Annotated in this window: 104 protein-coding genes, 11 pseudogenes and 1 other annotated feature (2 of these 116 only partly in view); of the genes and pseudogenes, 88 read left to right on the top strand and 27 right to left on the bottom strand. The window is 32.3% G+C overall.

Going from position 1 to position 115343, the window contains the following annotated elements; all coding sequences use genetic code 11:
* Together FS802_RS01480 and FS802_RS01475 are read left to right on the top strand one after the other, a co-directional pair.
* On the top strand, window positions 1–316 hold the 3' end of the coding sequence (locus FS802_RS01480) for a response regulator transcription factor (protein ID WP_098655064.1). It extends 395 nt beyond the left edge of the window; 316 of the gene's 711 nt are visible here — the last part of the coding sequence; its start codon lies off the left edge, out of view; it ends in the stop codon at window positions 314–316.
* Entirely contained in the window at window positions 309–1331 is a 1023-nt protein-coding gene (locus tag FS802_RS01475) for a sensor histidine kinase (RefSeq protein ID WP_176545832.1), read from the top strand. Before FS802_RS01480 ends, FS802_RS01475 begins: the two co-directional genes overlap by 8 nt.
* Window positions 1332–2035: 704 nt before the next feature.
* Here FS802_RS01475 and FS802_RS31815 read toward each other — a convergent pair.
* Window positions 2036–2199: pseudogene (locus FS802_RS31815) on the bottom strand (DUF3006 domain-containing protein).
* A gap of 783 nt (window positions 2200–2982) precedes the next feature.
* Here FS802_RS31815 and FS802_RS01465 point away from each other — a divergent pair.
* Window positions 2983–3249, top strand: coding sequence for a hypothetical protein (locus FS802_RS01465; RefSeq protein WP_240519144.1), 267 nt, complete (start codon window positions 2983–2985; stop codon window positions 3247–3249).
* Between the two features lie 42 nt (window positions 3250–3291).
* On the opposite strand, the gene FS802_RS01460 is transcribed toward FS802_RS01465, so the two are convergent.
* From FS802_RS01460 to FS802_RS01445, 4 genes are all read right to left on the bottom strand, one after another.
* Window positions 3292–4419 carry a Ger(x)C family spore germination protein gene (locus FS802_RS01460; RefSeq protein ID WP_098200181.1) on the bottom strand — a complete coding sequence of 376 codons (1128 nt, stop codon included), beginning with the start codon at window positions 4417–4419 and terminating at the stop codon, window positions 3292–3294.
* Window positions 4416–5519 (bottom strand): GerAB/ArcD/ProY family transporter, encoded by a 1104-nt coding sequence (locus FS802_RS01455; RefSeq protein WP_000527380.1) that lies wholly within the window; start codon window positions 5517–5519, stop codon window positions 4416–4418. Before FS802_RS01455 ends, FS802_RS01460 begins: the two co-directional genes overlap by 4 nt.
* Window positions 5506–7014 (bottom strand): spore germination protein, encoded by a 1509-nt coding sequence (locus tag FS802_RS01450; protein WP_098077080.1) that lies wholly within the window; start codon window positions 7012–7014, stop codon window positions 5506–5508. Before FS802_RS01450 ends, FS802_RS01455 begins: the two co-directional genes overlap by 14 nt.
* 858 nt (window positions 7015–7872) lie before the next feature.
* The gene (locus tag FS802_RS01445; RefSeq protein ID WP_098655063.1) at window positions 7873–8916 is read right to left on the bottom strand and encodes a Fic family protein; all 1044 of its coding nucleotides are present in this window, start codon (window positions 8914–8916) and stop codon (window positions 7873–7875) included.
* Window positions 8917–10234: 1318 nt separating this feature from the next.
* Here FS802_RS01445 and FS802_RS01440 point away from each other — a divergent pair.
* Window positions 10235–11611, top strand: a complete 1377-nt coding sequence (locus tag FS802_RS01440) for a lytic polysaccharide monooxygenase (RefSeq protein WP_098655062.1) — start codon at window positions 10235–10237, stop codon at window positions 11609–11611.
* 175 nt (window positions 11612–11786) lie between these two features.
* Here the strand turns inward: FS802_RS01440 and FS802_RS01435 are convergent, their stop codons facing one another.
* From FS802_RS01435 to FS802_RS01425, 3 genes are all read right to left on the bottom strand, one after another.
* Window positions 11787–13202 (bottom strand): phosphatidylinositol-specific phospholipase C, encoded by a 1416-nt coding sequence (locus tag FS802_RS01435; RefSeq protein ID WP_098655061.1) that lies wholly within the window; start codon window positions 13200–13202, stop codon window positions 11787–11789.
* A 407-nt stretch (window positions 13203–13609) separates the two neighbouring features.
* Complete coding sequence (locus FS802_RS01430) at window positions 13610–14179, bottom strand: hypothetical protein (RefSeq protein ID WP_000782799.1); 570 nt, start codon at window positions 14177–14179, stop codon at window positions 13610–13612.
* 582 nt (window positions 14180–14761) lie between these two features.
* Complete coding sequence (locus FS802_RS01425; protein WP_000256376.1) at window positions 14762–15751, bottom strand: LacI family DNA-binding transcriptional regulator; 990 nt, start codon at window positions 15749–15751, stop codon at window positions 14762–14764.
* A gap of 98 nt (window positions 15752–15849) precedes the next feature.
* On the opposite strand from FS802_RS01425, the gene FS802_RS01420 reads away from it, so the two are divergent.
* The 21 genes and pseudogenes from FS802_RS01420 to FS802_RS01320 all read left to right on the top strand — a co-directional run bounded on the left by FS802_RS01420 (window position 15850) and on the right by FS802_RS01320 (window position 37522).
* Window positions 15850–17175 (top strand): DegT/DnrJ/EryC1/StrS aminotransferase family protein, encoded by a 1326-nt coding sequence (locus FS802_RS01420; protein ID WP_098655060.1) that lies wholly within the window; start codon window positions 15850–15852, stop codon window positions 17173–17175.
* The gene (locus tag FS802_RS01415) at window positions 17162–18022 is read left to right on the top strand and encodes an HAD-IIB family hydrolase (RefSeq protein WP_098655059.1); all 861 of its coding nucleotides are present in this window, start codon (window positions 17162–17164) and stop codon (window positions 18020–18022) included. Before FS802_RS01420 ends, FS802_RS01415 begins: the two co-directional genes overlap by 14 nt.
* Before the next feature lie 17 nt (window positions 18023–18039).
* The gene (locus FS802_RS01410; protein WP_001020533.1) at window positions 18040–19089 is read left to right on the top strand and encodes a Gfo/Idh/MocA family protein; all 1050 of its coding nucleotides are present in this window, start codon (window positions 18040–18042) and stop codon (window positions 19087–19089) included.
* Between the two features lie 74 nt (window positions 19090–19163).
* Window positions 19164–20366: an MFS transporter gene (locus FS802_RS01405; RefSeq protein ID WP_001236740.1), complete on the top strand. Its 1203-nt coding sequence runs from the start codon at window positions 19164–19166 to the stop codon at window positions 20364–20366.
* Window positions 20367–20450: 84 nt separating this feature from the next.
* Complete coding sequence (locus tag FS802_RS01400) at window positions 20451–20978, top strand: TetR/AcrR family transcriptional regulator (protein WP_078183643.1); 528 nt, start codon at window positions 20451–20453, stop codon at window positions 20976–20978.
* Between the two features lie 25 nt (window positions 20979–21003).
* Window positions 21004–21639, top strand: coding sequence for an HXXEE domain-containing protein (locus FS802_RS01395; protein WP_260989054.1), 636 nt, complete (start codon window positions 21004–21006; stop codon window positions 21637–21639).
* A gap of 554 nt (window positions 21640–22193) precedes the next feature.
* A complete protein-coding gene (locus FS802_RS01390) occupies window positions 22194–23393 on the top strand; it encodes an FAD/NAD(P)-binding oxidoreductase (RefSeq protein ID WP_000857203.1) in 1200 nt (399 codons plus the stop codon).
* A 66-nt stretch (window positions 23394–23459) separates the two neighbouring features.
* A complete protein-coding gene (locus tag FS802_RS01385) occupies window positions 23460–24896 on the top strand; it encodes an MBL fold metallo-hydrolase (RefSeq protein ID WP_098655057.1) in 1437 nt (478 codons plus the stop codon).
* A 115-nt stretch (window positions 24897–25011) separates the two neighbouring features.
* Window positions 25012–25275, top strand: a pseudogene (locus FS802_RS01380) (metallophosphoesterase); the annotation flags it as partial.
* A gap of 207 nt (window positions 25276–25482) precedes the next feature.
* The gene (locus FS802_RS01375) at window positions 25483–25734 is read left to right on the top strand and encodes a hypothetical protein (protein ID WP_000548621.1); all 252 of its coding nucleotides are present in this window, start codon (window positions 25483–25485) and stop codon (window positions 25732–25734) included.
* Window positions 25735–25912: 178 nt separating this feature from the next.
* On the top strand, window positions 25913–26638 hold the full coding sequence (locus tag FS802_RS01370; RefSeq protein ID WP_144524825.1) for an ABC transporter ATP-binding protein: 726 nt from the start codon (window positions 25913–25915) through the stop codon (window positions 26636–26638).
* On the top strand, window positions 26635–27654 hold the full coding sequence (locus FS802_RS01365; protein ID WP_098655056.1) for an ABC transporter permease: 1020 nt from the start codon (window positions 26635–26637) through the stop codon (window positions 27652–27654). The genes FS802_RS01370 and FS802_RS01365 overlap by 4 nt, the downstream gene beginning before the upstream one ends.
* 24 nt (window positions 27655–27678) lie before the next feature.
* Window positions 27679–28332, top strand: coding sequence for a TetR/AcrR family transcriptional regulator (locus FS802_RS01360; protein WP_000711164.1), 654 nt, complete (start codon window positions 27679–27681; stop codon window positions 28330–28332).
* A gap of 4 nt (window positions 28333–28336) precedes the next feature.
* On the top strand, window positions 28337–29305 hold the full coding sequence (locus FS802_RS01355; RefSeq protein ID WP_001248618.1) for a YbgA family protein: 969 nt from the start codon (window positions 28337–28339) through the stop codon (window positions 29303–29305).
* A gap of 216 nt (window positions 29306–29521) precedes the next feature.
* Window positions 29522–30667, top strand: coding sequence for an acyl-CoA dehydrogenase (locus tag FS802_RS01350; RefSeq protein ID WP_000397261.1), 1146 nt, complete (start codon window positions 29522–29524; stop codon window positions 30665–30667).
* Window positions 30668–30682: 15 nt separating this feature from the next.
* Complete coding sequence (locus FS802_RS01345) at window positions 30683–32020, top strand: acetyl-CoA carboxylase biotin carboxylase subunit (RefSeq protein ID WP_000486754.1); 1338 nt, start codon at window positions 30683–30685, stop codon at window positions 32018–32020.
* 26 nt (window positions 32021–32046) lie between these two features.
* A complete protein-coding gene (locus FS802_RS01340; protein ID WP_098655055.1) occupies window positions 32047–32262 on the top strand; it encodes an acetyl-CoA carboxylase biotin carboxyl carrier protein subunit in 216 nt (71 codons plus the stop codon).
* Between the two features lie 21 nt (window positions 32263–32283).
* Window positions 32284–33195 (top strand): hydroxymethylglutaryl-CoA lyase, encoded by a 912-nt coding sequence (gene mvaB, locus FS802_RS01335; protein ID WP_098655054.1) that lies wholly within the window; start codon window positions 32284–32286, stop codon window positions 33193–33195.
* 4 nt (window positions 33196–33199) lie between these two features.
* On the top strand, window positions 33200–33988 hold the full coding sequence (locus FS802_RS01330) for an enoyl-CoA hydratase (RefSeq protein WP_098655053.1): 789 nt from the start codon (window positions 33200–33202) through the stop codon (window positions 33986–33988).
* Between the two features lie 2 nt (window positions 33989–33990).
* Window positions 33991–35532, top strand: a complete 1542-nt coding sequence (locus FS802_RS01325) for an acyl-CoA carboxylase subunit beta (RefSeq protein WP_000886750.1) — start codon at window positions 33991–33993, stop codon at window positions 35530–35532.
* 49 nt (window positions 35533–35581) lie between these two features.
* Window positions 35582–37522 (top strand): AMP-binding protein, encoded by a 1941-nt coding sequence (locus FS802_RS01320; RefSeq protein WP_098116416.1) that lies wholly within the window; start codon window positions 35582–35584, stop codon window positions 37520–37522.
* Window positions 37523–37965: 443 nt separating this feature from the next.
* On the opposite strand, the gene FS802_RS01315 is transcribed toward FS802_RS01320, so the two are convergent.
* Window positions 37966–38163 (bottom strand): hypothetical protein, encoded by a 198-nt coding sequence (locus FS802_RS01315; protein WP_000358738.1) that lies wholly within the window; start codon window positions 38161–38163, stop codon window positions 37966–37968.
* A gap of 316 nt (window positions 38164–38479) precedes the next feature.
* On the opposite strand from FS802_RS01315, the gene FS802_RS31410 reads away from it, so the two are divergent.
* On the top strand, window positions 38480–38695 hold the full coding sequence (locus tag FS802_RS31410) for a hypothetical protein (RefSeq protein WP_000237380.1): 216 nt from the start codon (window positions 38480–38482) through the stop codon (window positions 38693–38695).
* A 45-nt stretch (window positions 38696–38740) separates the two neighbouring features.
* Window positions 38741–39007 carry a hypothetical protein gene (locus FS802_RS31405; protein WP_260989053.1) on the top strand — a complete coding sequence of 89 codons (267 nt, stop codon included), beginning with the start codon at window positions 38741–38743 and terminating at the stop codon, window positions 39005–39007.
* Window positions 39008–39024: 17 nt separating this feature from the next.
* On the opposite strand, the pseudogene FS802_RS31400 reads toward FS802_RS31405, so the two are convergent.
* Together FS802_RS31400 and FS802_RS01305 are read right to left on the bottom strand one after the other, a co-directional pair.
* Window positions 39025–39081 (bottom strand): annotated as a pseudogene (locus tag FS802_RS31400) (exosporium leader peptide-containing protein); the annotation flags it as partial.
* A 197-nt stretch (window positions 39082–39278) separates the two neighbouring features.
* Window positions 39279–39647, bottom strand: coding sequence for an FtsB family cell division protein (locus FS802_RS01305; protein WP_098655051.1), 369 nt, complete (start codon window positions 39645–39647; stop codon window positions 39279–39281).
* Window positions 39648–39975: 328 nt separating this feature from the next.
* Here FS802_RS01305 and FS802_RS30880 point away from each other — a divergent pair, with 328 nt between their 5' ends.
* The 4 genes and pseudogenes from FS802_RS30880 to FS802_RS31390 form a co-directional block, all read left to right on the top strand.
* A complete protein-coding gene (locus tag FS802_RS30880) occupies window positions 39976–40146 on the top strand; it encodes a hypothetical protein (protein ID WP_000284253.1) in 171 nt (56 codons plus the stop codon).
* A 166-nt stretch (window positions 40147–40312) separates the two neighbouring features.
* The gene (locus tag FS802_RS01300; RefSeq protein WP_000450250.1) at window positions 40313–40693 is read left to right on the top strand and encodes a hypothetical protein; all 381 of its coding nucleotides are present in this window, start codon (window positions 40313–40315) and stop codon (window positions 40691–40693) included.
* A 57-nt stretch (window positions 40694–40750) separates the two neighbouring features.
* Window positions 40751–40919 (top strand): annotated as a pseudogene (locus tag FS802_RS31395) (terminase large subunit); the annotation flags it as partial.
* Window position 40920: 1 nt separating this feature from the next.
* Window positions 40921–41200: pseudogene (locus tag FS802_RS31390) on the top strand (N-acetylmuramoyl-L-alanine amidase); the annotation flags it as partial.
* Window positions 41201–41292: 92 nt separating this feature from the next.
* Here the strand turns inward: FS802_RS31390 and FS802_RS01285 are convergent.
* Window positions 41293–41637, bottom strand: a complete 345-nt coding sequence (locus FS802_RS01285) for a hypothetical protein (RefSeq protein ID WP_186367207.1) — start codon at window positions 41635–41637, stop codon at window positions 41293–41295.
* A gap of 711 nt (window positions 41638–42348) precedes the next feature.
* Between FS802_RS01285 and FS802_RS01280 the strand changes: the two genes are divergently transcribed.
* From FS802_RS01280 to FS802_RS01260, 5 genes are all read left to right on the top strand, one after another.
* Window positions 42349–42705 (top strand): hypothetical protein, encoded by a 357-nt coding sequence (locus tag FS802_RS01280; protein ID WP_000535579.1) that lies wholly within the window; start codon window positions 42349–42351, stop codon window positions 42703–42705.
* 118 nt (window positions 42706–42823) lie between these two features.
* A complete protein-coding gene (locus FS802_RS01275) occupies window positions 42824–43345 on the top strand; it encodes a GNAT family N-acetyltransferase (protein WP_080014166.1) in 522 nt (173 codons plus the stop codon).
* 51 nt (window positions 43346–43396) lie between these two features.
* On the top strand, window positions 43397–43957 hold the full coding sequence (locus tag FS802_RS01270) for a nucleoside/nucleotide kinase family protein (protein WP_001039242.1): 561 nt from the start codon (window positions 43397–43399) through the stop codon (window positions 43955–43957).
* A complete protein-coding gene (locus tag FS802_RS01265) occupies window positions 43950–44690 on the top strand; it encodes an alpha/beta fold hydrolase (protein ID WP_000237655.1) in 741 nt (246 codons plus the stop codon). Before FS802_RS01270 ends, FS802_RS01265 begins: the two co-directional genes overlap by 8 nt.
* Window positions 44691–44692: 2 nt before the next feature.
* On the top strand, window positions 44693–45151 hold the full coding sequence (locus FS802_RS01260) for a DinB family protein (protein WP_098655049.1): 459 nt from the start codon (window positions 44693–44695) through the stop codon (window positions 45149–45151).
* 58 nt (window positions 45152–45209) lie between these two features.
* On the opposite strand, the gene FS802_RS01255 is transcribed toward FS802_RS01260, so the two are convergent.
* The 3 genes from FS802_RS01255 to FS802_RS01245 form a co-directional block, all read right to left on the bottom strand.
* Window positions 45210–46226 carry a D-alanyl-D-alanine carboxypeptidase family protein gene (locus FS802_RS01255; protein WP_098655048.1) on the bottom strand — a complete coding sequence of 339 codons (1017 nt, stop codon included), beginning with the start codon at window positions 46224–46226 and terminating at the stop codon, window positions 45210–45212.
* A gap of 181 nt (window positions 46227–46407) precedes the next feature.
* Window positions 46408–47565, bottom strand: a complete 1158-nt coding sequence (locus FS802_RS01250; RefSeq protein WP_001243287.1) for a sensor histidine kinase — start codon at window positions 47563–47565, stop codon at window positions 46408–46410.
* Complete coding sequence (locus FS802_RS01245; protein ID WP_001038819.1) at window positions 47555–48250, bottom strand: response regulator transcription factor; 696 nt, start codon at window positions 48248–48250, stop codon at window positions 47555–47557. Before FS802_RS01245 ends, FS802_RS01250 begins: the two co-directional genes overlap by 11 nt.
* 192 nt (window positions 48251–48442) lie before the next feature.
* Here FS802_RS01245 and yqeK point away from each other — a divergent pair, with 192 nt between their 5' ends.
* From yqeK to FS802_RS01210, 7 genes and pseudogenes are all read left to right on the top strand, one after another.
* Entirely contained in the window at window positions 48443–49051 is a 609-nt protein-coding gene (yqeK, locus tag FS802_RS01240) for a bis(5'-nucleosyl)-tetraphosphatase (symmetrical) YqeK (protein WP_000932409.1), read from the top strand.
* Between the two features lie 13 nt (window positions 49052–49064).
* Window positions 49065–49739: pseudogene (locus FS802_RS01235) on the top strand (DUF3885 domain-containing protein).
* On the top strand, window positions 49736–50476 hold the full coding sequence (mtnN, locus tag FS802_RS01230; protein ID WP_000210321.1) for a 5'-methylthioadenosine/S-adenosylhomocysteine nucleosidase: 741 nt from the start codon (window positions 49736–49738) through the stop codon (window positions 50474–50476). Before FS802_RS01235 ends, mtnN begins: the two are co-directional and overlap by 4 nt.
* Before the next feature lie 15 nt (window positions 50477–50491).
* Window positions 50492–51126 (top strand): annotated as a pseudogene (locus tag FS802_RS01225) (SDR family oxidoreductase).
* Between the two features lie 102 nt (window positions 51127–51228).
* Window positions 51229–52077, top strand: a complete 849-nt coding sequence (locus tag FS802_RS01220; RefSeq protein WP_000617082.1) for a GNAT family N-acetyltransferase — start codon at window positions 51229–51231, stop codon at window positions 52075–52077.
* Between the two features lie 108 nt (window positions 52078–52185).
* On the top strand, window positions 52186–52560 hold the full coding sequence (locus FS802_RS01215) for a hypothetical protein (RefSeq protein ID WP_001059012.1): 375 nt from the start codon (window positions 52186–52188) through the stop codon (window positions 52558–52560).
* Between the two features lie 208 nt (window positions 52561–52768).
* On the top strand, window positions 52769–55441 hold the full coding sequence (locus FS802_RS01210) for a M4 family metallopeptidase (RefSeq protein ID WP_098655046.1): 2673 nt from the start codon (window positions 52769–52771) through the stop codon (window positions 55439–55441).
* A gap of 298 nt (window positions 55442–55739) precedes the next feature.
* Here FS802_RS01210 and FS802_RS01205 read toward each other — a convergent pair whose 3' ends face one another.
* A complete protein-coding gene (locus FS802_RS01205) occupies window positions 55740–56966 on the bottom strand; it encodes an AraC family transcriptional regulator (RefSeq protein WP_098655045.1) in 1227 nt (408 codons plus the stop codon).
* A gap of 569 nt (window positions 56967–57535) precedes the next feature.
* On the opposite strand from FS802_RS01205, the gene FS802_RS01200 reads away from it, so the two are divergent.
* From FS802_RS01200 to FS802_RS01150, 11 genes are all read left to right on the top strand, one after another.
* Entirely contained in the window at window positions 57536–59197 is a 1662-nt protein-coding gene (locus tag FS802_RS01200) for a SpaA isopeptide-forming pilin-related protein (protein WP_000719291.1), read from the top strand.
* 92 nt (window positions 59198–59289) lie between these two features.
* Window positions 59290–60093, top strand: a complete 804-nt coding sequence (locus FS802_RS01195; RefSeq protein WP_176547021.1) for a class C sortase — start codon at window positions 59290–59292, stop codon at window positions 60091–60093.
* A 153-nt stretch (window positions 60094–60246) separates the two neighbouring features.
* Window positions 60247–62487, top strand: a complete 2241-nt coding sequence (locus FS802_RS01190; protein ID WP_144524821.1) for a SpaA isopeptide-forming pilin-related protein — start codon at window positions 60247–60249, stop codon at window positions 62485–62487.
* Between the two features lie 118 nt (window positions 62488–62605).
* On the top strand, window positions 62606–63163 hold the full coding sequence (locus FS802_RS01185; protein WP_098654056.1) for a class I SAM-dependent methyltransferase: 558 nt from the start codon (window positions 62606–62608) through the stop codon (window positions 63161–63163).
* A 79-nt stretch (window positions 63164–63242) separates the two neighbouring features.
* Window positions 63243–63980, top strand: a complete 738-nt coding sequence (locus FS802_RS01180) for a hypothetical protein (RefSeq protein WP_001182539.1) — start codon at window positions 63243–63245, stop codon at window positions 63978–63980.
* Window positions 63981–64082: 102 nt separating this feature from the next.
* Window positions 64083–64562, top strand: coding sequence for an SRPBCC family protein (locus FS802_RS01175; protein ID WP_000881622.1), 480 nt, complete (start codon window positions 64083–64085; stop codon window positions 64560–64562).
* Between the two features lie 79 nt (window positions 64563–64641).
* Complete coding sequence (locus FS802_RS01170) at window positions 64642–67812, top strand: ATP-binding cassette domain-containing protein (RefSeq protein ID WP_098654055.1); 3171 nt, start codon at window positions 64642–64644, stop codon at window positions 67810–67812.
* Window positions 67813–68241: 429 nt separating this feature from the next.
* Window positions 68242–68547, top strand: a complete 306-nt coding sequence (locus FS802_RS01165) for a PadR family transcriptional regulator (RefSeq protein WP_306473008.1) — start codon at window positions 68242–68244, stop codon at window positions 68545–68547.
* Window positions 68544–69056, top strand: coding sequence for a DUF1700 domain-containing protein (locus FS802_RS01160; protein WP_141545937.1), 513 nt, complete (start codon window positions 68544–68546; stop codon window positions 69054–69056). Before FS802_RS01165 ends, FS802_RS01160 begins: the two co-directional genes overlap by 4 nt.
* Entirely contained in the window at window positions 69056–70501 is a 1446-nt protein-coding gene (locus tag FS802_RS01155; RefSeq protein ID WP_098654053.1) for a serine hydrolase domain-containing protein, read from the top strand. The genes FS802_RS01160 and FS802_RS01155 overlap by 1 nt, the downstream gene beginning before the upstream one ends.
* A 105-nt stretch (window positions 70502–70606) precedes the next feature.
* Window positions 70607–71416, top strand: a complete 810-nt coding sequence (locus FS802_RS01150; protein WP_061672023.1) for a MerR family transcriptional regulator — start codon at window positions 70607–70609, stop codon at window positions 71414–71416.
* A gap of 45 nt (window positions 71417–71461) precedes the next feature.
* Here FS802_RS01150 and FS802_RS01145 read toward each other — a convergent pair whose 3' ends face one another.
* Window positions 71462–72118 (bottom strand): hypothetical protein, encoded by a 657-nt coding sequence (locus tag FS802_RS01145; protein ID WP_240515208.1) that lies wholly within the window; start codon window positions 72116–72118, stop codon window positions 71462–71464.
* Window positions 72119–72414: 296 nt separating this feature from the next.
* On the opposite strand from FS802_RS01145, the gene FS802_RS01140 reads away from it, so the two are divergent.
* Window positions 72415–72990, top strand: a complete 576-nt coding sequence (locus FS802_RS01140) for an NUDIX hydrolase (RefSeq protein ID WP_078183844.1) — start codon at window positions 72415–72417, stop codon at window positions 72988–72990.
* A gap of 43 nt (window positions 72991–73033) precedes the next feature.
* Here the strand turns inward: FS802_RS01140 and FS802_RS01135 are convergent, their stop codons facing one another.
* Window positions 73034–73750, bottom strand: coding sequence for an SDR family oxidoreductase (locus FS802_RS01135; RefSeq protein ID WP_098654052.1), 717 nt, complete (start codon window positions 73748–73750; stop codon window positions 73034–73036).
* 193 nt (window positions 73751–73943) lie between these two features.
* On the opposite strand from FS802_RS01135, the gene FS802_RS01130 reads away from it, so the two are divergent.
* The 3 genes from FS802_RS01130 to FS802_RS01120 all read left to right on the top strand — a co-directional run bounded on the left by FS802_RS01130 (window position 73944) and on the right by FS802_RS01120 (window position 75550).
* Window positions 73944–74276: a winged helix-turn-helix transcriptional regulator gene (locus FS802_RS01130; protein ID WP_000365527.1), complete on the top strand. Its 333-nt coding sequence runs from the start codon at window positions 73944–73946 to the stop codon at window positions 74274–74276.
* A gap of 272 nt (window positions 74277–74548) precedes the next feature.
* Window positions 74549–75301: a class I SAM-dependent methyltransferase gene (locus FS802_RS01125; protein ID WP_061672019.1), complete on the top strand. Its 753-nt coding sequence runs from the start codon at window positions 74549–74551 to the stop codon at window positions 75299–75301.
* Between the two features lie 45 nt (window positions 75302–75346).
* The gene (locus FS802_RS01120) at window positions 75347–75550 is read left to right on the top strand and encodes a hypothetical protein (RefSeq protein WP_061672018.1); all 204 of its coding nucleotides are present in this window, start codon (window positions 75347–75349) and stop codon (window positions 75548–75550) included.
* Between the two features lie 75 nt (window positions 75551–75625).
* On the opposite strand, the gene FS802_RS01115 is transcribed toward FS802_RS01120, so the two are convergent.
* Window positions 75626–76069 (bottom strand): carboxymuconolactone decarboxylase family protein, encoded by a 444-nt coding sequence (locus FS802_RS01115; protein ID WP_098654051.1) that lies wholly within the window; start codon window positions 76067–76069, stop codon window positions 75626–75628.
* A gap of 250 nt (window positions 76070–76319) precedes the next feature.
* On the opposite strand from FS802_RS01115, the gene FS802_RS01110 reads away from it, so the two are divergent.
* Window positions 76320–77114 carry a VOC family protein gene (locus tag FS802_RS01110; RefSeq protein ID WP_098654050.1) on the top strand — a complete coding sequence of 265 codons (795 nt, stop codon included), beginning with the start codon at window positions 76320–76322 and terminating at the stop codon, window positions 77112–77114.
* Window positions 77115–77230: 116 nt separating this feature from the next.
* A complete protein-coding gene (locus FS802_RS01105) occupies window positions 77231–77980 on the top strand; it encodes an aminoglycoside phosphotransferase family protein (RefSeq protein ID WP_098654049.1) in 750 nt (249 codons plus the stop codon).
* 84 nt (window positions 77981–78064) lie between these two features.
* Here FS802_RS01105 and FS802_RS01100 read toward each other — a convergent pair whose 3' ends face one another.
* Complete coding sequence (locus tag FS802_RS01100; RefSeq protein WP_098654048.1) at window positions 78065–79012, bottom strand: phosphotransferase enzyme family protein; 948 nt, start codon at window positions 79010–79012, stop codon at window positions 78065–78067.
* Between the two features lie 192 nt (window positions 79013–79204).
* Between FS802_RS01100 and FS802_RS01095 the strand changes: the two are divergent.
* Window positions 79205–80299: pseudogene (locus FS802_RS01095) on the top strand (helix-turn-helix domain-containing protein).
* Window positions 80300–80313: 14 nt separating this feature from the next.
* Here the strand turns inward: FS802_RS01095 and FS802_RS01090 are convergent.
* Window positions 80314–82005 carry a M3 family oligoendopeptidase gene (locus FS802_RS01090; RefSeq protein WP_098654047.1) on the bottom strand — a complete coding sequence of 564 codons (1692 nt, stop codon included), beginning with the start codon at window positions 82003–82005 and terminating at the stop codon, window positions 80314–80316.
* Between the two features lie 176 nt (window positions 82006–82181).
* Here FS802_RS01090 and FS802_RS01085 point away from each other — a divergent pair, with 176 nt between their 5' ends.
* The 9 genes and pseudogenes from FS802_RS01085 to FS802_RS01040 all read left to right on the top strand — a co-directional run bounded on the left by FS802_RS01085 (window position 82182) and on the right by FS802_RS01040 (window position 92859).
* Window positions 82182–83576: an aminotransferase-like domain-containing protein gene (locus FS802_RS01085; RefSeq protein WP_144524819.1), complete on the top strand. Its 1395-nt coding sequence runs from the start codon at window positions 82182–82184 to the stop codon at window positions 83574–83576.
* 91 nt (window positions 83577–83667) lie between these two features.
* Window positions 83668–83978 (top strand): annotated as a pseudogene (locus FS802_RS01080) (helix-turn-helix domain-containing protein); the annotation flags it as partial.
* Window positions 83979–84041: 63 nt separating this feature from the next.
* Window positions 84042–85004: a helix-turn-helix transcriptional regulator gene (locus FS802_RS01075; protein ID WP_098654045.1), complete on the top strand. Its 963-nt coding sequence runs from the start codon at window positions 84042–84044 to the stop codon at window positions 85002–85004.
* 74 nt (window positions 85005–85078) lie between these two features.
* Window positions 85079–85711, top strand: coding sequence for a type 1 glutamine amidotransferase family protein (locus FS802_RS01070; RefSeq protein WP_098654044.1), 633 nt, complete (start codon window positions 85079–85081; stop codon window positions 85709–85711).
* 805 nt (window positions 85712–86516) lie between these two features.
* A complete protein-coding gene (locus tag FS802_RS01065) occupies window positions 86517–87686 on the top strand; it encodes a serine hydrolase domain-containing protein (RefSeq protein WP_144524817.1) in 1170 nt (389 codons plus the stop codon).
* Window positions 87687–88594: 908 nt separating this feature from the next.
* Window positions 88595–89761 carry a serine hydrolase domain-containing protein gene (locus tag FS802_RS01055; protein ID WP_144524815.1) on the top strand — a complete coding sequence of 389 codons (1167 nt, stop codon included), beginning with the start codon at window positions 88595–88597 and terminating at the stop codon, window positions 89759–89761.
* A 93-nt stretch (window positions 89762–89854) separates the two neighbouring features.
* Window positions 89855–91939: a serine hydrolase domain-containing protein gene (locus tag FS802_RS01050; protein WP_000791786.1), complete on the top strand. Its 2085-nt coding sequence runs from the start codon at window positions 89855–89857 to the stop codon at window positions 91937–91939.
* Window positions 91940–92161: 222 nt separating this feature from the next.
* A pseudogene (locus tag FS802_RS31915) lies at window positions 92162–92371 on the top strand (S-layer homology domain-containing protein); the annotation flags it as partial.
* Window positions 92372–92655: 284 nt separating this feature from the next.
* Window positions 92656–92859 carry a hypothetical protein gene (locus tag FS802_RS01040; RefSeq protein ID WP_000538967.1) on the top strand — a complete coding sequence of 68 codons (204 nt, stop codon included), beginning with the start codon at window positions 92656–92658 and terminating at the stop codon, window positions 92857–92859.
* Window positions 92860–92886: 27 nt separating this feature from the next.
* Here the strand turns inward: FS802_RS01040 and FS802_RS01035 are convergent, their stop codons facing one another.
* A complete protein-coding gene (locus FS802_RS01035) occupies window positions 92887–93129 on the bottom strand; it encodes a hypothetical protein (protein WP_144524813.1) in 243 nt (80 codons plus the stop codon).
* 111 nt (window positions 93130–93240) lie between these two features.
* Between FS802_RS01035 and FS802_RS01030 the strand changes: the two genes are divergently transcribed.
* The 5 genes from FS802_RS01030 (at window position 93241) to FS802_RS01010 (ending at window position 97023) form a co-directional block, all read left to right on the top strand.
* Entirely contained in the window at window positions 93241–94167 is a 927-nt protein-coding gene (locus FS802_RS01030) for a zinc-dependent alcohol dehydrogenase (RefSeq protein WP_098654039.1), read from the top strand.
* Between the two features lie 81 nt (window positions 94168–94248).
* Window positions 94249–95106, top strand: coding sequence for an NAD-dependent epimerase/dehydratase family protein (locus FS802_RS01025; RefSeq protein ID WP_144524811.1), 858 nt, complete (start codon window positions 94249–94251; stop codon window positions 95104–95106).
* 55 nt (window positions 95107–95161) lie between these two features.
* Complete coding sequence (locus FS802_RS01020; RefSeq protein ID WP_001021693.1) at window positions 95162–95659, top strand: DUF421 domain-containing protein; 498 nt, start codon at window positions 95162–95164, stop codon at window positions 95657–95659.
* Window positions 95660–95893: 234 nt separating this feature from the next.
* The gene (locus tag FS802_RS01015; protein ID WP_000397613.1) at window positions 95894–96523 is read left to right on the top strand and encodes a class I SAM-dependent methyltransferase; all 630 of its coding nucleotides are present in this window, start codon (window positions 95894–95896) and stop codon (window positions 96521–96523) included.
* Between the two features lie 218 nt (window positions 96524–96741).
* Entirely contained in the window at window positions 96742–97023 is a 282-nt protein-coding gene (locus tag FS802_RS01010) for a hypothetical protein (RefSeq protein ID WP_000600376.1), read from the top strand.
* Window positions 97024–97144: 121 nt separating this feature from the next.
* On the opposite strand, the gene FS802_RS01005 is transcribed toward FS802_RS01010, so the two are convergent.
* Complete coding sequence (locus tag FS802_RS01005; protein WP_001013790.1) at window positions 97145–97555, bottom strand: hypothetical protein; 411 nt, start codon at window positions 97553–97555, stop codon at window positions 97145–97147.
* Window positions 97556–98061: 506 nt separating this feature from the next.
* On the opposite strand from FS802_RS01005, the gene FS802_RS01000 reads away from it, so the two are divergent.
* The 3 genes and pseudogenes from FS802_RS01000 (at window position 98062) to FS802_RS00990 (ending at window position 101182) form a co-directional block, all read left to right on the top strand.
* On the top strand, window positions 98062–98574 hold the full coding sequence (locus tag FS802_RS01000; protein ID WP_144524809.1) for a hypothetical protein: 513 nt from the start codon (window positions 98062–98064) through the stop codon (window positions 98572–98574).
* Window positions 98575–99014: 440 nt separating this feature from the next.
* Window positions 99015–100495 (top strand): annotated as a pseudogene (locus FS802_RS00995) (UDP-N-acetylmuramoyl-L-alanyl-D-glutamate--2,6-diaminopimelate ligase).
* A 54-nt stretch (window positions 100496–100549) separates the two neighbouring features.
* Window positions 100550–101182: a type 1 glutamine amidotransferase family protein gene (locus FS802_RS00990; protein ID WP_001194782.1), complete on the top strand. Its 633-nt coding sequence runs from the start codon at window positions 100550–100552 to the stop codon at window positions 101180–101182.
* Window positions 101183–101328: 146 nt separating this feature from the next.
* On the opposite strand, the gene FS802_RS00985 is transcribed toward FS802_RS00990, so the two are convergent.
* On the bottom strand, window positions 101329–102030 hold the full coding sequence (locus tag FS802_RS00985; protein ID WP_144524807.1) for a class I SAM-dependent methyltransferase: 702 nt from the start codon (window positions 102028–102030) through the stop codon (window positions 101329–101331).
* A gap of 231 nt (window positions 102031–102261) precedes the next feature.
* Between FS802_RS00985 and FS802_RS00980 the strand changes: the two genes are divergently transcribed.
* Both FS802_RS00980 and lysS read left to right on the top strand, forming a co-directional pair.
* Window positions 102262–102432 carry a DUF2197 domain-containing protein gene (locus FS802_RS00980; RefSeq protein ID WP_000551050.1) on the top strand — a complete coding sequence of 57 codons (171 nt, stop codon included), beginning with the start codon at window positions 102262–102264 and terminating at the stop codon, window positions 102430–102432.
* A 67-nt stretch (window positions 102433–102499) separates the two neighbouring features.
* Window positions 102500–102756: a binding site (T-box leader), on the top strand.
* Window positions 102757–102838: 82 nt separating this feature from the next.
* Complete coding sequence (gene lysS / locus FS802_RS00970) at window positions 102839–104392, top strand: lysine--tRNA ligase (RefSeq protein WP_144524804.1); 1554 nt, start codon at window positions 102839–102841, stop codon at window positions 104390–104392.
* Between the two features lie 60 nt (window positions 104393–104452).
* Here the strand turns inward: lysS and FS802_RS00965 are convergent, their stop codons facing one another.
* The gene (locus tag FS802_RS00965; RefSeq protein ID WP_144524802.1) at window positions 104453–104881 is read right to left on the bottom strand and encodes a cell wall hydrolase; all 429 of its coding nucleotides are present in this window, start codon (window positions 104879–104881) and stop codon (window positions 104453–104455) included.
* Window positions 104882–105037: 156 nt separating this feature from the next.
* Here FS802_RS00965 and FS802_RS00960 point away from each other — a divergent pair, with 156 nt between their 5' ends.
* From FS802_RS00960 to FS802_RS00950, 3 genes are all read left to right on the top strand, one after another.
* Window positions 105038–105952, top strand: coding sequence for an acetamidase/formamidase family protein (locus FS802_RS00960; RefSeq protein WP_078183863.1), 915 nt, complete (start codon window positions 105038–105040; stop codon window positions 105950–105952).
* A gap of 126 nt (window positions 105953–106078) precedes the next feature.
* Window positions 106079–106786, top strand: coding sequence for a response regulator transcription factor (locus FS802_RS00955; RefSeq protein WP_144524800.1), 708 nt, complete (start codon window positions 106079–106081; stop codon window positions 106784–106786).
* Window positions 106783–107766, top strand: a complete 984-nt coding sequence (locus tag FS802_RS00950; protein ID WP_000620165.1) for a sensor histidine kinase — start codon at window positions 106783–106785, stop codon at window positions 107764–107766. The genes FS802_RS00955 and FS802_RS00950 overlap by 4 nt, the downstream gene beginning before the upstream one ends.
* Window positions 107767–108084: 318 nt before the next feature.
* Here the strand turns inward: FS802_RS00950 and FS802_RS00945 are convergent, their stop codons facing one another.
* A complete protein-coding gene (locus FS802_RS00945) occupies window positions 108085–108711 on the bottom strand; it encodes a DUF6518 family protein (RefSeq protein WP_144524798.1) in 627 nt (208 codons plus the stop codon).
* Window positions 108712–109078: 367 nt separating this feature from the next.
* Between FS802_RS00945 and FS802_RS00940 the strand changes: the two genes are divergently transcribed.
* Window positions 109079–109978, top strand: coding sequence for a LysR family transcriptional regulator (locus FS802_RS00940; RefSeq protein WP_000354629.1), 900 nt, complete (start codon window positions 109079–109081; stop codon window positions 109976–109978).
* A gap of 72 nt (window positions 109979–110050) precedes the next feature.
* Here FS802_RS00940 and FS802_RS00935 read toward each other — a convergent pair whose 3' ends face one another.
* On the bottom strand, window positions 110051–111040 hold the full coding sequence (locus tag FS802_RS00935; protein ID WP_000395983.1) for an aldo/keto reductase family protein: 990 nt from the start codon (window positions 111038–111040) through the stop codon (window positions 110051–110053).
* Window positions 111041–111558: 518 nt separating this feature from the next.
* Here FS802_RS00935 and abc-f point away from each other — a divergent pair.
* The 4 genes from abc-f to FS802_RS00915 all read left to right on the top strand — a co-directional run.
* Entirely contained in the window at window positions 111559–113187 is a 1629-nt protein-coding gene (gene abc-f, locus FS802_RS00930) for a ribosomal protection-like ABC-F family protein (RefSeq protein WP_098707732.1), read from the top strand.
* A 20-nt stretch (window positions 113188–113207) separates the two neighbouring features.
* The gene (locus FS802_RS00925; protein ID WP_144524796.1) at window positions 113208–113801 is read left to right on the top strand and encodes a GNAT family N-acetyltransferase; all 594 of its coding nucleotides are present in this window, start codon (window positions 113208–113210) and stop codon (window positions 113799–113801) included.
* A 415-nt stretch (window positions 113802–114216) separates the two neighbouring features.
* Window positions 114217–114759: a DUF3267 domain-containing protein gene (locus tag FS802_RS00920; protein ID WP_098707702.1), complete on the top strand. Its 543-nt coding sequence runs from the start codon at window positions 114217–114219 to the stop codon at window positions 114757–114759.
* A gap of 268 nt (window positions 114760–115027) precedes the next feature.
* Window positions 115028–115343: the 5' end (the start) of an ABC transporter ATP-binding protein gene (locus FS802_RS00915; RefSeq protein ID WP_098707733.1), read on the top strand. 455 nt of this gene lie beyond the right edge of the window; the window shows 316 of its 771 coding nt (coding positions 1–316); its start codon is at window positions 115028–115030; its stop codon lies beyond the right edge, outside the window.

Genomic DNA, 115343 nt, shown 5'->3' with positions numbered 1-115343 from the left:
ACAAACACGTATAGAGTTTAAAGAAATCTCAATTGATATGAAAAAATATACTGTTTTCAAAGAGGGGGAAGAGATTCCTTTAACTGCAAAAGAGATGGAATTGCTAAGGTTTTTCGCTTCAAATCCGGAACAAGTGTTTACGAAATCTCAGTTGTTCCGTAATGTTTGGGGAGACCACTATTTAGAAGATGATAATACTGTCATGGTTCATATTCGAAAACTTAGAAAAAAAATAGAAGTGGATCCCTCTAATCCTCAATTAATACAAACAGTTTGGGGAATAGGATATAAGTTTGTAGGTGACCAAAATGTATAGCGACAAAATTATCTTGCTTAATATTCTTCAACTAATTTGTATTATAGGACTTTTTTTTACAGATTTAAATAACCAACTATTAGGAATAAATAAGCTTGCTTTGTACATAGTACTATTTTTCTTTACGACCTTTCTCTTACTTATAAGGTTTCACTTTGTTAATCGTTTGAAAATAATGATTGAGGAGTTAAAACGTGTAATTAAAGGAAATTTAACAACAAGGTTAATTGTGAATGAAGATAATGTATTTAATAAAATGATATTTTCTGTGAATGAATTAATTGAACAGTTAGAGAGAGTCCAAATCGAATCCATTAAATCTCAAAATGCGAGAAAAAGACTCTTATCAAGTATTTCTCATGATATCAGAACTCCTCTTACATCTATTATAGGATATATTGATGCTTTAAAAGATGATATAGCTGTTTCTCGAGAAGAAAAAAAAGAGTATCTTGAAATTATTTCAAGAAAATCCAGCAACTTAAAGCAATTAATCAATGAAATATTTAATATGGCAAAGCTAGATGCAGATGAAGTTTTAATAAATCCTGAATTTCTTGAGTTAACTGAGATTACGAGAGAAGTATTAATTGAATATTTGCCTGAAATCAAGAAGAATAATTTGGAGTTAAAGCTTAGTTTACCAAAAACAAAATGTTTTATCATGGCTGATTATCTAAGTATTATAAGAATTATAGATAACCTAATAAAAAATGCTATTATATATGGGAAAGAAGGAAAAGTACTTGGGATAGAACTCATTGAATCAAATCAAGAATTCCAATTGCTTATTTGGGATAAAGGACAGGGAATCACGGAACATGATTTGGATCATGTATTTGAACGAATGTATCGTAGTGACCAATCAAGAAATTCTATTAATGGAGGTAGCGGATTAGGGCTTGCTATTGCTAAATCATTAGTAGAAAAAAACCAGGGCAGGATTTGGGTTGAAAGTAGTCCATGGAATAAAACAGTCTTTGGCATCTCTTTTCCAAAAAAAGAAAAGGTTTAATAAAATAGATAATATATGGATTAAATTAAAATTTCTCCCCAACAATGTAATAAAACAGTTATACAATACAGCTTTACGTATTAGTGACATTTTAAGTTACAAAAATAGTATGAACAGGATTAAAAATGTTATTTAGAAATGAAAGAAACCAAAATAAAAAAGAGCAGTTAGTTGTAATAACTGCTCTTTTTTATACAACTTGGGTAACAAGCAGATTGTATTTTGATTATTATTAGTAGAATATTGGATTTTATTTAGTTCTTTAACAAAGTCCTAATCTAGTTAGAAATATAAAGCACCATAAAAGGGCCCAATGACTACTCTGAGTTGGTCATAATTATTCTACTGTAAAAATGGAAATCACAAAGGAGCGCTAGGAATTAATGATAAAGGCAATGAATAGTAAATAAGACAAAATACTTATTGTAAATGAATAATCCTTAGAGTTAGGGATTTAGGACTTCTAGTGTTGGTAAATCTCATACGGTTTTATAAAAAGAAAAAACGTATTAAAGATAACACATGAATATTTCATAAATGTATCAAAAAAGTGGACAATATAACTATTTTGTTCACTTTTTTGATCGTATATTTCACAACAGTAAAGGAAAAAAATACTATATTATTGCGAACAAAGCCTATGTGTATGTGAAATAAAGAAGAGCCATCCAATTGGATGGCTCTTCTTGTTTGATGAATTAATATTAATATTTTAATAGTTTATCCAATAAATTTTGAATTTCACGTCTGTTTTTTTCTATTTCCTTTTTATCAATTGTATACTTATTATCGTCAATAATAAGAACATCACCTTTTTTACAGTATAAGGGAGTGTGGATCTTGGTACTTCAATTGTTATGTTGTTAATTTAAATAATTGCTAATTCTCCTTCAAAACGGTCAAGATACAGCTCACATATTGCTGAATTAAATACGAAAGCATAGTTCGACTATGAAATAAACAACATAAGAAATTTTAACATAATCTGGACTGAACAGAATATGTAATAGTGCATTTTTAGTTTTATTGGATAGAGAACAGCAATATAAATAAAAAAGGGCATGCAGTCGTATCTGCCGCCCTTTTTTAGGAGGAATTTAAGACACCAATAGGACACGTATTGGTAAAAAGGCTCAAAAATAGTATATGTAAAAAGAAAATGTCCTATACCAAAAGTGGACTGAGCTTTATCTTTTTTACTTATTCAAAATCTAATTCCGTCCTTTTCAAAATCAGTAAAGCGAACGTATGGTTTGGAATGAAATTAGAAAAAGTATACATGAAACTGGCAGACAACAATTTTGTCGCCTGCCAGTGCCAATGGACTGAATGAGTTAGTCAATTACTATAAATTACTATCTCATTACCAGAAGAGTGAAGCCGCTAGTTCAAACGGCTTAAACCTAGTTTGCCTGATAAAGAAATAATTATGAGTAAAAATTTTGTTTGCTCTATATGAAAAGATAAATAGATATTCATCAGACAAGGATAATACAGCATACCTTGAATAGTGTGTAGGAACGAATTAAGGAAAAGAATGTTTATTAAGGAAGGGACTGAATCAGTAGTGGGAATTTCGGACAGGATTTGGGAAGCAGTGGCTGTCTTAGGCATTGCGACTAATATCATTGCTTGTATAATGGCAGTATAAATTCAAAAATATGAGCTAATGATAAACTGCCTTACAAATATTTTATTTTTAATTATTATAGCTATAACGTTTATCAAGATGAAAATTAACAAGTGGGTGGCATTAGGATTTACGTTGGTTGTAATAGAAAAAGGTATTAAGGCAGGTTATGACTTCTACACACATGATTACTATGGTGTCAGTTGGAGTTTAGCTATCATTGCCTATTGCATATATTGTATTTTCGTTAAAGCAAGGCATTATTCTCTCATAAAAAGGAATCACTAGAACAATATGTGATTCCTTTGAGAAATGCTATTAAATCTAAGACTAATTTCTAATGGTCCCAGTATCTTTTATTTTGACGTGTGTCTTTACATTTATTTTAGCCTCTGCTAACGCTTGCAACCAATCTCCTTTTACTTTTTTCCATTCTTTATATTGAAAAGCTCTAGCATATAGGGATAATCCGATTGGATCAATTTTATTCTGCTGTATTTCATTCAACATATTTTGTAAATTATTATTAATTTCTTTTTGAATAGCACTTTTTAAATTATTTATATTTGTTTTATTATCATAGTGCCCCTTAATTAAATTCGCATTGGTTTTTTCTATTAAAGCTACATTAGCATATATATTGAAATTAAATATAAACTTTCCGTTTTGAAAATCAACATCTACTTTCCTTGTCGCGTTCTGTACGAAGATAGAGGTGTTTGTTTTTTTGTTGGACTTTTTAGGAGGAAGCGCAAGGTGTAGTATCATTCGGCCGTTACTTTTTGGCTTATTAATAAGATTGAAAAATTTAACATCTTTTTTAGGGATATGAGTTAAATATTTCCCTTTTCGATTTAAAAATGCAATTCCTACTGTGTCGATTTCATTCTTTGTTTTTTTGATAATTGGAACAGCTTGCGTCATTCCTTCTTCATTTTGTTCTCTCATTAATTGTTGAATTGTAGAAGAGACGGATTGGTTATTTTGAATTGAGGATTCGATTACACCATTTATATAAGATGAAAGTGATGGTTTACTAGGCTTATGAATTTTAAAAATTTCTTCTGTAGGTCCATCTACAAGTACTACTTTAGTATTAATGGTAGCGTAAGGATCACGGTATGACGAATCAAGCTCCTGCAACCAATTTGCTTCTTGCGCTAATTTTTTCCCAATTAAAATGATTTCAGCTTTGGAAGCTGTCATATAGCCCGTTAATTTCGTATCTATCTTACTGAATCCAGTATATACAGTTGATGCATGTGTCCAATGTTCTATAGTACTTTTTTGCTGTTTATGATGAAAGAGTGGTATGCTTGTTCCAACTTTTATGTCTCCATTAGGGGTTTTATCCAAGCCAATTAACAGGATTAATGAAACCTTCTCAAGAGGAATTCTCTGACTACAACCAATTATATATACACAACAAATTACAATCCATATCCATTTTCGAATCAAAGTTGCTTCCTCCTAATAATCCAAGTAAAAAGAATACTGTAAGAGAAAAATAAGATTGGTAATAGAATAAAGAAAACGACATTTAAGATATCCATAAGAGAATATATAAACAAATATTGATCCACATCGGGATTTAGGAAAATAAATATGCCAACTATAAATAACATAAAAGCAAGCAGCGCCCAATTGCGGGTGTTTTTTTGAAGTGAAATGGTCACAGATTCAAAACTGAAAAATAAATACGGATATATCGTAGTGGAAAATACAATTAAATAGTAAGCGATATATATAATTTCTAATCGTTCCATGAATGAAAAACGAACCCCTTTTAACAGATGAAATACTGGCCAGATTACGTCTTTTATCCCCTCCGGACTAAAGTATATATAAGAAAGAATAGTCACATATAGATAGAAAAACATAGTTCCAGTATTCGCAATTAGTAGTCCTTTTATGGCTTTTTGTTTTCTTTGTAAGAACGGGTATATATAATATGCAATTTCTAAGCCAGCATAAGGAGTAATGGTTTCTTTTGTTGCCTTTACAATAGGGTATAATCCATCTTTAAAAATAGGTAGTAGGTGTAAAGGGTTGTAGTTAGTCTTTAGTGAAAAAAGAAGAAATAGTGGCATCCAAGTAGTGAAGAAGAAAACAAGCATAGAATAACTAGTAAGAGCCCTTAACCCACTCAGGGCTAAAATAATAAAAGGTAATAGTAATAATATGGTGATTTGATAAGCAGGAGTGGAAGGGAATATCCACACTTTTACAATATCAGTTGCCTTTAATAAAGTATTAAAGCCAGCAAAAAATAGATAAAAGGCATATAAAAGAAAAAGAATTGTCCCTATCCATTTACCAAAATATCTTTTTAAGATTTGTGAGAAATTTTTGTTAGGATTTTTTTGTAACATTAATATAATAAATACGCCGATTATAGAAGTAACTATCCATCCAAGAATGATGGAAATCCAGCCATCTGTGCCAGCTGTAGTAGCAAGTGGACTTGGCATAATTAACATACCTGATGCTAGTTGCAGTGAATGAATGAAAATAATAAATTCGAATAAAGTTAGGTTTTGAAATTTAAGATTCCCCATGCGAACCACCTTCTTTTTTCTTTTTTTGTTTCGGCTGTCCTGTACTCGAGCGGGTGGTAATCATAGAAATAGGAAATCTTACAAAAGAATCTTTTAATTCTTTGAGCCGAAATGGCGCGATTGGCAATCCGTATGGTGAACCATAGGAAGTTAGTGAAACAAAATGAGCGAATAAGAGCATTAATCCACTAACAATACCTACAATCCCATAAAAGTATGCCAATAACATCATTGGAAAACGAATAAGGCGTATAGAACTTGATAAATCATAATTAGAAACAATAAATGATGCAATGGCTGTAATAGATACGATAATAACCATAACGTTACTCACAAGACCAGCTTGAACAGCAGCCTGTCCAATTACAATCCCTCCAACAATTCCTATAGTTTGTCCAATGGGTTGTGGTAAGCGAATACCAGCTTCACGTAGCATTTCTAGTGTGATTTCCATTATAAAAGCTTCCAATAAGGGAGAGAAAGGGACTTTGACTCTTGACGTTGCAATAGAAGTGTATAAATCTATAGGAATGATTTCAAAGTGAAAAGAGACTATAGCAATATAAAATGCCGGTAAAAAAATAGCTATAATAAATCCTGCAAATCGTAATAGGCGAAAAAAAGATGCAATGAGCCAATGAATATTATAATCATCTGGAGTTTGAAAAAATCCAATTAAATTCATTGGAACAATCATTGCACCAGGGGATCTATCCATTAACACTGCTACTTTCCCATCAAGTAAATGATTTGAAATGGCATCTGGGCGTTCGCTTAAATAAGCCTGTGGAAAAGGAGTCCAATTTTGATCTTTTGTATAATTAGATAGTTCTCCAATGCTCAATACCGCATCCGTTTTAATTTTACAGATTCTAGTTTCTATTTCTTGGACAACATCTGCGTTTGCTACATCACCTAAGTAAATTAAATAGACTAATGAAGTTGCTCGTTCTCCAATCGTCAGCTTTTTGATTTTTAACTCTGTAGAAGGAAGATATCGACGAATTAAGCCTATATTTTTTGTGGCATTCTCAATAAATCCATCATGTGAGCCTTTAATAGTAACTTCTGAAATTGGTTCTTGAATTGCTCTTTCTGCCCAGCCTTTTGTATTTATTAGAAGTGACCGCTTTTCTCCTTCCATAAATAGAACACATTGACCTTCAAGTAATCCTTCTTTAATTTCATTCCATGTATAAACTATTTTGGTATGAGTAGCAATAATATTAGAATTAAATATTTGGCTGTCCTCATTTACTTTTTGTAATAATGGTGTAACAACATTGCCTTTTAAAGCGACACCATCTGTAAGGCCTTCAAAATAATATAGTAAAATATTCGTGTTTGTTTTTAATTGCAAAGGATGTTCGATTAAATCTGCACTAATATCAAAGATATTATCTAATGTATTTTTAAGCTCTTCTAAGTTACTTGTTTGGATCTTTTCAATGTTTTTATCTGTTTTAGTTTCTAAGGTCTCTTCATTTAAGGACAAAATTGACACCTCTTTAATATATAACGATTAGTTGTATTTATTATTTTTATATGATGGAATTTTATTCATAAATTTAAACAAATTTGGAATGGAAATTAATAATTGAGAGTAAAAAAGTAGAGGAAATTTGTGTGGAAATCTAAGTATCAAGATAGAATTGAAATTTGAATGATTATAACAAAAAAGAACCCTTGTAAGGCTCTTTTTCATAGTTGGTAAATATGTTGTCAACAATAGAGGGAAATTAAGATAGTAATTTAGATGTCTTTAAGTTAATCAGCTGAATTTTGTAGGAAGAATACTTTTTTCATATTTTAATGATCGATTAAAAAGACATTACATTTATTTGGGTGTTCTAGTGTATTTGAACTTTGCATGCTAACAATTTTTGTTTAGGGACAAAATGTTTTTTTCTAAATTGAAAGAAAAAATTAAAGTGCAAAATTCCTATTGTTTATTTTGGAAGGTATCAAATATTTCTTTGTCCTTATTTACTTGATGTTACCGTACGTTTATATGTTCCTAAGGGAAAGAAATACTTTCATTTTTATTAACCTCTATTATTTGATTAAGATGGTAACATGAAATTAAAACGTTTACAACCAGAAAATAAAGAAAAATATTAAAATACGACTTTTTTTGACAATTATTTTATGTTTATATCTAATTTTTTTATAGGAAAAGGCGGAGGAAAGCGGACCTTTTCCTATAAAATATCTTGTTGGAATTAGAAATAACTAAAAAAGTAATAATAGCTAAAAATTAAAGTGAAATTCAATGAATATGAGTTCAAAGTCATGAAATTCAATGATAAAGTTATAATTGAATTTTTGAACCTCAGGTATCTTGAAAGTATGGTCAAATTTTAATCCACGTTGCGTTTCGTCCTTTTGTAACTAGCTTAATATGGCCAAATAATTGCAAGGAATTTAATGCCTTACTAATTGTACTCTCTGCAATGTCTGGATAAGTGTTACGAATACTTTCCTTAGTAAAGGGTTGTTTTTGTTTAAGTATAAAATCCTGGATTCTCTCAACTTTAGTATGTTTACATATAGAATCTAGAACTGTGTTATGAAGATCTTTGTAAGCCTCTAATATAATTGTTAAAAACGTTTTTAACCAAAAGCTATTATTATGTTCCTCGCAGTACCAATTCACCGAAGATTTATAAATCGAATTGTAATAATCAGATTCATGTTTCTTAATATATTTATCCAAACATGCATATTTTACAAATGTATGTCCACTCTTAATTAACAGCAATTGCATTAACATAAATGCCAGCCTGTTATTACCTTGATTGAAAGGGACTATGCAATAAAAATTTAATATAAAACGAGCTATTAATAAAAGTGAATGTAGCCCCTTACTAGTATTTAATGAGTTGTATTGATCACATAATTGCTCCATAAACTGTGGAATAAGTTCATGCGGAAGAATGCGGTAACTATTCAAGTGCATTCCATGTTCTGGAATTCCTGGAATAATAAAAGGTTTTTCACGCCATTTGGCACTGTCCGAGGTAATGTAATGTATTAGTTGAAAATGCAATTCCTGTATAGTTGCTGGATTAATTAATAAAGTACAGGAGTTTTTATGTACAAAAGAAAGTGTTTGATAATAACAAAAAATAGCATCTTCTGAAATATTTTGAGGTACTATATCATCTAAAATAAGCTCTTTTAATCTTTTATTAGGAACTTTTACATCTTCATAAATAGTTGTGAAATTTTTTATGTAATGTAGTGGTATAGTTTTTTCTAAATTATTAAATATGTCAGGGTTTTGTTCCTGATAAGCAGCTAATTTTCCTTTGAACTCGCTAATGTCACTTATTAAATTTATTAACCTCCTTTTTAATTCAATATTTTTATACTTATCATCAAAAAAGTCTCTCATTTTTGTTCCCCCTGTAACCCCTTAACACGTTGTTGCATGTATCTTTCCATTCTAAAGGTATTCCACGACATCATTGTAAAATAACGACATTTTTGTTCTGATTTTGATCGTGTTTCAGAATCTATATTTTTATTTGGTATTTAAAATATAGAAATTATAAAGAAGAATCGTTAGGATTCAATTTTAATAGGCATAATCCTAACATCAAATGTACAAATGTACAATAAAAAAATAAAAAATATAAAACTATCGACTCTTTTGAAAGATAGTAAATTAATTGTAGGTATAAATGTGTTTTAGTTTAAGAGTAAATATTGAAGTGGTAATAAAATTTTCATAGTTGAAAAAATAGATAAGTAATTAATTTGTGACAGTTATGTGCCTAATCAATTCATTTGCAATGATGAGAATTCCACAATTAAATCCTAACGAGCCTAAATTTCTATATTTAGCCTAAAGATTAGGGGGCTATATTGATGAAATGTATCATTAAATATAGAAATATGTAACGTTTAACACTTGTATTGTAAAATATATTGACATAAGTTAATTTAAATACTAGGTACAGGAGCAGTTAATAACAATTCAGTAAAGTACCCTTTAAACGTTTCACCCTAAAAACGTTTATATTTATAATAATTGCAAGCACACTGAAGTTTTTTGTTTGTTCCTGTACCTTATTAGGTAAAAATAATATAATAAATTGATAGAATGTTATGGAGGAAATTGGATTTTCAATTCCTTTCTTTTACATTATCAATCTATAGATGATTTGTTTAAAATAAGGATTTACAGGGTAGAAGATGACTATTCACCAGTACTATAAAGTTAAGTTGGATATCTTATGGTATCTTATAGGAATAAATATAAGATTAAAAGGATTTGTGTACATTCACCATGTGAATATAAGTAAATTATTTATTGTGTTTTTTAAGGTTTAGAAAATATGTGTGAATTTAGCTTTGGAAATGACTTATTTGCAAGTTATATAATAGAAATGTGAAGTCTGGAAGAAACTGATATTATGAGTTCCTTCCAGACTTTTTTACTTTAAAAGTGTATTTTTTCTAAATAAGGTATAATTCCTTAAATTAATATTTGAATTTTTTGTGAAATTAAGTGAGGTTTTCATTCCTCTATTAATACATAATGTTACAAAATAGAGCTATTGTATTTATTTTATTTTTATATGAGATTAAAAATAATAATAAATGTAACAATGTATGAGTGATATTAGTATATTTACTAGTAATTTGTTCGTTTATCTTTATATTGCTATTATATTAGCGATAACAATAATATATTGGGGGGGACAAGAATGAATTTGAAATTTACATCTAAATTTGAAAGATTAAGAAAAAATAAAAAAGGAATTGGTGCTTGTGTTTTAGCTGCAGGGATGACGGCTATTACAATGATTCCTCAAAGTGCGTATGCACATGGATTTGTTGAAAAGCCAAGCAGTCGTGCTGCTTTATGTAGTCAGAATTATGGAGCATTGAATTTAAATTGTGGAAATATAATGTACGAGCCTCAAAGCCTAGAAGCACCTAAAGGATTCCCAGATGGTGGACCGATTGATGGGAAAATCGCTTCGGCAGGAGGACTATTTGGAGGAATTCTTGACCAACAAACATCAAATCGCTGGTTTAAAAATACGATTATGGGTGGAGCAAATACATTTACATGGAAATATACAGCTGCACATTCTACAAGTAAATGGCATTATTACATTACAAAAAAGGGATGGGATCCTAATAAGCCATTAACACGTGCTGACTTAGAACCAATTGGAACTGTGAAACATGACGGTTCGGCCGCATCAAATAATTTAACACATACAATTAATGTACCAACTGATCGCAATGGTTATCATGTTATTTTAGCTGTATGGGATGTAGCAGATACGTCAAATGCGTTTTATAATGTAATTGATGTAAATCTAGTAAATAATGAAACTCCCGATACAGTAGCTCCAAGTCAACCAACTGGATTAAATGCGTCTAAAGTTGTTGCCAATAGTGTTACACTAACATGGAAGGACTCTACGGATAATATAGGTGTAAAAGAGTATCAAGTGTTACGCAATGGAGAAGTAATTGATACGGTACCAGGTACAACATTTATTGATAAAAAGCTAAAAGCAAATACGGAATATACCTATACAATAAAGGCATTAGACTCTGCTGGAAACATATCAAAAGAAAGTGAAAAACTAAAAGTTAAGACAACAAATGAAACCCCAGATATAGAGGCTCCGACTCAACCGAAAGGATTACATAGTATGAGTACAACAGCGACAACTGTTGATTTGATGTGGAGTCCGTCTGAAGATAATGTAGGTGTAGACCATTATATTGTATATAGAGAAAGCGCTGGAGTTATGAATAAAATTGGGACAACGGCTAATACATCCTTTATGGATAAAGAATTGAAGGCTAATACATCGTATAAATATGTAGTAACGGCGGTTGATTTAGCTGGAAATGAATCTAGTAGAAGTGATGTTTTGAGTGTAACAACAAAGGCAGAGGATTCCACATATGAAAAATGGGATGCGAGAAAAGCATATACTAAAGGTGATAGAGTAGTACATGAGGGAAAAGTGTATGAAGCAGTTCAAGATTATCAAGGCAATGGTGACACAAATTGGATTTTTGCTCTATCGCTTTGGAAGGCAGTTTTGAATAAATGATAATCAGGAAAATGTAGTTAACATTTTTGGGTTTTTCTTTGAAAATAAAGGGTGTTCGAAAAATAAATTCTCTAATGGTTTAAATGATGTACTAATAAATTTAATCCCCATCTAATGTTTACGAAATGAAATTAATAAAAAATCCCAATGGTATTCCATTGGGATTTTTTATTTTCTAATTTGTAATAGCGTATATTTTCACAGTGAATTTGTTAGTGGCACCAATGGGACTTGCGATATAATATTTAGTATTTGTGTAAGCTTCAGTCCTAGATCCATGTGAAATATTTTTCCAACGAATAGAATCGGTACCTAGGGAAACATCAATCATTACATTGAAAGAGATAGTAGAAGGATGATCTTTTTCTGAGGGTTCAATAACCCATTTTAATTCTTTGGTACCTACAGGTAAACTATCAATTTTAAAGTTTTGACTGGATCGATTTTTTTGTCCGGATAAAGGGCTAGATTCGGATGGAATTTGCGAAATTAATATCTCTTTTTCATTTGAATGTACACCATTTAATTTAATGATACTATCAATTAAACCTGGTCCAGGAAAATCAGCTGCGATAATACCAGAATGTCTAATTCCACCTTGTTGTAAGAGTTCGGTCCCAAGTGTATTCATCCCACCATAATACACTTGCCCATTTCTATCGCGGGGAAAATCACCCCACGCATTAGTGGAATTCGTTTGAATTAACTTAGGGTTACTATCAGTATTTCTATTCTCTTTTCCGCTGGCAACAAACCAAGGATATACATTATTTAAAAATGCGGCTGCACCACCCGTACCACTAAAATGGTTAAGATATATTTTTCCATTATTAAAGTTAGTATTTGCACTTTGTAGATGAATTTTTATCGCATTCCATTTTTCATATATTTCGTTTGGTCCGCTTCCAATTTCAAATTTATCTTGTATATTCAAACTATCGTAATCAATACCGTACAATTGAGAGGATGTAAAGTTTTGTAAGACTACAATTTTACCTCGGATATCTCCTAAAGTAGGGTTGTTTTTGTCTATAGTTGGTACGGAATTAGGATCCCAAAAATATGAAGCATTAACGTTTTTATATTTTAAAAATATCTCCTCAAATGATGGAGATCCACTTTCAGGTGTAGTTTCTTCTTTTAAGCGCATTAAAATTGTTTCTGTCGGATAATCTTTTAAAAATTGAATTGCGTCTTTTAATACATCTTCAAAAACTGCTTTTTGATTTACAATGCCATGGTACATTGCAAAAGAATCCTTTACACGTTTAACGCGCATATCTACATATCGAATTCCAGAATTTAATTGTTGGGGTAGACTCATAGTTTGATTTCTTGTCAAATTTTCATCAAGAAAACTTGCTCCATGTAAAGCCATTGTACCATGAGTTCCTGGAATAGATATTTCACTTAATTTTGTTAAACCAGCTACTTCTGACATCCATGATGGATTCTGATATCCTATATTGGGTTCATAAGAATAACCTGGATGACTATCAGCTAAAATAGTAGATGGTGCACTTAAAATTGCTAGTGTAAAATAAGTGAGGATACTAATTTTAAAGAAATTTTTCATTTTTATTTTGTTCATTATATCTCTCCTGACTTTTAAACAATAGCTATAATAAGATGGTTTTTTACTATATTTATTGTTTTTTATTCCTAATGTAATGAATTTTTGTAATTAAAAAGAGGTAGTGAGCTAACTTAAGATATTATTAGTTTATTGTAATAATTTATATCTAATAGCCAAACGGATTTTTAAAAAATTGAAGCATAGATAGGTAAAAATAATCTTTTTGCTGTATTGTATACAAACAAAACAGAAGCCTTAAAAAGACTTCTATTTTGTGACATATTATGAATGATAAGGTGGTTAACAAATTAAGATAATGTGAGTGAGCGGTAAAAATCTATTTATAGCTGTTTCAGGAATTTCTTATAACAAGGCTATTTAGGAAAAGTGGTCCCTACAATGCTAATAAAAATTAAAACATTTTACTCATTAAAACTTAGACTAACTACAGTTGCGATAGATTGGGCTGCATGTTCCCAGCTTCCATCTATAACTTTACCAATCTGCTGACCAAGTGTATTTAAATCATTTGGATTAACTGGAATTCCATTATACGCAGCAAGAATTGATAAAAGTGGAGCAGCAAATGGTGTCCAACCACCTCTATCAATATTAAATACAGGCTTATCTACTACTTTTCCATCTTGCACAGTAAACTCATAATAAAATTGATCATCTGGACGGAAACTTAAATGATGAGAAATTTGTCCCTTAACATATTTTTTTCCTCCACCTAGATTTACTACTTCTATTTCTTTTACGTTAAATTCATGCTCAAATACTTTTATTTTTTTGATTTCTGGACCATTTAAGGCAGCATTAACAGCTGTTTCTAAATTATTTTGTGCTAATGGTTGAATACCCATTTGAGCCTCTTTTTGTTGGATAGGAGCCTCTTTTTCTGCAGCAAACACTGATGTAGTTGGTAGTGCACCTGTAGCTAATGTAGCTGCAAGTGCTGTTGTCATCATGATTTTTCTTTTCATCTTCATAGTTTTTCTTCCTCTCTTAAAGTTTTGATATATAATCTTTTAAAGACTGACATTGTGCAATATTTTATTTAATAATGTACAAAAAACTGGTTTAAGAATTATGTGGAATTATGTCAGAGAATTAAAATTAATTATATATGTATTTAAGATGATATCTATCTACACACGTTTTTTCAATTTTTAGATAAATGTAATAGTAATGACTTCTTAAGATTCAATTTAGTACCTTGTTTATCTATAGAAATCCTATAAACAAACTAATTTCATAGTGAATGTAATATATTTGATATTAAATGTCTTACATAATGCTATAAAATTTCACAATTTTTAATCATTATATATATCTAAAAAAGGTAACGGTATATGAGTGATATGTAATGCTTGTAATAGGTGTGAATTATGTGATCCACCTATTGTAACAGCTAATATGTAAGTTCTTAACTTTCTTAAAAACATTATCTATCTGACTTCGTGAAAAGCATTTTAATGGATTATTTTAATTTGATATAAAAAGAGGACGCATTATTATTTACGTCCTCTTTTTATATATTAGATAAATTTAAGCAGAAACTTTTATTTTAATTATGTAGATTCACGAATAATTAAGTTAGTAGGATATTCAATAATTTTACGTTTAATAGATTCATCTGTATTTATATATAGTAGTATCTCGTTAACGGTTCGTTTACTCAGTTTAACAATTGGAATATCAATAGTACTAATTGTTGGGGTTGTAACTGTACAAATTAATTGATTATCATAACCACAAACAGCTAAGTCAGTTGGAATAGAATACCCTTTAATAGTAGCTCCTTTAATGACTCCAGCAGCAACTTGATCATTTCCTGTAAATAATGCAGTAGGTTTATCTTTTAATTTATCTAGCTTCTCAAAAATTCTAAACCCATCATTAATAGTAATTGCATCTCCAAATAGCCATTTTTTATTGAATGGTAATTGTTTTTCTTTTAAGGCATGCAGATAACCTTGTTGGCGTTTTAATTGTGCTTGACTATTAAGAGAATCAAAACAAAAGCCAATTTTTTTATGACCTTTGCTTATTAAATGTTTAACAGCTTTGTATCCAGCTTCAAATTCATCGTAACAAATTATCGGAATAGGTGCATTTTCCTCATACTCATTACAAAGTATTATGGGCCCATATGCTAAATAATGCTCTATATTTTCCCAACTATTTTCTAGGGATGCGAGAATTACACCATCTACAGCTTTATTCTTTAGTAAGGAAAGTAATTCAAGTTCAATTTTTTTCTCATAAAAAGTCTGATAAATTAGCAATTTGTAATTATGCTTTAATAATTCTTTAGAAATTTCTCTAGCTAATTTTCCGAAAAAGGGATGATCTATATTGGGAATTGATAGTGCAATGGTTTGTGTCTTATTTATCCTAAGATTCCTTGCAATAGAACTAGGAGTATAGTTGAATTCTTGCATTACTTTTATTATTTTCTCACGTTTTTCTGAATTTACATAAGGATGATTATTTAGAACTCTTGAAACCGTAGCATTTGATACATTACATAATTTAGCTATTTCATTAATTGTTACCATAGAGAAACCCTCCGTAAAAAATATGTTGACATGTAATCGATAACATAAAATATAGTCTACTCATGATTTTCAAAATAATTTCTTAGAGGTGATTTAACGTGAAAACTCTTACTACAATTTCTGGACATAGTAAAGACAATTTAGCTTTATTAAAGTGCCTACAGGGGGAAACAAAAGAAAAAGAATTTGAAATTAGTAATATATTACCGAATCACAAGATGAAAGAGAAATTATTTAGGGAAAACAAATTGAAAATAGATATTGATATAGAAAAAGATATTTTCAATTATAGCAGAAAAAATATACAGAAAATAGAATTTATGCCAGTTAATCGGTTGATTTCTCAAGATGAGGTTGAAAAAATTATAGGGGTTTTAAAAGATGTTTTACTGACAGGTCAATTCACAAGTGGACCATTTTCAAAAAAACTAGAAGAAGTAATCGGAAGTTATTTGAATAAAAAGTTTGTAATTGCAACAAGTAGTGGTACAGATGCTCTTATGGTGTCATTGTTATCTATCGGTATCCAGCCGGGGGATGAAGTAATTATGCCAGCTAATAGTTTTGCTGCTACTGAAAATGCTGTGTTAGCAGTCGGAGCAAAACCTATATTTGTAGATATAGATCAGAAGAGTTATTGTATTGATCCGTCTAAAATCGAAGAAGCTATAACCCAAAAAACTAAATGCATTTTGCCAGTACATTTGTATGGTAAACAATGTGAAATGAAAAAAATTCGTGAAATTGCGGATGTATATCAATTAAGAGTTATTGAAGATGCATGTCAAGCTATTGGTTCTTCAAATCTTGGAGAATATGGAGATATTATTGTTCTTAGTTTTAACCCATATAAGAATTTTGGTGTATGTGGTAAGGCAGGTGCAATAGTTACCGATAATGAAACTCTTGCAATACGTTGCAATCAATATAGTTATCATGGATTTGAAATTGATAAAAAAAATAAAAAGGTATTAGACTTTGGATTCAATTCTAAAATTGATAATTTGCAAGCAGCTATTGGTTTGGAAAGAATTAAGTACTTATCATACAACAATTTAAAAAGAGCGTATTTAGCTCAACGATATATACGTGATTTAAAGGAATTGGAAGATAGAGAATTAATTAAGCTACCTAAGATGACAGAAGATAATGTCTGGCACCTTTTTCCGATTAGAGTTGAAAATGGAAGAAGAGACGAGTTGAAAAATAAATTGTACCAATTGTATAACATTGAAACAGATATTTATTATCCGGTATTATCTCATAAACAAAATACTAAGAGGGTAAAGGAAAATGATTTGCAAAAAAATATATTAAATACAGAGCAAGTTCATAAAGAAATATTACATTTACCTTTACACCCAAACATGATGTTAGAAGAGCAAAATTTCGTTTTGGAGGGATTATTCAATGTCAATAAATAATGAAGTTCTAAAATCTTTAAATTTTGAAAGACTACCACAGGTTAAAAAACCTAAATATGTAGTGTTCTGTGATTTTGATGAAACTTATTATCCTCATAACATGGATGATTCTAAAAGAAGTAATATGAAATTGTTAGAAAAGTATTTGTATGAACAAGGAAGTAAAGGAGATTTAGTAATTGGTTGGGTAACGGGAAGTAGTTTAGAATCAATTTTTGAAAAAATGAAAAATGGTGGTATACAATATTTTCCTCATTTTGTGGCGAGTGGATTAGGTACAGAAATAACGTACTTTGATAGTAATGGGACTACTATAGATGATCAAATTTGGGAAGAGAGAATTATAGAGGGTGGTTTTGATTCTTCGAAGATTGAAAGAATTATTAAATTGCTAGAAATAAAATATGAAATTTTTTTAAGACCTCAGACACAATTAGGAAGTTCTAAGTACAAATTTAATTTTTATTATGAAGAGCAAAATGAATTTATTGATGCAAAGAATTTAGAAAAGATAGAAGAAATCGGAGAAATATTCCAAGTGGGAGTTAATATTAACAAATGTAATCCATTAGCTGGTGATCCAGAAAATTGCTATGATGTAGATTTTATTCCACTTGGAACAGGTAAAGATGAGATAGTGAAGTTTATTTTAGACAAGTACGAACTAGATAAAACAAATGCCATTGCTTTTGGAGATAGTGGGAATGATTTAAGAATGCTACAAGCTGTAAGACATGGTTATTTAGTAGAAAATGCAACAGAAGAAGCCAAAAACACACACTCAATGTTAGCTCAAGGTGAATACTCGATTGGAATTTTAAATACTCTAAAGCACATTATTAATTAAAAGGGGATGTTCATATAATGAATATTGGGATTATAGGTGCAGGAAGTATTGCAAGAGCTCATTCTAGAGCATTATCAACTGTTGATAGTTGTAAATTAGTTGGAGTGTATGATGTTAATAATGAGAATGCCCAAAAGTTGGTAGGGAATTTTGGTGGGAAGGTTTTTAATAGCTATGTAGAGTTACTTGAAGTAGTTGATGGGGTAATAATATCTTCACCGAATTTTTGTCATAGATCTCAAGCTGTTCAAGCGTTATTAAAAAACAAACATGTGTTATGTGAAAAGCCAATGGCAATTTCTTGTGAAGAAGCAAAATACATGATGACAATAGCAAAAAATACTAATTTAGTCGCTTCAATGGGGTTTAACTATCGCCACCTATCTTATGTTAAGGCTTTAAAACAATTAATTCAAAATGAAGAATTAGGGGAAATAGTAGTGGTAAGATTGCATTTTAAAAAGAATAGCGCTTTTAGGAGAACTTCGTTTACTTGGCGAGATGATTTTCAAAGCAATAGAACTAGTGGGGCCTTGGGAGATTTAGGAATTCATCTAATAGATTTATTATGGTTTTTATTTGAGAGTGATTTTAGAGAGGATACTGTTCGAACTAAAATTAAAACAAATGTTAAGGAAAAAGAAAGTAAACCAGTTTTTGTTGATGACTATGCTGAGGTTTATGGCCAATTGAAAAATAAGGTTTTTGTTAATATTACAACATCTAAAAGTTCATTTCTTGACGATTGTGGTTTTAGTATAGAGGTAATAGGTACGAAGAAAGAATATAAGTATTCTTCTAAAGAGCCAAATAAATATATACTCTTTGATGGATTGGAAAAACATGAAATCCCGTTACCATTACCTTTACTAGTCGATCCAGAAAACGAGATTTTTGAATGGTCTGATTCTTTTAGAAGTGAAATTATAGAATGGGCTAAGGCTGCGGAAGGTGGGCCAAATAAGTCTGTAGCAACATTTGAAGATGGGTTTCGTTCACAAGTAATATTGGATATGTTTTTTGATAAAAGCAGTAGTAATAAAGAACGATCTGTAGCAACTATTTAGTTTTATGGTAAAAACAGGGGTTTAAAACTTTTACTTAAATCCCTGTTTTTATTTTGGATTGGAGTTGAGAAAAGATGCGGTTAATATTTTATTATGGTTGCTTGTTTTATTTTATTGTAGGAATAATACATGTTTGTATAGGTAGTTTAATTCCTTCATTAATACAATATTATGGAAGAACCCCTGATCAATTAGGTGTTTTAATATTTTTTCAATTTACAGGTTTTTTATTTGGTGTTCTAAGTTCACCCATACTAGTAAGAAAGTATCATTATTTTAAAACAATAACGTTAGGTGTTTTAGTAATGTCCATCGTCCTAGGAGGTTTTATGTATATTAAAGAATGGGCATATTTAGCCGTTATTTGCTTTGTATTAGGCTATGGAGCAGGTTTGTTAGAAACTACGGTGGGTTCCTTTATTATTTCAGCAGAAAGGAATAGTGCTGCTAAATTTAGTATTCTCGAAGTATGGTTTGGGGTTGGGGCGCTAGGGTTTCCGTTACTAGTTAATTATATTACAAAATTTTATGAATGGTATTTTATTCTTTATGGGATATTACTATTCTTTATTTTTACACTATTTGTTTGGTACATGCTTGGACGTACAAAATTTCTAAATTTTTCTCCTCAAAAAAATGAAAAGGGAGGAGCATCCCTTTCCTCATTCACTCTTAAATTTAAAAGTGAAAAGATTAAAGTTATAGTATTTATTTCACTTTTTGCATTCTTATATGCAGGCATAGAAACCAATCTTGCAAATTTTTTATCTACAATAATGATTCTTACCAATAATGAATTAATCAGTTCAGTAAGTATATCTTGTTTTTGGCTAGCCATAGTTATAGGAAGAATACTTGTAGGTAAGTTAGCTCATAAATTTAATTATTGGACATACATTACATCTAGTTGCTTTACATTAGTGATTCTATTATTTCTATTCCCCTTTGTTCAAGGTACAGGTATGTATTTGTTTATCATCTTCATTATTGGTTTAGTTATAGCGGGTGTTTTTCCAATAACATTAATCCTAGCCTCCCGTATTATGGAAAATAATATTGATGAAGTGACTAGTTTATTTATTGCATCGGCCAGTTTAGGGGGGGCACTAGTATCTTTTCTAATTAGCTGGAGTCTATCATTAAATACTATAAAGGTTACTTTTGGGATATTTTCACTTTTCGCATTTAGTTTAGGTTGTATTATTTTTAAAATGAGAAAAATTTCTACTTACAGTAATGAAAGTGCCAAAAAAGTAGAAAATATAAAAAATTTATAGAAAAATTTTTATAATGTGAAAAAGGTAATTATATTTGGAATCCCCAAAAAGATTGATAAGGTTTAAAATTCTGTAAATACAACATTGGAGTTCATTAAAGACGAAGGCTTCGAAAGTGTAACAATAAGAAAAATTGCGGCATTGTCGGATACAAATATTGCGCTTGTAAATTACCATTTTGGCTCAAAAGAAAAGTTGATTAGTGAGACGATTAAAGTCTTATTAATTAGCTTTCAAGGCGCTTTTTCTATTTTAGATGATATTAATGTGCCAGCAAAAGAAAGATTAAAAATATTTTTACTTGATTATGTACTAGTAATTCGGCAATACCCTGAGTTAGTTAGGAAAATTATTGCAAGGGGAACTACGGTATTTACATCTCAATACGAATATGGTGATTTTTTGAAGAGGCTCGTTTTTAGTAAAGTGAAGAATATTTTAAGTGAAATAACAAATGAAACGGATCAGGAAATTTTAATGATGATGATAGTGCAAATATTCGGATCCATTTTTCTCTCAGCATTAATGATGCCAATTCTTGAATCAGGGGCAGATATAAGAATACTGCCTGTAGAAAAACAAATTGATTTCCTATTTGAACGCTATTTTTAAAAATTTTAGATAGTGGGTGATAGAGATGATTAGTTTCTTTAGAAAGCGTTGGTGTGATGTAGGGTTAGCTATGGCAATTGTTGTCGTAGGTTGTTTAGTCGCGAATTTTGGAGAAATGAGTGAAATAAAAGTACTGTTAGCGTTAAGTTTTGTAGCCATTTTAGTGCATCAATTTGAAGAGTATCGTTGGCCAGGTTATTTCGCTGGTCTGTTTAATTTAGTTATATTTAAAAGTGATATACCAGATCGCTATCCATTAAATACGCAATCTGCTATGGTAATAAATGTTTTGATTGCGTATGTTTTTTATTTACTTCCCGTTTTCTTTCCAGATATTATATGGCTTGGGTTGGGACCTATTTTAATGGGATTTTTTCAATTCATATGGCATGGTATTTTTGCGAATATAAAAGCTAAAACAATATACAACCCAGGATTAGGTGCGGTTGTATTACTACATGTACCAATTGGTTATGCATATATGAGATATGTTCTTTTACACAATTTAGCTACAAATTTGAATTGGATATTAGGGATAATCTATTTTCTAGTAGCTACCTATTTTTTAATTATAAAAGGAAATATGTTACTGAAAAGTAAGGAGACAATTCATTACTTTTCTAAAAAGCAATTAGGTCCGTATAATGATGCATTAAAGTGATTCAGAAGGAATTTTGGATGCTTAAGAGAATACAAGTGAGTTACAAAAGAAAGGTGCGTAGGCGCCTTTCTTTTGTTTGAAGGCGATTTTTGTATTTTGGGGTAGCGTCTCATGCCCATCAACCTAAGAAATTCATTGTTCCTCAAAACGAAAAAAATGACCTGAATTCTCATAAATAATGGTTGTAGTTATATAAAATTTTTGTTTTAGGGATACCTCAAAGTGTTAGCTTAATAAGAATAATCCTTAGCCTCCTTTAGATGAAAAAGGGGCTTTTTTACATATGAAATCACATGGGTCTTTAAAGATAGCTTTGAGCGTAGAGAGAAACTGAAATAAAAGTAAGATCGGGTAAAGACTAGTATTGAAAAATATAAAAGATGGAAGTAGCATAGGGGATTTACGCATAAAGTAATATCGATGGTAAAATTAACAAAATTTTCATTTGATTCAGATAAATATGTGGTACTTTTAACTTATAATAATGTTACTACAATGAAAATACGGCTACGAATTAGTTATTTTAAAAATCAATTTTAGATAGGAAGAGGATAATGAAGACCAGAGATAGATATAAAATCATTGTGATTGGTGCAGGGACTGCAGGAATATCTTCTACTGCACATTTGTTACGAAATGTACCCCTATTGAAAGAAAGTATAGCAATTATTGATCCATCAAAAAAACATTATTTCCAACCATTATGGAGTTTAGTGGGGGGAGGGATTGTTTTAAAGGAAAGTACGATGCGTAATCAAGAATTGCTTATTCCAAAAGGGGCAACGTGGATCCCTAAAAGTGTTGTTAAGTTGTTTCCGGAAGAAAATAAGCTACTTTTAGATGATGGACTGCTGCTTGAGTATGAAATTCTTATTGTAGCAGCCGGTATACAAATAAATTGGGACGGCATTAAAGGCTTAAAGGAGTCTATTGGGACTAATGGGGTTTGTAGCAATTACTCTTATAAATATGTTGATTCTACTTGGAGAGAAATTGAAAAATTTAAAGGAGGAAATGCTGTTTTTACCCACCCCAATACGCCTATAAAATGCGGTGGTGCTCCACAAAAAATAATGTATTTAGCAGAAGAATATTTTTGTAATAGCGGTGTAAGAAACAAAAGTGAAGTAATGTTTTATACTGCGAACGCTAACATATTTCAGGTTCCACTTTATGCAAATACATTAGAACAAGTAATTGAAAGAAAGCAAATTATAACAAATTATTATAAAAACTTAGTAGAAATTATCGCTGAGAAGAAAGAAGCAATTTTTGAAGATACGCAAACACTGAAAAGAGAAACAGTACCATATAGTATGATCCATGTTGTTCCACCAATGGGGCCACCTAGTTTTATTAAAGAGAGTGAGATAAGTGATTCTCAGGGGTGGGTAGATATAAGCCCTTATACTTTGCAGCATGTACAGTATAAGAATATTTTCGGACTTGGAGATTGTACCAATTTACCCACCTCTAAAACTGGAGCGGCAATTCGAAAACAAATACCTATCTTAAAACAAAATATTATGGACGTACTTAACGGAAGAGACTTACAGGCTAAATATGATGGATATACATCCTGTCCGATTGTTACAGGATATAAAAGTCTAATACTAGCTGAATTTAACTATGAACATGAACCTCAAGAAACGTTTCCGTTTAATCAAGCGAAAGAACGGTATAGTATGTTTTTACTTAAAAGATATATGTTGCCCTATATGTATTGGAACTTTATGTTGAAAGGGATTCTATAAGAGGAGAGAGAAAGTGGTAATAAAAATTGAAAAGCAAGTTGAAATAACTATTTGGAGGGAATAGCTATGCTTTTAAAATATTTTTATGATGAAAAATTAGCACATGCTTCCTATTTAGTCGGTTGTCAGAAGGAAGGTGTAGCAATTGTAATTGATCCAGGTCGCTATATAGAACAATATATCGAATTTGCTAAGAAGGAGGGGATGGAAGTAATTGCTGCGGCTGAAACTCACATTCATGCAGATTTTCTTTCTGGGTCTAGGGAACTTTCTAATCTTTATGATGCAAATTTATATGTATCTGACGAAGGAGATTGTGATTGGAAATATCAATATCTTAACGAAGGTCGATATAATTTGGTTAGAGAGGGCACAGAGTTTAAAGTAGGTCATATAAAATTTAATGTAATTGGCACACCAGGGCATACGCCTGAAAGTATATCTTTTTTAGTAACTGATACAAGTCAAAATAACCATACGAATGATAAGCCGATAGGAATATTCACAGGTGATTTTATATTTGTAGGAGATATAGGAAGACCGGATTTATTAGAAACCGCTGTAGGTATGAAAGATACTGCAAAAATAGGAGCGAAACAATTATTTGATTCTATACAAAAAATAAAAATACTCCCTGATTATTTGCAAATATGGCCATCACATGGAGCAGGAAGCGCATGTGGAAAAGCATTAGGAGCAATTCCAACTTCTACATTAGGTTATGAAAAGATGTTTAATTGGGCATTTCAGTGTAATAAAGAAAGTGATTTTGTATCGACTTTATTGACGGGACAGCCAGAGCCTCCAAAGTATTTTTCATTAATGAAGAATTTAAATAAGTACGGTCCACCAATTCGTAATAAGAGAGAAGTTACTGCTATTAATACAGTAGAAGAACTTCAAGAAATTATGAGGAGCGTTCAGCAAATAGTTGATATAAGGGATGTAGCAAGTTTTGCTTCTGGTCACATTGAGAAATCAATTAACATACCGTATAACAATTCCTTCACAACTTGGTGTGGCTGGTTACTAGATTATAAAACAGAAACTTTAATCATTCTAGATGAGGAAAAGGTTAGATTGGAGGAGGTTATTAGAGACTTTGAATCTATTGGGCTAGATAATATTATTGCTTTTGCACCCTTACAAGTTATACAAAGACTTGATAGATTTGAAAGTTACAAAGAAAAAACATCGATTGAATTAAATCCGCATATAAAGGATGGTAGCGTTAAGGTTATCGATGTACGTAGTAAAACAGAGTGGGAGGAAGGACATCTTCATGATGCAATACATATCCCTTTAGGAAATCTATTTAAGCAGCTAGATTGCATACCAAAAGATTGCCCATTAGTTTTACAATGTCGAACCGGATTGCGTTCCGCTATAGCAGCTAGTATTTTACAAAGAGCTGGTATAAAGGAAGTAGTGAATTTAAAGGGAGGATTTCTTGCATGGAAAAAAGAGGAGCTTCCTTATATAACATGTAATCGCAATGTGTAGGGAAATAATTTTTATTAATTTATCCGATAAGGAAAATTGCGGATTACATAGGAATATATCTATATATAGGAGCAATACATTTAGATAGTGTATTAAAATAGGAGAAATAGATGATTTATTCTATAGACCTGAATTTATTCAGAATTATGCTGATGAGAAAATTGATTTAGTGTTATCGGGGCATGCTCATGGAGGGCAAGTTAGATTGCCATTTATCGGAGGGTTAGTTGCCCCGAATCAAGGTATATTCCCTACATATACAGCTGGTTTATATGAAAAACAAAATACGTCTATGGTAGTGAGTAGAGGATTAGGCAATAGTATCATTCCGCAAAGAATTTTTAATAGGCCAGAACTTGTAGTCGTACAGTTAAATTGAACTGTACGATTTTTTGTATAGAAAAATAAGCCATATGTAATTTATACAAGTTAACATTACAATTTTGTTAAAAATTTTCTACGTTACATAAAGTAACAAAATTTGACCCGTAGAGTTTGTTATAGTGTAAATAATCAAAAAACTTAAAAATTAGTCGAGTGAAAAGTGTGATAAGGAATCTGTATAAAAACATAAAGGGGTGTACACATGCATAAAGAATATGAAATTGAAGAGTATACGGCGATTGAGGAACAAATACATTATTATTGTAAATGTTTATTAGTAAGTCATCCTGATCAAATTATAAAGTATTTAGAAAAAAGGTTAGAAAAATATGCAGAAACATTACAATATGCCCATTTATATCCCGACACAGTTATATTACCGTTACAGCAATTAGTTATCGAATATTCTTTAGATGTTGCTAGAATTAGGAAATATATGAATTTGAAAACGTAAAATAAAATATATAATTTAAATGAAACAGAGTCGACTTTAAGAAATGATATTCTAATGTCGACTCTGTTTCATTGTTTAAGATTGAAAATACATACTAATCAATGAAGTTTGACATATAATTACGCAAGAGTAAAATAAAAGTGAGTACTCACTCATTTTAGAAAAGGGGGAAGAATACGTGCAGCAACCTGCCATTATTTTACGGACTGTATCAAAAAGTTTTGGGAAAAAAGAAGTGTTACACAATCTTTCATTGCAAGTTGAAAAAGCAGAGATATTTGGTTTAGTTGGGCCTTCAGGTTCAGGGAAAACGACTCTTATTAAATTGATTGCAGGTATTCATGAGGCAACGAAAGGTGAAGTGCTTGTATACAACACGAACATGCCTAATTTAAATGAAATGAAAAGAATTGGTTATATGGCTCAGGCTGATGCATTATATGAAGAACTATCAGCATATGAAAATGCAGATTTTATTGCAACGATGTATGGATTAAAGGGAAAACATAAAAAAGAAAGAATCGAAGAGGTTTTTGACCTTGTACAATTATCACAACATATAAGACAGCAAGTGCAGCATTTTTCAGGTGGGATGAAGAAGCGTTTATCATTAGCGATAGCACTCCTTCATGAACCTGAAATATTAATTTTAGATGAGCCAACAGTGGGGATAGATCCACTTCTTAGAAAAACAATCTGGGAAAAATTTTATGATTTGAAAAAGAAAGACACAACTATTATTGTAACGACGCACATTATGGATGAAGCTGAGTTTTGTGAGCGTCTAGGGTTGATTAGAGAAGGAAAACTAGTTGCGACTGGAACACCTGAAGAATTGAAAAAACGGGTATCATCAGGACGGATTGAAGATGTCTTTTTGTTGGAAGAGGTGGCCCTATCATGAGAGTTACTGGTGTAATCATTCGTATTATTCGCCAATTTTTTCGAGATAAACGTTCGTTAGCGATGATGTTTGGGGCACCTATGTTATTACTTTGGTTATTGTCTCTAGTGTTTACACAAAAAGACTATGTACCGCATATTGCTGTAGTTGATGTGCCTGCTCCTATTGTAAAAACAATGAAAACTCAAGAAGCCTCAATTTATGAATACGGCAAAGAGAAAGCAATTTCAGAGTTAGAACTGCAAAAGGTAGATGCAGTAATTTATTTAGAGAATGGGAAAATGAATCTTTTATTAGAAGGAAGTGATTCATCAAAAAATCGTGCTGTACTTCAAGTTTTACAAAAGAGTACAGAAAAGAATGAAGTATCAGTTATGAAGCCTGAAGTAAATTACTTACATGGCTCTAAAGACTTTACAATGTTTGATGGGCTTGGTCCCGTATTGATTGGTTTCTTTACATTTTTCTTTGTATTTATATTGTCTGGAGTTTCTTTTGTTAGAGAACGTTTAAGTGGTACATTAGAGAGGTTATTGTCCACTCCAGTGAGAAGATGGGAAATAGTTGTAGGATATATTATTGGTTTCGGAATCTTTGCATTTATACAATCAATTATAATCGTGAATTTTTCAGTTTATATTTTAGATTTGTATGCAGCTGGTTCCATATGGTTAACGCTACTTATTACATGCATGCTTTCTTTAACAGCATTAACTTTAGGGACGTTTGTATCAGCATACGCAAATAATGAATTTCAAATGATCCAGTTCATACCGCTTGTCATTGTGCCACAAATTTTCTTTTCTGGTTTGTTTCCAATTGAATCTATGAATAAATGGCTCCAAATGTTAGGGAAATTATTTCCGCTCACATATGGAGCGGACGCAATGAGACAAGTGATGATTCGAAATCAAGGATTTACAGAGATTGCATTAAATCTTACTGTATTACTACTTTTTTCTCTATTATTTGCAATAGGAAATGTATATGCATTAAAGAAACATCGAAAAATATAATGACGGTACAAAGGGGCATTATAGATGAAGAAGGATTGGCTGGATGAATTAATTGCCGCAACTAATACGGATAAACGAAATGAACGTCAAATGCGTATTTTAGAGGCAGCTGTTGATATGTTTGGAGAAAAAGGATATGCATCAACTTCTACAAGTGAAATTGCAAAGCGTGCTGGTGTAGCGGAAGGAACAATCTTCCGCTACTATAAAACAAAAAAAGATTTATTGTTAGCAGTCGTCATGCCGACATTAACAAAGTTTGCTGCACCATTTTTTGTACAAGCCTTTGCAAAGGAAATTTTCAAATCGCAGTATGAATCGTATGAAGGGCTGCTAAGAGTTGTTATTCATAATAGATTTGAATTTGCAAAAAAGCATTTTCCAATGATAAAAATATTAATTCAAGAAGTGCCATTTCAGCCAGAATTGAAAAACGAAATACAACATTTAGTAGAAACAGAGTTACTTTCACATTTTAAAAAGTTGATTGTAAAGTTTCAAGAAGAAGGGGAAATTATTGAGATGCCTCCATCTTCTGTATTACGTCTTACTTTATCAGCTGTATTAGGTTTACTATTAACACGATTTTTATTATTGCCTGAAGAAAAATGGGATGATGAAGTGGAAATTGAAAATACGATTCAATTTATATTGTATGGATTAACACCACGGAGGTAATGTGATGCGCCAATTTGCAAAACCAACAATTGTTGTAAGTAAATGTTTAGAATTTGATGCCTGTCGTTATAATGCAGAGATGATACCAGATGTAACAATACGAAATTTGCAGCCATTTGTTACATTTATACCTGTTTGTCCAGAAGTCGAGATCGGATTGGGGACTCCTCGTGAAACGATACGAATCGTAGAAGAAAATGGTGCGAATAGGCTTGTACAGCCGTCGACACGAGAAGATGTAACTGAAAAAATGGAGCAATTTTCAAATGACTTTTTACAAACGATATCCGATGTGGATGGTTTTATTTTAAAGAATCGTTCGCCAAGTTGTGGTACGCGCGATGTGAAAATTTATTCTGGTTTTGAAAAAGCGCCAGTAAAAGGAAAGGGATCTGGCTTATTTGGCGGAGCAGTAATAAAAAAATTTTCACATCTTCCAATTGAAGAAGAGGGTAGATTGTCGAATTTTATTATTAGAGAACATTTCTTTACAAGACTGTTTACAATCGCGCATTACAAAATGATTAAACATACTAAAAACATAAAAGAACTCGTATCATTTCAATCAGACTATAAGTATTTATTTATGGCATATAATCAAGTGAAACAAAAAGAATTAGGGCGTATTATTGCAAATCAAAAAAATGAAACGATTGAAGTTGTATTTGATAAGTATGAGAAGACTTTATATGAATTATTTATGCGCACCTCCCGCTATACATCGAATGTAAATGTATGTGAGCATATTTTTGGATATTTTAAAACAAAGTTGAAAAAACAAGAAAAAGATCATTTTTTAGATTTGATACAAAAGTATATAGAAAAGAAAGTCCCGCTTAGTAGCTTACTTACAATTTTAAAATCATGGGCCATTCGATTTGACGAAAAGTATTTATTAAGACAAACATATTTTGAACCTTACCCTGAAGCTTTAGTAGAAATTTCTGATTCGGGAAAAGGTAGAGATTATTAAACAAAAAATTACATAATTCGACAAGAAAACTCCTATGTTGTTGTAGAACAATGTAGGAATTTTTTTGTGCATTAGTACAGAATCTGTTTTAAAATTAAGTTATGACAGAATTATAGCAATTGTCTAACTAATATTCGTGTCTTTTAATTCGTAATGTTTGTAGTAGAAACTCGCACGCTGTCGAAACTCAATATTCGATAAGGGGTGTGTAGCGGAATGGAATTTACTCTAACTCGCGAAAAACAAATGATTAAAGAAATGGTACGTGACTTTGCTGAAAAGGAAATCGCACCGAAAGCTGTGTATTATGACAAAACTGCGGAATTTCCATATGAAACATTTCAAAAAATGGGCGAACTAGGATTATTAGGTATCCCATTCCCTGAAGAGTATGGAGGTTCAGGTGGCGATACTGTATCGTACGCGTTAGCAGTTGAAGAAATTGGTCGTGCTTGTGGTGGGACAGGATTAAGTTACGCTGCAACAATTTCATTAGGTGCTTCTCCAATTTATTATTTCGGTACAGAAGAACAAAAACAGAAATATTTAGTTCCAATGGCGTCAGGTAAAACATTAGGTGCTTTCGGATTAACGGAGCCGAACGCTGGATCAGATGCAGGCGGTACAAAAACGAAAGCAGTATTAGATGGAGATGAGTATGTTATTAGTGGTGAAAAGTGTTGGATTACAAATGCAGAGTATGCAAATACAATTATTGTAACCGCTATCAACGGTGTTGAAGATAATGGTAGAAAACGTATTTCGGCATTTATCGTACCGACTACAAGTGAAGGATTAACGATCTCAAGTCCTTACGATAAGATGGGTGTTCGTGCTTCTAATACATGTGAAATCGTACTTGATGGTGTACGTGTACCGAAAGAAAATATTCTTGGTGATGTAAATAAAGGATTTAAACAATTCTTATATACACTTGATGGAGGACGTATTTCAATCGCAGCATTAGCAGTAGGTATTGCACAATCTGCATTTGAACGTGCGCTGCAATATGCGAAAGAACGTCAACAATTTGGAAAGTCAATCTCTAATTTCCAAGCGATTCAATTTAAATTAGCTGATATGGCGACTGAAGTAGAACTTGCACGTAATTTAGTACATAAAGCGGCTTGGTTAAAAGATAATGATAAACCTTTCGGTAAAGAAGCGGCTATGGCAAAGTTATTTGCATCTGAGGCTGCTAGTCGTATTGCAAATCAATCGGTACAAATTCACGGTGGATACGGCTATATGCGTGAATATGAAGTGGAACGACATATTCGTGATGCAAAACTATTAGAAATTGGTGAAGGAACTTCTGAAATTCAACGTCTCGTAATTGCAAGACATTTAGGATGTAGATAAAAAGGAGGAATCACTATGTTTCAAAAAATATTAATTGCTAATCGCGGGGAAATCGCAGTTCGTATTATGAAAACTTGTCAAAAACTTGGCATTCGCACTGTTGCTATTTATTCTGAGGCTGATGAAAATGCCCTACATGTAAAAATGGCAAATGAAGCTTACTTAGTAGGTGGACCGCGTGTCCAAGAAAGCTATTTAAACCTTGAAAAAATTATTGAAATAGCTAAGAAGACAAATGCTGAAGCAATCCATCCGGGATATGGATTATTATCAGAGAATCCGTCTTTTCCGGTTCGCTGTAGAGAAGAAGGAATTGTATTTATCGGTCCATCAGAAGAAATTATTACGAAGATGGGAAGTAAAATCGAATCTCGTATTGCAATGCAAGCTGCAGATGTCCCAGTAGTTCCAGGTATTACTACAAATATTGAAACTGCTGAAGAAGCAATTGAAATTGCAAAACAAATTGGTTATCCATTAATGCTGAAGGCATCCGCAGGCGGCGGAGGCATTGGAATGCAGTTGATGGAAACTGAGCAAACGCTCACCAAAGCATTTGAAAGTAACAAAACAAGAGCACAAAACTTCTTCGGTAACGGAGAAATGTATTTAGAGCGCTATATTGCAGATGCACACCATATTGAAATTCAGCTTTTAGCAGATACACATGGTAACACAGTGTATTTATGGGAGCGTGAATGTTCAGTGCAGCGCCGAAATCAAAAAGTAATTGAAGAAGCACCTTCACCATTTTTAGATGAAGGTACGCGAAAAGCGATGGGGGAAGTTGCTGTACAAGCTGCCAAAGCTCTAGGCTATACAAATGCAGGTACAGTTGAGTTTCTTGTAGATGATCAGAAGAACTTTTATTTCTTAGAGATGAATACGAGATTACAAGTAGAGCATCCAGTTACAGAAGAAATTACAGGTTTAGATCTTGTAGAACAACAACTTCTAATTGCATACGGTGAGAAACTATCATTTACACAAGATGATGTAAAACGTAGTGGTCATGCCATTGAGGCACGTATTTATGCAGAGGATCCGAAAACTTTCTTCCCATCACCTGGAAAGATTACAGATTTAACGCTGCCATCAAATGTACGTATTGATCACTTTTTGGAGAATCAAGTCACGATTACACCTTTCTACGATCCAATGATTGCGAAAGTCATTGCTCATGGTGAAACTCGTGAAGAAGCAATTTCAAAATTACATGATGCTTTAGAAGAATTAAAAGTAGAAGGTATTAAAACGAACACGCCAATGTTACTTCAAGTATTGGAAGACGATGTGTTCAAAAGTGGTATTTATACAACAGGTTTTGTAACGAAACAACTTGTTAAAAAATAAGATTTAACAATATTAAGGGGGAAAAAATGGTGACGAAAGTATATGCATCGATGGCAGGAAATGTATGGAAGATTGTTGTAGGAGTAGGAGATACAGTAGAGGAAGAGCAAGATGTCGTCATTTTGGAATCTATGAAAATGGAAATTCCAATCATTTCAGAAGAAGCTGGCACAGTTATGAAAATTAATGTGCAAGAAGGCGATTTTGTAAATGAAGGAGATGTATTACTAGAAATTGAATAGGGAGATATAGGGGGAAGTGAATTGAAACTACCTAATTTTGCTGTCATTAAAGAAGTCGGGCCACGTGATGGCTTACAAAATGAAAAAAAGATTGTTGGCACAAAAGATAAAGTAAAATGGATTCAACTACTTACAGAGGCGGGATTATCGTACGTTGAAGTTTCCTCATTCGTTCACCCTAAATGGGTCCCTGCATTAGCAGATGCAAATGATGTGTTTTCTGAGCTAAAAAGGGAACCAAATGTTACATATGCAGCGCTTGTTCCAAATCAAAATGGTTTGGAACGAGCTTTTTTGCAAAATGTAGATGAGGTGAATGTTTTTTTATCAGCAAGTGAATCTCATAATAAAAGTAATATTAATAAATCAATTAAAGAAGCATTAGTTGTAATTGAAGATATAACAAAACAGTCATTATTCGAAGGGAAAAAGGTAAGAGGCTATGTTTCTACTGTATTTGGATGTCCTTATGAAGGGGATATAAGTACCGCAGCAGTTGACGAATTATGTAATCAACTATTTTCATACGGCATTTATGAAGTCTCGCTTGGTGACACGATCGGTGTAGCGAATCCACTACAAGTAGAGCGAGTATTAGAACATTTATTAAAGAAATACGATGCTTCGCAGTTTGCAATGCATTTCCATAATACGTACGGTATGGCTCTGGCGAATGTAGTTAAGTCTTTAGAATACGGTATTACAACATTTGATAGTTCTTGTGGTGGCCTTGGGGGTTGTCCATATGCACCTGGAGCATCAGGTAATGTTGCAACTGATGACTTAGTTTATATGCTCCATAAGTTAGGGGTCCAAACGAATATTGATGAAGAGAAGTTATTGAGAGCGAGTCAATTTATTCAAAGTAAATTAAATATCCAATTACCAAGTCATGTGTATAGAGCGCTTCAACATAAAACGATAAGTAGGTGAGAAGATGCTACAATTACAAAACATTTCAGTTGATTATGTAACACCTCACGTTGTAAAGATTTCATTAAATCGTGAAAGACAAGCAAACTCATTATCTTTAGTGTTATTAGAAGAGTTACAAAACATATTAACTCAAATAAGTGAAGAGTCAAATACTAGAGTAGTTATTCTAACAGGTGCTGGTGAAAAAGCATTTTGTGCTGGTGCTGATTTAAAAGAACGCGCTGGTATGAATGAAGAACAAGTTCGTCATGCTGTTAGTATGATTCGCACTACTATGGAAATGGTTGAACAATTACCACAGCCAGTTATCGCTGCTATAAATGGAATCGCACTTGGTGGTGGTACGGAATTAAGTTTAGCTTGTGATTTTAGAATTGCGGCTGAATCTGCAAGTCTTGGTCTTACTGAAACTACACTTGCAATTATACCAGGAGCAGGTGGTACGCAGCGTTTGCCAAGATTAATTGGTGTTGGTAGAGCGAAGGAATTAATTTATACAGGAAGACGTATTTCGGCGCAAGAAGCAAAAGAATATGGTTTAGTAGAATTTGTTGTACCAGCTCATTTACTTGAAGAGAAAGCAATTGAAATAGCAGAGAAAATTGCTAGTAATGGTCCTATTGCTGTTCGATTAGCAAAAGAAGCAATTTCAAACGGTATTCAAGTTGATTTACATACCGGATTACAAATGGAAAAACAAGCGTATGAAGGTGTAATCCATACGAAAGATAGATTAGAAGGATTACAAGCATTCAAGGAAAAACGCACACCAATGTATAAGGGGGAGTAAATATGTTAGACCAAAAACAACAATCGAATACATTTGAAGAACGAGTTGAAACGATTAAACAAGGCGGCGCACCCAAATATCATGAACAAAACAAAGCAAAGGGAAAACTATTCGTTCGAGATCGTTTAGCGCTTCTATTTGATAATGGTGAATATGTAGAAGATGCATTATTTGCAAACTGTGAACAAACTGGATTACCTGCTGATGGTGTTATAACGGCAACGGGTAAAATACATGGTCGTACTGCATGCGTAATGGCAAATGATTCAACGGTAAAGGCTGGATCATGGGGCGCACGTACAGTTGAAAAGATTTTACGTATTCAAGAAACGGCAGAAAAATTACGTGTTCCGTTATTTTATTTAGTTGACTCTGCTGGAGCGCGTATTACAGATCAAGTAGAAATGTTCCCAGGGCGCCGCGGTGCAGGAAGAATCTTCTACAATCAAGTGAAATTATCAGGTAAAGTTCCTCAAGTATGCTTATTATTTGGACCTTCGGCAGCTGGTGGCGCATATATTCCAGCCTTTTGTGACATTGTTATGATGGTAGAAGGAAATGCATCTATGTACTTAGGTTCTCCTCGTATGGCGGAGATGGTTATCGGCGAGAAGGTAACTTTAGAGGAGATGGGCGGAGCTCGTATGCATTGCTCTGTATCAGGATGCGGAGATGTTTTATGTAAAACAGAAGAAGATGCGATTACACAAGCAAGACAATACATTTCATATTTTCCAAACAACTACTTAGAGAAGACTCCATTGGTTACACCTCAAGAACCGAAACAATTCGAAAAAACATTAGAACAAATCATTCCAGAAAATCAAAATGCTCCTTTCAATATGAAAGATCTCATTAATAGAGTTATTGATGAAGGTTCTTTCTATGAAGTGAAAAAATTATTTGCTCAAGAACTAATTACAGGCTTAGCACGTATTGATGGTAAGCCAGTTGGTATTATTGCAAATCAACCGCGTATGAAAGGCGGCGTATTATTCCACGATTCAGCTGATAAAGCAGCGAAGTTTATTAATTTATGTGATGCATATCATATTCCATTGTTATTCCTTGCAGATGTACCTGGATTTATGATTGGTACTAAAGTAGAGCGTGCTGGTATTATTCGTCATGGTGCAAAGATGATTTCTGCAATGAGTGAAGCAACTGTACCGAAAATTTCTATTGTTGTTCGTAAAGCATACGGTGCTGGTTTATATGCAATGGCAGGTCCAGCCTTTGAACCAGATTGCTGCCTAGCATTACCGACAGCTTCTATTGCAGTAATGGGTCCAGAAGCGGCAGTCAATGCTGTATATGCAAATAAGATTGCAGCTTTACCAGAAGAAGAGCGTGATAGCTTCATTGCTGAAAAACGCGAAGAGTATAAGAAAGATATTGATATTTACCATTTGGCATCAGAGATGGTCATTGATGGTATTGTTCATCCAAACAATTTAAGAGAAGAGTTAAAAGGACGATTCGAAATGTATATGAGTAAATATCAAGTATTTACAGATCGTAAACATCCTGTTTATCCAGTTTAAAAGCCCTATTTAGGGCTTTCTTGCTCAAAAAGTCAAGGAGGGGAAAACATTGAAACAAGCAGTTTGGTTTCCAACAGAAGAATATAAAGAAAAAACGCGTTTATATGGTTGGATGAAATCATTGGGCTATGAAGATTATGAAACGTTTTATAATAAATCTATTGAAGAAACAGATTGGTTTTGGGGAGAAGCTGAGAAAGCGGTTGGCTATCAATGGATGAAGCCTTATACAGAAGTGCTAGATTTAGAAAATGGTACGCCGTTTGCACAGTGGTATAATGGCGGAACATGTAACGTTGTAGAATCAGTTTTATCACGCTGGCTTGCAGATGATGAAACAAGAACGCAACCAGCACTGCAGTATGAAGGGGAAAATGGAACTTCAAAATCATTTACATATGAAGAGCTTGACAACTGGGTAAGTCGCGTTGCAAACGGTTTGAGACATGCGGGTATTGAAAAAGGTGACCGTGTAACAATTTATATGCCGATGATTCCAGAAACAGTTGTTGCGATGCTAGCTGTAATGAAGATTGGGGCAATTATTTCACCAATTTTCTCAGGATTTGCGTCTGATGCAGTCATGACACGCGTGCAAGCGGCAGGGGCAAAAATGATAATTACTGCAGATGGTTTTTCACGCCGTGGTAAAATTGTTTCATTAAAAGATGAAGTAGATAAAGCTTGTGAACATTGTCCAACTGTTGAAAAAGTTGTTATCGTTCGTCATGCAGGAAATGATTTTACACCGCATCATTACGATTTCTCATGGAGTGCGCTAGAAAAAGAAAAACCATTTACACATGCTGAAGAAATGAATAGTGATGATCCGTTAATGCTCATTTATACATCAGGTACAACTGGGAAACCGAAAGGAACAGTACATACACATGCTGGTTTCCCTTTGAAATCTGCATTTGATGCAGGATTTGGAATGAACATCAAACAAGGTGACCGCGTATTATGGGTAACTGATATGGGCTGGATGATGGGACCGTTTTTACTATTCGGCTCTCTCATTAATGGAGCAACGATGGTTATGTACGAAGGTGTTCCAGATTTCCCAGAAGCAGATCGTTTATGGGAGACCGTTGATAAATATGAAATTACACATCTCGGTATATCACCAACATTAATTCGTGCGTTAATGGCAAAGGGTGATGAGTATGTAAATAAACATTCGCTCAAGAGTTTAGAAGTATTCGCATCAACAGGTGAACCTTGGAATCCAGATCCTTGGATGTGGCTATTTGAAACAGTTGGAAAAAATAATGTACCAATTTGTAACTATTCAGGCGGAACTGAAATTTCTGGTGGGATTTTCGGAAACGTCCTTATTAAACCGATTGCACCGATTAGTTTTAACGCATCTTTACCAGGAATGGCAGCGGTTGTGCTCAATGATCAAGGCAATCCAATTCGTGATGAAGTTGGAGAATTATGTTTAGAGAAACCTTGGGTTGGTATGACGAAAAGTTTCTGGGAAGACGATGAGCGTTATGTGAACACGTATTGGTCACGTTTTGAAAATAAATGGGTTCATGGTGACTGGGTGATTTATGATGGTGAGCAATATATTATTACAGGACGCTCAGATGATACGTTAAACATTGCTGGAAAACGTATTGGACCTGCAGAATATGAATCTATTCTTGTTAAGCATAATGATGTCATAGAAGCTGCCGCGATTGGTGTACCTGATGATGTAAAAGGTGAAGTTTGTCATTGTTTTGTAGTATTAAGGGACAATGTAACATTCACAGGAGAGTTAAAGAAAGAATTAATGAGTTTAGTAAACTCTCATATCGGAAAAGCATTGTGTCCAAAAGATATTCACGTTGTAGAAGATTTACCAAAAACACGTAATTCTAAAGTAATGCGACGCGTCATTAAAGCTGCTTACTTAGGAAAAGAATTAGGGGATTTATCATCACTTGTAAATCCTGAAGTAGTTCCGTTTATTCAGGGGTTACAGTCTAGTAAACTATAAAATTACGAATGAGCTCTATGTAAATAGAGCTCATTTTTAATGTTTACAAAAAGATAAGAGAGAAAAAGTAAATTTGAAGTTAAAAAATCTACTATTAGTGTTAAGTATGTCTGTTTGTTTTTAGTTTTTATCAAAATAGGATACTGTTGCATATCTATCCAATGGAGTAATTGAATTTTGTTAAGAATGAACATTTAGTGAAGAAAAAAGTAATGAATAAAAGGAGAAATCCCTGGGGGACAGGGATTCAATAAAGGAGATATCATTGTCGTTCAATGTCGAAATTTGGCGTATTCGACAAATTAATATTATCACGAATTTTCAGGAGATTGTGATAGTAGATGTGTCAAAAATGTGTACGGGTTTCATATAAAAGTGTTAATTAAATAGGAAATGGGAAAAGAATTAAGTTCACTCGTTCTTAAGATTTTTCCCTTTTAAATTTACTGCTTGTTCGTTGTTCTATATACATCTGAAATTGGTAAATCGTCGCCATGTAAAGCTTGAGTACTGTCCTTTTTGTTTGAATCATGTGCCTCCTGAGATGTTTCTTGCATTTGCTCTTGGGCTTTACTAGGGGTATTCAGCGCATCCGATGACACATAATCAAGTTGTTGACTTAATAGATTTTTTTTATCCATGTTATGTAGCTCCTTTTTGAATTTAGATATAAAAACGAAGTGTTTTTAAATAGTTACGTGGGTATTATGTATCTTTGAATGGAATTATATACATAAACTATATTGAGAATTTAACTAATTATAAAAATCACTTGTGATGACAAGTTTAAGAAATATAAAGATCATTAGTTCTTAATAAAAGCTTTATTTTAGTAGGGTGTTTCGAAATTTCATTTGAAAGGAACATCCCAATGATAAGATGAGCACTGTAAATCAGTGCTCATCTTATCAGAAATTGCTTAGTACTTAAAGATAAAACCATTACGGACAATTCACAATGGTAATAGTGACGCTAGCCATTGTTCCAGGAGAATCAAGAAGTGAAGCAGTAACGGTTACTGTTCCAGGCCCATTAGCGGCTAGAAATACAGCGGTAAAGTTACCTGAAGCATTTGTAATGACAGCAAGAGGAACCATGAAAGCAAGAGAAGGATTACTAAATGAAAAACTGACCACTACTCCTGGAGTAGGACTACCGTTTACTAATACTTGACCCGAAAAAAATAAAGTATTATTTCCTTGAGTGGATACACATGTCGTGGTTTCGTTAGAAGTCAAAGTAATAGATGCAGGCCCAGCAGGAAGATTAAATCCAGTTGGTCCAGTTGGTCCAGTTGGTCCAGTTGATCCAGTTGGTCCAGTTGATCCAGTTGGTCCAGTTGGTCCAGTTGATCCAGTTGGTCCAGTTGATCCAGTTGATCCAGTTGGTCCAGTTGGTCCAGTTGATCCAGTTGGTCCAGTTGATCCAGTTGGTCCGGTTGAACCCGTAGCTCCTGTAGAACCGGTGGGACCAGTAGGGAATTGAAAGGGTTGAACAGGTGGAAGTGTAGGTCCAATAGAACCCGGATTAAGTGCAGCAAAAGATAAAAACTCGTCCATTATTTATCACCTCTAAAAATCGTATTACTAATAGTAAATGTAATGATAGAGCAAAGTGAAATGGACAAGCGGTTGTATTTTAATAAATTAAACAAAATTTTTATTTGATAGAAAGAGAGATTAGTACGATTCCTTTAGAAATTAAATATAAAAAGGCGAGTATTTTCAAATTGCCTTTTGGGTAATGCAGTGTAATTTTATTCAGTTATTTGAAAAATAGTTTCATTCGGTTTGGAAAATCCATACAGTTTCCTTGCGGATTTTAAAATTTCTTCTTCACTATCTGTTAAAGTTTTAACATCATTCTTAAGGGAATGACCATCCTTCTTTAAAGAAGATAATTTTTGTTGCTCCGTATTAAGCGTGATTTGTTTTTCTTTAATCATTTCTTGTTGGTTATTAAGAGAATATTGAAGGACAAAAATTATAGGTAATATTAAAACCAAAATAGTTACAATACGGCGTCTTGTTTTTTTATTACTACCTTGTTGGGTGTTAGGGTTCACTTGCTGTGAGGGTATATTAGGATTTGATTGTTGGGATGATACTTTTGGGATGTTTCCCATTAAAAGGCCTCCATTACTGATTGTAGAATTTAAACTATTTAAAAGTATTATAAATGTTCAATAAGGATTTTAGAAGATATTTTAATATAGGTGAGTTTTGTAAAGTTTAAACAAAATTTTTATTTAAATAAAAGAAACCCCGATTGTCTGCGGGCTCCTAAGGGAAATCGTCAAATAATGAAGTACTCGACTAATTAACGATATCATGAATTTTTTGGTAAAAACACTGGTAAATTCATCCGAATTAATGAGAGCATCATTTGAAACAAAAACGCTATTTTAATAGGGAGGGGAATAATGATGATTCCATGGGACAAGCGAGTATACATTGTATCAAGGTGATCATTTTATTACAGAGGGGACAATTTTTGAGGTTAGTGAAAAGGCGAATAAATCATTATATTGGCTTCGGTGCATGTTAGTTCCAAGCTATGAAAAAGTGTGCGGTAATAGTACAAAGCGACTTTGGTTAATTCGGATAGATGATGACGAAGAATGATGTGAAAATTTCATTTCGTAGAGAAATAAGCTGATTAAGGATGGGCATAGAATATGCCATATTTGTATTAAAAAAGAGCAGAATTTAGCCTATATATAAAGATGTTGGAATTGTTCTAAAGGGGGGAATATCTGAAATATAAATAATTGAGGGGAGTGAACTAATAATGGAAACTAGTACTTTTTTAGGATTGTTTTGGGGTTGGGTAACGGTTATTGTATCGGGAATACTTTTCGTACGTCCATCGGTACTACGTGAATTGAAAAAATTAGTGGTTGAAGACAGAGGATTTGGTATTATGTATGGTTTTCTATCGATTTTCCTAGGGTTAGGTAGTGTAATCCTACATAATGTATGGGTATTCAACTGGCAGGGGTTCCTAACGTTTATTGCATGGCTTGCATTATTAAAGGGAATCTACATAATTGTATATCCTGAACCTTCCAAGAAAACAGACTTTGAAGTAAGGGTACTATCTACACGTATAGCGCTCGCTATCATTGGCGCCTTGGCTTTATGGATGCTTATAGTAATCTATATAAAATAATCTTTTTCTAATAAGGAAGTTAATAAAATATGAGAAAATTCCATTATAATACTAATTTTAGAATGTTGCATTGCGAAATGGTCAGAAATTCTTGCTTGCAAATCGTCCATTCCCTAATTTATATGCTCAAAAATTTATAGGAGCATTAGAATTTGCGAGTATTCGGGATTTTGGTGTATGTGGTCTTTTAGTTAGACAAAATGGTGCGTACATTTTTAAAACTCATAGACGGCTGGTTGAATCTTGGCGAAGAGCAATAGATTAAATACGATTCTTTTATGTGAAGTTCGATAAAAAAGTACAGTAGATTCATCTATTGGAGGAAAACGTGGTGTTTCTAAAAGAAATAATTTATGTTTCTATGATTCATCAACTTGGCAGGATAAAGACGTTGCTGGTTCTGTTAATGTATGATTAGAGTTTGTTATTGATGCAAAAGTAAGTGTTAAAGGAACACTACAATACAAGGTGCACAATAGCAAAGGAAAAACATACTGCTGTAAATAAGCTTATTTGTATGTGAAGTAATTAAAGAGTCGATTTATAAGAGTCAGCTTATTTTTCAATACTCCACTCAACTAGTAATTATAGATGCCAGTTTAAATCTCTGTGTGTGAATATATGAAAAGCTGACTATATTTAGTCAGCTTTTTATATATTCTAGTATTTATCGGTCCCAAAAGACATATTCTTTCCTTTAAGTTGACATTTAATATATTACCAATGTTTTCTTTTACAATGACAACAAATAAAGAAACATTTACAGCGACACTTATTTCGTTTAGAACGCCAATCATCATCACAATGGTGTTGTTCTTTAGATTTCCACCAATCATCATTGCAATGCTTTTCTTTAGAACGCCAATCATCATCACAATGGTGCTGTTCTTTAGATTTCCACCAGTCATCACAACAATGCTTTTTCTTAGAACTCCAGCAATCATTTTTCCAGGACATTTTTTATACCTCCCTTCAATTAGGGTTCATATTATTCTATGTTTTAGTAAAAAAATGGCTTGTTTATTAACCTATTATTTTACCTTTATATGATAGAGTGCTTTCTACTAAATATAGAATTCATACAAACTATGCTTAATTTTCAAAAGGTAGTGGAGAGAACTGCTGGTTATGATATTAATCAACAAACACTTGTTGAAGAAAACGTTCTGATTTTAAATAATATCTTATTTTGGAGTACGCTTTTTTTTATGTATATTTCACAACAGCAAAGGAAAAACATACTATATTACTGCAAACAAAGCCTATGTATATGTGAAGTAATAGGAAAAGCTGGTCCCTCTTAAAGGAGCCGGCTTATAAAAAAAAACAGGTTCGTTTGAGAAAGAGGTTGTCTAAATTTTAAATTCAGCAGAATTAAATCCAAGTCCAATCATTAAACAGGCCTTTAATTGTTAGAGGTCCGTTTTGTTATTAATAAAGAAAAGAATGTTATTGTCGTTGAAAGCACGTTTATACTAATAATGCTACATATTTGGAGTATTTGAATTGAGTATTCATACAGTAGTATATTCGTTTTTAATATATATAAAAAGGTTTAGTACAAGTGTTTGTTTTTTTGTTTCTATGCTTTTGTCTCGTACACTTTTAAGCTATTGGACATACTTTACTAATAGAAAGGGTTAGGGGGTGAGGATTTGGGTTCTCGATTTAATAATTGTAGAAAAAAATGTACGTGTAAACATGATGATTGTTGGGATGTTTTTGAAGAGTGTAAAAAAGAACAGCATGAGAAATGTGACAGCTCTTGTGTACAAGGAATTAGAGACGAACTTAAAAAATTAATTAATAAAACAGTGCGAATTAACACTGAAGGACGTACTTATATAGGTACTGTTTCTTCTGTAACTTGCGATGTTGTTAAGCTGGCTGCTATTCCTGGTTCAGTTGCAGCAATTATATCTCTTTGTAAAATTGAAGCGATTTTACCACCTGCTACAACTGTTGCTGATGAGTTTGATTTTAACGGTGTTGACGTAGCAAATAAAGAGTAATTATGCTTTATTGATGCTAAGCCATTCTTATGAATGGCTTTTTATTTTGTATAAAAGGGAATATATTTTTCATATAGAAATAAATTTGAAGGTGTATAAAAGGTTGTGTGAAAGGAGAATGAGAGTGATCAAGCTGAAACAATTTACAAGAACTGATTTCAAACAATTAATAAATTGGATTGATTGCGAAGAATTTTTAATACAGTGGTCAGGAAATTTATTTACATACCCTTTACATGAACAACAATTAGAAAAATATATTGAAAGCAAAAATACGCTTGCATTTAAAGTAATAGATGAAGAGACTAGAAAAGTAATTGGTCATATTTCACTTGGGCAAATTGACAATATAAATAAATCTGCAAGAATTGGAAAAGTGTTAGTTGGTGATACGAAAATGCGAGGGCGTTCTATAGGGAAACATATGATGAGAGCAGTATTACAAATTGCATTTAAAGAATTAAAACTACATAGAGTAACTCTTGGTGTTTATGATTTTAATACGTCGGCCATCTCATGTTATGAAAAAATAGGATTTGTAAAAGAAGGTTTATTAAGAGAATCCAAAAAAGTAGGAGAAACATATTGGAATTTATGGGAAATGAGTATGTTAGAATATGAATGGAGTGATAAAAAATAATAGTTTTTTATAATTATGTTATGTCAATTAAAAGGGGTATGGTGGGAAGTTATGAATAAAAATACTAAAGTAATTTCAGTTGCAGCTGTTTCAGGAGGAGGTAAAACTACTGTTACAGAAAGTTTAACTCACAAGTTAATGAATTCAAAAGCACTATATTTTGATAGCTATGACTTTGATAATTGTCCTGCTGATATTTGTAAATGGATTGATGATGGAGCAAATTATGATGAATGGGTACTTACACCATTAATTAAGGATATTCAGCATCTGTTACAAAATAGTTATCTAGATTATATTATTGTAGATTATCCTTTTGCATACCTAAATAGTGAAATGCGACAATTCATTGATGTAACCATATTTATCGACACACCTTTAGATATTGCGATGGCTAGAAGAATTTTGCGAGATTTTAAGGAAGATACAATGAGTGAAATACAAAATGATTTAAAACACTATATAACATATGCTAGAAAAGCTTATTTAGAGGCACTTCATACCGTAAAGCCAAATTCAGATATTGTTTTGGATGGATCTTTATCTGTCGATGAAATAATTAATCAAATTTTAGAGTCACTTAATCGGAGAGAAGTAATCGTCAATGGTTAAATGTATAGAGGAATATGTACAAGTTGCTGATTTTAAAATGTATTCAAAAGTATTCCAAGGAAAGCAGTTGCAACCTGTTATTATAATGGAAGCAGGTTATGGAGAATATTCCAAGGCATGGGAGCATATTGCTGAAGGGCTGACTGAATTTGGGACGGTAATTACATATGATCGAGCTGGATTAGGAAAAAGTGGGAAGAGTTCCAAGCGACGTATTAGTTCTGAAATGGTAAAAGATTTAAGAAGTTGCTTAGAGCAATTACAATTGAAACCACCTTATATTTTTGTAGGACATTCTTTTGGTGGTATAAATGCACGTTTATTTACGGCTTTTTATCCCGAAGATATGCTGGGAATCGTCTTGTTGGATTCGACACCAGAAAATTATAAAGAAGATTTTTTACCAATCATGTCCCCAGAATTTCAAGAAGCTTACTATAAACAATTTGTATATGAAAGTTCTTATGAAGAGTTTATGTTTAGTCTAGGCGAAGCAGATAAACATTGTCAGTCAACTAGAAATATTCCACTTGTCGTGTTAGCTGCTGGTAAAAAAACTTTTTATTCGCAAGCTGCACAACTGAAGTGGTTACAGTTGCAAGAAGAATTATTACGATTATCAAGCAATAATAAATTTGTAATTGCAGAACAAAGCGGTCACTATATTCAAAAAGATGAGCCACATTATGTAATAGATGCTGTTAGGTGGATAATTGGAGTAGGGGAGAGATAAATATGTACACGTTATTTCAATACAATTGGCAAGTAAGAGATGATTGGTTTAAGTGGTGTGAACAACTTTCAGAGGAAGAATTACTCCGCAAGCGTGTAGGTGGTGTTGGTAGTGTTTTAGAAACATTATTCCATATTGTCGATGTTGAGTACAGCTGGATTAGTGCGCTTCAAGGAAAAGAAGATAATGAACCGCAGTTTAAAGATTATCAATCCATCCAAAAAGTGAAAGCGCTATCTGATTTATATATACGAGAATTAGAAGATTTTTTACAGTTGTGGTCATCTAGCCTAGAATGTAAGATATTAAAAGCTTCGTGGACAGATAAAACATATACATACGGTGAAGTTTTAAGACATGTAATTGTGCATGAAATTCACCATATCGGTCAGCTATCTATATGGGCGAGAGAATTAAATCTTCAGCCTGTTTCAGCGAATTTAATTGGAAGAGGATTATAAATTTAGAAACCGGCTTGCACTGTAAAGGCAAGCCGGTTTTTATATATAAGAAGATTTCCTAGTTGAAATCCTCGGATTTTTTCTGACGTATATGTAAAAACATTAAAATTGTAATGATGAAGAAAATCAACAATGTTTGTATGATCAAATTTTTAAATTGAAGCAAAACTGTCCAAGATGTAACAGCATCTTTAAAAGCTTGGAGTGCAGAGTACGAGGAAGGATCAAAACCGTACTGTAGTAACTTTTTTGTTTCAATAAAAGTACTGTTTTCTTCATTGGAGTCTAATATTACGGAAATAAGTCTAGTATCTCCTCGTTTTGCTGTACTGACAAAACTATAATTACCATTAGTTGAAAAACTAGTTTGTAAGCCGTCAACACCTTGGAGTTTAATGTTTTTATTAAGGGAATAAATCATTTTATTTGTGTTGAAAACTTTTGAGTCTTTGAAGGTAAATTGGTAAGAGGTTAGTTTCGTAATATTCAATACATCTGGAAAGTCTTTTACTAATTGTGTCGCTAGTTTAGCTACGTCTATAGTTGATGTAGTTGATTGTTTATTTGTATCGTTATTCATTCCAGTAGCATTTAGAAACGGGGATGGTTGTGATAACTTTAGTTGTTTTGCTTTCTCATTCATTAAAAGTGTAAAGTTATCTTCGTTTCCAGCAATGTGTTCTGCAAGGGCAAGTGCGGAACGATTATTCCCTGTCAAAAACAATGCATGAAGTAAATCACGAACTGTCGTTTTATCTTTCGAAGTTACTTGTATAGGACTCGTTTCTGCTCGGAAAACTTCGTTACTTATTTTTACTAATTCATCTAACTGTATTTTTCCTTCATTCAGTTGTTCCATTGCGATATACTCTGTCATTAATTTAGATAAAGTAGCTGATTGTATAGGAATTTCTTCATTTTTTTTATAAATAACTTCACCTGAATTAGAATCTATTAAAATAGCTGATTTAGCTTGAATAATTGGACCATTTACATAAAGGTAAAAATATAAAACGATAAGTGCTGTAATAACAAAAGATAAGAATAAAATTGTGAACTTTTTCAAGAATTGCATAAGCGATCCTCCTACTATGACATCAATAATACTATTGTAAAAAGTAATGCTTAATTAGGAAGAAAGAAAAGGTAAAGAATTTCTAAAGAATTATAAAATATTATTAAATTTTGGATTTTAATGGAAAATGAAAGGTCCAATTTCTTATATGGTAAGAAATTGGACCTGAAATTAAGTTGTATTAACATTTATATGGTTGTAGTTTTACAGTGAAAGTTGTTTTTTTATCATCACTATATACTTCAATTGTTCCTTTATGCAATTCGACAATACTTTTTGCAATTGCCAATCCGAGTCCAGATCCACCAGTGTTCGTAGAGCGAGATTTTTCAACACGATAAAAACGTTCAAAAATATGAGGTAAATCCGTACTAGGAATAGGTTGTCCGTAATTTGTTATATCTATATTAATCATATTATTGCTTTCATAGGCAGCAAGGTCGATATATCCACCGTCGTTTCCATAAGCGATAGCATTTATAATAAGATTTTCAAACACACGCACTAATTTGTCTCCATCAGCTAATACCATGAGTTTTTGAGATGGGAAAGAAGGTCGACATTCTATATTAGCTTCTTGAACCTGTATGCGGAATTGAACAGTTAATTGTCCAAGTAGCTCTACAATATCAATAGGAGCAGAAAATAAACTTAACTCTTTATTTTGAACACGTGTATATTCAAACAAATCATTCATTAATGCATTAAGACGGGTTACTTTATCGTAAATGACTTGTATATAATAGCGTAATTCCACTTCATCTCTATAATTATCATGGTGGATTAAATTTACGTATCCAACTATAGAGGTAAGAGGAGTACGTAAATCATGCGATACATTTGTAATAAGTTCACTTTTAGCTTGTTCCGCCTGTCTCTCTTCATCAATTGAGACTTTCAATTGTTCAACAATTTGATTAACACCGGTCGCTAACTCTTCCAGATAATTATGATGTACGATAGAAATTTTATGATTGAAGTTTCCATCTGCAATATAACGAATCTCTTCTATCATTTTTTTAATACAAGTTTCATAGTAAAGCTTTCTTTCATGACGATAAAAAATGTATAGGTAGGATGAAAAAATAGAAAATAAAAACAAATAAGATACAATCATCATCCAGAGAGATTCCTTTATTCCTTTATATTTTTCATATCCAAAAATTCTAATGAATTCTTTGCCGAGTTCGCTTAATGTAAGTGAACTTTCAATTACACTTGTAACAAGACGATATATTATTAATTCAGTAATAGGGGTAAGGGTGATAGCTAACATGAACCAAAAAATCAATTTCCATTTTGGGATATCTTTTAATATATCAAATGCTTCATTTCTCAATTTTATAGCCTACTCCCCAAACAGTATGAATAAATTTCTCTCCATTCATTCCTGTTTCAAGTTTATCCCGTAAATTACTAATGTGAACCATTACAGTTTTATTTGAGCCATAACCATCTTCGTGCCATACGCGTTCAAAAATTTCTTCGGAACTAAATACTCTTCCGGTATTACTCGCAAGTAAATATAAAATATCAAATTCAATAGATGTAAGTTTAATATATTCTCCATTTACTTTAACAGTATGATTATGTTTGTGTATTTCAGCAGAACGAATACGAATAATACCTTCTTCATTTTTGGAGGAAGTGGCATTTTGGAAAGATGATCTTCGTAACAAAGCTTTCACTCTAGCTACTAATTCTAATGGATTGAATGGCTTAATCATATAATCATCTGCACCTGTCATAAGACCTAATATTTTATCCATATCCTCGGCTTTTGCACTCAGCATAAGAATAGGTACAGTATTATTCTCACGAACTTCCTGGCAAACTTCTAATCCATTGCGTTTTGGCATCATAATATCCAAAACCATAAGGTCAACTTCATATGTAGAAATCATTTGCAATGCCTCATCGCCATCGTATGCTTTATAAATGTTATAGCCTTCATTTCGCAAATAAACAGCAAGTAACTCAACAATTTCTTTATCATCATCAATAATTAATATGTTTTTATTCATTATGTAGTTCCTTTCCTAACAAATCATTAACATTACTATAATATCAAACATTTATGTATTTTGTAGCAATGAATCGCCATAAAATTTCATGTAACGTATAAAAAGGGGATTAAAACATTCATAACGAATACAAAGAAGAAGGATATTTAAATAATGCATTATACTGAAAGTGAGGAATAAGGGGGATTTGCAATGTTAAATAAAGATATCTATTCATTTACTCCAACTGGAAAATTTGAAAATGATATAAAAGCTTTTCTATTAAAATACAGCAAAGAAGTTACATATAAACATTCAATCCGGGTGGCAAATGAGTCTCGTAAAATTGCGGTTACTTATAATGTAAATGAAGAAAAGGCAGCAATTGCAGGATATTTACATGATATTAGTGCAATCTTTCCGAATGAAGATCGGATTGTAGTTGCTGAGCAATTTGGAATAGAGATATTACAAGAAGAACGAGAATTTCCAATGATTATTCATCAAAAGTTATCGAAAGTAATTGCAAAAGAGATATTTAAAGTGGAAGATGAAGAGATTTTAAATGCAATTTGTTGTCATACTACACTACGTAAACATGCAACGAAAATGGATTTAGTGTTATTTGTTGCTGATAAAATAGAATGGGATCAAAATGGTACACCGCAATATTTAATAGAAGTAAAAAAAGGATTAGAAAAATCTTTAGAACATGCTGCTTTTGCATATATTTCATATTTGTGGGATAGAAAAGACACTTTGAAAGTTATACATCCGTGGCTAGAAGAAGCATATTGGCAGTTAAAAGAAATTGTAGAGTAGAAAGGGTATAAGAATGCAATTAAAAGAATATATGAATCAAACATTTCCTGGGGTTACATTAGTACCACATATATCCTTTCAGGGGGAAAATTATTTGTATTTTGATTTTGGGAAAGGTAAACATCAAAATGTAGAAGGCACCGACGATATAAATATGGAATACTTCTCTCAACTATATACATATAATAAATACTTATTTGAAGATATATTTTCAAAAGAAGATTAAGTATTTTTAGTTACAAATGTTTATCGATTTAAAAAGGAAAACGTGAAAAATTCGCAGAAAATAAATGTATATAATCGATTTATTAAAAAGAGGGATTTAAAGTTCCAAATAAGACAAGAAACATTACCTTTTCTATTTGAAGATGAAGAAGCTAATTTATATTGTACATATCAATTTTCATTAAAATGTTTTGCTAGCGATATAAAGTATAAACCACTTATTCAAGCTGCGAATCATGAAGATTTTCCAGGTCTTAATCCTCGTTTTGGACGTAAGGAAGAGATTTCTTATCCAGATGTATTTCTCATAAATGCATCGAAAGATATTATCATGTTTATTTACGATGATAGAGGATGTGAAGTAATTGCGAAGAATAAAGAAACAATACGAAATTTATATGAGAAATATAAAGAGTGGATTCCAGATTATGAACGAGAAAGTATAGATAACTTATTTACATGACAACAATGGGGGAAGTGAAGCGTGTAATGAAACGTATTGCAATCGTATCCGCATGGGAACCAGAACTTACGTATTTGCATCAATATTATCCAAGTGAACGTATTGAAAAACGAGCTGCTTGGGAATTTCATTTTCATTATATTAATAATATGGAAGTTATCTCCGTAATAACTGGAGTTGGGAAAGTAAGTTGTGCAAGTTGTGTACAATTATTAATTAGTGAGTTTCAGCCAGATGAGTTGTTTATGACAGGGATATGCGGAAGTTTATCAAATAAGGTGAAAAATGGTCATATTGTAGTAGCGCTTAATGCAATACAACATGACGTTACTGCTGCTGGTTCGGGAGAAGATGTTTTTAATTTATATAATGGTAGAACAGCACCTATTGAAACAACAAAGTCAATTGTAAGAAGAATAAAAAAGATACAATCTTATGATCCGATTCATTTCGGTACATTTTTATCTGGAGATCAACGTATCCGTAGTTCAGAAATGAGATATTTACTCCATACTGTATATGGAGCTTTAGCGGTTGATCAAGAGGTGGCAGCTTTCGCTTATGTATGCCAAATCAATAAAAAGCCTTTTCTATGTTTAAAAGCTGCTTCAGATCAAGCGAATGATAAAACGAAAGAGGAACAAAAAATCTTTAAAATGTTGGCATGTGAACGAGCGTGCGAGCATTTAATTGCTTTTTTACGTGTGTACGAGATTAATGTAGTAAATAATAGATAGTAAGAGGGGTTAATATTGGAAAGTACAAATAAAATAGCTATTCTGGGTGCAAACGGAAAAGCCGGGAAATTCCTTGTAAACGAAACATTAAAAAAGGGATATCAAGTAAAAATATTAACGAGAAATTCTAATAATATGACGATAACTAATGAAAATTTAGAGACTATTATTGGGGATGCACGTGATTTTTCTTCAATACGTGAATTACTTAAGGTTGTCGAGCTGTAATTAATGCGGTAGGTCAACCGAAAAATGAATCTTATATTTTTAGCACAGTAACGAAGCATATTTTAGAAGCAATGAAGGAGTTTGAAATAAAACGATATATTCTGATTTCTGGAGGTTCTTTAGATGTTACAGGAGATCAGAAGGGAATTGTAAATAAAATAGGAGCTACCTTGTTTAAAGCATTTTTATCAAAGATGATGCAAGATAAATATAAAGAATTGCAAACTATTCAAGGTAGTGATGTAGATTGGACAATTGTTAGATTACCATTTGTTATGGAAGGGAAGAGCATTGGAAATATAAAAGAGAGTTTAGTAGATATGCCCGGAATCAAAATTCAAAATAGTGATATTGCACCATTTGTGATAAAACAAATTAACAGTGAGAGATATGTAGGGAAGTGCCCGTTTATTTCAAATTAAATGGTTTAATTAAAAGTTAAAGAATGATGGGTAGATTGGCACTAGTACATTTTACGTATTTGAATGCTAAGTTTAACACGAGTAAGTGGGGGAGAATTTTATATGATTCAATACAAAAGATGCAGTGAAGTAAGTATAGATTTAGTGTATGAAGCTTTTAAAGATGGATTTTCAGATTACATTATTAAAATGGAAGTTTCAAAAGAAGATTTTATAAAAAGGTTTTTGGGACCAGAAGGGAATTCACTAAAACATTCCTTTCTTGCTTTAGACGGTAACAAATCTGTTGGTGTAATACTTGGCGGGATAAAGGATTATGAAAACATAAAAACAATGCGTTGTGGAACATTAGCGGTTCATCCTAATTACCGCGGTATTGGTGTGAGTCAAAAATTATTTGAACTGCATAAGGAAGAGGCGCTTCAAAATGAGTGTAAGCAACTTTTTCTTGAAGTCATTGTAGGCAATGACCGAGCGATTCATTTTTATACGAAATTAGGCTATGAAAAAGTGTACGATCTATCTTATTATAATTTAAAAGATATGACTAAAATAATAAATAAAGATTGTAAGGAAATTGAAGTAAAACAATTAGAATTTCCAGCTTTTAAAGTTGAAATTCAGAAATGGTTACACTTCCATATAAATTGGCAAAATGATATGGATTATATCGAAAAAACAAATAATACATTTTACGGTGCATATGTCGATAATGATTTAAAGGGTTCAATATGTATGAATGAACAAGGTAAAATTAGTTTTATTTTCGTAGACAAAGACTATAGAAATCGTAGTATTGGATCAAAATTATTACAAGTAGCAAGAGAAAACTTACATGTATCAAGTTTATCAATTGGGTTTCCAAACAACAATTTACTGGAAGGGTTTTTAAAGAAAACTGGATTTGAAAAGAATTCATTAGCACAATATGAAATGTATGTATTGTTATAAAAAGCGAAAGGAGTCATTATTTCGCTTTTTATTTTTGTGCTATATTGATATTTTACTTTGTATAATATTCTTTTTTTATGTAAAATAGATAGGATGGGAGGGGATGAAATGAATAATGGATTAAAGTTTAAGATTTTTGAATTGCATTGTTTCGTTCAAAAGACTTATTCTGATATTAAAATAGCATGTGATATTGCTATTTATCAAGAAAATACTTCTAAATATTTAATTTCATTAGGGTTTTTAAATAAATCATATATGACTTATATAGAAGCAAAAAGATTTTATCGTGAAAATGAAGAACTTATAAGTGTAGAATTTGATAATTTCTTTGATACATATGATAAATTAGAACAAGAATTAAAAAAAGTTATTTCAACTGAAGATAAGAATCCTTCATTGCTACATAACAGGCTTGATCAGTTTCAGCAAAAAGTTGAAAATATAAATGACCTAATAAAAGTATTGCAAAATGCTCGTTAAAGAATACTTTTTCTTTTTCATATAGAAAGTATGTATTAAAAACATATTAGGGATATGACATATTGAAGAGGTGACTTTTGTTGATTACAGAAGTCATCTTTTTATAATACAGTTTTGCGTAATGTGATGTACTTTTTATTTTTTCTATTTTTGATAGGAATACATTGAAGCAGTTTCATATTTTAGGAAATTATACGAGGAAAATAAAATGAAGAATAAAAAAGAAATAGCTATAGTTGCATTAACAACAGGGTTAGTTTTAACAAGTGTAACACCATATGGAATAGCTTATGCAGAAGAAACGGGTCAAATGCAAGTTGATATTCAAGAGGGTTCGTTCCGTACAGGTGAACTTACACAACCATCACAAAAGACGCCAGAGAATATAGTGAAAGATGCACTTAAGGAAAAGACCGAGCATGCTTTGTCTCCAAAACAAGTTAGTGGAGACAAAGGGGTAGATTACAACGTTGTTCAAAAACGTAGTTCTTATGATGGGACTACACTTGTGCGTATGCAACAAATATATGAAGGTAAAGAAGTATATGGACACCAATTGACTGCTCATGTAGATAAAAAGGGTATTATTAAAAGTATTTCAGGAGAAAGTGCACAAAATTTAACACAAGAAGATTTAAAGAATGCTAGTAATTTATCAAAAGAAGAAGCAAAACAACATATTTATACGAAGTACGGGAACGATATTAAATTTATTTCTGAGCCAGAAGTTAAGGAAGTTATTTTTGTAAATGAAAATAATGGACAGGCTAGCAATGCATATCAAGTTACATTTACTGCTGCAACACCAAACTATGTATCTGGAACTTATTTAGTGAATGCTCATAATGGTGATATGTTGAAAAATATGGTGCAAGAGTCAAGCTTAAAAGTAAGTGAAGAGCAAGTGGAATCTTTAAAGGAAACTAAAAAAAGCAATTCCATATCATTAACTGGAACTGGTAAAGATGATTTAGGGATAACTCGCACATTTGGTATTTCTGAACAAAGTAATGGGAAATATGCGCTTGCAGATTACACAAGAGGGCAAGGAATTGAGACATATGATGTGAATTATAGAGATATTAGTTTTGAAGAAAAATATTATCCTGGTATATTAGCAACTAGCACTTCAACAACATTTAATGATCCAAAGGCGGTAAGTGCTCATTTCTTAGCAACAAAGGTATATGATTTTTATAAAGATAAATATAAGCGTAATAGTTTTGATAATAAGGGGAACAAAGTAGTATCAGTTGTACATGCATGGGATTCTGGAGAAACAGATGATCCTAAAAATTGGAGTAATGCATTTAGTGCTAATGTTAACAATGTTAGTATGCTTATATATGGTGATTTAATGGTTAGAGCGTTTGACATAGCGGGCCATGAATTTACGCATGCGGTTACATCTAGCGAATCTAATCTTGAATTTTTCGGAGAATCTGGAGCAATTAACGAGGCGTTATCTGATATTATGGGAACGGCTATTGAGAAATATATAAATAATGGAGAATTTAATTGGACAATAGGAGAACAAAGCGGCTCAGTTCTACGTAATATGAAAAATCCATCTTCAATCAATTTTTTTGATGGAGTACCGTATCCAGATGATTATAGCAAATACAGTGATTTAAACGGAGAAGATAATGAGGGCGTTCATTTCAACTCAAGTATTATTAATAAAGTCGCGTATTTAATTGCACAAGGTGGCACTCATAACGGTGTAACTGTAAATAGTATTGGTGAAGATAAAATGTTTGATATTTTCTATTATGCAAATACTGATGAATTGAACATGACTTCTAATTTCTCTGAATTAAGATTAGCGTGTCTTAAAGTTGCAACAAATAAATATGGAGCGAACTCAATTGAGGTTGAAGCGGTCCAAAACGCTTTTGATGCAGCAAAAATTAAAGGGACAGTGAAAGAAAACGAAAAAACTGCAGAAAACCAAGTCCCTGAATTAACTGTACCGCTTACAATTACACTGCGTGTTGGTGATACGTTTGACCCGATGAGTAATGTAAAAGCTGTTGATAAAGAAGATGGTGATTTAACAAATACAGTAAAACATAAAGGCGATGTAGATACTTCTAAACCAGGTACATACATTGTGGACTACTCGGTCGTTGACTCTCAAGGGGGGAATGCAACGGCTACACAGACTGTAATTGTAGAGGGAAATGGAGAAACATTAGATTTAAAACCTACATTAACAGCGCCTGTTGGAGCGACAATTCATGTAGGAGATTCATTTGATCCAATGGAAAAAGTATTAGCTGTTGATAAAGAAGATGGTGATCTTACTTCTAAAGTAAAACTTAATGGTGAAGTAGATACCTCTAAAGCCGGTACTTACGTATTAAAGTACACAGTTACTGATTCTAAAGGTCATAAAGTAACTGAGGAACAAACTGTAACGGTCAAAGTTAGAGATGAAGTTAAAAATGAAATACCAATACTAAAAGTACCTGCTACAACTACAATTACTGAGGGGGATCAATTCGATCCAATGGTAGGAGTATCAGCTACTCATAAGGAAAGCGGTGACCTTACTTCTAAAGTAGTTTATGAAGGAGATATAGATCCCTCTAAAGCTGGTACTTTTGAAATAATATATAGTGTCACAGATTCTGTAGGTAATGAGGTACATGCAATACAAAAAGTATTAGTGAAGGATAAAGATACTAGCAAAGCTAAAGGTATTACTAATAATAGTAATAACGGTAATATCACGAACATTAATTCTGATAAAAAAGAATCTACATATAAAGAGCTTCCCAACACGGGTGCAAGTACAACTAACAGTGCAACAATGGGCATATGGATGATTATTGTCGGTACAGTACTCACTTTGGTTCGCAAATTTAGAAAGATATAAAAATAATAGTAGGGATTATTTCTCACACAATAATTATTAGATGAATTTTTTACTTAATAAGATTTTAGTATTTAAGTAGTGTATTTTGCTTCTATAAAAATTTGTGCTTGGACGCTATTTTTCCTACAGACCTACATTACATATAAAGCACGTTACTATTCTCATTCAAATAAAAGAATAGTAACGTGTTTTTTTGATTTAAAAATAGCCTGAATTTAAAAGGTCATGGATGTGGAAGTAATTCTAATCTGCCATTGATAAGTTATTAAAAACACTTTGTTTTAATGAAAGTTTAACTCTATATGACAATATGAGATTTTCGATATTTACCAGGTGTTTCGTTAGTGAATTTTTTAAAAATTTTAGTAAAATAGCTTTGATCACTAAAGTTGAGCGAAGCACATATGTCTGATAAGGGATAGGTTGTGAAAGTTAATAATTTTTTTGCTTCTTCAATTCGTTCACGTTGAATGTACTCAATTAATGAAATACCGACCTCTTTTTTGAATAATATAGATAAATAATCTGAATTTACGTTTGCAAATTTAGCAAGTTGTTTAACAGATATTTGGTTGTAAATATTTTCAAAAATATAGTTTTTGCAAATAGCGATAGTCTTTGAGTATTTCTGTACTTTTTGTGCTTTTACACGGTCTGCAAAAGTACAGAAGACATTTCTTAATAAATCCCATACAGATTCTGTGTCTTTTAAATCCTCTGTCTTTTGAATGTGTAGATCGTAAATCTTGTAAGCAAGCCCGGAAGGAAGTCCTCCTTTTATAGCATATCTAGTAGCAAGTGTGATGGATGAAATACAAATGTTTTTATGACGTCTTAATTGATGGAATGAAGATAAGGATGAAAGAGTCTCTTGTTGGAATTCGTAATAATATTTGAGTACGCTTTCTTTATCCCCGTTTTCTATAGCTCCAAGTAGTTGCTGCTCTATATACAAATTATGACAGATAGATTCGTTTTTTTGCATTGAAATATATACATCCTCGTTTAAGATATTGCTATGACTTACATGAAATGAGTCACTGTTATTTGAAAAGTTACTTACATCTGAATTTTTTTTATAGAGAATGTTATAGAACAATATTGCTATATTTACAAAGAAATTTTGATCTTTGACTGACAATGAAAAATAGTGATCTCTTGTTCTTTTATAATTCGAAATAAAATTAAGGTTACTATCCGTTTTACTTGTAGAAAAATTTACATGTGTCAAGGGCCCAATAATAACAGTACCGTTCACCATATAATGACTCTTTATGTGAATTAAAATGAAGTGCCCTAAAAATTGGTGAGTTCTGAAGATAGGCGAATTAAATGAATCATTTTTTTGAAAAAGCACATGTAACTGTTCTATTTTTGATTTATAGAACGAATGTGAATCATCTTTTGATGTAAATTCTAAAAGAATATTTTTGTTACAATCTAAAAAACAAACTGGAATTTCAAAAGATTGGAAAAACATATTACAAATGTACTCTATCTCAACTAGACTGAGCTTTTTAGTCATATTATTCCTCCTTACAGTTGTGCGTAATAGTTGAATGTTTACATATTCCTTTTTTTCATAAGTAGAAACGGAAAAACTTTATCTATAAAAATAATAAACTTCTAAGAATAATACCATAATTTAACATGGTTAGTACATATTATTTGAATATACAGGTAATAGTTTTAGGGAGTAACGTAAAATATTAATTGTCACACTTATTCGTTGTTCATTGCTTATATGTATCAAAAATGATTAAGATTGGATTTTAAATAGGGATAGGAAGGAAGAGATTAATGAATTGAAGTTAAGTAATTAATGAAAATTTGCGATAGAAGTTAATGTGTAACGATTTTTGAAGTAGAGATATAAGTGTAATTCAGGGGAAAAACTACATATATCATACGGAGAGACAACGTAATAATAGAAAATAAGAAGAGTGAATAAGTGATTGTAAACAATGGATTGTTGGACGACTATGTTTTAGGTTACTCGTTTAAATCTGGTACTTGGCACACTATTGCTTTTAAGAGGGTAATAGTAATAAAGAGATTTTTAAAATGATAGAAGTAGTAAAGGGGATAAGAGAAATGAAAAAAATATTTAGTGTGCTTTTAGTATTTTTCTTAACATTTTCTACATGGTCTAGTGTATTAGTGAAGGCAGCTTCACCATCCAAAGGTACTTTAACGATTCATAAATATGAACAAGAAAAAGATGGCGCACCGGGGCTAGAAGGTGATGGCTCTGCAAATCAAGAGGTACCATCAAATGCGAAACCGTTAAAAGGTGTAACGTTTGAAGTGAAAAGGGTTGCATCGTTTGAAAAAATTTCAAACGATGGGAAAATCGTGAAAGAAGATGTGAAGCCTGTAATGGGAGCAACTCCAACTCAAGTAGTAACAGATGATAACGGACAAGCTGTATTAAAAGATCTTCCGCTAGGACGTTATGAAGTGAAAGAAGTGGCAGGACCTCCGCATGTTAACCTAAATCCAAATACGTATACAGTGGATATTCCATTAACGAATAAAGAGGGTAAGGTGCTAAACTATGATGTTCATATGTATCCGAAAAATGAGATTAAACGTGGTGCAGTTGATTTAGTAAAGACTGGTGCAAATGAAAAAGCATTAGCAGGTGCAGTATTCTCTTTATTTAAGAAAGATGGTACAGAAGTGAAAAAAGAGTTAGCAACAGATGGTAATGGGCATATTCGCGTGCAAGGATTAGAGTATGGGGAATACTATTTCCAAGAGACAAAAGCGCCGAAAGGGTATGTACTAGATCTGACTAAACACGAGTTTTTTATAAAGACCTCCGGAACTATTAACGAAGATGGAACAATTACTTCTGGTACAGTAGTTAAAGTAGAAGTGCAAAACTATGAAGAACCAAATATTGATAAAAAGATTAACGGGAATTTGGAAGCGTTACTAATTAATCCGTTAACTAATTACAATTATGATATCAAAACATTAATTCCAGAAGACATTAAAGACTACAAAAAATATGTAGTAACAGATACTTTAGACAATCGTTTAATGATTCAAGGAAAACCAGTCGTGAAAATTGATGGAGCGGAAGTAAATGCAAGTATTGTAGAGGTAGCTGTAGAAGGCCAAAAAGTAACAGCTACAGTAAAAGATTTCACAAAGTTAGATGGTAAAAAAGAATTTCATTTACAAATTAAATCACAAGTAAAAGAAGGAGTACTATCTGGTTCGGAAATTTTAAATACAGCAAAAATTGATTTTATAAATAAAAATGATGTAATTGGAGAAAAGGAATCTAAACCTGTAGTTGTTGTTCCGACAACTGGAATTATCGAGTTAACAAAAGTTGATGGTGCTGATAAGAAGAAATTAAAAGGTGCGGAGTTTGTACTTAAAGATAAAAATGGAAAAATAGTTGTTGTGGCAGGTAAAGAAGTCACAGGTGTATCAGATGAAAATGGTGTTATTAAATGGACTAACATTCCGTATGGAGACTATCAAATTTTTGAAACGAAAGCACCAACTTATACAAAAGAAGATGGTACAACAGCTTCATATCAATTATTAAAGGACCCTATTGATGTAAAGATTAGCGAAAATAATCAAACGGTTAAATTATTGATTGAAAATAATAAAAGTGGATGGATTCTTCCTGTAACGGGTGGTATCGGAACGACTCTATTTACTGTACTAGGCCTTGCGTTAATGGCTACAGCGGCATTTGTTTTCTTTAGAAAAAAGTTTGCTAATAATTAAGGTTTTAGGAACATGTAACCAAGTGATGTGAAAAGGGGAGAAGCAAAATGCTTCCCTCTTTTCGATATTTTAGTATATGCAGAGGTGGAAATATGAAACGAAATCTTGTTTTAGGAGGTATTTTTTTATTTGGATTAGCTATTTTTTTATATCCTACTATTAGTAATTGGTTGGCGACTCGTGCACATTATTCTGAGATTAGCTCCTACGATAAGAAGATCAAAGCACTACAAAAGAAAGAAGTTGAACGTAGGGAAAAAGAAGCAACCGAATATAATAAACAAGTTCAAACTTTCATGAAAACATTTGCAGATCCATTTTCTGAAGAAAAAAATAATCATCAAGCATATGCCGATGCGTTAAATTTAGGTGATGTAATGGGGTATATTGAAATATCGAAAATTAATATAAAACTGCCAATCTATCAAGGGACCTCTGAGGAAGTATTGAGTCGGGGGGTAGGTCATTTAGAATATTCTTCACTTCCGGTAGGTGGAGAAAATACGCATACTATTTTAACAGGGCATCGTGGTTTACCATCAGCAAAATTATTTACAGATTTAGATAAGTTGAGTGAAGGAGATCTTTTTTATATTCATTCTTTAGACAAAATTCTTGCTTATAAAGTAGATCAAATTAAAGTAGTGTTACCACACGAAACGGACGATTTAAAAATTGTGGAAAAGAAAGATTATATAACATTAATTACATGTACGCCTTATGGAGTAAACACAAATAGATTACTGGTTCGAGGTGAGCGTGTGGAGTTTAACGAGAAAGAAAAACAAAAAATGCGTAAAGAGATATTTATGTTTAATAAGTGGACCGTAGTAGTCTTAATCCTATTATTATGTGTGTTACTAGTCGCAATTTATAAGAAAAAATTAACTCGATAGAATGAATTTATTTATCCTGTATTAATGGGCAGTGGGACCGAAAATCCAGAGATAAGCAAAGAAGGTATATAGGGGATGAAGTAAATCCTCACTGAAAAAAGTTTCACTTTATTCGACTGTAGAAAAAATACGGTAAAGGTGGGGACAAAGGAATTGAGGTTACGATTAAAGTTGGTAAGTATTCATTTTATGGTTTTGTTAATGTTATGTGTAAGTTTTGTCGTATATGCACCAAAAGAAGCATATGGATCCACGACTAACTTAGAAGGTCTAGGGGATATATCGCGTTATAATGCTGTTGTCTTTGGTAACCATATAGCAGTAGGTGGCGACATTGAAGGAGCAATTGCAGTTCAAGGTGATATGGATGCATCTGGTTATACAATTGTAGGTGCAGCAGCGGGAACATCTAATATAGTTGGGGGGAAATGGGATGACGAGGGATATCCATCCTTGTTATTGTCTGGAAAATTTAAAAAGTCAAGAGAGGAATCTTTTATCATTCAAAACGGAATAGTCGTAATGACAAAAGAGAGTGATCCAGATCGTATCATACAATCTTCTTATGATCGTATCGTTTATAAAGAAAAACTAGAAATTAACGCGAAATTTAATGAATTTCACAACATAGTGAACCAAGTCAGTAAAAATGCAGGTCAATATAAAACGAATACCCCAATTCCAAATATGAGTTATGGAATCGGAAAAGATATAAACAATCCTAATATTTATGTTTCATCAGAATTGGTAGGGAAAATCAATTTAGATATAAGAGATGTCTTTTTACCTAATGCTAAAGGAAAAGATTTTATCGTTATGTATTCAGATGCAATAGAGGTTACATTTAAAAATGGTGCTATCTTATATGACACGAACAATATTGGTAGGGCTACAGATATAATTCCTACATCACAACCCTATTCTCCTAATTCACCGTTCACTGAGTTATACGGGAAGGTGATTTGGGTTTTTCCTAATGCAAAAAAAATCACAACAGAGGGATATGGTGTCGTTGGGAGTGTGTTTGCTCCAAATGCTGTATTAGAAACAAAAGGCGGTTCGATTAATGGACAAGCATTTGTCGGTGCAGTACAACAAACTGGTGGATTTGAATTTCACAATTTCAAATTTAATTGGCAACATTGGAACAAGCCTAGTACAGGAAAAGTAAAGATAAAAAAAGTAGATAGTAATAATGATAATAAAGAATTGATGGGGGCAAAGTTTCATATTGAAGATTCAAATAAAAAAGTAGTTGGTGAGTTAGTAACAGATGAAAAAGGAGAAGCGATATCAAAAGAATTACCAATAGGTAACTATACTCTTGTGGAAACAGAAGCGCCTAAAGGTTACGAATTATTAAAAGATAAAATAGCTGTAAAAATAGAAAAAGATGCAGTAGTAGAAATTAAAATAGAAAATAAGAAATTACCAGATCCGATGGGGAAAATGAAGCTAGTGAAAGTAGATACGGGAGATAAAAATAAAAAGCTAGCAGGAGCAAAGTTTCATATTGAAGATTCAAATAAAAAAGTAGTTGGTGAGTTAGTAACAGATGAAAAAGGAGAAGCGATATCAAAAGAATTGCCAATAGGTAACTATACCCTAGTGGAAGTAGAAGCACCTAAAGGTTACGAATTATTAAAAGATAAAATAGCTGTAAAAATAGAAAAAGATGCAGTAGTAGAAATTAAAATAGAAAATAAGAAATTACCAGATCCGATGGGGAAAATGAAGCTAGTGAAAGTAGATACGGGAGATAAAAATAAAAAGCTAGCAGGAGCAAAGTTTCATATTGAAGATTCAAATAAAAAAGTAGTTGGTGAGTTAGTAACAGATGGACAAGGAGAAGCGATATCAAAAGAATTGCCAATAGGTAACTATACCCTAGTGGAAGTAGAAGCACCTAAAGGTTATGAATTATTAAAAGATAAAATAGCTGTAAAAATAGAAAAAGATACAGTAGTAGAAATTAAAATAGGGAATAAGAAATTACCAGACCCGACTGGGCAATTTGAAATTGAGAAAGTTGATGATAAGGATATTAATTTAAAACTAAAAGGTGCTGTATTTCAAGTATTAGATAAAGAAGGTAAAGAAGTTACTAGATTAACAACGGATGAAAAAGGAAAGGTGATTTCCAACCAGTTAGTAATTGGAAAGTATACGGTTAAAGAAATAAAAGCGCCAAACGGATATATGTTACTTAGAGATCCAATAGAAATAGAAATTACAGAAGCGGTAAGGACACAAAAACTAACAGTGAAAAATGTGAAAAATAATTGGGTAATTCCTAATACTGGTGGCAGCGGAACAACAAGTTTTTACGTGACTGGTTTTGTGCTAATGTTTGGTGTGCTATATTTCTGTAAGAAAAATCGTTACATTAGATAGTTTTTAGGGGATAAGTTCGGCATTGTACTAGATTCATGCTACTAAATTTGTTGAAGAAGGAAGGATAATAGTAAACATAGAATATATTAATAATTAAAATGTTTACGAGGTGAAAGTGATGGGAATAAAACAAGACGAAATTAAAGTAGTAGTCGGAGCTGGGGTGTTTAATAATAATCCAGGTTGGATACAAACGCAAGAAGATGAACTTAATTTACTAGATAAAGTTACGTGGGAAGAAAGATTTGAATACAATTCTATTTCAGCTATTTTAGCTGAGCATGTATGGGAACACCTTACGTTTGAAGAAGGTGTAAGGGCAGCAGAAATTTGTTATGAATTTTTAAAGCCAGCAGGGCACATTCGGTGCGGTGTTCCTGATGCATTTTTCCGAGACGAAGCATACCAAAATATAGTTCAAATAGGCGGACCTGGTCCGAAAGATCATCCAGCAGCAAGTCATAAAATTGTTCATAATTATAAAACATTAACGAAAATGTTTGAAACTGCTGGATTTGAGGTAGTTTTACTTGAATATTGTGATGAAAATGGTCAGTTTTATTACAACGAATGGGATGCAAATGACGGTGTTATTTTCCGTTCGAAAAGGTATGATTCTAGAAATAAAGGTGATAAACTTGGTTTTCCATCTTTAATTGTTGATGCGATTAAATGATAAATTTTTCAAGCAAGTAATTATAAAAAGCAGAAAGTGTTCTTTCTGCTTTTTATTTTGCAAAGGGGATGAATATACTATGCAACCTATAAAACAAGTGGCATTAACATGCATTACTCATGATCCAACAGGGAGCTTATTATCTACAATAAAAGAACTAAAAGAGGAATTGTTAAATTTAAATTATGATAAAAAATATATAACAATTAGTAATGTAACACCTAAAGAGGTTGTAAAAGAACTAGCAGAATGTAACTTCCATATAAATATAGTAGAAAAATTAGGAGTAGGGAACGCACGTAGGGATTCTTTGAAGTTTGTTAGTAACTATAATCATGATTACTATCACTATTGTGATTTTGATCGTTTGCTAACTTGGATTAAAGAATATCCAGCTGAGCTTAATTCGTTCATTCAGAATATAGTTGATGTAGATTACTTAATCATTGGCAGAACGGAGAAAGCTTTTCAGACACATCCTGAAGAATGGAAAATTACAGAAACAGTATCAAATAAAATTATGTCATTACAATTAGGGAAACAAGTAGATATTACAGCTGGTTCATGTGCGTTATCCAAACGAGCAATTGATTACATAATAAAATATTCTAAATGCAGAATGACTGATGGAGAATGGCCGATGATTATAAATACTTTTACAGATTTTAATATTCGTTACACTGCGGTAGAAGGTTTAAAATACGTGAACAAGCTTAACCAAGATAATATTATTGACCCTATAAAAGCATGGTCAACTAGATTAGAGCTCTTATATATAATAAGTCACTCAATTTTGGAGCTAACAAAAACCTCTTAAATTAATGGGATGTAATAGTGATTTCTTTTTTGATTGAAATCATGTAAAATAAAATATAGAACGTACATTCGTTCGTTCGGGCAAAAAGGAGGTTAATTAATAATGTTAGCAGTAATAGATAAACAAGGTAATGAATATGTAGTGCAATTTGAGCGCTATTTTTCATATTCGATAGAAGAAGTTTGGTCTGTTTTAACAGAAAACAGTAAGCTAAAAAAATGGATGTCTAATTTACAGATTGAAAGCCTTAAAATAGGTGGAATAATCAAGTTTGACATGATGGACGGTTCATTTATAAATATTGATATTTTAGAGTGTCAACTAAACTCAGTACTTGAATTTACTTGGGATAAAGATCGTGTTCGATTTGAAATACATAAAGATGAAAATTGTACTCTGTTACTTCTCAAAGAATACATTCATGAATTAACTGATCATACACCGAAAGATATAGCTGGGTGGCATATTTGTTTAGATCTTTTTTCTTCCGTTCTAGAAGGAGAAGAAAAAGAATTTTCTAAAGATGAATGGCAACAGTGGTTTGAAATATATAAGGATAAGGTTCTTGAAGTGAGAGGATAATTACGTAAGATAATATATTTATTATGTAATTATTATATTGTAAAAATGGTTTTCATGAAAAATAAGAATAGAGGTTAATATGAAAGTAAAACAATTAATTGCTAATAACATAAATAAATTAGATACAGCTATTCCATTTAATAAGTCGTTTGGAATCGCTGGTTTATCAGGATCGGGTAAAACAACTTTTTGCCAAACGATTGGCGAAGAATCAAAAAAACGATTAGTTTTTTTATTGCCAAAGGCTGAATATCAATATTTATTTCCTAATATCATGGAAACAAATTTTAGTGCTATTAAGATGGAGGATATGCCTTTAGTACTTTTTCTAGGAAAATCATCGATTTCTTCCAATCCACGTTCAACAATCGGTACACATACTGGTGTTTTCACAGAGGTACGTGAAAAACTTGCTGATGTATTTCATCTTTCACCTGAGGTTTTTTCATTCAATAACCAGTTAGGCTGGTGTACTGGCTGTAAAGGCCGAGGTACTACTAAAAATATTGAGTGTAAAAAATGTAAGGGAAAACGTTATAGCGAAGAAATCGAACAACATACGATAGATTTATTTGCTAAACCACATACAATTTCAAATATTAATGATTTAAGTGTTGAGTCTATTCTTTCGTTAGCGGAAGAGTTAAATATTAGTGAAGCAAAGCAACATATACTGCAAAATATAATTAATATGAACATTGGTTATTTAACATTAAATCGAATTATGGGTACGTTGTCAGGTGGAGAGTTAACAAGACTATATTTGGCTGAATTTATGGCAGTAAGCGAAAATGCTGTAATTATTATTGATGAGATTTCAGTTGGACTTGATCATGAAACATTATTACAAATATTAGAAGAGATTAAGCAGTTAGGGTGTAAAAATCAAATTTGGCTCATTGATCATTCAGATACTGTACTGGATACAACAGATGAGCAATTGTTCTTTGGACCTGGTAGCGGAAAATATGGTGGACAAATTGTGAAAGAATCGCCAAGACCAAAACCAATACTGTCGGATCTAAATAAAGAAGTACCAACAGAATATTATACATTCCATGAATTATATTGCCGTAATATCCAAATGGCGGAGTTTCAAATCCCTAAAAATAGGCTTGTGACGGTTACTGGAGAATCTGGATGCGGGAAATCTACACTTGTCAATGAATGTTTAGCTACAGATTTCTTGAAACGATATCCAAAAGATAAATTAGTTATGGTAGGACAAGATCGAAATCAATCCATTACAAGTCGATCAACTGTAGCCACTTTCCTAGATATTAAAAAGAAACTCACAAAGTATAGCGAAGAAATTGATGATATTTTTGAGCGTTCGATTGAGGATATTATAGAAGAACTCCCAAATGAAGATATTGCGTATAAACGCTTGAGTCTATTAATTAAATTAGGACTAGGTTATTTAACGTTAGAACGAAAAACACAAACATTATCAACAGGTGAGTTCCAATGTGTTCATTTAGTTTCGGAGTTATTTGCAAACACAAGAAATCCACATACATTATTTATTTTTGATGAGCCTTCAAAAGGTTTATCACAAAATATTTTAAACCAATTTATAGATAGTGTTAGAGGGATATTACAAGATGAATCAGTCTCTATCATCATGATTGAACATAATAGTTATATGTTAGAAAGCTCTGATTATATTGTAGATTTCGGGAAAAGACAGCTTGAATCTATAAAGCATCTTGATGTAGTAAGTCATGAAGATTATTATCGTCAAAAAAGCAGTGTGAATAATGCAGAGCAAATACATATTTCTTCAGCACTTAAGCATAAAGAAGGCGTTCACTATTTAGAAGAAAATCATATTCACTATTTTAAAAATGCCGAAAACATTTATAAGGGTGGTATTTTAAAAAGTTTATCATCAATGGCCCGTTTAATTTATAGTGAATATGAATCTGATACAATTGCACCTGTTGTTGCTATTGATCTTGAAAGACATTTATATAGTCAATATAGTTTCTTATATGAAATTGGTGGACTAATTAATCATATTGTAGCTGCTCATCCAACTAATAAAGATACGAGAAGTTTTGATTTCTATTCACAGGACAATCATTGTCCATCTTGTTCTGGACGCCTTCAAATTGAAGTTTTTGATAAAGATATTGCAATTCAAGATAAAAACGTTCCATTTTGGGATGGTTTATTCGATCCGGAAATCATGAAAGTATTAAAATTTTATCAATATGAAAAAATAGAATTTCTATTTGAAGAAATTAAAAATGAGCTTGGTCACGATTTATCAAAGAGCTATAATGATATGTCAGAAGAAGAAAAGCATACGTTTTGGTACGGATATTTTGAAAAATCATTTTATGATAAAAAAGGAAAGACACGCAGAACATGGGTAGGATTTAATACGATTATTGGTGGATATATTGTTATTTCAAAAGCAGCTATTAAAGAAGAAATTAAGACTTCTAAAGAAAAGATGACATGTCCAATTTGTGAAGGGACGGTATTAAATCATCATAAACCGCTTAAATTTGGTAACTTTGATATTCGTGAAATTATCAATCAACCAGTTGATGAAGTGTTGCAAATAGTCGGTGATTTACCTGCACTTCAAAAATTGAAATTTATTGTTGGTGGCGATATGAGATTGACAGAAGATGTTTCTTTACTGCCAAGAAAAGCACAAGTTGCACTGAAAATGTTTGAATTAGAACAGGCAAGCTTTTCAAACTATGAAATGGTGTTACAAAATGTCTTACCATTCTGGGACGAAATAAAAGGAAATATCGAATCCATTAGTGTTAATAATAAAGTAACTGTTTGTGATTTCCCTAATGTTTATGAAACGAGAGAAACCATTATAGATAATTATTTCACAAATGGTAAATATAAAAAACTTACGTATGTATACGAAGCGTTTGGATACAAAAAGTTAGTTACCCAAATTAATAAAATTAAAAAAAGTAATCCATGTCCATTTTGTAAAGGAAAGAAAGTTATAACGGAAGATAATCTACATGATGGTGTATTTAAACTAACAATTCCATGTGTAACTTGTAATGCAACTGGTATTAATGACGAAGGACTAAAAGAAGTTGTTGAGGGCGTGGGTGTACAAACATGGTTAACTGGAAAAGTTTGTGATGTTGTGGATGAAAGCTTATTAACAGAAGCTGTTTCGCAAATACCAATTTTTAATCGTATTCGCGAATTGGATAAACGAGATATGATGGCGGTTTATGAATGTCTTGAGAGTAATCAGTAAAGTTATATTAGTTTATATGTTATTAACATAACTTATATAAAACGTATATTCTTTATAATGTTTATAATAACGCAGTATGAGTATTACAAGGTAATGAAAGAAGATCCAATTTCTTAATGTGAAAATTAAGGAATTGGAATTTTTAGTATTTTTATGTCCCGTATACTATATTTCCAGCTAAGATATGGAGATATGGAGGAGAGATAGAGAAATAAAAGGGACAAACAGTTGATATATTATGTAATTATTATATTATAAAAGTGATTTTTAGGGGTAAAAACAGTTCGCAAGTAATATCTTTTGCTTATAATATCTTCGTTCTGTTGTCTGATTTTTTGGATTTAACAGAAATATATACTTGAATGAAGTATATATTTCTGTTAAATTTATCCTATGGATAGAACGAGTTTAATTAAAGGTCATTTAGAAATGTGTGTATTATCTATTTTGTCGAAAAAGAAAAGTTATGGTTATGAGATTATGAAAGAACTTGAAGTAAACAATTTAAAATTGAAAGGAGTAGGAAGTATTTATCCCATTTTAACTAAGTTGAAAAATCAAGAATGGGTTAATGCTTATCAAGTAGTAACAGACAGTGGTAAAGTTAGGATTTATTATGAAATTAATGAAAACGGGAAAATACGTCTTGAGAAAAAAATTAATGACTGGTTAGAATTGCAATCGGATATTCAAACATTATTAAAAAGCGGTTTGAAAGGAGACCTTCTGAAATGAGGAATAGATTAATAGGTAAAGAAAAGCAATTTTTAACAGACGTACTTAAGGAATTACAGCAATACGATATAAGTTTAGAAGAAAGGGAAAATATTAAGCGACAAATATTAGAACATATTCAAGAATGTCGCGAACATGGTGAAGATAGTATAGATGATTTAGGTACACCTCAATTATTTGTTCAAGATTATTTAGAAATAAATGAGATTGATTTACAAGTTAAAAGGAAGCAATTGAAAAATGAAAAAGGGAAATTAAACAGATCTATTTTACGCGGCATATTCATCGCAGTTATTACTTACCTCATCTCGCAAACTACATTTACAATATTTTTAACTAGATCATTAAATCCAACTAATAGTAAAAATACATTTCAGTATAATCTTTTATATCGTATTTCAGAAAATCAATGGTGGAATTCATTATTAATAATGATTAGTTTTATGCTCTCTCTAGTAGTATTTATTAGTTTAGTAAGTTATAAAAAAAGAAAGCTGTCTAAAGCATAATGAAGAATACAATCTATAAAATGTCTCTAATTTATATTTTTTGTAATGTATTAATGTTATGTATTACAGATCCAAAAGTTTACGCTCAGCAAAATATTAAAATTGCATTGGATAAGTATATTGAAAAATTTATAAAAGAGCAGAACATTCCAGGAGCTTCTGTTGCAATTGTACATAATAAAGATGTATTCTTCACAAAAACGATGGGGATTACTGGAGAATCTGAAAAAAAGGTAACTAATAAAACACCATTCGCAATTGGCTCAATAAGTAAATCTTTAACAGCTTTAGCTATATTGAAATTAATTGAAGATAAAAAAATAAAATTAGAGGATTCAGTTCAACAACACCTTCCTTGGTTTAAACTAAAAGACAATCAATTAACCTCCACTATAACAATCCGACACCTACTAACTCATACAAGCGGAATCAGTACATACGAGGGCTTAGCATTATCAGATAAGCAATCCAAAAATTCTACAGCATTAAAAGAAAATGTAATGAAACTTTCAAATGTAAAATTAACTGCTCCACCAGGTGAAAAATATCAATATAGTAATGCGAATTATATTGTTTTAGGTGCACTTATTGAAGAGGTCACAAATGAAACGTATTCATCATATATGGAAAAGCATGTTTTTCAGCCGTTAAATATGAATGGTGCGGCAGCAAGTAAAGAAACTGCATATGAAAAGGGTTATTTAACAGGTTATCAGTCTTGGTTTGGCATACCAAGAAAAAGTATAGTGTCCTATGATAATGCTGGGGCACCGTATGGTTATATTACTGCAAGTTTAGAAGATATGATTCAATTTCTTATGTTTTTGAATCGTAAAGAGCACACTCAATTTTTAAAGAAAGAAAATATAGATCTTTATCTATCATCACTTTATAAAATTAATTCAGAAAAAAGTTATGGTTTTGGGTTAAGAACAACAAATATAAATGAAAGCGAAACGATGATTTGGCATTCAGGATCAACGCCTGATGCTCGTGCAGAAATATTTATATTAAATAAAAGTGGCTGGGGTGGTGTGATTTTAACAAATAAAAATCATGTATTAGAAGAATCAGCACTATCGGTATTGAAAAATGGGATTATTAGTATTTTGAATGGAGAAGTACCGGTTGATCCCCCTAAAAACATACCATTTATACAAATTGTTATGTCTATAGTTATATTCGCGCTTTTCATTATATCAATTATGTTAATTAAAAAATATAAACATAAGAAAACTGTTAAAAGACTAACTTGGTTATTTATAGGGAATCTATTCCTACTATTATCTATTATTTTCATCCCGCTTCTTACTTATAGTACAAGCTCACCATGGAAAACAATTAAAATATTTGCGGCAGATGTAGCCTTTCTTACAAGTATTATAGTAACTTTATTAGTTGTGAACGGGCTAATTTCAATCTTTATAGTCTTAAGAAGGAAATAAGTAAAGAAATATAATTTAAGTGTTATAAACAATTGACTCTCACACAATGTCATTGTTTAAGATGAAGTTGAGCTTCGAAGTAGATGTAATTCATAGGAGGAAAACATGTTTAAAATAGGGGATTTTTCAAAACTATCTTCCATTAGTATACGTATGTTGAGGCACTACGATAAAGTGGAATTATTACAACCAGTAAAAGTTGATGAACAAAGTGGATATCGATACTATTCAGCAGCCCAATTAAAGAAAGTAAATCAAATTCAAACGTTAAAAGATATGGGGTTTAATATTGCTACTATTAAAGAAATAATAGAGAGCGAAAATATGGAAGTAATAAAATCACAATTTGAAAATCGTAGTGCACAAATAAATAATGAGATGTATGACCTCCAAAAACAATTACGTCTTCTCGAAGCCTCAATGAAAATGATGAGAGAGGATGTTGTTGAGATGAACTATCATGTTTTAATAAAAGAAATTCCAGAAAGAAATGTAGCTAGTGTTAGAAAGATTATTCCATCGTATAATTGCGAAGGGGATGTATGGAGTATATTAATGCAAGAAATTCATATGAAAAATATTAGTATTGCTCATCCGAGTTATAGTATTGCGGTTTTCCATGATCGTGAATACAAAGAAAATGATGTAGATGTAGAAATACAGCTAAGTATTTTAGGTAAACATGAAAATACAAATGATGTTACATTTAAAAATATTGAATCAACTCATGTAGCATCTATAACAGTTAATGGAAGTTATGAACAAATGACAGCTGTAAATGAGGCTGCAGCAAAATGGATTGAGTCAGAAGGTTATGAATTAGCAGGCCCGATGTTTAATATTTATCATGTGAGCCCAGCGATGGAATCGGATCCTAATAAGTGGGTTACAGAAGTTTGTTATCCAGTTAAATGATGATAAAGAAAAAAGGCATTATGATATGCCTTTTTCTTTATCAACTTATCCGTAAATATCAAGACAGATTACTTGTTGATTCGATTCGTCAACTACTAACACAATGTTATTTGCAAATGTACAAAATGAGCGGATTGTAATGGATTCCTTTAATGAATCTTCTAAAAACCAACCGGTTGGCATTAAAGAAATGCAACCATCTTTTTGAAAAAAAGAATGTTTTAGAAAATATCCTATTTCTTGAGTTTCTTTTAAGAACATCGGATCAATGCAATCAAATGCTACAGAATAATATTTTAATTTTCTTCTACCAACAGCCCTATTAAAAGAACGGCTTCGGAATAAATCAGGTACTACAGGATATATACCATTAGTTAGAAGCTCTTTTAGAGTTTGTTTTGATTCTTCCTTTAAACCTATCATGAAAATTTCATGTAATTCATTATTAATAAAAACTTGTTTTATATCTTTATAATGAGGAATTAATTCATTTGTTATTATATTTAAAGTAACGTCATTTGCAATGGGAAAGGAAGTATAAACGTCCTCTTCAAGTATGACCTCCATCCCACTGAAAAGTTGGCAAACTGGACTGAGAGAAGTATTTGAAGATATAGGAGATATCTTTTCTATATGAAAATCTTCATTTGTAGTAGGTGATGGATATTTCCGTTCCTCGCTTTCAATTAACCAATCATACATAATTATCTTTCCTTCCATCATAGTTTGCGTATCGGACTATATAGTACAATAAAAACTGCAATTGTATGTATCACCTTTATTATAGAGGAATTTAAGTATGGTCCATTCAATACTTATAAAATATAAAATTCTGTAAATAGTTGTTGAATCCTACTTTTATATGCTTAATTTTGTAATTAAGCGAGGGAGATGCATTTGGAGGATCGAAATGGCCTGTTTTATTGAGTAAGAATGGTATATATGTTTCCAAAAGATGCAGCATTTTATTAAAAGAAGACTATATAGGAGGGAAAAGTTTGTTACATATTAATAGAGAAGTAAGAACATCTGGCGCGTATGTTCTTTATAATAATTTATTTGTTTTTCAAGTTGGTCCAACGAATAAAGGTGATACATTAGGTGTAGTAAGGCTCGGAGGACATAAAGAAGGAGATGAAACAGCAGTAGAAACCGCTAAAAGAGAAGTGAAAGAAGAAGCTACTATCGATATTGCTATATTGAGTTCACCATGTACATATTATAAAAAGAATTGGGATGCACAATCAAAGAAAATAAAAGTAGAAAATGAAATCAATCCAATATTAATTATTGATAGTCTAGATGAAACTTTATCTACTATGTATATGGCACATGCAGAAAATGAACCAACTCCATCTTCTGAAACGAACGGGCTCTTATTACTTTCAGTAAATGATATTAGGCTTATTTGTAGTAAGGAAATAACACTAAATGATTATATTAAGCAAGATGGAATAGCTGTATTGAAAGAAAAAATGAATAAAGAGTTAATCTTACAACCTTTTCCGCAACTTATGTTTTTAGCAGAACTTTTAAAAAAGGACCCTGTATTGCTTCAACAGTTTCTAAATTAGCAACAAAAAGCCACCTTAATAAGTGGCTTTTGTTTTAAATAATTTAATGATAAGTATATCCTCCATCAGGAAACAATACATTACCCGTAGTAAAACTATTTTGCATTAAATATAGTACAGTGTGCGCAATTTCATCATTATATCCAGCTCGCTGTACAAGAGAAAGAGATTTATAAGATTCATAAGCAACTAGTCTATTTTCGTTTTGTTCATTCTCTCTTTGTATCGTTCCAGGAGAAACAACATTAATTCTTATAGGAGCTAATTCAACAGCTAAAGCTTTCCCTAAACTTTCAATAGCACCATTACAAGCTCCGTAAGCAGGCGCTCCTTTAAGTGGTCTTTGACTAAATGCACCGGACATTAATACGATAGATCCAGTGTTTGAGAGAAAAGGAACTGCATATTTTACAGCATAATATTGTGGCCAAAACTTTCCGATAAAGCTACTTTCAGCAATATCATCCATAGCGGTTATTGGTCCAAGTGAGTAAGAAGCTCCTGGTGTGAATAAATGATCAAAATCCCCAACGTTCTTGAAAAAATCTTGTAATTGATTTTTATCTTGGTTATCCAATACATAAGTTTGAAGATGATTGTTATTTATTACTTCTTGAGCAACCATTAATTTTTCTTTCGAACGCCCTGCAATAATAACATGTGCTCCTTGTTTGATTGCTTGTTTTGCTGTTGCTAATCCAATACCAGAACTCCCACCAATGATAACAATACGACTATCTTTTAATGTAATAATAGACATATTTTAGCCACTCCCTTAATAAAAACTTTAAAATAAAACTGCTATGCTTTTATTATTCACTAAAAGATATCAAGTGAAAAGTACGCACTTTATATGTACATAGTCGTAAATTTCGTACTAATTGCTTTTCATACATATAAGTAATATAAAAAATGTTTAATATAATTTATGGTATCAGGAGAGAGGTGAGAAAATGGATTTACAAGAACCGAAATTAAAAGGAGTAATAGCGACATTACAAATCATCGGAGGGAAATGGAAGCCACTCATTTTGTTTATATTATTAACTGATGGAACAAAACGATTTGGTGAATTAAAGCGATTAATACCAGATATATCTCAAGGGACTTTAGCGAAGCAATTGCGTGAATTAGAGCAAGATCAACTAATAGAACGAGAAATTTATCAAGAAATACCACCTAAAGTGGAATATAGTTTATCTGAACATGGAAAAACAGTAACTACTGTCTTAGATAGTATGTGTCGTTGGGGAAGAAGACATTTAGAATATATTAATGAAGATTAACTATAAATATATTATGTAAACTAAAGTATGTAAATCTATTATTTTGATAATTTTTATTTTATAATATACTTAATTAAATGATGTTATCGTACATATATTCTTTTAATTGCGGTGGGATGAATTTATGTATAGCTCGAAGTAAGTAGTTGTTTGGGATTGAGAGATGCGCACTTGATATAAAAGGAGATTTACGAATATATAAACTATGAGGCTATTTCGGGGATGATCAGGATTAAACATTTTATGCATATTAACAAAGGGGAAATAATAAAATGAACGAATTAGAATACAAAAACTTTTATGATAAAGTAGGAAGATTAAATGGATGGGATTTTAGTAAAATAAAATGTGAAACTGTAGGAGATTCATGGGACTTTTATGACGAGGTAAAAGAAAGGTGCAAGCCATCACAGATTTTACTTGATGTTGGTACAGGCGGAGGAGAAAATGTACTTAACATAGCGTCTTCGGCTAAATTACTAATTGGAATAGATAGTTCTAACGGAATGATTGAAACAGCACATTCTAACTTGAAAAAATCAGGTGTACAAAATGTTGAGTTTCTTCAAATGGATTCTGAAGCTTTAGCGTTTCCGCATGCGCATTTTGATATAGCTTCAAGTTGTCATGCGCCATTTGCAGCGACTGAATTATCAAAAGTAATGAAAAAGGATGCTTTTTTCTTAACGCAACAAGTTAGTGAACACGATAAATTAAACTTGAAAGAAGCATTTGGTAGAGGACAATGCTTAGGTGAAAGAGATGGAACTTTAAAAGAAAAGTATATGAGGGAACTTAGTAGTGCAGGATTTGAACTCGTGCAAGTAAGTGAATATGATGTTACTGATTATTACAGTAGCCCTGAAGACCTCATGTTCTTATTAAAACATACGCCTATTATTCCTAGGTTTGGAGAAGAGGAAGAGGATTTTACTATTTTACAAAAGTTCATTGATGCAAATAGTTCTGAAAAAGGGATTCGTACGAATTCAAAAAGGTTTATGATTATTGCTGCAAAATTATAATATGTTATAAAGTAAAAGCTGCTTTTCTTTAAAAAAAGCAGCTTTTTGTGCGGGAAAGAAGTTTATACAAAATGGTCTCCATTTAATCTAATATTAATTCGTGCTTCAATAACAGAAAATTGGGATGGATATAGAGGTAAGGCAGCGAGTATTTTTATACAGAGAACAAGTACGACAGTAAAATTAATCCCAGATTCTAAGCATTTTTATTGGGATTATCCAGAAGTAATAGTAGTAGAAATAAGGTAACATTGGCAAAGTCAACCTTTTTGAATTATATGTAATAAAGAAATAATGTATAGAGTAAGTAAGTTGCTTAGAGTGTTATTTTTTAGCAGGTGTATTTCCCATTGCGATAGAAATTCTATTCCAACTATTAATTTGATTAATAATCAAGACAAGGTCAATATATTGTTTTTCATCATAATGTTCACATACTCGTTTATATAGGGACTCAGGAACTCTTTTAGTGGGAATAAGTGTAATATGCTCAGCTAGTTCAATAGCGACTTTTTCTTCTGTTGTATAAAAAGTACATTCATCCCAAGTACTTAAGCAATAAATTCTTTGTTCAGTTTCTCCCATTTTTCGTGCATCAGATGTATGTAAATCTATGCAGTAAGCACAGCCATTGATCTGAGAAACTCTAATTTTAATAAGCTCTCTAGTCATTCGATCAATCGTTGATTGCTTTGTGTACTTTTCCATGTCCATCATAATTTTCATAGCATCAGGTGCAGCATCATAGTAAGAAATTCTTTGGTTCACAAAACATCACTCCTTTAGCTTAAGATATTGTTCATTATATCTTGATATGGTCGTTTATACCAATTATTTGAACTATAGCGCAAAACGCTTGAAGTTAAAATTTTATTGCATTAGCCGAAAATGTTAGCGTAACTGCTCTAATACAAAAGTATTATTTTGTTAATTAAAGTTTCAATCTCCAGATGGATTCTTCCTGTTAGTTATTGAAATACAATACTAATAGATATAATGAATTTGGAGGTTTATTACAATGATTACACATATTTCAGATATTAAACTACAAACGGTTTCTATAGAAGGAGTAAAACAAGTATACGGAGATATATTATCTTTTCCAATAAAAAAGGAAACAGCATCATTTATTCAATTTGAAGTAACACCTTATACAACAATTAGTTTTCAAGAAGTATATGAACCAATTGCACCTGCTCACTTTGCTTTTGAAATTCCATATTCAAAATTTCATAAAACAGTAAGATGGCTAAAGGATTCTGGATTACTCATTGTGAAATGGCAAAATGGAAATGTAATTGGTGAAGAGAATGGTTTATTCAATGTATACTTTAAAGACGGGGATGGAAATCTACTCGAAATTATCGCACATAGTTATGTTAAACAAGATGTATTAGTACCGCAGTCCCCTTTAAATATTTTATACGTAAGGGAAATCGGATTTCCTGTTAAAAGTGTACCTGTATTTACAGAATGGCTAAAATCAAATCTAAATATGAAAACGATGGAAGATGGGGATATTTTTAACTTTGTTATAGGTGGCACTGCATACATCGTTGCAACTTGGTGGCAGCGAAGTTGGATTCCGATTGCGATGAAGGCTTTACCACCAAAAGTACACGTATCTTTCGGAACAACAGATCAAGCATTTTTACAGCAAATCCAAATTAACTTTAAGAAAAATAGTGTCCCATTTCAATGTAAACATAACGAAGTATCATTTATTGAGCAGGGATATGCATTTTCAATTGTGCATACACCAAATTTCTCTTCCGATATTCCTAGTAAATTAAACTTACCACTTTCTGTTTAAAGATAGAAAGTGGTAAGTTTTTTATATTTTCGTGGAGAAGGGTTTCAGCATAATTACACTGAATTTATAGGGGAGTATAATGTGTCAGCTTAATTTACAGTAAGGAGAGAAATGAATTGAATTTAGGAAATCCGATAGCTAAAGGGAATACAGCAGAAATCTATCTCTATGATACTAAGATTGTAAAATTATTTAATGAATATCTGCCTGATACAGAGTCTATGAATGAAGCAAAAAAACAAAAATATGCTTATTCATGCGGACTATCAGTTCCAAACGTATTTGAAGTGACAAAGATAAAAAATAGACAGGCAATTATTATGGAATACGTAAAAGGTGACAGTATAGGTGATCTCCTGCTTAATAATCTAAATGAGGCAGAGCATTACATAAATATTTGTGTGAATGAACAAAAAAAGATTCATGCTATACGTGTGAATTCGGATGAAATGGAAGCAATGGGGGAAAGGTTAGAGCGTCAAATTAAATCTGTACATAAATTGGATGAAAAACAAAAGGAAAGTATATTGAATAAGTTACATTCAATCAAATTTGAACCTAGATTATGCCATGGCGACTTCCATCCATTTAATCTAATTTTGAGTGAAAAAAATGTAAATATTATAGACTGGGTAGATGCTTGTTCAGGTGATATTCGTGCAGATGTGTTTCGTACATATTTATTGTATGCGCAGTCTTATATAGAATTAGCAGAAATGTATTTGCAAATATATTGCAGTAATACTGATCTAACAAGAGATGCGATCTTTCAATGGGCTCCTATTATGATTGCAGCTAGATTTTCTGAGAAAGTATCTCCGCAAAATAAAGTGTATGTAAACAGATTATTGACTCAGTATTTATAAGAAATAAAACAAAGGTTGTCTAGTTAGCCAATTAATAAATGCTGTTGTTTAACTAAGTTTCCTTGTAGTTAAACAATAGCATTTTTAAACATTGATATAAGTATATTTAGTTTCGATCTTCATCCTATAAAGATTTATTATCCGTATTTGTTCCTCAGTTAATTCTTCTTTATCCCAATACATATGCATTAAGCTATATTCAAAAATCTCCTTTAATTTTATAAATAATGGAAACTTGTCTATCATCTCTTTAGGTAGTTCATTTTCTTCTTGATATCCTTCAAATAGTGCTTTTGTAATAGAATGCTCATAGTCAACGATATTCCCATTTCCAACAAATGAATATTCTATCGCACTATAAATAGGAACTGCTAAATCAAATATGTAAAAATGTTTTTCGCAGTCTTGAAAATCAATCATTGTTATGTTTGAATTGTTTTCGACTAAAATATTTTCTAACCATAAATCGCCGTGAATTAAGCCATAATTCGAAGGGGATTTTTGCAGCTTATTTATTGAACTTAAAACGTCAGATGCAATTTCTCTTACAGTAGTTTCTTCTTTAGGGATATACTTAAGAAAATTATATTCTTCATTTTCATACCAATCGTTAATATATTTAACTGATTTAGTCTTTTCAAAGCTTTTAGAAATACGATGTAATTTTCCAATTTGTTTACCAAGATTTTTAAATATATTGGAATTCCATTCACACCTTGGTAAATGTATACCAGGCGCAGCTTTATATAATACGGCAAAAATCTCTTTGTCTAATGTTAACTTTTCGACAAAATTTCCTTGTAAAGAAGGGATTATTGGTGGCACACCTAAGCCATCTTGATATAAAAAATTCGTATATGTAACTTCTTCTAACTGTTCTTCATACGTTTTATAGTTTGTAATTCTAATAAAGTAAGTAACTTGTTCTGTGAGACATTGATACATTTCATTCGTTATGGATTTAATGTTAATAAAATTTAATGGATATCGTTCATTTATTAATTGAAGTATTTCTTTTTCTAGCTCGTTCATTGTAACGTCCTTTCCAAACTTTAATTTTTTAACTAGAGAACTAAAAGAATCTTAATTTACAACATTCGTGTTTTATTTTTGATATCCTTTAAAATGAAGCAAGATGTAATGAATGGCTCATGTTATAAAACACAAGAAATATCAAAAGAAAATAAGAATCTCTCTTATACTGTTAAGTAAGGAGTGAAGGAAATGAATGCACATATACAGCAGATGATTGATTGGATTGAGAGTAATTTAAAAAAGGAATTTTCATTAGATGAATTATCCCATTATATGGGGTATTCTCCGTATTACTGTTCTTTTAAATTTCACCAAGTAACAGGTATAAGTATTAGGCGCTATATTCTTTTAAGAAGATAGTATTTATCTACTGAGGATTTGACGAATGATAGAAAGATAATAGATATTGCATTAGATTACGATTATTCTTCGCAAGAGGCTTATAGTAGAGCTTTCAAGAATATTTTTAGAATAAATCCAAGAGAATTCCAACTTAACAACATGCCTATTCAATCATTTGTTAAACTCAATATAAATAAAGAAGGGGAGTTTAATATGAATACTTCTAGAAAATTAGAGGTTGAGCAGTTACGAAGTGCAAAGAGTGAGCTGTTTGAGAATGATGTACTTAACATATTGAATGGTCAATTGATGTATGAAGAATTTAAAACTGAGAAGCTAATGGGTGAGTCTGATTATGCGCCTTTTAACGAAGCAATGTGTGTAAATGTGGCTACTACACAAATTTTTAATGAAGAGTTTATTAAAACAAGAGCAGACGGACATAACAGTTCAGTAGAAAGTTACACAAAAAAGGTTATAGATCCGTTAGAAAACCTTTTTATGAAAAAGTATAAATGCATTGTTTTATGGTTTGGTGAAGATATGTTTTGTCAAATGAATCTACTCACCGTACTTTCATATCTTGAACAGTCTTGTTATGAAGGGAAAGTATACTTAAATAGTTTCAGAGAAGATGAATTTAAAGTAAGTCAAATTGAACTGGAATTAGGAAATTATTCTTCTGTATATAATGATGTGTTAGTAAATCACAAAAAAACGTCTCAAAAGTTACCACCTGTATTGTATCAAGCTATAGATTTATATTTAAATATGTTAAAAGAAGATAATATCGTAGTGAAATTCATCTCCAAAAATAAAGATTTATCAACTCAAGAATTATTAACAAAATTGTTTCAACTTTTTCCAACAATCGGATACGGTGATTCTCAGTACATAGAACTAATAAATAAAATAAAGAAGGAAGCTGAACCTAAAATATAGGAACAGCTTCCTTCTTACAATTGTTCAAGTGACTCTAATTCGCCCTCTACAAATAACATTAGTTCTTTAATCGTTTCGCCAGAAAAATCAAAACGAATTCCAGCCGCTTCATATATTTCCGGTAAAGATTTAGAGCTACCTAATGATAAAGCTTTTTTATAATTTTCTATTGCTTGTTTAGGGTTTTCTTTATATTGTCTATACATTTGTAGTGCACCAAGTTGTGCGATAGCATATTCGATGTAATAGAATGGTAATTCAAATATGTGTAGTACAGGTAACCAGCCAGTTGCGATCCAATTTTCATAACCTTCAATATTTATGACGCTTGATTGGTAAGTGTTATGTAATTCTAAATATTTTTCATTTCTTTCTTTAGCAGTATGATTAGGATTTTCATACATCCAATGTTGAAATTGATCAACGATAAGCATTTGTGGTAAGTACTTAATAATATCTATAAAGAAATCTAATTTTGCTTTTATAAATTCTTCTCTATTTTCATAAAATGTATCCCAATACTCCATCGAAAATAATTCCATTGTCATGCTAGCGAGTTCTGCTGATTCTGAAGGGATTTCCAAATATTTTTGAAGTTCTAACTGCTTCTTACATTCATTATGAATACTATGGCCCATTTCATGGAGGAAAGTAGTAACATCATAATGTGTATGATTGAGATTCATAAAAACGAAAGATAATCGAGAAGCAGGTAAATATTCGCAAAATCCTCCTGGTCCTTTTCCTTTACGACTTTCTAAGTCTAAGCAATTATTTTTATGCATACGGTCCAGTAATGTAGAAAATTCAGGATTTAGTTTGTGTAAAATATGAGAACTTTTTTCGATTAATTCACTCGCGTTTTCGATAGGTTTTAATGCTTTTTGATTTGGGGCGGTTGCTTTTAAATCCCATGGACGAAGACTATCTACTTGAAGTTCAGATTTTTTCTCATTAAATATTTTATCGATAAGTGGTACTACGTATTTACGAATAGATTCAGCAAGCTCATAGCAGTCTTCCGCTGTATAATCAAAACGTTCATGTTTTTTAAACATATAATCACGATAATTATCTAATTGAATATTTTTCGCTTTTTGGTGACGTATTACGATTAATTCATTTAATATACTTTGTAATTTATCTTCAACAGATAAGAATGTTTCAGAAATGAGTGTTTTTGCTTTTTTGCGTATATGACGATCCGGATCTTGTAAGTAAGACTGTAGTTCGGTAATTGTCTTTTCTTCACCGTTCCATAGCGCAGTTAAATCACCTGTAATTTCGAAGTACTCGGTTACTAGTTTGTCTTCGTTTACTTCTAAATCAATGTTTTTTTCACAAAATAAGGTCTGCGCATTCTTTATTTTTTTATCTAGTAAGCTATACGTTTTTGGATTAAGTTCCATTCGAAAAGGTGACTCTAAATATTTATTATCAAAAGAATTTTGAAAACGTTTCAAAAGTGGTCGTACATATTGTTGATCATATTCAAAAGTATCTTTTATTTTTTTATTATTTGTATTACATTGAAACGCGATATAGTGCGATGTTAATTGTTCTTCGATTTCCCAAATGAATGTAGATTGTTTTTTTAACCAGTTTTCAAGTTCTAGTTTTGAAGAAATCACTTCATTTTCTAAAGTAGAAAGAGTATTTTCTAATTCTAGAACGTTACTAACATCAATCGTATTTAAACGCTGCATAACATATCCCTCACTTTTTATTTATTCATGAAGATATTCTATTTATTAATTGTAATTTCCTTGTTAAGAGGAGAAAATGTGAAATAATGTTAAACTTTAAAGTGATAGAAGGGATGTATTTCTGTTTGCTTAAGAATGAGGAATCTTTTTAAGTCCTTGCATAAGGGAGTGAAATAATGTATAAGTATTTACATATTTTTAATGATATAGAAAACATGATTCAACATGGAGTGATAAAAGAAGGAAAGAAATTACCGTCTATACGATCACTTGTTACGCAATATGAATGTAATAAGGCGACAGTTATACGGGCACTACATGAATTAGAAAAGCGTCATATTATTTATTCCATCCCTCAAAGTGGATACTACGTTGTTCGAAAATCAGGGAGTTTTGTAGAAAATGACGAGATAATTGATTTTGCTTCCTCAGCACCAGATCCAGATGTTTTTCCATATTTAGATTTTCAACATTGTATTAATAAAGCCATTGATACATATAAAAATGACTTGTTCGTATATGGGACGCCAAAAGGTTTACCGTCTTTAATTCCGGTTATTCAAAAACAACTGATAAACTATCAAGTTTTCACTAAAGAAGAGAATATTTTTATAACGTCAGGTGTACAGCAGGCGCTAGCAATATTAACTTCTATACCATTTCCAAATGAAAATGAAACGATATTAATTGAACAACCAACATATCATCTATATATTGAATATCTAGAAATAAACAAAATTCCTGTAATCGGTATTAAACGTACGAATGAAGGTATTGACTTAAATGAATTGGAACGCATTTTTCGAACAGATAAAATAAAATTCTTTTATACAATACCAAGATATCATCATCCGCTCGGAACTTCTTATTCTAAAGATGAGAAAGAAAAAATTGTGTTATTGGCTAAGAAATATAATGTATATATAGTTGAAGATGATTATTTAGCAGATTTAGAAATGGATTCAAAAGCAGATCCGTTATATAGCTTGGATAATGGGAATCATGTCATATATTTGAAAAGTTATTCAAAGATTATTTTTCCAGGTTTACGAGTTGGTGTAGCAGTAATCCCACCGGTAATAGCAAATGATTTCCATACATATAAAAAGATTTTAGATATCGATAGCCCAATGATATCTCAAGCTGCTTTAGAAATTTATATAAAGAGTGGCATGTTTGAACGTCATAAAAATAAAATTAAATCTTCCTATCACGATAAATCTAAAAAACTAGCAGAAACATTAGAAAGAATGCATAATGAAAACCCGCTTTTATTTACATATACAAAGCAAAATGCAATTGGAATCCACACTTGTTTAGAATTACATAAAACGAGTATTTCAGAAATGTTTTTCCAAAGACTAAGTGAAAAACAAATAAGTATTGATACAATTGATAAAAATTATGTGAGAGGTTTTCCGAAAGAAAGACTATTAAAGTTAAACGTATCGAATGTGAAGGAAGATAGGATTGAAGTAGGAATTCGTAAAGTAATTGAGGAAATCAAACAAGTGGAGCGTATAACCTTTCAATTTAAAAAAGAAAAAAATGAAAAAGGAGGTTTGTTGTGAGACGCAAAATAATTCTCTTGTTTGTGTGTATCGCTATAATAATTGAAGCTATTGTTGTAACTGCATATTATAATAAAGATGATAATTATAATCCTTAAAAGATACATGGCTAGATTTATCAGAAGATAATCCCTACAGCCAATTCTTAATTACGGGGTTATGGCGGGTGTAAACCAATTAGAACGTGATCTGATCCGTAGGCGGAAACATGAAGGGGTTGAACTGAATAAGAAAGAAGGAAAATTTAAAGGTCGGTTAAAGAAATACCATAAAAATCATGCAGGAATGAACTATGCAGTAAAGCTTTATTAAGAGGGAGATATGACTGTAAATCAAATTTGTGAAATTACAAATGTGTCTAGGGCCACATTATATAGAAAGCTATCGGAAAGGAACAGTTGATGAGTTATACCAAAAATCAGAAATATTTAATAGAGAATAAATTCCATAGAGAGGTGGAATTACATGCCTAAAATTGACAATATGTTAGCGATTCTATGGATGCTTCGCTCAGGTAAAAAAATTACTGCAAAACAAATTTCAGAAAATTTAGAGATGAATATAAGGACTGTGTATCGTTATATTGATACAATTTCAACAAGTGGCGTACCTATAATTTCAGAACCAGGACATAACGGTGGATACACTTTATTGAACAATTTTATTGAGGCTCCTCTTTTTTTTGATTTTGAGGAGCAAACTTCACTATTTCACGCTGCTGTTTTTGCAGAAGAAGCCGGATATTATGGAGGTGAAGCATTAAATAGGGCCATTTCAAAACTAAGTAAATACTCAAATCAAGAGCAGGAAGCAAAGATAAACCAACATTTAAGTAGTCTAGAAGTAATAAGTCGATGTAGTTCACTCTCTATGGAACATTTTTTGAAGGAATTGGAGCAGGCCGTAACTGACGGGTACTCAGTAAAAATTCTTTACTATAAAAGTGGCAAAAAGCAATTAGATTATAGATTGGTCGATCCGTACAGAATTATCTATTGGAATAATAAGTGGTATGTGATTGGATTTTGTCATCTTAGGAATGATATCCGTAGTTTTAGAGTAGATCGAATTGAAAGTTTAATGCTAACCGAAAATAAGTTTAACCGGCCAGAAAATTTTTCAGCACGTGACTTTTTTATAAAAAATCTTCTTCCAACTATAGAAGATAAGGAAGGGATTATTTCTTTGGTTATTAGTGGGGATAAAAGTGTATTGGCTGATATTTGCCAACATTGGTTTTTAGAACATTATTTACAAGAACGGACTTCAAATCAAGCAGTTTTTCTTCTTGAAAAAGATATGATACATACATATGTACCTTATTTACTTTTACCGTACAATAAATCTATTAAAGTTATTGAGCCAATAAGTCTTAAGAAAAGACTTATTGAAGTTCTGTCGGAATTAATAAAATTTCATCAAGTATAATAACTTCCCTGACGTTAACTGTCAGGGAAGTTATATTATAATATCCATATCAATTGTGATTGGAGTGATATTGGATGCGAACAAAAAAAGTTTTTCTATATGTATTTAATACAATGTCGGACTGGGAATATGGATATTTAATTACCGAACTAAACTCAGGAAGATATTTCAAAAAAGATTTAGTACCTTTAAAAGTAATTACAGTAGGAGCTAATAAAGAAATGATTACTACTATGGGAGGACTGAGCATAAAACCAGATATTTCCCTTGATGAATGTACTCTTGAGAGTAAAGATCTTTTAATTTTGCCAGGAGGGACTACTTGGAGTGAAGAAATTCATCAACCTATTTTGGAAAGAATTGACCAAGCTTTAAAGCTTGACACTATTGTTGCTGCAATTTGTGGTGCAACTGAGGCCCTTGCAAATAGGGGATACTTAGATACTAGAAAGCATACAAGTAATAATTTAGAATACACTAAAATGGTATGTCCTAACTATAAAGGAGAAAAGTTCTATGAGTTGGGATCTGCGGTATCTGATGCGAATTTAGTTACTGCATCAGGAATAGCTCCTCTGGAATTTGCGATGGAAGTACTGAAAAAATTAGATGTATTTGCACCAGATACATTACATGCATGGTATAACCTAAATAAGACTCATAAACCTGAATACTTCTTCGAGTTAATGAATTCATTAAATAGCTGAGCTGAAAAATCAACTTAGCAGATTTATATTTGTTTAAATAATTACCATGCTCTAGACAATGTCAAAGCATGGTTTTTAAATATAACTTAAAAATGGTTATGGAGTAATGAAAAAGCCCAATTTCTCTATTAATTAACGGTGAAGTTGGGCTTTTTAGTATTGAAAATTCCTAAACGTTGTAAATCCGTATTTTCGTGACGTTACATACCCATCAACTTAAGAAAAGTAAACACCGCAAAAACAAAAAAATGAGCTGACTTCTCAAAATAACTACCTGTAGAGAAAGAAAAATTTCATTTAGTGGGTACTTCAAAACCTTAGCTTGATTGCGACGGGGTCACCATATCAAAAAAAAGAAAATTGTGCGTTTAGACATATTTTTCAACCGCTTCCTGTACGTTAAGGGACTCGTTATTTTTTTTACAGTTTTTTATTATGAAATTCTAAATAACTAATAATAATAGGTGAAAAAAACGATCAATAGTTGGGGTACGAAAAGGATTCGAATTTACATTCTTTCTCAATACATATTATGGATAAATAAAGTAAAATATGGGTTGGGGCTATGTCTCATGTTGTGTTAATCCTAACAATAACTAAGGGTACATAATATGCTTTCATACCTTTGAATAATTTTGTTATAGAAGGGATGGAGATTTAACTGGCTCAAATTGTTGGTATTGATAGATACCTTTGTACTGGGGCTTTAATCTATATGCGTGAGGGCCTTTCCCTAAGTCTTTTCAGGAAGTAAGGATCAGTAAGCAAACACTTATACAATATGAATAGAGGAGAGGAATGCCTTATGAAAATACGTAGTCAAATTACATGTGCAAGTCTGGCCCTTGTAATAGCTGGAAGTTCCCTGTTATATACAACACCAACCTCAATTGTAAAAGCAGAGCCTACTCAAAATGTATCTAGTTCGTTACAAACAAATACTCAACGAGATCGTACTTCCGTCAAGCAAGCAATGCGGGATACATTGCAACTTGGATACCCGGGGATACTTGCTAAAACTTCTGAGGGTGGAAAAACGTGGGGGTATGCCGCTGGAATAGCGGATCTGAGAACCAAGAAACCAATGAAAACAGATTTTCGCTTTCGCATTGGAAGTGTGACGAAGACGTTCACCGCAACAGTTGTACTTCAATTAGTTGGAGAGAATCGCCTGAAGCTAGACGACTACATCGAAAAATGGTTACCTGGTGTCATTCAAGGAAATGGATATGATGGTAACAAGATTACTATCCGGCACATATTGAACCATACAAGTGGTATCGCTGAATACTCAAGGTCAAAAGACGCTGATTTTACGGATACAAAAAAATCGTATACGGCTGAAGAGTTAGTGAAGATGGGGGTTTCTCTGCCTCCAGACTTTGCTCCAGGAAAGGGCTGGTCTTATTCAAACACAGGATACGTATTACTGGGCATTCTTATTGAAAAAGTAACTGGAAACAGCTATGCGGAAGAGATTGAAAATCGAATTATTGAACCACTTGAATTGTCGAATACATTCCTACCAGGCAACTCAAGTGTTATTCCAGGTACTAACCATGCCCGTGGATATGTCCAACCAGACGGAGCAAGTGAGCTAAAAGACGTTACTTATTATAACCCAAGTGCAGGTAGCTCGGCTGGAGATATGATTTCTACTGCTGACGACTTAAACAAATTCTTCTCTTACTTGCTCGGTGGCAAATTACTGAAGGAACAGCAACTAAAACAAATGCTTACTACAGTTCCTACAGGAAAAGAAGGAATCGATGGATATGGTCTTGGAATCTATGAAACTAAGCTTCCAAGCGGTGTCTCGATATGGGGACACACAGGTGGCATTCTAGGGTTTACTACTCTTGTTGGAGGTAAACTTGGAGGCAAGCATACGTTGGTCGTCAATTGGAATAGTTTGGGTAGAACTGACAGTCCTAATCCTTTTAAAAATATTTTACTTGCTGAATTTAGCAAGTAGGAAAAAAGGAAAAATTTATCGTAGTTTTCATAGTTGAAAATATACTTTTCTGGTTCAAAAGCCCCAACTTATTTTCGAGAAAAATTTGGGGCTTTTTTTGTTTTGGTGGCGTTTATTCTCCTTAAGTTGATGGATGTGGGGTAGCCCCATATTACTATCAAGCTAAGGTTTTAATATATCTCCTAAATGAACATTTTCTTTTTCTACAGGTAGTTACTTTGAGAAGGTAACTTATTTTTTCGTTTTAAGGGCGTTTATTTTTCTTAAGCTGATGGATATGGAGTATCCGCCCTAAGTTAAATAAATTTTGACTTAAAAACCAGTGATTTTAACAACGTTAGGAGTGTTTCATGCAGCACAATGTCATTTGTGTTGTATTGCAAGAAGAAAAATTACATTAGAAAAGAGCCAGAATTCATCCTGTTAAGGGTAAATCGACTCTTAATATTTAAAAGGATGGTAAAAAGAAACACAGAAGTAAAAAAACTGTGTTTCTTTTTGATTTATATATTTACTGAACTTTACGGCACAGATGCTCCTTCTATCCTATTATAAAAGCGATTTTGAAAGTAAGTAATTTGTAAGAAATGGGTAAGAAAAAAGAAATTTTCATTGTGTATGATAAAAATATAAAGAGGCGTGAAAGGCGGAACAGATATGACTTATATATGAAAAACAGACCAGTAACAAGACTGTTTCAAGGAAAAGAAGTAATTTATGTGGTTAACATATATGTGGAAAAAGAGGGATTTACCCAGGACAGAATAGCGTTTGTAAAAATAATAAATATGAAGATGATTACGAATTCAATGTTGACCTTTTTTCATTGGTGGAGATGGTAGCTGTGTGGTTAATACGAAATAGCAAGAAACCACCTATACAATATGAATAGAGGAGAGGAATGCCCTATGAAAACACGTAGTCAAATTACATGTGCAAGTCTGGCCCTTTTAATAGCTGGAAGTTCTCTGTTATACACAACGCCGACCTTAATTGTAAAAGCAGAACCTACTCAAAGTGTATCTAGTTCGGTACAAACAAGTACTCAACGAGATCGTAATTCTGTCAAGCAAGCAGTGCGGAATACATTGCAACTTGGATTCCCGGGGATACTTGCTAAAACTTCTGAGGGTGGAAAAACATGGAGTTATGCCGCTGGGGTAGCGAATATGAGCAGCAAGAAACCAATGAAAACAGATTTTCGCTTTCGCATTGGTAGCGTGACGAAGACGTTCACGGCAACAGTTGTACTTCAATTAGCCGAAGAGAACCGCTTGAATCTAGACGACTCTATTAAAAAATGGTTGCCTGGTGTCATTCAAGGAAACGGGTATGATGATAAACAGATTACTATCCGGCAATTATTGAACCACACAAGTGGTATCGCTGAATACACAAGGTCAAAAAGTTTTAATCTTATGGATACTAAAAAATCGTATAGGGCTGAAGAATTAGTAAAGATGGGGATTTCGATGCCCCCAAATTTTGCTCCAGGAAAGAGCTGGTCTTATTCAAATACAGGATACGTATTACTAGGGATCCTTATTGAAACAGTAACTGGGAACAGCTATGCGGAAGAGATTGAAAATCGGATTATTGAACCGCTTGAATTATCGAATACATTCTTACCTGGCAATTCAAGCGTGATTCCAGGAACCAAGCATGCCCGTGGATATATCCAACTAGACGGAGCAAGTGAGCCAAAAGATGTTACTTATTATAACCCAAGTATGGGGAGCTCGGCTGGAGGTATGATTTCTACTGCTGATGATTTAAACAAATTCTTCTCTTACTTACTAGGGGGTAAATTACTAAAAGAACAGCAACTAAAACAAATGCTTACTACAGTTCCAACAGGAGAAGCTGAACTTGGCAGATATGGTCTTGGAATCTATGAAACTAAGCTTCCAAACGGTGTCTCAATATGGGGACACGGAGGTAGCATTCCAGGGTTTGTTACTTTTGCTGGAGGCACACTTGGAGGCAAGCATACATTAGCTGTCAATTTGAACAGCCTTAATGCTGATAGTCCTGATCCTTTTAAAAATATTTTACTTGCTGAATTTAGCAAGTAGGCCAAAAGGAAGAACAGATAAATTTTATCATATTTTCATAGTTAAACAAATAAATGATGAAATTGATCACTTATCTAAGGAGGCAATTCCCTCATGAAAAATAAACTAACTGGTGTATTAGCCGTTACATTAGCGCTAACTATGATTCTACCAACAGGGGCGAAAGCATTTTCTGACAGTAAGACTACAGTTGTATCTAACGCAGAAGTAGCTAGCCAAGAGTTGAAGAAGATTGCAGCAGAGAAGGCTGCGCTACTCACGAAGTCCCATGGGACGACTAGCGTGCAGTATGCGCTAATTGATAATGGCAAGCTTACTTTGTCGGGGCAGGCTGGAAAGAACGATATGGAAGGGGAACAGCCACTAACCAAAGATACTCTATACGGGATTGGTTCAGTCAGTAAAATGTATGCAACAGCGGCTGTAATGAAATTGGTCGACGAAGGAAAAGTCGATTTGGATGCTCCTGTGGTCAACTATGTTCCTGATTTTAATATGAAAGATGTGCGGTACAAACGCATTACCCCGCGTATGTTGTTGAATCACTCCTCCGGCTTGCAAGGTTCAACGTTAAGTAATGCATTTTTATTTAACGATAATGATACCTATTCCCATGATTTCTTGTTGCAGCAATTGTCCAACCAGAGCCTGAAAGCAGACCCTGGCGCGTTCTCGGTATACTGCAACGATGGCTTTACGCTGGCCGAAATTTTGGTGGAAAGAGTCAGCGGTATGAGCTTTACCAAATTTCTACATCAACGGTTTACAGAACCCTTAAAGATGAATCATACAAAAACGCCGCAGGACAAATGGAGGGACGAAAAGCGGGCTGGACTTTATTTTCCGGCGTACCAAGGGCAGCTTCCAATTGAATCTGTGAATGTGATTGGTACGGGAGGGGTCTCTTCCACGGCAGAAGATATGGTACGATTCTCACAATTATTTATAGGACAGGGAAAAGGGATCCTCTCTGATAAGGTAGTCAAGGCGATGGAGCAAGAGGAATATAAAAAAGGAATGTGGCCGGGGGATGGAGATAATATTTTTAACTATGGTCTTGGCTGGGATAGTGTGAAACTATACCCATTCAGTGAATATGGGATAAAAGGCTTGGCTAAGGGCGGCGACACGGCACTGCAACATGCTATACTGGTCGTGCTTCCGGAACAGAAAATGGCAGCGGCTGTGTTGTCATCCGGTGGACGAAGCTCTACAAATCAACTGCTGGCAACGGAATTGCTGCTCGCCGCGCTTAAAGAGAAGGGTACAATTAAGAACATCAAGCCTAACAAATCTTTTGGCAAGCCGGTTAAGGTCAAGATGCCTCAAGACGTGGCAAAGAAAGCGGGATTTTATGGCAATAGCGAAACTCATTTCAAAATTGAAATTACGAAGAATGGAGAACTGTTCTTACCATCTAATCAAGAAGAAAAATATGTATATACTGCGGATGGAAGCTTTATTAATGAGAAGGGTACTTCTAAGCTCAACTTTGTCACCGAGAAGAATGGAAGAACTTATTTGAGGGAGAGCACATATAAATCGACACCAGACTTAGGGCAAGGTGTGATGACTCACTATTTAGCCGAGAAACTAGAAGACAATGTGCTATCGAAGAAAACCGCTGCCGCATGGGCGAAGCGGGAAGGTGTTAAGTTCTATCTTGTGAATGAGAAATTTAGTTCTATTGAATATCTCGTACAACCGAAACTTATTACCACACAAATTACTCGTAAGGAAGGCCTGGCGGGCTATTGGGAGGGCAGAAAAATTACAGGTCCGAACACCGCGACGCATCAGCTCCAAATCCCCGTGATGAATGGCCGTGATACGACGGAAACGCATTTCTATACAGAAGGCGGCAATGAATATATGGAAATGGCCGGGTTGTTATACGTAAGTGGAACCAACGTAAAACCACTTGATGCTGGCCAATCATCCAAAGTTACGCTGCAAGCAAATGGGCATGCTAAATGGTTTACGATCCCGCAAGCGGCAGCAGGAAAAAGGATGACCGTGACATTGCCATCAAAGGGTGCGTTCGCGGTGTATGATGAGAATGGAGTATGCGTCAACTTTACCATCGTGAGCGGCAATAACAAAGTAAAACTGCCGAAGAATGGAACGGTTGTAATTGCTGGGGCACCGAACTCAGAATTTGCAATTACGTTGAACTAGCTACAATTCAAGATGGACTTCAACAAAACCAGTACGACATAGGAACGGTGTTTTGCTGGTTTTGTTTGTATTTACATATTATCTTTAAGAAGAGAATTTCAACGAATAATATCACGCTCAAACTCTGCAAAAACAGCTATCATACCAATTCAGGGCAATCATCATTTGCTCCATTAATCTTCTTGATGTAAATACGTTCGCAGCCGGTATTATGATGTACAAGCCCTATACGATACAGGAATTATCCGAGGTGTTTCAGCTACTAAGTTCACGCCATATGGCACACTCACACGTCAACAGGCTGCACTTATGTTAGAACGAACTCTAGAATATCTAGGTGTAGAAAAAGAGTCAAATATAGGGACCTACCACATCGCTATCAAGCTAAGAAAAGTAAATACCCCCAGAACGAAATTTTGTGCTAACTTGTAGCAAAAAAGCTCATTTTTTTGTTTTGGGGTAATTCGGAATTCTTAAGTTGATGGGCATGTGACGTTCCCCCTATACAAGGAAATATGATAGTAATCATATACCGGAAGTGATAGAACTGAGTTATAAAAAGTAAAAGAAAAGTGTTACGTTAATACTTTTTAGAGCACTCAATTGCTGAGTGCTCTTTTTGTTTAGGATATAATTGTTTTAAATGGAAATAAATTACCAATAGATGATATCCTTAAAGTATAGCATTTATTTTGAATAGGAGGGTGATCGAGTCTATGGGGGTACGTATAGTCGATGATTTACAGCAATTATCGTTGTTACTAATGTTTTTAAGTACATTTATATTTTACAGATATTTAAAAAAGGTAAGACGAGAGAGAAAATTGACTGGTTTTGAATGGACAATGTATTTTGTCACTCAATTTGCGACAGTAATTTGGACAATTACTTATTTTATTAAACTCTTAGCTGAATCGTAATTTCTATTCATTCAATCTAGTTTACTGTTATCTATTAGGGGTATAAATATAGTCCGTATCTAAATCAATGACAACATCGCTCGTGATGTCTTCTTGTAGTAATTTTGGAATTTTTTCATAATGGTACTGTACACAAAATAAGCTTAGAAGATCTTCATTAGATATCTCTTCATTTTTTACATGTAAATACATTTTTCTTAATTCGTTTAGAGAACAGTTACGGCCAATAACATACTCATTTATTCTATATCCATCAAATTCAATTATCATATTATCACTGTTGGTTGCTAGCCAACATTATAGCTTGAATTTTAGATGAATCTATTATACATTGTTTGAAATTTAGTGAGAATATATTTTTATATAATGTGAGGGTTATAAATGGAACAAAATAAATTAGTTTTAGTAGGATCAAAACGTCTTAAGTGGGAAACATGTAAAATTAAGTCTATACAGGATGAGGAAATTATTATTAAAACAATTGCAGGTGCAATAAGTATTGGAGCAGAGTTACCGCAGTATAAAGAATCTGATGTTACAGATACAAATCCTATGTATCCAAGAAAAACTGGATATGAAAGTTATGGTGAAGTTATTCAAGTTGGTAATAAAGTAACAAATTTAAACGTAGGTGATAAAGTAGTTTCTTTTTATGGGCATGAAACGGTAGGAATAGTTAAAGGGGATAAAGTAATTCGAGTGCCTAGTTATATAAAATCTAAAGTTGCTTTATTATCTATTCTTTCGTGTGATGCTGCTAAAGGGGTATTGAAGCTAGACCCGCGACGTGATGAAAAAGTACTCATTACTGGAATGGGAGTTATCGGTTTACTCGCTTGTTATTTTTTAAAATACTATGTAGGTGTTGAGCATGTGGATGTTGTTGAGCCTAATAAAAATAGAAGAGAATTTGCAAAGAAGTTTGGTGCGAAAAACCTCTTTGATTCGGAAGAGAAACTTATAGATACGTATAATTACGGTTTGGAATGTTCTGCTACAAATAGAGGGTTTCACACATTGCAAAAGGTTATTAAAAGTAATGGGGCTATATGTATTCTTTCTGATGGTAATATAGAAGACTTAACATTAATCGCCGACTTTTATCGAAAAGAATTGCAAATCATTGGTTCAAGTGACGGATATGATTATCAAAAACATGCAGATTGGTTTTTTAATCAAATAGAACAGACGCAATGGATAGAAGAGATTTTTCAACATGAAATTCATTACACTGCACTTACACAATGCTTTAAGGAATTAAGTGAAGGGGCGTTGAAGCCTTTAAAAGTGTTCGTTTCATATGAATAACAAATAAATCTAGCAATTATTTGTCACGTATTTCATATATATTTCGTCACATTTATGATAATAAATTGAGGAGGAACTTATATGAAAATATTTGTAGCAGGTGCTACGGGTGTAATAGGACGTTCTTTATTACCGATGTTAATAAAAGAGGGGCATACGGTATATGCAATGATTTGTAATGAATCACAAGTAGAGGTAATGAAGAAAGTTGGTGCTATCCCAGTAATAGCTGATATATTTAATCGGCATGCTGTATTTTCTGTATTAAATGAAACAACTCCTGAAGTAGTCATTCATCAATTAACGTCATTGTCTACGTGGAATGTTGAGGATAATGCCGAAATTAGAATTGAAGGCACTCGTAACCTTGTTGATGCTGCTAAAAATATAGAGGTAAAGAGAATAATCGCTCAAAGTATTTCATGGGTGTATGAACCAGGAGATACATTTGCGGCAGAAAAAGATTCACTAGATATTGCTGTCCCTATGTCTAGGCAAGTGACTATTAATGGCATATTAAAATTAGAAGAAGCTGTTTCTGAGTTACCAGAAGCGGTTATACTTCGTTACGGTACGCTATATGGACCAGGCACATGGTATGCGGAAAACGGATTAATAGCAGATCAAGTTCGTAATAATGAAATTATTGCATCAGACGGGATAAGTTCGTTTTTACATGTCGAAGATGCCGCTAGAGCAGCTATGTTAGCTCTTCATTGGCCGACGGGAACCGTAAATATTGTGGATGATTTTCCGGCAGCTAGTAAAGAATGGTTACCAATATATGCAGAAGCGATAGGGGCACCTATGCCTAAAGTTCAAACTGGTAAAAATAGTTGGGAAAGAGGAGCTTCAAATAATAAAGCGCGTAAAGAGTATGGGTGGAACCCTATATTTCCATCATGGTCTGAAGGCTTTAAAAACTTGGTAAGTATGTAAAATACAACTTTAATGGGAATGCTAGTAACATTCACCATTAAAGGATTGGGCAATTATGAATATAATTTGGGAAAGTATTATTTTAATTCTTACTGGAATGATTGCATTAAAAATGACAGGTAGTAATTCTGTTAGCCAAATGACGAGAGCTGAAATAATTATAGTAGTTTCAATTGGACGTATTATTGTAGAGCCTGTATTAAGTAGGAAAGTAGTCCCATCTATATTTGCAGCTGTAATATTTGCAAGCATACTTCTTATCATTCATTTTTTTGAATTGAAATCAAAGAAGGTGGAGCAATTCCTAAATGGCAGTAGCATTGTAATTGTTGAGAATGGAGAAATTGTAAAAGAGAATTTGATGAAAGCAAAAATGTCGGAACAACAACTATATATGCAATTAAGAGAAAAAGGAATTCATGATTTAAAGTGTTTACAACAAGTTACAGCTGAACCGAATGGGCGTATTGGTTATCAATTAATAGAGAAAGCTCAACCGATAACTTTAGAAATTTTAGAAAAAATATTAGATCAACACAAAATAAAAAGATAAATTCTCTTTAAAAAAGCCAATACTGCAACGGAGTATTGGCTTTTTTATTTTTCTACAAACGTAATGGTTAATATTTAGAATACATATTCAACCAATCTTTAAAATAGATATAGGCTTATTAATATGCTATATTCAATGGACCTATAGTGACTGTGGTGAAAAAAGCAGCGTTAAAATTAATAGGTCTTTCATGTGATGCTATACATGAGATAAGAATAAGGAGATAAAAATAAAATGGAATTTTGGGAATCAAGCTTTATTGAGAAACAAACGATGTGGGGATTTGAACCTACAGAATCTGCAATTTTGACAAAAGATTTTTTTCTGGAAAAGAGCGTTAAAGATATATTAGTTCCGGGTATTGGATATGGAAGAAACGCAAAGGTGTTTATCGAAAATGGTATAAATGTAACAGGTATTGAAATTTCAAAAACAGCCATTGATTTAGCAAAACAAAACGGACTAGAAGATGTTCGTATGTATCACGGTTCGGTAAACGAAATGCCTTTTGATAATAAACTTTATGATGGGATATTTAGTCATGCACTTCTTCACTTGTTGAATGAGCAGGAAAGAGAGAAGTTTATTAAGGATTGTTATAATCAGTTAAAACCAGGCGGGTATTTGATTTTTACAACCGTTTCTAAAAAAGCTCCCATGTACGGAAAAGGAAACCAGTTGGATAAAGACTATTATGAGATAATGGAAGGTGTAAAAATGTTCTTCTACGATTCTGAATCTATAAAGCAAGATTTTAATAAATATGGATTAGTACAGATTTCAGAAATTGATGAACCAAATAAGAATGTAGAAAATAAACCTTCAATTAATTTCTTAATGATAAAATGTAGAAAAGACCTGTAAAAAATTAGTATATATTAATTGTATATTATGTATAAATAATAAAACACACAAGAAATTATGAATGAATTAGAAGTCTTAATAGAGATAGGTCTAGAGAAACAAGATTAGATAGCGCTTAAAATATGGGGAAATACAGTGATAAAATGAGAAACAAAATGTGTTTGATATTTTTTGTGGAGTTTTAATGTCAGAAAAAGAAGAAATGGAGAAAATAAAATATGATTTTAGGAATTTCATATTTTGATATTTTTCGTATCATAATTATTGTATTGTTTTTTTTCATTTTCTGGAGATTGAATACTTGGTATAATAAGAAATATAATGTTCCTAAGGTTTTTCAATGGCTTCCTAGAAGATGGGGGAAAAGAAAAGTTTCAGAGCATTTGTCTCAATTAGATAAAAAGTTAGAAGCTGAAGGTAAAGGTATTTGGGTTACAATCTATGCTATAGATTTGTACATTGTAACTATTCCTTGTACCGTAAAAAAATATAAATTTTAATACATATATATTTATAGAAGGGACCGTTTCTTTTAAAAGATACAGTCCCTTCTATAAATTTGTCAATGTAATGTAATTAAGTGATGCGTAAGAACTCGTATCGTTATCCCAAAGTATCGCCTTATATACGTTTAATGAGTTTTATCCCCTCAACAAAGAAAAGCACTAAGTGTATAGTGTTCATTACAAACCATAACATGAGCTTTGAGTTCTTCACAGTTTTCAACTGACTTGATTTTGTATTAGACAATTCTATCTTTAAAGACATTAATATAATAGTATTAGACATAAAACCTAACAATATAAATCCGAATAAAGGTAAGTTTGTAATAGCGCCTATTACCATAATTGCTATGTATACTATAGTTAGCTTTTTAATATACTGTTTATCTTCTTTTAATTTATCTATATTTTTGGTTTTGAACCAGTTTCTTACTATTCTTACAAAAATAATAGTTTGAAATACTAGTACAATTATACTTACAAAGAGAAGGAACAAAGTTCTTAAATTATTTTCCATTAAACCGTTCATTTCGTATGTACCCCTTTTATTTATGTTTATAGTATGAAAATGTAATTTTCAAAGAACCTGCATGTGATTAGTAACGGTACTCGTTCTCTATTTTCATGTTACTCTATCCTTGTTAATTATGGAAAAGGACAAATCTAAGCATTTAACTGTTAGTATGGTATACCCTTTATATATTTTAGGTTAATTTTGATTGTTTGCATATAATTTTATATTGGAATAAGTAATACGTCAAAATGTTTTGTGAAAATTTCGGCTATTAATTGCTTGTACAAAAGAAAAAGATTAGTAGGTAGTCATATCGTAATGGGCGAGGTATACCTTATCTGTTGTCTGCTTAAAATGAAGTTTAACCATGTTGAAAATATGATTTTCATTTAGTATTTCTAGAAACAATAATGTGGTTAATTATGGTGAAATTTAAAATGGAGGAAAAACGTTAGACCACTAGAGTGAATATATTCAAAGCCATATCATGTGTAGTGTTTAATATAATTAGGGGGAACTACATGACAAGAAAACAGATAATCATTACCTTATTTTCAATTACAGCGTTCATACTAATTTTAGTATCACTTGGTGTTTTTGAGGAAGAACTAAAAGAAACAGATTATAGTGAAGTTGTACAATTCATGGAAGATATGAAAAACAAAGAAGAAGTTGAGATTGATGTAGTTACTTACTATTCAGGTAAGGCCTCTTTAGAGAATAGTGTACTCAAACAACCAAATGGTTGGATTATTTATCGTTTAAAAGCTCGTTATGATAAAGTAACAAATCAAAGTTGGATAGATGTGACGCCTGATCTTAGCCGTTTTAAGAATGTGGAGAAAATTTCTGGGGATCTCATTACCTCGCACCAACAATGCGGCTATATTAATCATAATACAGACGAGAATAAAGGAAAAGTAGGATACATGTTAACAGAATGCTTCCATAAGTGGGAATACGATGTGAAGCCATCAGGGTTTGAAGGATATAGGATTAATTACACAATATTACCGATTTTAGGTTTAAAATAAATTTAGTATTTGTTTTATCAATTTGTTAATCAATTAGCTGATACTGTAGCTGAACAAGTAATGTATGATATTAAATTTATATTTTAATAATAGTTTTGGCTTATCTTTTTTAGGCTATTTGCAATGAGTTGAATAACCTTTATTCTAAAATAGTAATTAAGGAAATTATTTAGTGTTAATATAAATTCTTATATATTGATTATGCACAAATAAAAAGGACAAGCATATAATAGAAATACCTATTAACTTTAAGTAACCTTAACTTTCGTTAATAGGGTATCTCAAAATCCCCAAAAAGAGCACTTGCGGAAACAAGTGCTCTTTTATTTTTTTGTTTATTGAAGATGATTAAATTTCGTCCGACTAATATGGAATTTTAAACCATTATTTTATATAAAGTGGTAAAATAAGTAGGGGAAATTTGTAAGGGGGCGAGGGATTTGAAACTAAAAGAGCTGGCGGATTTGTTTTTGATTAAAGAAACCATTGGAGATATGAATGTAGAAATTACGGGATTAGAAATGGATTCTAGAAAAATAACTAGTGGAAATTTATTTATATGTGTATCAGGTATCGATGGTTTTCTTGAAGATCGACATCAATTTGTTGAAAATGCAGTGAAAAATGGCGCTGTGGCGTTAATTGTAGAAAGAGATGTAAATATTGAAATACCTAAAATAATTGTTAAAGATGCTAGGTATGCTATGGCAGTTATTGCGTCGCATTTTTATGGTACTCATCTAATGAAATGAAACTAATTGGAATTACAGGAACAAATGGTAAAACAACTACTTCCTATTTACTTGAAAAGATTTTGAGTGATTATGGATTTCAAACAGGGCTTATGGGGAATAACGGAGTGAAAGTTGGTTCGAAATGGTATCCTACTGATATTAATACGCAAGAACCACCGATACTTCAGCGGAATTTGCAAACGATGAAAAATCATAATACAGATTATTGTATTATGGAAGTTACCTCACAAGGTTTACATATGGAAAGAGTTAAAGGGTGTAACTTTAAAACCGCTGTTTTTACAAATTTAACGCAAGATCATTTGGATTACCATGGAACATTTGAGGAATATAAGCAAGTAAAAGGCCTTCTATTTTCCAGATTAGGAAATGACTTTTCTATTACAGATAAAAAATTTGTTGTATTGAATGCAGACGATCCGTCGGTAGAATACTTTAAAAAAATTACTTCAGTTGAGGTTATCACATATGGGATACATAATAAAGCAGATGTTCAAGCGAAGAACATAACTTTAAGCCCAAAAGGAATTCGTTTTGTAGTTGCATCCTTTAATGGAGAAATAGAAATCCATCTAAATCTAATAGGCCGCTTTAATGTATATAATGCATTAGCAGCAATAACAGCTACATTGGTTGAAGGTATTCCGCTTACAAACATTAGTGACAGTTTATCTCATGTAAAGAGCATTGAAGGTAGAATGGAAATCATAGACGAAAATCAAGATTTCCTTGTAATCGTGGACTATGCTCATTCACCCGATGCGTTAGAAAATGTCCTCTCTACAATTAGCGAGTTTTCAAAAGGTAAAATTATTACTGTTTTCGGTTGCGGTGGAGATAGAGATGCAAAAAAACGATCTATAATGGGTGAAATTGCTGGAAGTTATAGTGATTTTGTTTATATTACTTCTGATAATCCACGTTCGGAAGACCCGCAGGCAATAATGAAAGATATTGAAAAAGGATTTTCACAGAATAATAATTTGAATTATAAAGTAGAATTAGATCGTGAACTGGCTATAAAACATGCAATAAACATGGCATCTTCTAATGATATTGTTTTGATTGCAGGGAAAGGGCATGAAACGTATCAAATTTTAAAGGATTCGACTATTTATTTTGATGATAAAGAAAAAGCTCGACAAGCAATTATAAATAATAAATAGATTATCTTTTAGAAAAGACTAGATTAGATTAAGTTGTGAATGGAGTGTTATTGAATACAAACTAGAAAAGCTTATTTATATGTATTTCATACGATGTCCGATTGGGAATACGGACATTTAATTGCTGAACTTAATACAGGTAGATATTTTAAAAAGGGTTTAGCACCTTTTAAAGTAGTTACAGTTGGAATAAATAAAGAAATGGTTATTTCAATGGGAGGCTTGAGCGTAAAGCCAGATATTTCCCTAGATGAATGTGTACTTGAGAGTAATGATTTATTGATTTTACCTGGAGGAAATACTTGGACTGAAAACATACATAAACCCATATTGCAAAAAGTTGAAGAAGCTTTAAAGATTGGTACTATTGTGGCTGCAATTTGTGGTGCAACAATAGGCCTTGCAAATTACGGATACTTAAATTCTAGAAAGCATACAAGTAATAGTTTAGATTATATGAAAATGGTTTGCCCTACATATAAAGGGGAAAATTTATATGAAATGGGACCTGTAGCGTCTGGTGAAAATCTTATTACTGCATCTGGAGTAGCTCCTTTGGAATTTGCAATGGAAGTTCTAAAAACATTAGATGTATTTGCGCCAGATACACTCCATTCATGGTATGAATTAAATAAGACACATGAACCTGAACATTTCTTCCAGTTAATGAATTCATTAAATAGCTAAGCAATTTAGTATGATCAATAATAAAAACCATGTTTCTAATGATACTGAAGCATGGTTTTTGTGTTTTGATTAATAAATATATAAAGTAACAAATTTTGTACAATAAAAATGAATTTGAGAGAAAGAGTCACTTCTTTATTATACTATTATTTCTGAACGACAAAAGTAATGGCATTTGTTTTTAATTGAATGTGTTTGTCATTTCGGACTATATTATAAGCTAATTCTTTTATTTCAATTTTTATTTCTTTCCATTCCTTATAAATGTTTTTTAATAGATATATCATATGTTCAGTTGGAAGGTTAATTTCAATTAAAGCATCTAATTCTTCTTTCGTATGTAAGTCAATTTCTTGTATGTTCGAGTTTATAATTAAACAATTGATACCACCAGTCTTTGTACCTTTTTTCATAGAATGGAGCACGTTTTTTAAATCTTCTTCTGATTGAACATGCTCTAAACTTGATATTGCAACGATATAATCAAAAATATCAGGTTGGATGTAGTAGTTTTCAATTGCTGCTTGTTCTGTTTTTATAACTTCAAAAACGTCATGTTCTTTACTATAAATTTGTAATTTTGTTAAAGCGGAATCCAGTAAGTCCACACAAGTAACAGTGCCGCTATTATTTTTTATTATTTGTGCAATTGGAATGCTATTTCTTCCAACGCCAGAGCCTAGATCAAGTACTTGTAAGTTATTTTGTCCTTCAAAGTACTCCATTAAGTCCATAACTGTTTTAACCGGTTTGTAAAGCCAAGAGCCAGTTTCAAATAGTTTGTATTGTTCATAGCAAAGGTCATGATATTTCTTTTCTTCTTGTCTTATGTAATTAATACGATTCATTGTATTTCAACTCCAATACTTTCATTCTAACGAGGCCCTTTAGCAAAACTTGCTAAAGCATCTAAAACTAATTCTATATTACTGATCAAGATTTTCACCTTGCTTTATAAGATATTTGTATAATTCGATAAGAATGAAGGTAAACCTTTTAGTCAAAGGAAATTAAGATTTGTACTATAGAAATCTGATTTTCTTAAGTGATTAAAAAAATGTATAAACATGGAGAGGAAAATGCATATGATGTTTTATGAAATTGTTTGCTTTTCTTGTAAAAATGTATTTCGTGTTTACGAAGGTAGTGAAAAATATAAGCGATTTAAAGAGAAACCGAAAGGAACATATTGTTGCGATGAGTGTAGCCACAAAATTCAATTAGAAGCGATAAAGCATTTATTTAGATAGCTTATATGTCCGGAAAAGTTTGACAATAAAAGCATTATAAATTATCATATGAAAAAAACTAATATATAAAGTGGCATGGAAGAGAAGAGTAGTTAAGAAAGGTTACGTACAGAGAGCTCTGGTTGCTGAGAAAGAGCGGTATAAATCTTAATGAAAAAAGACTTGGAGCTGCGCAAGGAACTAATTTGTTTAGGGATGGTGCGACGGATTCTCCCGTTATAGAGATAGGGTATAAGCATATTTTGCCGTACCTGAAGAGGTTAATATGGCGACGTATTAACAAACTGAGGTGGTACCACGAAGCTAACAACTCTCGTCCTCAAGATGAATAATCTTGGGGGTGGGAGTTTTTTTATTGCATAAATTTGAAAATATGAAAACAAATAATAATTGAGGTGAATAACATATGCATTGGGCGTATGAAGTAGCACATGAATTAATTAGAAAACATCCAAATAAAGAAACTTTTGTTTGCGCATCTGGAATAAGTCCATCTGGTTCTGTTCATATCGGGAACTTTCGCGAAATAATAACGACTTATTTCGTTGTAAGAGCACTTCAAGATTTAGGGAAAAAGACTCGTTTTATATTTTCGTGGGATGATTATGATAGGTTTAGAAAAGTTCCTAAAAATATTGATCCATCTTTTGTAAAGTATATCGGTATGCCATACTGTGATATTCCAGATCCATATGAATGTCATAACTCCTATGCAGAGCATTTTGAAAAAGAGTTTGAGAAATCGCTTCAAGCATTTGGAATTGAAGTAGAATTTATTTATCAACATGATGAATATAGAAGCGGAAGGTATAACAAAAACATATTAGAGGCTTTATATAAAAGAAAAGAAATATATGATATTTTAATGAGATTTAAAACTGGGGAGTGTAGTGAAGAAGAGCGAGAGCGCTTTTATCCGGTTATGTTATATTGTGAGAGATGCGGGAAAGATGCAACAACGATTACACATTTTGATGAAGTATTAAAAACAGTACGGTATGAATGTGAATGCGGAAATCAAAATGAGTTATCGGTATTAAATACAAATAAAATGAAATTGAATTGGAAAATCGATTGGCCGATGAGGTGGATGATAGAGGATGTTATTTTTGAACCGGGCGGAAGAGATCATTCATCAGAAACGGGTAGTTATAATGTATCAAAGGAAATTGCGATGGAAATATTCAATCGTGAAGCTCCTCATTATGTTTCTTATGATTTCATTGGCATTAAAGGGAATCATAAAAAAATGTCTAGTTCTTCAGGGAATAGTATTACACCTAGCGAGCTGTTAAAAGTGTATTTGCCCGAAGTGATTCTTTTTATGTTTGCTAAATATAGACCAAACGCAGCTTTTCATATCGGCCTTGATGAAGATGTGATTCGCAATTATACAGAGTATGAACGATTAAAAGATAGTTATGAAAATAAAACGCTCAAAAATGAAGATTTATTTGATGCAATTAAACTCTCTAAAGTTGATAGCGGGTTTAAAGAGTATCCAAAGTTTAATCAGGTTGCTGGAACGTTACCGCTATTAAATTTTGATTCATCTATTTTACAAGGTATATTAGAAAAAACAGATAGGAGTTATGCATTAGATGCTATGATAGCGATATGTAACCGTGCAGAGTATTGGATAAGAAACTTTCAATCTGAAAAATTAATTGCGGTAAATCTAGAGAGAAATACAGAGTTTTACAACACATTAGATGAAAGACAGAAAGAGTGGCTAGTAGAAGTTTGCAACATACTTCGTTCTAACAAAGATTACTCTAACTTAATGGAACAATTGTATTCGATTTGTCATCATGAAAATAAAAAAATAATGAAAGAAAATCAAAAACAATTATTTATTATTATATATAGGCTCATAATAAATCAGTCTAGCGGCCCACGTATACCGTTATTAATACATGTAGTAGGCATTGAAAAATTCATCACATTATTAGATTTCTAAAAAATAAAGGAAACGCAAGTACTCAGAGATCTAAGCTAAGTACTTGCGTTTCATATTTTGCTACCGTGAATACATTTTCGGACATTCATCACCACGTGGTTCATAAAAACAATGACTTTTAAACTGTCCTACAAACGGCTGATTATACCATTCAGGTGGACAAGCACCAACTGGACGGAAATACCAAAGAGCCCAACGTGCTGGCCAGCGCCATTCACCTTGTAAAACTTTTCTAGCGATATCTTTTTCTGATTCACGAGCGCGTTGATAAAAATATCCGTATTGCACTGCTTCAAATCCGCCAGGGCTTTGATATACTGCATCACGTACAGATTGAAGTTGTTTAAAATCTAAGCAATCACAAAATACACGATTTACTACTACGCAGCCGACAAGTTGTTCACCTTGTCGACCTTCTCCTTCAGCTTCAGCACGAATTAAACGAGCTAGCAAATCAACATCGCTTTCGTTATATGGAATAAGGGGCATAGTGCTACCACCTTTCTTTACCTGTTATAGTAAAGAGTGTATGTATGAAAATAAGCTAGGTGCTTTTCTATATGTAAATTTATTAATTTTTCAAAGGAGCTTTTGTGAAAAAAGCTAATTAGTAATTGTAGACTAATATAAATGGGGAGAGATAAAATGTATCGAATTCATAAAGGCCATATTATTTACACAATGTCACCAGAAAATAAACCGTGTATGGAAGTAGAAATTGGGAGTCGTCTTGTATTTGAAACATATGATTGCTTTGAAAATCAAATTGATTCTGAAGATGTTCCGTTTCAAGAATTAGATTGGAGCCGAATTAATCCGGCGACTGGACCTGTATATATTAAAGGTGCAGAACCTGGTGATATTTTAGTCGTAACGATTGAAAAAATTAAAATTGCAGAGCAAGGCGTGTTAACTACAGGTGCAAATCTTGGTGTAATGGGTGAAGAGCTAAATGAAAATACAGTGAAAATTGTCCCGATACATAATGAACATGTTTTATTTTCAAATGAACTGCAAATCCCGATTAATCCAATGATTGGTGTAATTGGTACTGCGCCGAAAGAAGAGAGCATTTCATGTGGCACACCGCATGATCACGGCGGGAATATGGATTGTAAAGAGATAAAAGAAGGGACAACATTATTATTACCTGTAAATGTTCCTGGTGCTCTATTAGCATTAGGCGATTTACACGCAGCGATGGGTGATGGTGAAATTGGTGTTAGTGGAGTAGAGGTTGCTGGTGAGGTGACGGTAACTGTTCAGATTATAAAAGGAAAGAAATGGCCACTACCAATGGCGATCCAAAAAGAAAAACTTATAACGATTGCTTCAGAGAAATTGTTAGATGATGCAGCGAATCGCGCTGTACGTAATATGGTGACATTTTTACATAAGGAATTAGAAATGTCTAAAGCAGACGCAACGCTTTTATTATCAGCTGCAGGCAATTTAAAAGTATGCCAAGTTGTGGACCCGCTGAAGACTGCTCGAATGGAACTAGGTATGAATTATGTGGAGAAGCTAGGTTTTAATTTGAGTGAATTTCATATTAAATAAGAATGATAGAAGAAGGATGCTGTTGTATAAAAGTATCCTTTTTTGATTTACGGATGATATAAAAACAGGTAGTATTTATTTTATATAATTGAATATAAGATTGTGGATCGAAAAAGGAGTAAACACATGGTTAAAATTATGATTGTAGAAGACGATATGAAAATAGCAGAACTATTATCAACACATGTTGCGAAATACGGGTATGAAGGAATTATTGTATCGGATTTTCAAAATGTATTAAACATTTTTTTAGAAGAACAACCAGAGTTAGTTTTATTAGATATTAATTTACCGAGTTTTGATGGGTACTATTGGTGTCGTCAAATTCGTGGAGTTTCTACATGTCCGATACTATTTATTTCAGCCCGTGAAGGTACGATGGATCAAGTTATGGCACTAGAAAACGGTGGTGATGATTTCATTTCAAAGCCATTCCATTACGAAGTGGTAATGGCTAAAATTCGTAGTCATTTAAGACGTGCTTATGGAGAGTATGCACCGAAAGTAGAAGAACGGATGGTTGAGCAACAAGGTCTTTGTTTATATCCTGAAAGGCTTGTATTGAAATTGCGTAATCAAGAGATTGATATAACGAGAAACGAAGCCATTTTATTAGAAATGTTAATGAAAAATTATCCGCGTGTTGTGGGTAGAGAAGTGTTGTTGAATAAATTATGGGATAGCGAATCTTATGTTGATGATAATACTTTAAGCGTAAATACAACTCGTGTGCGAAAAAAGTTAAAAACGTTACAGATTGAAGATGCGATTGAAACGATTCGTAGTGTCGGTTATAGATTACATATTACTTGGGATACTGGTATGGAGAAATGATAAGATTATTTATTCGTGATCATATACCACTTATTTGTTTTACAGCAATCCAATTACTAGCCATATTTCTTGTATATTGGTTTGATGGGCATAACCATATTGCAACGGCATTATATGCAATGTTTTTAGGTGTCTTTTTTATGGTAGGCTATTTAGTATTTCGTTATTTTACTCATCGTACTTTCTATGAACGATTAGCAAATCCGTTGAACTCTTTGGATGAATCTGTTCAAAAATCAGATTTTGCAGCTTTATCTGATGCTCTTCAAGAACTTCTTGAGGTGCAATATCGACATTATCAAAATCAGCTGCAAATACAAGAGAGAAAAAATAATGATCATTTAACTTTTATGAATCAGTGGATTCATCAAATGAAAACACCTTTATCTGTAATAGAATTAATTACACAAGATGAAGTCGATTCACGTTTTGAAAGTATAAATGAGGAAACAGATAGGCTGAAAAAGGGGTTAGAGATGGCTCTGTATGTCGCACGTTTAGAAGCATTTACACAAGACTTTTATGTGGAAAAAGTACAACTACATAAAATAGTGAATGATTCTGTACATGAACATAAACGCTTCTTTATCCGGAATTTTGTATATCCAGAGCTTAAAATTGATAAGGACATTAGTGTAGAAAGTGATGCGAAATGGTTACAATTTTTAATTGGACAAATACTATCGAATGCGATTAAATATTCATCAGGTAGTAGAGAAAAGATTAAAGTGAAAGCTTGTAAGGAAGGTAATACAGTTATACTTGAAATTGCCGATAATGGCGTAGGGATACCGAAGCAAGATTTACCAAGAGTGTTTAAACCTTTCTTTACAGGAGAAAATGGCAGAGATTTTAAAGAATCAACTGGAATGGGGCTATATCTTGTATATGAAATTACGAAACAATTAGGACATAGTGTAGAAATCCATTCAGAAGTTGGTAAAGGTACCGTTGTACGAATTATATTTTTTAATGTGTAAATAAGTGAACTAGGCTAAAGGACTTTGGAGATAAGTTTTTTAGCCTTACTTTATAGCGATTATATGAAATGGTAAAAGGTAATCTTCGTATGTATAATGACACGCAAATAAATACGATTGTTAAATTAGAAGTATTTAATAAAAAGCTGATAAATAGTTTTTGTAAGAAAAAAGCCACCCCTTTGAAAGAGATAGCTTCATGAATCCATCATATGAATAAATGTATCAACATTAATAAGTATAATGTTCGAATTCGTGATATGTTTTGTGGATTATTATAGAATTAGTCTTTTGTTTTTTCATGATACAGTATTGTAATTAAGTAAACAAACTTAATAATGTATATCCAATTATTCCTAAAATAGTGATAGGAACCATCATTAAGAAAGAAGAAATTCGATTAGCATTAGAGCGTTCTAACACAAGAACCAAGATAATCCCGACTATCACTTCGGTATATCCAACAGGTAACATGTGACTATAGTCTTCAAAATTTAAAAGAATGTGAAGTCCATCCGTTACAAAAACTCCACTAATAAGCGCGCTTCCGAATTTATGAAGTGGATTTGTAGTATCTTTCCATAGAAAACCTGCAGTTCCAAAGATAGTTCCTCCTATAAATGCACATACAATCCATACAGATATAAAATAAATAGAGTGAGCTACATTTTTAATAACTATTGCATAACCATAATAGCCTAATACCATACCGAGTAGTGCAAGGATACCAGAAAGTATAGCTGTACGCTTAGAATAACTAAAGCTAGCCACAAAAAAGGATGGAACTAACCAAACACTTCCTAGATTAGCTAATGAATTCCAATGTCCTGGAAGTATACCTTGCCCCAATTTAGTTAGTATACCAACAATAATCCCTACTATAATCGGGATGAGAAAAATCTTTAAAAACATATTTAACTTTGTGATTTTTAATGCCCTGTCCATAAAATCAACCCTTACATTAATATTTTCTGCAAACATATAATAGCTTATTGTAGGGGGATAATCAATAAAAATTTATCGAAAAACAACAAGTGATTATTGGATAACGAATAACATTTTGTTTTTATAATTGGGTGAATAAAATATCAAGTACTCGTTACTCAACCAAATGGTAAATCAAATAATATATGGAAGTAATGAAATTGCCCAAAACATGTAATTCAACTTAGTATAAATCTCTCGTATTTTCATGAAATGATTTATGATAAAAAAGAAACGAAAAGGGATTGATATAGTTTCCTCCTGTTTTTATTTACAATTTATTAGAAGGAGGGATTTTTTACTAGTTGTGAATGATAGGGGGATTGTAATGGATATTCGAAAAATAAAATATTTCATAACGGTGGCAGAAGAATTAAACTTTAGCCGTGCAGCAGAACGCCTAATGATGGCACAACCTCCTTTAAGCCAAGAAATTCGTAAATTAGAAGATGAATTAGGGGTCCAACTTTTTCATCGAACAAAAAGAGTGGTTGAGCTTACCGATGCTGGGAAAATATTTTTAGAAGGGTCTCGGCAAACGTTACTTCAAGTAGAAAGAACTATTAAAGAAACACAGCTTGCGGATGAAGGAAAGATTGGACATTTAATCATCGGTTTTGTCGATTCTACAGAAACGGTTATAAACATATTAAAAACATTTCGAGAACGCTTTCCTAAAATTCAGCTTATATTACGCGAGATGACAACAGACCAGCAGATAAAAGCACTCTATGAAAAGCAAATTCACATTGGATTTATTCGTTCTAAGCAGAATAATGAAATATTTTCTTCCGAAGTTTGTTCTAAAGAACGTTTAAAATTGGTTTTACATGAAAATCACGCATTAGTTTCGTTACCTAATATTTCTATTAAAGAACTAGTAGATGAACCATTTGTTTTATTTCCTCGTCATTTCGGTACTAACTTTTATGATTTAATTATTAGTTACTTTTGGGAGCATGGAGTAAGTTTAAATATTGTTCAAGAAGCAATTCAAATGCAGACGATTGTTAATTTAGTTGCAGCAGGAATGGGAATTTCTGTCGTTCCATCATCGGTGGAAAGTTATAAAAAATCGGGAGTCATATATAAAGACATTGAGGAACATACACCGGAAATAAACTTATACGCTGGATGGAGGCAGGATGAAAAGTCTGTCGTGCTCGAGAACTTCTTAGCAGTTGTTAGAGAGATTTATACGACTTCACAATTTGAATTTGAAAAGTAAAGGCCCATCTTGATTGGATGGGCAGTAGTGATTTGGGAAAGGTACTATATTTATTGTTAAGTCACTGACGATTTAACCTGTTTTACTTGGGTCATACTCAATGAAACCTTTTAGTACACTATCAATTTGACCCATAATTTCAGGTGACAATGTAACACTAGAAGCAATTACATTTTCTCTTATTTGCTCCGGATCTGAAGCGCCAATAATTGCAGAGGAAACAGCTGGATTTTGTAGTACCCAAGCAACTGCGAGTTGAGGTAAGGTAAGATTATTTTCAATTGCAATAGGATTAAGTTTCTGTATTGCAGTAAGTACATCATCACTCATCCAACGTTGTACGAGTTTGTTGAAAAAGGGTTTTCCTGCATCTGAATTAGCACGTGATTGGGCGGGGAGTGGTTTACCTGGTTGATATTTTCCAGTGAGAATACCTTGTGCGAGGGGAGACCAAACAATTTGGCCAAGTCCTTCACGTTGACATGTTGGAATCACATCAGTTTCTATAACTCGCCACAACATCGAATATTGAGGTTGGCTAGCAATAAGAGGGATTTTCAATTCTCGTGCAAGTGCTGCACCGCGTGTGATTTGCTCCGATGTCCATTCACTGACGCCTAAATAAAGGACTTTCCCTTGTCTTACAAGATCTGAGAAAGCTAACATTGTTTCTTCCAGAGGTGTTGTTGTATCGAATCGATGTGCATAATAGACATCAATGTAGTCTGTATGTAGCCGTTGTAACGATGCATTACAATTTTCTATAATATGTTTTCGTGATAAACCTCGATCATTTTTTCCAGGTCCGGTCGGATGACATACTTTTGTACAAAGTTCTATACTTTCTCGGCGTATACCTTTCAAAGAGCGGCCAAGCACTTCCTCAGCAATAGTGTCCGAATAAACATCTGCAGTATCGAACGTTGTAATTCCAACATCTAATGCGGCTTTCACACATTCATTTGCAGTATCTTCATTTACTTTTCCACCATGGTTTATCCAGTTACCATATGCAATCTTACTTACTGTTAATCCACTGTTTCCGAGTTTGCTAAATTCCATTGTAGAATCCCTCCTTAAAAATGATAACTTTATTATAAAAACTGAAATGTAGTATGTATAATATAAAATTAATCATACAGTTATATAAAAATTATATAAGAGGGAGTGCTTAGAAGGTTATTATTAGGGAAATCTAAAGGAAAAGTAGTATAGCAAATGTAAAGTATGCTTGTTCAATTTGAAGCTAAGAAATGATAAATAGACCTAGAAGAAAGCAATCATAATAATAGCACATATAATTGCATTTACTCATACAGTACTATCATGGTACAATATGGTTACTAACGACGGAAAGGAATGATGGGTGGACGATGATTAACTAATCTTATTTTTAAATGTTGAAATTCAATAAATTTCAATTTCTAAAAAATAGGATTAGTCTGCCCAATTTCCATACAACGGTATTGCTATTTATGTTACGCAATAGCTTATTTGGGTATAAATATTTTAACGACTAATCCTGCCAAATTTATTTGGGAGGATTTTTTTATTCTCCCTTAATGAAAGGGATCGGTATTATGAAAGAACTATTAAAATTAAATGATGTTTATGTTGAAATAAAGGAAAACACTTTGTTAGAGAAAATGAATGTGACAGTAAGACAAGGGGATGTTATCGGGTTAATTGGTAAAAACGGGGCTGGTAAATCAACGTTACTTCAATTAATAAATGGGAAAATTGAACCATCAAAAGGTACTGTTGAATGGATGCAAATGAATATGACAACAGCATATGTTGAACAAGAAAAAGAATCATTTGTTAGTAAGGATATAATTGCAAAAGAAGCGGAACTCCTTGCAAAATGGGGCGTGCCAACGAACGATTTTCTAACTTTAAGTGGTGGTGAAAAGCTAAAAGTTCGATTAGCAAAAGGGTTTGCCGAAAATCCTAATGTTTTAATATTAGACGAACCGACAAATCATCTAGATGAGATGAGTACGGAATTTCTTATTAAACAAATCAAAAATATGAAAGGTACAGTTATCGTCGTATCACATGATCGATATTTTTTAGATGTTATCGCAACAAGAATATGGTCAATTGAGGATAAGAAATTAATTGATCATAGTGGTAATTATACAAGTTATATGAAAGCACGTGAACATAAAAGAATGACGCAGCAGCGTGAATATGAAAAACAACAAAAGAAGATAGAACAAGTAGAAACTCATATAAAAGAATTAAGTTCATGGTCACAAAAGGCACATGCACAGTCTACAAAGCAAGAAGGAGTGAAAGAGTTTTATCGTGTAAAGGCAAAGCGAATGGATGCGCAAGTAAAATCGAAACGAAAACGTCTTGAAAAAGAGCTTGAGAAAACGAAAGTTGAACGTGTGAAAGAAGATTATTCAGTTGAATTTTCTATTCAAGCGACTAAAAAAGTAGGGAAACGTTTCTTAGAGGTAAAACAATTACGGAAAGAATTTAATAATCGGACATTATTTGAAAACGTTAATTTTACAATTCAGCACGGTGAGAAGGTTGCGATTATTGGGCCGAATGGTAGTGGGAAAACAACTTTACTGAAGATGATTATGGGAAACGAAACTGCTGAAGGAGAAGTATGGATTTCACCATCAGCAAACATCGGTTATTTAACACAAGAAGTATTTGATTTACCACTTGATAAAACACCAGAAGATTTATTTTATAAAGTTACATTTGAAGAAAGAGGAAAAGTCCAAAATTTAATGAAACATTTAGGGTTCCAAGCTTCTCAATGGACAGAGCCGATACGATATATGAGTATGGGGGAACGAGTAAAATGTAAGCTAATGGCTTATATTTTAGATGAAAAAGATGTGCTTATATTAGATGAACCAACGAATCACCTTGATCTGCCTTCACGTGAACAGCTTGAAAATACATTAGCTGAGTATAACGGAACACTCGTTATCGTTTCTCACGATCGATATTTTCTGGAGAAAACAACTAACACAAAACTCGTGTTTGTAAACAATACGATACAAAAGCAACTTGAAGAACCTACGAAAACAAGGGATGAAATTGAAGAGCTACGTTTAACGTTAGAAACAGAAAGACAAGAAGTATTAGGGAAATTAAGCTTTTTAACTTCTAAAGACAAAGAATATAAAGAACTAGATGAACGGTTTATGGAACTTACGAAGCAGATTAAGGCGCTTTAAAGTAAGGAAGGGGGATTAAGATGGGAGAAGAGAGTTTGACTAAGTTATTTAGAATAGATTGTGGTGATATATACCTACAAGAGTTTACGGTCAAAGATGCAGAGAGTATTTATAAAATATCAAATCAACCAGAAATAGAAAAGTTTTTACCAGACTGGAAATCAACGAAAGAACAAAGAGTTAATTGGGTTACAAATGATGAAATACCAGAAAACAAAGCGTTTCTTCATGCAGTGAGAACTACGACTAACATAGATGATCACATATTAAGACTAGGAATATTTAAGAAAATCACAAATGAATTTATTGGATGGTGCTGCACAGGCATGAAAGATGAACTCCCTGCACCGAACAGAGAAATTATGTATGCTGTTTCAAGTGAATATCATAATAATGGCTATGCAACGCAAGCGACAAAAGGCTTGATCGGTTATTTATTTGAAAATACAAATGTGGATGTCCTTAATGCAATTGCTTTAATTAAAAATGTGCCATCAAATAAAGTTATTGAAAAATGCGGGTTTACTTATTTGGGTCAACAGATGATAGAAAATCAAATTTATAATCATTATGTATTGAGTAAATCCGGATGGATAAAAAATAGTGCTCTTTAAAGGGAGCGATAATGCAAAAAAAGCTTAGAGCTAAAACTCTAAGCTTTTTGCATTCTAAAGTACTAGTTAACCATACTAAAGTGTAGATTCTGGATGTATTTTTCACCAAAAACAAATGCAGTAAGTTGTACATGCGAGAACTATTTCATAACATTATTTCTAAAAGGTATTTGGGGAATTTTGTCGAATGTATATGTCTATGAAAACACTAATTTCTTACTCAAATCATCCTAAACATGAACCACTTTAGGCTTAAATAGAAGAATGTACGGCAAACGTGAAGGCAAGCGAAGGTTTGCATTTAATATTAGCGGTTGAGTGTTAGTTGATTTCGAATTTTTGGAATATTGAATAGTTTAAATGAGGGAGGGGAGAGCATATTATCATTTGGTTTCGTCACTTACCACAAATAAGTATGGATTTGTTAGAATGGACTCCTTTTATACAAAATGATTGGCACCGAAAACATTATATGAAGTTTGTATATGTACTTCAAATCATTATTTTTCTAATATCGTATTATTTTGGAGCAAGTTTTACTCATATTAATATTTTTTATCTCATCATCATAGGTATTTTTGTTTTCATTGTTCATGAATGTTTACATATTATTGTTATAAATAAAAAAGGTGATATTAGCTTGACGTGTAGTGGAATATTTTTTTGGCTAAATACAAATGCAATCTTATCCAAAACGAGATTTTGGATCTTTATGAGCTTGCCTATTATTGTACTATCGGTCGTTCCTGCTATTGTATCATTATATGTATCAGGAAATATTAAGTCAATTTTATTATTTGTATGTTGGATAAACACAATCATTTCTGCTTCAGATATATATAATTCATTATTAATTGCGATTAAACCGAAGAACTCAATTTTTTGTAGAGGTTATTATAAAGTGGAAGACAATAAAAAAGGGTATCTCAAAAACATTTCAACTAAAGGCATTAGATAAAAATATAACTTTGGGAAGATAAAGACCGATAAAGCAATCGGTCTTTTCTTGTTTTTATAATAAAGATTTGATATACAATTGTATTTTCTACCACTATACAATTATTATAAGATAGTTATGCGTTAATTTTAATTTAAAAACAGTTTTATTGTCAGTTTTTTTAGAAATCTTACAAGCGTGTAAGATAAATGAAAGATGAATCAATATGAGCATTAAGACAATTCATTTACACTCTATTGTGAGAAGTGCAAATGAAGGGAGAATAGAAATGGAAATTTTACATGCGAAAAATATTAGTAAAGTATATAAAGGGAAAATACCTTTTAAAGCATTAGTAGATATTGATTTATCAATTCAAGAAGGTGAATTTATAGGGATCATGGGGCCATCAGGTAGCGGGAAAACAACGTTATTAAATATGGTATCTACTATCGATTCTCCAACATCAGGAGAAATATTAATAAACGGTACAAATCCTTTCCAGTTATCATCAGAAGATTTAGCTTTATTCCGTAGGAAACAATTAGGATTTGTTTTTCAATCATTTAATTTACTTAGCACGCTTACAGTGAAGGAAAATATCG

It is taken from the genome of Bacillus sp. DE0042, from assembly GCF_007680225.1.
Lineage (GTDB): Bacteria > Bacillota > Bacilli > Bacillales > Bacillaceae_G > Bacillus_A > Bacillus_A wiedmannii.
The sequence above is the reverse complement of the archived record's forward strand: the minus strand, read 5'-3'. Positions and strand labels throughout refer to the sequence as shown.

Excerpts from the sequence above, each read along its gene's own strand:
- FS802_RS01430 (WP_000782799.1), bottom strand. The coding sequence starts at position 14,179 with ATGAAGATGAAAAGAAAAATCATGATGACAACAGCACTTGCAGCTACA.
- FS802_RS00960 (WP_078183863.1), top strand. The coding sequence starts at position 105,038 with ATGTATCGAATTCATAAAGGCCATATTATTTACACAATGTCACCAGAA.
- FS802_RS01040 (WP_000538967.1), top strand. The coding sequence starts at position 92,656 with ATGGGGGTACGTATAGTCGATGATTTACAGCAATTATCGTTGTTACTA.
- FS802_RS01195 (WP_176547021.1), top strand. The coding sequence starts at position 59,290 with ATGAAACGAAATCTTGTTTTAGGAGGTATTTTTTTATTTGGATTAGCT.
- FS802_RS01385 (WP_098655057.1), top strand. The coding sequence starts at position 23,460 with ATGCTTTTAAAATATTTTTATGATGAAAAATTAGCACATGCTTCCTAT.
- FS802_RS01210 (WP_098655046.1), top strand. The coding sequence starts at position 52,769 with ATGAAGAATAAAAAAGAAATAGCTATAGTTGCATTAACAACAGGGTTA.
- FS802_RS01275 (WP_080014166.1), top strand. The coding sequence starts at position 42,824 with ATGAGAGTGATCAAGCTGAAACAATTTACAAGAACTGATTTCAAACAA.
- FS802_RS00945 (WP_144524798.1), bottom strand. The coding sequence starts at position 108,711 with ATGGACAGGGCATTAAAAATCACAAAGTTAAATATGTTTTTAAAGATT.
- FS802_RS01070 (WP_098654044.1), top strand. The coding sequence starts at position 85,079 with ATGCGAACAAAAAAAGTTTTTCTATATGTATTTAATACAATGTCGGAC.
- FS802_RS01125 (WP_061672019.1), top strand. The coding sequence starts at position 74,549 with ATGAACGAATTAGAATACAAAAACTTTTATGATAAAGTAGGAAGATTA.
- FS802_RS01475 (WP_176545832.1), top strand. The coding sequence starts at position 309 with ATGTATAGCGACAAAATTATCTTGCTTAATATTCTTCAACTAATTTGT.
- FS802_RS01030 (WP_098654039.1), top strand. The coding sequence starts at position 93,241 with ATGGAACAAAATAAATTAGTTTTAGTAGGATCAAAACGTCTTAAGTGG.
- yqeK (WP_000932409.1), top strand. The coding sequence starts at position 48,443 with ATGTTAAATAAAGATATCTATTCATTTACTCCAACTGGAAAATTTGAA.
- FS802_RS01395 (WP_260989054.1), top strand. The coding sequence starts at position 21,004 with ATGATTAGTTTCTTTAGAAAGCGTTGGTGTGATGTAGGGTTAGCTATG.
- FS802_RS01325 (WP_000886750.1), top strand. The coding sequence starts at position 33,991 with ATGTTAGACCAAAAACAACAATCGAATACATTTGAAGAACGAGTTGAA.
- FS802_RS00935 (WP_000395983.1), bottom strand. The coding sequence starts at position 111,040 with ATGGAATTTAGCAAACTCGGAAACAGTGGATTAACAGTAAGTAAGATT.
- FS802_RS01065 (WP_144524817.1), top strand. The coding sequence starts at position 86,517 with ATGAAAATACGTAGTCAAATTACATGTGCAAGTCTGGCCCTTGTAATA.
- lysS (WP_144524804.1), top strand. The coding sequence starts at position 102,839 with ATGCATTGGGCGTATGAAGTAGCACATGAATTAATTAGAAAACATCCA.
- FS802_RS01035 (WP_144524813.1), bottom strand. The coding sequence starts at position 93,129 with ATGATAATTGAATTTGATGGATATAGAATAAATGAGTATGTTATTGGC.
- FS802_RS01405 (WP_001236740.1), top strand. The coding sequence starts at position 19,164 with ATGCGGTTAATATTTTATTATGGTTGCTTGTTTTATTTTATTGTAGGA.
- FS802_RS01445 (WP_098655063.1), bottom strand. The coding sequence starts at position 8,916 with ATGAGAGACTTTTTTGATGATAAGTATAAAAATATTGAATTAAAAAGG.
- FS802_RS01260 (WP_098655049.1), top strand. The coding sequence starts at position 44,693 with ATGTACACGTTATTTCAATACAATTGGCAAGTAAGAGATGATTGGTTT.
- FS802_RS01375 (WP_000548621.1), top strand. The coding sequence starts at position 25,483 with ATGCATAAAGAATATGAAATTGAAGAGTATACGGCGATTGAGGAACAA.
- FS802_RS00950 (WP_000620165.1), top strand. The coding sequence starts at position 106,783 with ATGATAAGATTATTTATTCGTGATCATATACCACTTATTTGTTTTACA.
- FS802_RS31410 (WP_000237380.1), top strand. The coding sequence starts at position 38,480 with ATGGTAATAGTGACGCTAGCCATTGTTCCAGGAGAATCAAGAAGTGAA.
- FS802_RS01300 (WP_000450250.1), top strand. The coding sequence starts at position 40,313 with ATGGAAACTAGTACTTTTTTAGGATTGTTTTGGGGTTGGGTAACGGTT.
- FS802_RS01085 (WP_144524819.1), top strand. The coding sequence starts at position 82,182 with ATGTATAAGTATTTACATATTTTTAATGATATAGAAAACATGATTCAA.
- FS802_RS01265 (WP_000237655.1), top strand. The coding sequence starts at position 43,950 with ATGGTTAAATGTATAGAGGAATATGTACAAGTTGCTGATTTTAAAATG.
- FS802_RS01135 (WP_098654052.1), bottom strand. The coding sequence starts at position 73,750 with ATGTCTATTATTACATTAAAAGATAGTCGTATTGTTATCATTGGTGGG.
- FS802_RS01155 (WP_098654053.1), top strand. The coding sequence starts at position 69,056 with ATGAAGAATACAATCTATAAAATGTCTCTAATTTATATTTTTTGTAAT.
- FS802_RS00920 (WP_098707702.1), top strand. The coding sequence starts at position 114,217 with ATGGATTTGTTAGAATGGACTCCTTTTATACAAAATGATTGGCACCGA.
- FS802_RS01110 (WP_098654050.1), top strand. The coding sequence starts at position 76,320 with ATGATTACACATATTTCAGATATTAAACTACAAACGGTTTCTATAGAA.
- FS802_RS01355 (WP_001248618.1), top strand. The coding sequence starts at position 28,337 with ATGCGCCAATTTGCAAAACCAACAATTGTTGTAAGTAAATGTTTAGAA.
- FS802_RS01285 (WP_186367207.1), bottom strand. The coding sequence starts at position 41,637 with ATGATTGCTGGAGTTCTAAGAAAAAGCATTGTTGTGATGACTGGTGGA.
- FS802_RS01010 (WP_000600376.1), top strand. The coding sequence starts at position 96,742 with ATGATTTTAGGAATTTCATATTTTGATATTTTTCGTATCATAATTATT.
- FS802_RS01145 (WP_240515208.1), bottom strand. The coding sequence starts at position 72,118 with ATGTATGATTGGTTAATTGAAAGCGAGGAACGGAAATATCCATCACCT.
- FS802_RS01255 (WP_098655048.1), bottom strand. The coding sequence starts at position 46,226 with ATGCAATTCTTGAAAAAGTTCACAATTTTATTCTTATCTTTTGTTATT.
- FS802_RS01150 (WP_061672023.1), top strand. The coding sequence starts at position 70,607 with ATGTTTAAAATAGGGGATTTTTCAAAACTATCTTCCATTAGTATACGT.
- FS802_RS01360 (WP_000711164.1), top strand. The coding sequence starts at position 27,679 with ATGAAGAAGGATTGGCTGGATGAATTAATTGCCGCAACTAATACGGAT.
- mtnN (WP_000210321.1), top strand. The coding sequence starts at position 49,736 with ATGACAACAATGGGGGAAGTGAAGCGTGTAATGAAACGTATTGCAATC.
- FS802_RS01185 (WP_098654056.1), top strand. The coding sequence starts at position 62,606 with ATGGGAATAAAACAAGACGAAATTAAAGTAGTAGTCGGAGCTGGGGTG.
- FS802_RS01330 (WP_098655053.1), top strand. The coding sequence starts at position 33,200 with ATGCTACAATTACAAAACATTTCAGTTGATTATGTAACACCTCACGTT.
- FS802_RS01425 (WP_000256376.1), bottom strand. The coding sequence starts at position 15,751 with ATGGTAACAATTAATGAAATAGCTAAATTATGTAATGTATCAAATGCT.
- FS802_RS00985 (WP_144524807.1), bottom strand. The coding sequence starts at position 102,030 with ATGAATCGTATTAATTACATAAGACAAGAAGAAAAGAAATATCATGAC.
- FS802_RS01350 (WP_000397261.1), top strand. The coding sequence starts at position 29,522 with ATGGAATTTACTCTAACTCGCGAAAAACAAATGATTAAAGAAATGGTA.
- FS802_RS01100 (WP_098654048.1), bottom strand. The coding sequence starts at position 79,012 with ATGAACGAGCTAGAAAAAGAAATACTTCAATTAATAAATGAACGATAT.
- FS802_RS01020 (WP_001021693.1), top strand. The coding sequence starts at position 95,162 with ATGAATATAATTTGGGAAAGTATTATTTTAATTCTTACTGGAATGATT.
- FS802_RS01200 (WP_000719291.1), top strand. The coding sequence starts at position 57,536 with ATGAAAAAAATATTTAGTGTGCTTTTAGTATTTTTCTTAACATTTTCT.
- FS802_RS01410 (WP_001020533.1), top strand. The coding sequence starts at position 18,040 with ATGAATATTGGGATTATAGGTGCAGGAAGTATTGCAAGAGCTCATTCT.
- FS802_RS01365 (WP_098655056.1), top strand. The coding sequence starts at position 26,635 with ATGAGAGTTACTGGTGTAATCATTCGTATTATTCGCCAATTTTTTCGA.
- FS802_RS01075 (WP_098654045.1), top strand. The coding sequence starts at position 84,042 with ATGCCTAAAATTGACAATATGTTAGCGATTCTATGGATGCTTCGCTCA.
- FS802_RS00955 (WP_144524800.1), top strand. The coding sequence starts at position 106,079 with ATGGTTAAAATTATGATTGTAGAAGACGATATGAAAATAGCAGAACTA.
- FS802_RS01130 (WP_000365527.1), top strand. The coding sequence starts at position 73,944 with ATGGATTTACAAGAACCGAAATTAAAAGGAGTAATAGCGACATTACAA.
- FS802_RS01175 (WP_000881622.1), top strand. The coding sequence starts at position 64,083 with ATGTTAGCAGTAATAGATAAACAAGGTAATGAATATGTAGTGCAATTT.
- FS802_RS01315 (WP_000358738.1), bottom strand. The coding sequence starts at position 38,163 with ATGGATAAAAAAAATCTATTAAGTCAACAACTTGATTATGTGTCATCG.
- FS802_RS01305 (WP_098655051.1), bottom strand. The coding sequence starts at position 39,647 with ATGGGAAACATCCCAAAAGTATCATCCCAACAATCAAATCCTAATATA.
- FS802_RS01245 (WP_001038819.1), bottom strand. The coding sequence starts at position 48,250 with ATGAATAAAAACATATTAATTATTGATGATGATAAAGAAATTGTTGAG.
- FS802_RS01090 (WP_098654047.1), bottom strand. The coding sequence starts at position 82,005 with ATGCAGCGTTTAAATACGATTGATGTTAGTAACGTTCTAGAATTAGAA.
- FS802_RS01415 (WP_098655059.1), top strand. The coding sequence starts at position 17,162 with ATGTCAATAAATAATGAAGTTCTAAAATCTTTAAATTTTGAAAGACTA.
- FS802_RS01390 (WP_000857203.1), top strand. The coding sequence starts at position 22,194 with ATGAAGACCAGAGATAGATATAAAATCATTGTGATTGGTGCAGGGACT.
- FS802_RS01205 (WP_098655045.1), bottom strand. The coding sequence starts at position 56,966 with ATGACTAAAAAGCTCAGTCTAGTTGAGATAGAGTACATTTGTAATATG.
- FS802_RS00965 (WP_144524802.1), bottom strand. The coding sequence starts at position 104,881 with ATGCCCCTTATTCCATATAACGAAAGCGATGTTGATTTGCTAGCTCGT.
- FS802_RS01220 (WP_000617082.1), top strand. The coding sequence starts at position 51,229 with ATGATTCAATACAAAAGATGCAGTGAAGTAAGTATAGATTTAGTGTAT.
- FS802_RS01005 (WP_001013790.1), bottom strand. The coding sequence starts at position 97,555 with ATGAACGGTTTAATGGAAAATAATTTAAGAACTTTGTTCCTTCTCTTT.
- FS802_RS01440 (WP_098655062.1), top strand. The coding sequence starts at position 10,235 with ATGAATTTGAAATTTACATCTAAATTTGAAAGATTAAGAAAAAATAAA.
- FS802_RS01165 (WP_306473008.1), top strand. The coding sequence starts at position 68,242 with ATGTGTGTATTATCTATTTTGTCGAAAAAGAAAAGTTATGGTTATGAG.
- FS802_RS01215 (WP_001059012.1), top strand. The coding sequence starts at position 52,186 with ATGAATAATGGATTAAAGTTTAAGATTTTTGAATTGCATTGTTTCGTT.
- FS802_RS01015 (WP_000397613.1), top strand. The coding sequence starts at position 95,894 with ATGGAATTTTGGGAATCAAGCTTTATTGAGAAACAAACGATGTGGGGA.
- FS802_RS01160 (WP_141545937.1), top strand. The coding sequence starts at position 68,544 with ATGAGGAATAGATTAATAGGTAAAGAAAAGCAATTTTTAACAGACGTA.
- FS802_RS01050 (WP_000791786.1), top strand. The coding sequence starts at position 89,855 with ATGAAAAATAAACTAACTGGTGTATTAGCCGTTACATTAGCGCTAACT.
- FS802_RS00925 (WP_144524796.1), top strand. The coding sequence starts at position 113,208 with ATGGGAGAAGAGAGTTTGACTAAGTTATTTAGAATAGATTGTGGTGAT.
- FS802_RS01270 (WP_001039242.1), top strand. The coding sequence starts at position 43,397 with ATGAATAAAAATACTAAAGTAATTTCAGTTGCAGCTGTTTCAGGAGGA.
- abc-f (WP_098707732.1), top strand. The coding sequence starts at position 111,559 with ATGAAAGAACTATTAAAATTAAATGATGTTTATGTTGAAATAAAGGAA.
- FS802_RS01055 (WP_144524815.1), top strand. The coding sequence starts at position 88,595 with ATGAAAACACGTAGTCAAATTACATGTGCAAGTCTGGCCCTTTTAATA.
- FS802_RS01345 (WP_000486754.1), top strand. The coding sequence starts at position 30,683 with ATGTTTCAAAAAATATTAATTGCTAATCGCGGGGAAATCGCAGTTCGT.
- FS802_RS00980 (WP_000551050.1), top strand. The coding sequence starts at position 102,262 with ATGCATATGATGTTTTATGAAATTGTTTGCTTTTCTTGTAAAAATGTA.
- FS802_RS01025 (WP_144524811.1), top strand. The coding sequence starts at position 94,249 with ATGAAAATATTTGTAGCAGGTGCTACGGGTGTAATAGGACGTTCTTTA.
- FS802_RS01340 (WP_098655055.1), top strand. The coding sequence starts at position 32,047 with ATGGTGACGAAAGTATATGCATCGATGGCAGGAAATGTATGGAAGATT.
- FS802_RS01455 (WP_000527380.1), bottom strand. The coding sequence starts at position 5,519 with ATGGGGAATCTTAAATTTCAAAACCTAACTTTATTCGAATTTATTATT.
- FS802_RS01180 (WP_001182539.1), top strand. The coding sequence starts at position 63,243 with ATGCAACCTATAAAACAAGTGGCATTAACATGCATTACTCATGATCCA.
- FS802_RS01000 (WP_144524809.1), top strand. The coding sequence starts at position 98,062 with ATGACAAGAAAACAGATAATCATTACCTTATTTTCAATTACAGCGTTC.
- FS802_RS01170 (WP_098654055.1), top strand. The coding sequence starts at position 64,642 with ATGAAAGTAAAACAATTAATTGCTAATAACATAAATAAATTAGATACA.
- FS802_RS01435 (WP_098655061.1), bottom strand. The coding sequence starts at position 13,202 with ATGAACAAAATAAAAATGAAAAATTTCTTTAAAATTAGTATCCTCACT.
- FS802_RS00940 (WP_000354629.1), top strand. The coding sequence starts at position 109,079 with ATGGATATTCGAAAAATAAAATATTTCATAACGGTGGCAGAAGAATTA.